This window comes from uncultured Aliiroseovarius sp. (genome assembly GCF_947492455.1).
GTDB lineage: Bacteria > Pseudomonadota > Alphaproteobacteria > Rhodobacterales > Rhodobacteraceae > Aliiroseovarius.
Genome location: NZ_CANLNB010000001.1, coordinates 449,270 through 564,612 on the forward strand (window position 1 = coordinate 449,270; position 115,343 = coordinate 564,612).

The 115,343-nt window shown below is 59.0% G+C and carries 90 protein-coding genes, 3 tRNA genes and 1 riboswitch (2 of these 94 running past the window's edge); of the genes, 40 read left to right on the top strand and 53 right to left on the bottom strand.

Features of this window, described 5'->3' with window-relative positions; translation table 11 throughout:
- The 3 genes from Q0677_RS02240 to Q0677_RS02250 form a co-directional block, all read left to right on the top strand.
- A protein-coding gene (locus tag Q0677_RS02240) for a heme biosynthesis HemY N-terminal domain-containing protein (RefSeq protein WP_298905502.1) crosses the window boundary here: on the top strand, window positions 1-866 show its 3' portion. It extends 610 nt beyond the left edge of the window; only the last 866 of its 1,476 coding nucleotides appear in the window; its start codon lies beyond the left edge, outside the window; it ends in the stop codon at window positions 864-866.
- Window positions 867-1,009: 143 nt separating this feature from the next.
- Window positions 1,010-1,085: transfer RNA gene (locus Q0677_RS02245), tRNA-Thr, on the top strand.
- A gap of 249 nt (window positions 1,086-1,334) precedes the next feature.
- On the top strand, window positions 1,335-1,811 hold the full coding sequence (locus Q0677_RS02250; RefSeq protein WP_298905503.1) for an invasion associated locus B family protein: 477 nt from the start codon (window positions 1,335-1,337) through the stop codon (window positions 1,809-1,811).
- A 36-nt stretch (window positions 1,812-1,847) separates the two neighbouring features.
- Here the strand turns inward: Q0677_RS02250 and Q0677_RS02255 are convergent, their stop codons facing one another.
- The 5 genes from Q0677_RS02255 to Q0677_RS02275 all read right to left on the bottom strand — a co-directional run bounded on the left by Q0677_RS02255 (window position 1,848) and on the right by Q0677_RS02275 (window position 17,240).
- The gene (locus Q0677_RS02255; RefSeq protein WP_298905504.1) at window positions 1,848-12,596 is read right to left on the bottom strand and encodes a hypothetical protein; all 10,749 of its coding nucleotides are present in this window, start codon (window positions 12,594-12,596) and stop codon (window positions 1,848-1,850) included.
- A gap of 335 nt (window positions 12,597-12,931) precedes the next feature.
- Window positions 12,932-14,272: an autotransporter domain-containing protein gene (locus Q0677_RS02260; RefSeq protein WP_298905505.1), complete on the bottom strand. Its 1,341-nt coding sequence runs from the start codon at window positions 14,270-14,272 to the stop codon at window positions 12,932-12,934.
- Window positions 14,273-14,696: 424 nt separating this feature from the next.
- Window positions 14,697-14,963: a hypothetical protein gene (locus Q0677_RS02265; RefSeq protein ID WP_298905506.1), complete on the bottom strand. Its 267-nt coding sequence runs from the start codon at window positions 14,961-14,963 to the stop codon at window positions 14,697-14,699.
- Window positions 14,964-15,222: 259 nt separating this feature from the next.
- Complete coding sequence (locus Q0677_RS02270; RefSeq protein ID WP_298905507.1) at window positions 15,223-16,536, bottom strand: HAMP domain-containing sensor histidine kinase; 1,314 nt, start codon at window positions 16,534-16,536, stop codon at window positions 15,223-15,225.
- A gap of 38 nt (window positions 16,537-16,574) precedes the next feature.
- Complete coding sequence (locus Q0677_RS02275) at window positions 16,575-17,240, bottom strand: response regulator transcription factor (RefSeq protein WP_298905508.1); 666 nt, start codon at window positions 17,238-17,240, stop codon at window positions 16,575-16,577.
- A 256-nt stretch (window positions 17,241-17,496) separates the two neighbouring features.
- Here Q0677_RS02275 and Q0677_RS02280 point away from each other — a divergent pair, with 256 nt between their 5' ends.
- A complete protein-coding gene (locus Q0677_RS02280) occupies window positions 17,497-17,661 on the top strand; it encodes a hypothetical protein (RefSeq protein ID WP_298905510.1) in 165 nt (54 codons plus the stop codon).
- Between the two features lie 94 nt (window positions 17,662-17,755).
- Here Q0677_RS02280 and Q0677_RS02285 read toward each other — a convergent pair whose 3' ends face one another.
- A complete protein-coding gene (locus Q0677_RS02285; protein WP_298905511.1) occupies window positions 17,756-18,997 on the bottom strand; it encodes a PqqD family protein in 1,242 nt (413 codons plus the stop codon).
- A 124-nt stretch (window positions 18,998-19,121) separates the two neighbouring features.
- The gene (locus Q0677_RS02290) at window positions 19,122-19,460 is read right to left on the bottom strand and encodes a hypothetical protein (protein ID WP_298905512.1); all 339 of its coding nucleotides are present in this window, start codon (window positions 19,458-19,460) and stop codon (window positions 19,122-19,124) included.
- A 235-nt stretch (window positions 19,461-19,695) separates the two neighbouring features.
- Between Q0677_RS02290 and Q0677_RS02295 the strand changes: the two genes are divergently transcribed.
- Entirely contained in the window at window positions 19,696-20,331 is a 636-nt protein-coding gene (locus Q0677_RS02295; RefSeq protein WP_298905513.1) for a trimeric intracellular cation channel family protein, read from the top strand.
- 28 nt (window positions 20,332-20,359) lie between these two features.
- Here the strand turns inward: Q0677_RS02295 and Q0677_RS02300 are convergent, their stop codons facing one another.
- Genes Q0677_RS02300 through Q0677_RS02315 form a run of 4 tightly spaced genes read right to left on the bottom strand, consistent with a single transcriptional unit; the run spans window position 20,360 to window position 24,207 of the window.
- Window positions 20,360-20,743, bottom strand: a complete 384-nt coding sequence (locus Q0677_RS02300; protein WP_298905514.1) for a carboxymuconolactone decarboxylase family protein — start codon at window positions 20,741-20,743, stop codon at window positions 20,360-20,362.
- Window positions 20,744-20,746: 3 nt separating this feature from the next.
- Window positions 20,747-22,192 (bottom strand): aldehyde dehydrogenase family protein, encoded by a 1,446-nt coding sequence (locus Q0677_RS02305; protein ID WP_298905515.1) that lies wholly within the window; start codon window positions 22,190-22,192, stop codon window positions 20,747-20,749.
- A gap of 36 nt (window positions 22,193-22,228) precedes the next feature.
- Window positions 22,229-23,323, bottom strand: coding sequence for an aromatic ring-hydroxylating dioxygenase subunit alpha (locus tag Q0677_RS02310; protein ID WP_298905516.1), 1,095 nt, complete (start codon window positions 23,321-23,323; stop codon window positions 22,229-22,231).
- On the bottom strand, window positions 23,320-24,207 hold the full coding sequence (locus Q0677_RS02315; protein WP_298905517.1) for a MurR/RpiR family transcriptional regulator: 888 nt from the start codon (window positions 24,205-24,207) through the stop codon (window positions 23,320-23,322). The genes Q0677_RS02310 and Q0677_RS02315 overlap by 4 nt, the downstream gene beginning before the upstream one ends.
- 67 nt (window positions 24,208-24,274) lie before the next feature.
- On the opposite strand from Q0677_RS02315, the gene Q0677_RS02320 reads away from it, so the two are divergent.
- Genes Q0677_RS02320 through Q0677_RS02330 form a run of 3 tightly spaced genes read left to right on the top strand, consistent with a single transcriptional unit; the run spans window position 24,275 to window position 29,091 of the window.
- Window positions 24,275-26,710 carry an FAD-dependent oxidoreductase gene (locus Q0677_RS02320; protein WP_298905518.1) on the top strand — a complete coding sequence of 812 codons (2,436 nt, stop codon included), beginning with the start codon at window positions 24,275-24,277 and terminating at the stop codon, window positions 26,708-26,710.
- Complete coding sequence (locus Q0677_RS02325) at window positions 26,707-27,810, top strand: enolase C-terminal domain-like protein (protein WP_298905519.1); 1,104 nt, start codon at window positions 26,707-26,709, stop codon at window positions 27,808-27,810. The genes Q0677_RS02320 and Q0677_RS02325 overlap by 4 nt, the downstream gene beginning before the upstream one ends.
- 3 nt (window positions 27,811-27,813) lie before the next feature.
- The gene (locus Q0677_RS02330; RefSeq protein WP_298905520.1) at window positions 27,814-29,091 is read left to right on the top strand and encodes an aminotransferase class III-fold pyridoxal phosphate-dependent enzyme; all 1,278 of its coding nucleotides are present in this window, start codon (window positions 27,814-27,816) and stop codon (window positions 29,089-29,091) included.
- 237 nt (window positions 29,092-29,328) lie between these two features.
- On the opposite strand, the gene Q0677_RS02335 is transcribed toward Q0677_RS02330, so the two are convergent.
- A tRNA-Lys gene (locus Q0677_RS02335) sits at window positions 29,329-29,404 on the bottom strand.
- A 110-nt stretch (window positions 29,405-29,514) separates the two neighbouring features.
- On the opposite strand from Q0677_RS02335, the gene dapF reads away from it, so the two are divergent.
- Window positions 29,515-30,351, top strand: a complete 837-nt coding sequence (gene dapF / locus Q0677_RS02340) for a diaminopimelate epimerase (RefSeq protein ID WP_298905521.1) — start codon at window positions 29,515-29,517, stop codon at window positions 30,349-30,351.
- Window position 30,352: 1 nt separating this feature from the next.
- On the top strand, window positions 30,353-31,615 hold the full coding sequence (gene mtaB / locus Q0677_RS02345; protein WP_298905522.1) for a tRNA (N(6)-L-threonylcarbamoyladenosine(37)-C(2))-methylthiotransferase MtaB: 1,263 nt from the start codon (window positions 30,353-30,355) through the stop codon (window positions 31,613-31,615).
- Window positions 31,616-31,651: 36 nt separating this feature from the next.
- Here the strand turns inward: mtaB and Q0677_RS02350 are convergent, their stop codons facing one another.
- Window positions 31,652-32,440, bottom strand: a complete 789-nt coding sequence (locus Q0677_RS02350; RefSeq protein ID WP_298905523.1) for an FkbM family methyltransferase — start codon at window positions 32,438-32,440, stop codon at window positions 31,652-31,654.
- A gap of 205 nt (window positions 32,441-32,645) precedes the next feature.
- On the opposite strand from Q0677_RS02350, the gene Q0677_RS02355 reads away from it, so the two are divergent.
- The 8 genes from Q0677_RS02355 to Q0677_RS02390 all read left to right on the top strand — a co-directional run bounded on the left by Q0677_RS02355 (window position 32,646) and on the right by Q0677_RS02390 (window position 39,646).
- On the top strand, window positions 32,646-33,254 hold the full coding sequence (locus Q0677_RS02355) for an FMN-binding negative transcriptional regulator (RefSeq protein WP_298905524.1): 609 nt from the start codon (window positions 32,646-32,648) through the stop codon (window positions 33,252-33,254).
- Between the two features lie 49 nt (window positions 33,255-33,303).
- Window positions 33,304-33,594 carry a hypothetical protein gene (locus Q0677_RS02360; protein ID WP_298905525.1) on the top strand — a complete coding sequence of 97 codons (291 nt, stop codon included), beginning with the start codon at window positions 33,304-33,306 and terminating at the stop codon, window positions 33,592-33,594.
- A 3-nt stretch (window positions 33,595-33,597) separates the two neighbouring features.
- Complete coding sequence (locus tag Q0677_RS02365; RefSeq protein ID WP_298905526.1) at window positions 33,598-34,200, top strand: glutathione S-transferase; 603 nt, start codon at window positions 33,598-33,600, stop codon at window positions 34,198-34,200.
- 452 nt (window positions 34,201-34,652) lie between these two features.
- Window positions 34,653-35,219 carry a ubiquinol-cytochrome c reductase iron-sulfur subunit gene (petA, locus tag Q0677_RS02370; protein WP_298905527.1) on the top strand — a complete coding sequence of 189 codons (567 nt, stop codon included), beginning with the start codon at window positions 34,653-34,655 and terminating at the stop codon, window positions 35,217-35,219.
- 11 nt (window positions 35,220-35,230) lie between these two features.
- Window positions 35,231-36,544, top strand: a complete 1,314-nt coding sequence (gene petB, locus Q0677_RS02375; RefSeq protein ID WP_298905528.1) for a cytochrome b — start codon at window positions 35,231-35,233, stop codon at window positions 36,542-36,544.
- A gap of 14 nt (window positions 36,545-36,558) precedes the next feature.
- A complete protein-coding gene (locus tag Q0677_RS02380; protein WP_298905529.1) occupies window positions 36,559-37,356 on the top strand; it encodes a cytochrome c1 in 798 nt (265 codons plus the stop codon).
- Window positions 37,357-37,627: 271 nt separating this feature from the next.
- The gene (locus Q0677_RS02385) at window positions 37,628-38,929 is read left to right on the top strand and encodes a hypothetical protein (RefSeq protein ID WP_298905530.1); all 1,302 of its coding nucleotides are present in this window, start codon (window positions 37,628-37,630) and stop codon (window positions 38,927-38,929) included.
- Between the two features lie 162 nt (window positions 38,930-39,091).
- On the top strand, window positions 39,092-39,646 hold the full coding sequence (locus Q0677_RS02390; protein ID WP_298905531.1) for a hypothetical protein: 555 nt from the start codon (window positions 39,092-39,094) through the stop codon (window positions 39,644-39,646).
- A gap of 180 nt (window positions 39,647-39,826) precedes the next feature.
- On the opposite strand, the gene Q0677_RS02395 is transcribed toward Q0677_RS02390, so the two are convergent.
- The gene (locus tag Q0677_RS02395) at window positions 39,827-40,114 is read right to left on the bottom strand and encodes an antibiotic biosynthesis monooxygenase (protein ID WP_298905532.1); all 288 of its coding nucleotides are present in this window, start codon (window positions 40,112-40,114) and stop codon (window positions 39,827-39,829) included.
- 488 nt (window positions 40,115-40,602) lie between these two features.
- On the opposite strand from Q0677_RS02395, the gene Q0677_RS02400 reads away from it, so the two are divergent.
- On the top strand, window positions 40,603-41,139 hold the full coding sequence (locus Q0677_RS02400) for a lysozyme inhibitor LprI family protein (RefSeq protein ID WP_298905533.1): 537 nt from the start codon (window positions 40,603-40,605) through the stop codon (window positions 41,137-41,139).
- A gap of 4 nt (window positions 41,140-41,143) precedes the next feature.
- On the opposite strand, the gene Q0677_RS02405 is transcribed toward Q0677_RS02400, so the two are convergent.
- Genes Q0677_RS02405 through Q0677_RS02415 form a run of 3 tightly spaced genes read right to left on the bottom strand, consistent with a single transcriptional unit; the run spans window position 41,144 to window position 44,347 of the window.
- Window positions 41,144-41,836, bottom strand: a complete 693-nt coding sequence (locus Q0677_RS02405) for an ATP-binding cassette domain-containing protein (RefSeq protein WP_298905534.1) — start codon at window positions 41,834-41,836, stop codon at window positions 41,144-41,146.
- Window positions 41,823-43,382: a thiamine/thiamine pyrophosphate ABC transporter permease ThiP gene (locus Q0677_RS02410; protein ID WP_298905535.1), complete on the bottom strand. Its 1,560-nt coding sequence runs from the start codon at window positions 43,380-43,382 to the stop codon at window positions 41,823-41,825. Before Q0677_RS02410 ends, Q0677_RS02405 begins: the two co-directional genes overlap by 14 nt.
- Window positions 43,358-44,347 carry a thiamine ABC transporter substrate binding subunit gene (locus Q0677_RS02415; RefSeq protein WP_298905536.1) on the bottom strand — a complete coding sequence of 330 codons (990 nt, stop codon included), beginning with the start codon at window positions 44,345-44,347 and terminating at the stop codon, window positions 43,358-43,360. Before Q0677_RS02415 ends, Q0677_RS02410 begins: the two co-directional genes overlap by 25 nt.
- A 39-nt stretch (window positions 44,348-44,386) precedes the next feature.
- Window positions 44,387-44,494: riboswitch (TPP riboswitch) on the bottom strand.
- Between the two features lie 240 nt (window positions 44,495-44,734).
- Between Q0677_RS02415 and Q0677_RS02420 the strand changes: the two genes are divergently transcribed.
- Together Q0677_RS02420 and aroC are read left to right on the top strand one after the other, a co-directional pair.
- A complete protein-coding gene (locus Q0677_RS02420; protein WP_298905537.1) occupies window positions 44,735-45,700 on the top strand; it encodes a DMT family transporter in 966 nt (321 codons plus the stop codon).
- Window positions 45,701-45,766: 66 nt separating this feature from the next.
- A complete protein-coding gene (gene aroC, locus Q0677_RS02425) occupies window positions 45,767-46,873 on the top strand; it encodes a chorismate synthase (protein ID WP_298905538.1) in 1,107 nt (368 codons plus the stop codon).
- 113 nt (window positions 46,874-46,986) lie between these two features.
- Here aroC and Q0677_RS02430 read toward each other — a convergent pair whose 3' ends face one another.
- The 6 genes from Q0677_RS02430 to ade all read right to left on the bottom strand — a co-directional run bounded on the left by Q0677_RS02430 (window position 46,987) and on the right by ade (window position 52,898).
- The gene (locus Q0677_RS02430) at window positions 46,987-47,397 is read right to left on the bottom strand and encodes a thioredoxin family protein (RefSeq protein WP_298905539.1); all 411 of its coding nucleotides are present in this window, start codon (window positions 47,395-47,397) and stop codon (window positions 46,987-46,989) included.
- A gap of 12 nt (window positions 47,398-47,409) precedes the next feature.
- Window positions 47,410-48,123 (bottom strand): cytochrome c biogenesis CcdA family protein, encoded by a 714-nt coding sequence (locus Q0677_RS02435; protein WP_298905540.1) that lies wholly within the window; start codon window positions 48,121-48,123, stop codon window positions 47,410-47,412.
- A gap of 57 nt (window positions 48,124-48,180) precedes the next feature.
- The gene (locus Q0677_RS02440; RefSeq protein WP_298905541.1) at window positions 48,181-49,056 is read right to left on the bottom strand and encodes a DMT family transporter; all 876 of its coding nucleotides are present in this window, start codon (window positions 49,054-49,056) and stop codon (window positions 48,181-48,183) included.
- An 81-nt stretch (window positions 49,057-49,137) separates the two neighbouring features.
- Window positions 49,138-49,425: an HU family DNA-binding protein gene (locus Q0677_RS02445; protein WP_108858109.1), complete on the bottom strand. Its 288-nt coding sequence runs from the start codon at window positions 49,423-49,425 to the stop codon at window positions 49,138-49,140.
- Between the two features lie 186 nt (window positions 49,426-49,611).
- Complete coding sequence (locus Q0677_RS02450) at window positions 49,612-51,096, bottom strand: AMP nucleosidase (protein WP_298905542.1); 1,485 nt, start codon at window positions 51,094-51,096, stop codon at window positions 49,612-49,614.
- Window positions 51,096-52,898, bottom strand: a complete 1,803-nt coding sequence (ade, locus tag Q0677_RS02455; RefSeq protein ID WP_298905543.1) for an adenine deaminase — start codon at window positions 52,896-52,898, stop codon at window positions 51,096-51,098. Before ade ends, Q0677_RS02450 begins: the two co-directional genes overlap by 1 nt.
- 97 nt (window positions 52,899-52,995) lie before the next feature.
- On the opposite strand from ade, the gene Q0677_RS02460 reads away from it, so the two are divergent.
- Both Q0677_RS02460 and Q0677_RS02465 read left to right on the top strand, forming a co-directional pair.
- The gene (locus Q0677_RS02460; protein WP_298905544.1) at window positions 52,996-53,832 is read left to right on the top strand and encodes an SDR family oxidoreductase; all 837 of its coding nucleotides are present in this window, start codon (window positions 52,996-52,998) and stop codon (window positions 53,830-53,832) included.
- Complete coding sequence (locus Q0677_RS02465; protein WP_298905545.1) at window positions 53,829-54,626, top strand: ion transporter; 798 nt, start codon at window positions 53,829-53,831, stop codon at window positions 54,624-54,626. Before Q0677_RS02460 ends, Q0677_RS02465 begins: the two co-directional genes overlap by 4 nt.
- A gap of 503 nt (window positions 54,627-55,129) precedes the next feature.
- On the opposite strand, the gene dxs is transcribed toward Q0677_RS02465, so the two are convergent.
- Genes dxs through Q0677_RS02485 form a run of 4 tightly spaced genes read right to left on the bottom strand, consistent with a single transcriptional unit; the run spans window position 55,130 to window position 59,103 of the window.
- A complete protein-coding gene (gene dxs / locus Q0677_RS02470; RefSeq protein WP_298905546.1) occupies window positions 55,130-57,058 on the bottom strand; it encodes a 1-deoxy-D-xylulose-5-phosphate synthase in 1,929 nt (642 codons plus the stop codon).
- A 15-nt stretch (window positions 57,059-57,073) separates the two neighbouring features.
- Entirely contained in the window at window positions 57,074-57,928 is an 855-nt protein-coding gene (locus tag Q0677_RS02475; RefSeq protein ID WP_298905547.1) for a polyprenyl synthetase family protein, read from the bottom strand.
- Window positions 57,929-58,171: an exodeoxyribonuclease VII small subunit gene (locus Q0677_RS02480; protein WP_282181931.1), complete on the bottom strand. Its 243-nt coding sequence runs from the start codon at window positions 58,169-58,171 to the stop codon at window positions 57,929-57,931.
- The gene (locus tag Q0677_RS02485; protein ID WP_298905548.1) at window positions 58,168-59,103 is read right to left on the bottom strand and encodes a histone deacetylase family protein; all 936 of its coding nucleotides are present in this window, start codon (window positions 59,101-59,103) and stop codon (window positions 58,168-58,170) included. Before Q0677_RS02485 ends, Q0677_RS02480 begins: the two co-directional genes overlap by 4 nt.
- A 46-nt stretch (window positions 59,104-59,149) precedes the next feature.
- Between Q0677_RS02485 and Q0677_RS02490 the strand changes: the two genes are divergently transcribed.
- On the top strand, window positions 59,150-59,689 hold the full coding sequence (locus Q0677_RS02490) for a hypothetical protein (protein WP_298905549.1): 540 nt from the start codon (window positions 59,150-59,152) through the stop codon (window positions 59,687-59,689).
- Window positions 59,690-59,790: 101 nt separating this feature from the next.
- On the opposite strand, the gene Q0677_RS02495 is transcribed toward Q0677_RS02490, so the two are convergent.
- Both Q0677_RS02495 and Q0677_RS02500 read right to left on the bottom strand, forming a co-directional pair.
- Window positions 59,791-60,492, bottom strand: coding sequence for a response regulator (locus Q0677_RS02495; protein ID WP_133485122.1), 702 nt, complete (start codon window positions 60,490-60,492; stop codon window positions 59,791-59,793).
- Window positions 60,485-60,991 (bottom strand): MarR family transcriptional regulator, encoded by a 507-nt coding sequence (locus Q0677_RS02500; RefSeq protein ID WP_298905550.1) that lies wholly within the window; start codon window positions 60,989-60,991, stop codon window positions 60,485-60,487. The genes Q0677_RS02495 and Q0677_RS02500 overlap by 8 nt, the downstream gene beginning before the upstream one ends.
- A gap of 186 nt (window positions 60,992-61,177) precedes the next feature.
- On the opposite strand from Q0677_RS02500, the gene Q0677_RS02505 reads away from it, so the two are divergent.
- The gene (locus tag Q0677_RS02505; protein ID WP_298905551.1) at window positions 61,178-62,044 is read left to right on the top strand and encodes a branched-chain amino acid aminotransferase; all 867 of its coding nucleotides are present in this window, start codon (window positions 61,178-61,180) and stop codon (window positions 62,042-62,044) included.
- Between the two features lie 39 nt (window positions 62,045-62,083).
- Complete coding sequence (locus Q0677_RS02510) at window positions 62,084-62,536, top strand: hypothetical protein (RefSeq protein ID WP_298905552.1); 453 nt, start codon at window positions 62,084-62,086, stop codon at window positions 62,534-62,536.
- On the opposite strand, the gene queG is transcribed toward Q0677_RS02510, so the two are convergent.
- The 6 genes from queG to Q0677_RS02540 all read right to left on the bottom strand — a co-directional run bounded on the left by queG (window position 62,533) and on the right by Q0677_RS02540 (window position 71,813).
- The gene (queG, locus tag Q0677_RS02515; RefSeq protein WP_298905798.1) at window positions 62,533-63,546 is read right to left on the bottom strand and encodes a tRNA epoxyqueuosine(34) reductase QueG; all 1,014 of its coding nucleotides are present in this window, start codon (window positions 63,544-63,546) and stop codon (window positions 62,533-62,535) included. The genes Q0677_RS02510 and queG overlap by 4 nt on opposite strands.
- 89 nt (window positions 63,547-63,635) lie before the next feature.
- Entirely contained in the window at window positions 63,636-64,301 is a 666-nt protein-coding gene (locus tag Q0677_RS02520) for a glutathione S-transferase family protein (RefSeq protein ID WP_133485118.1), read from the bottom strand.
- Window positions 64,302-64,355: 54 nt separating this feature from the next.
- Complete coding sequence (gene mtgA / locus Q0677_RS02525; RefSeq protein ID WP_298905553.1) at window positions 64,356-65,102, bottom strand: monofunctional biosynthetic peptidoglycan transglycosylase; 747 nt, start codon at window positions 65,100-65,102, stop codon at window positions 64,356-64,358.
- 61 nt (window positions 65,103-65,163) lie between these two features.
- Complete coding sequence (locus Q0677_RS02530) at window positions 65,164-65,634, bottom strand: DM13 domain-containing protein (protein ID WP_298905554.1); 471 nt, start codon at window positions 65,632-65,634, stop codon at window positions 65,164-65,166.
- Between the two features lie 137 nt (window positions 65,635-65,771).
- Complete coding sequence (gene gltB, locus Q0677_RS02535; RefSeq protein ID WP_298905555.1) at window positions 65,772-70,310, bottom strand: glutamate synthase large subunit; 4,539 nt, start codon at window positions 70,308-70,310, stop codon at window positions 65,772-65,774.
- 69 nt (window positions 70,311-70,379) lie between these two features.
- Window positions 70,380-71,813: an NAD(P)-dependent oxidoreductase gene (locus tag Q0677_RS02540; protein WP_298905556.1), complete on the bottom strand. Its 1,434-nt coding sequence runs from the start codon at window positions 71,811-71,813 to the stop codon at window positions 70,380-70,382.
- 243 nt (window positions 71,814-72,056) lie between these two features.
- Between Q0677_RS02540 and Q0677_RS02545 the strand changes: the two genes are divergently transcribed.
- The gene (locus Q0677_RS02545) at window positions 72,057-72,860 is read left to right on the top strand and encodes an undecaprenyl-diphosphate phosphatase (protein ID WP_298905557.1); all 804 of its coding nucleotides are present in this window, start codon (window positions 72,057-72,059) and stop codon (window positions 72,858-72,860) included.
- A 273-nt stretch (window positions 72,861-73,133) separates the two neighbouring features.
- Here Q0677_RS02545 and Q0677_RS02550 read toward each other — a convergent pair whose 3' ends face one another.
- The 8 genes from Q0677_RS02550 to Q0677_RS02585 form a co-directional block, all read right to left on the bottom strand.
- A complete protein-coding gene (locus Q0677_RS02550; protein WP_298905558.1) occupies window positions 73,134-74,291 on the bottom strand; it encodes an HNH endonuclease in 1,158 nt (385 codons plus the stop codon).
- Window positions 74,275-74,775 carry a hypothetical protein gene (locus tag Q0677_RS02555; RefSeq protein WP_298905559.1) on the bottom strand — a complete coding sequence of 167 codons (501 nt, stop codon included), beginning with the start codon at window positions 74,773-74,775 and terminating at the stop codon, window positions 74,275-74,277. The genes Q0677_RS02550 and Q0677_RS02555 overlap by 17 nt, the downstream gene beginning before the upstream one ends.
- Complete coding sequence (locus Q0677_RS02560) at window positions 74,772-76,013, bottom strand: nucleotidyltransferase (protein WP_298905560.1); 1,242 nt, start codon at window positions 76,011-76,013, stop codon at window positions 74,772-74,774. Before Q0677_RS02560 ends, Q0677_RS02555 begins: the two co-directional genes overlap by 4 nt.
- 679 nt (window positions 76,014-76,692) lie before the next feature.
- A complete protein-coding gene (locus Q0677_RS02565; RefSeq protein ID WP_298905561.1) occupies window positions 76,693-79,776 on the bottom strand; it encodes a type I restriction endonuclease subunit R in 3,084 nt (1,027 codons plus the stop codon).
- Window positions 79,777-79,834: 58 nt separating this feature from the next.
- On the bottom strand, window positions 79,835-81,103 hold the full coding sequence (locus Q0677_RS02570; protein WP_298905562.1) for a restriction endonuclease subunit S: 1,269 nt from the start codon (window positions 81,101-81,103) through the stop codon (window positions 79,835-79,837).
- On the bottom strand, window positions 81,100-82,620 hold the full coding sequence (locus Q0677_RS02575; protein WP_298905563.1) for a class I SAM-dependent DNA methyltransferase: 1,521 nt from the start codon (window positions 82,618-82,620) through the stop codon (window positions 81,100-81,102). The genes Q0677_RS02570 and Q0677_RS02575 overlap by 4 nt, the downstream gene beginning before the upstream one ends.
- A 139-nt stretch (window positions 82,621-82,759) precedes the next feature.
- Complete coding sequence (locus Q0677_RS02580) at window positions 82,760-84,607, bottom strand: hypothetical protein (RefSeq protein ID WP_298905564.1); 1,848 nt, start codon at window positions 84,605-84,607, stop codon at window positions 82,760-82,762.
- Between the two features lie 56 nt (window positions 84,608-84,663).
- On the bottom strand, window positions 84,664-85,650 hold the full coding sequence (locus tag Q0677_RS02585; protein ID WP_298905565.1) for a complex I NDUFA9 subunit family protein: 987 nt from the start codon (window positions 85,648-85,650) through the stop codon (window positions 84,664-84,666).
- Between the two features lie 140 nt (window positions 85,651-85,790).
- Between Q0677_RS02585 and Q0677_RS02590 the strand changes: the two genes are divergently transcribed.
- The 3 genes from Q0677_RS02590 (at window position 85,791) to Q0677_RS02600 (ending at window position 89,687) form a co-directional block, all read left to right on the top strand.
- A tRNA-Leu gene (locus Q0677_RS02590) sits at window positions 85,791-85,877 on the top strand.
- An 80-nt stretch (window positions 85,878-85,957) separates the two neighbouring features.
- Window positions 85,958-87,376, top strand: coding sequence for an integrase (locus tag Q0677_RS02595; protein WP_298905566.1), 1,419 nt, complete (start codon window positions 85,958-85,960; stop codon window positions 87,374-87,376).
- Window positions 87,377-87,716: 340 nt separating this feature from the next.
- Entirely contained in the window at window positions 87,717-89,687 is a 1,971-nt protein-coding gene (locus Q0677_RS02600) for an ATP-binding protein (RefSeq protein ID WP_298905567.1), read from the top strand.
- A 227-nt stretch (window positions 89,688-89,914) separates the two neighbouring features.
- Here the strand turns inward: Q0677_RS02600 and Q0677_RS02605 are convergent, their stop codons facing one another.
- The 4 genes from Q0677_RS02605 to Q0677_RS02620 form a co-directional block, all read right to left on the bottom strand.
- Window positions 89,915-90,439 (bottom strand): hypothetical protein, encoded by a 525-nt coding sequence (locus Q0677_RS02605; RefSeq protein ID WP_298905568.1) that lies wholly within the window; start codon window positions 90,437-90,439, stop codon window positions 89,915-89,917.
- A 426-nt stretch (window positions 90,440-90,865) separates the two neighbouring features.
- A complete protein-coding gene (locus Q0677_RS02610; RefSeq protein ID WP_298905569.1) occupies window positions 90,866-91,522 on the bottom strand; it encodes a recombinase family protein in 657 nt (218 codons plus the stop codon).
- 634 nt (window positions 91,523-92,156) lie between these two features.
- The gene (locus Q0677_RS02615; protein WP_298905570.1) at window positions 92,157-93,221 is read right to left on the bottom strand and encodes a hypothetical protein; all 1,065 of its coding nucleotides are present in this window, start codon (window positions 93,219-93,221) and stop codon (window positions 92,157-92,159) included.
- A complete protein-coding gene (locus Q0677_RS02620; RefSeq protein WP_298905571.1) occupies window positions 93,221-94,816 on the bottom strand; it encodes an AAA family ATPase in 1,596 nt (531 codons plus the stop codon). The genes Q0677_RS02615 and Q0677_RS02620 overlap by 1 nt, the downstream gene beginning before the upstream one ends.
- Before the next feature lie 525 nt (window positions 94,817-95,341).
- On the opposite strand from Q0677_RS02620, the gene Q0677_RS02625 reads away from it, so the two are divergent.
- Window positions 95,342-96,082, top strand: a complete 741-nt coding sequence (locus Q0677_RS02625; RefSeq protein WP_298905572.1) for a hypothetical protein — start codon at window positions 95,342-95,344, stop codon at window positions 96,080-96,082.
- Here Q0677_RS02625 and Q0677_RS02630 read toward each other — a convergent pair.
- On the bottom strand, window positions 96,071-97,378 hold the full coding sequence (locus Q0677_RS02630; RefSeq protein WP_298905573.1) for a glycosyltransferase family 61 protein: 1,308 nt from the start codon (window positions 97,376-97,378) through the stop codon (window positions 96,071-96,073). The genes Q0677_RS02625 and Q0677_RS02630 overlap by 12 nt on opposite strands.
- A 644-nt stretch (window positions 97,379-98,022) precedes the next feature.
- Here Q0677_RS02630 and Q0677_RS02635 point away from each other — a divergent pair.
- Together Q0677_RS02635 and Q0677_RS02640 are read left to right on the top strand one after the other, a co-directional pair.
- A complete protein-coding gene (locus tag Q0677_RS02635; protein WP_298905574.1) occupies window positions 98,023-98,691 on the top strand; it encodes a hypothetical protein in 669 nt (222 codons plus the stop codon).
- 139 nt (window positions 98,692-98,830) lie between these two features.
- Window positions 98,831-99,841, top strand: coding sequence for a glycosyltransferase family 2 protein (locus Q0677_RS02640; RefSeq protein WP_298905575.1), 1,011 nt, complete (start codon window positions 98,831-98,833; stop codon window positions 99,839-99,841).
- A gap of 19 nt (window positions 99,842-99,860) precedes the next feature.
- Here Q0677_RS02640 and Q0677_RS02645 read toward each other — a convergent pair whose 3' ends face one another.
- The 3 genes from Q0677_RS02645 to Q0677_RS02655 form a co-directional block, all read right to left on the bottom strand.
- On the bottom strand, window positions 99,861-100,607 hold the full coding sequence (locus Q0677_RS02645) for a sulfotransferase domain-containing protein (RefSeq protein WP_298905576.1): 747 nt from the start codon (window positions 100,605-100,607) through the stop codon (window positions 99,861-99,863).
- A 185-nt stretch (window positions 100,608-100,792) separates the two neighbouring features.
- Complete coding sequence (locus Q0677_RS02650) at window positions 100,793-101,746, bottom strand: glycosyltransferase family 2 protein (RefSeq protein WP_298905577.1); 954 nt, start codon at window positions 101,744-101,746, stop codon at window positions 100,793-100,795.
- Window positions 101,747-101,808: 62 nt separating this feature from the next.
- On the bottom strand, window positions 101,809-103,302 hold the full coding sequence (locus Q0677_RS02655) for a glycosyltransferase family 2 protein (RefSeq protein WP_298905578.1): 1,494 nt from the start codon (window positions 103,300-103,302) through the stop codon (window positions 101,809-101,811).
- 516 nt (window positions 103,303-103,818) lie between these two features.
- Here Q0677_RS02655 and Q0677_RS02660 point away from each other — a divergent pair.
- Together Q0677_RS02660 and Q0677_RS02665 are read left to right on the top strand one after the other, a co-directional pair.
- Entirely contained in the window at window positions 103,819-104,211 is a 393-nt protein-coding gene (locus Q0677_RS02660) for a TadE/TadG family type IV pilus assembly protein (RefSeq protein ID WP_298905579.1), read from the top strand.
- A gap of 10 nt (window positions 104,212-104,221) precedes the next feature.
- On the top strand, window positions 104,222-105,556 hold the full coding sequence (locus Q0677_RS02665) for a Tad domain-containing protein (RefSeq protein WP_298905580.1): 1,335 nt from the start codon (window positions 104,222-104,224) through the stop codon (window positions 105,554-105,556).
- 55 nt (window positions 105,557-105,611) lie between these two features.
- Here Q0677_RS02665 and Q0677_RS02670 read toward each other — a convergent pair whose 3' ends face one another.
- Both Q0677_RS02670 and Q0677_RS02675 read right to left on the bottom strand, forming a co-directional pair.
- Entirely contained in the window at window positions 105,612-107,246 is a 1,635-nt protein-coding gene (locus Q0677_RS02670) for a sulfatase-like hydrolase/transferase (RefSeq protein WP_298905581.1), read from the bottom strand.
- A 62-nt stretch (window positions 107,247-107,308) separates the two neighbouring features.
- Entirely contained in the window at window positions 107,309-108,571 is a 1,263-nt protein-coding gene (locus tag Q0677_RS02675) for an FAD-dependent monooxygenase (RefSeq protein WP_298905582.1), read from the bottom strand.
- Between the two features lie 50 nt (window positions 108,572-108,621).
- On the opposite strand from Q0677_RS02675, the gene Q0677_RS02680 reads away from it, so the two are divergent.
- The 5 genes from Q0677_RS02680 to Q0677_RS02700 form a co-directional block, all read left to right on the top strand.
- Window positions 108,622-109,950: an amidase gene (locus Q0677_RS02680; protein ID WP_298905583.1), complete on the top strand. Its 1,329-nt coding sequence runs from the start codon at window positions 108,622-108,624 to the stop codon at window positions 109,948-109,950.
- Window positions 109,951-110,080: 130 nt separating this feature from the next.
- The gene (locus Q0677_RS02685) at window positions 110,081-111,262 is read left to right on the top strand and encodes an aminotransferase class I/II-fold pyridoxal phosphate-dependent enzyme (protein WP_298905584.1); all 1,182 of its coding nucleotides are present in this window, start codon (window positions 110,081-110,083) and stop codon (window positions 111,260-111,262) included.
- A gap of 12 nt (window positions 111,263-111,274) precedes the next feature.
- Window positions 111,275-114,199, top strand: coding sequence for a DNA translocase FtsK (locus Q0677_RS02690; protein ID WP_298905585.1), 2,925 nt, complete (start codon window positions 111,275-111,277; stop codon window positions 114,197-114,199).
- Between the two features lie 94 nt (window positions 114,200-114,293).
- Window positions 114,294-114,641: a RidA family protein gene (locus Q0677_RS02695; protein ID WP_133485096.1), complete on the top strand. Its 348-nt coding sequence runs from the start codon at window positions 114,294-114,296 to the stop codon at window positions 114,639-114,641.
- Between the two features lie 104 nt (window positions 114,642-114,745).
- Window positions 114,746-115,343, top strand: partial view of an outer membrane lipoprotein carrier protein LolA gene (locus Q0677_RS02700; RefSeq protein ID WP_298905586.1) — the 5' portion only. 8 nt of this gene lie beyond the right edge of the window; 598 of the gene's 606 nt are visible here — the first part of the coding sequence; it begins with the start codon at window positions 114,746-114,748; the stop codon falls past the right edge of the window.

A 115,343-nucleotide genomic window follows, 5' to 3' on the forward strand; every position in this document is an offset into this window, starting at 1 on the left:
TGGGCCTTCAGGCGCAAAACAACGACTGGGCCGGTGCGCGCAAGACGCTGGGCGCCAAGCTGAAATACGGCGCCCTGCCGCGTGACGTGCACAAGCGCCGCGATGCGGTTCTGGCGCTGTCGGAAGCCAAGGGCGTGATGAAGGAAGGCAATCCGATCGAGGCGCGTGTCGCCGCGATCGAAGCCAACCGCCTGTCGCCCGATCTGGTGCCCGCTGCGGTGATGGCAGCGCGTGGCTATATCGCCGACGGCAAACCGAAATATGCCGCGCGCGTGCTGGTCAAGGCGTGGTCGGCGCAGCCCCACCCGGATCTGGCCGCGGCCTTTGCCGACATCGCGCCCGACGAAAGCCCCGCCGAGCGGATCAAGCGGTTCCGTGCCTTGACCAAGCATCAGGACGGCAACCCCGAAACCCGCATGCTGCTGGCCGAACTGAACATCGCAGCCGAGGATTATCCCGCTGCCCGCACCGCACTGGGTGATCTGCCCGATGCGATGCCGACCCAACGTGCGCTGACGCTTTTGGCGGCGATTGAACGGGGCGAGGGTGCCTCGGATCACGATGTGCGCGCCACACTCGCCCGCGCAGTAACCGCGCCGCGTGGGCCTCAGTGGGTCTGCGAAAGCTGCAACCATGTGCACGCTGCGTGGCTTCCGGTTTGTAACAACTGCGATGGCTTCGACACGCTGGCGTGGAAACAAGCGCCCGAGGCTGAGGGTGCGGTGCCATCGGGCGCCGAGATGCTGCCTTTGGTCGTCGGTGACGCCCCGGTGGATGCGGTTGAAGACGCAGAAGAGCTGCCCGATGAAACCGCCGTTCTGGACGGTGAAGTCGTGAAAGAGGCGGACGACAAGCCCGCCGCATAAAGATCAGATCAGGCGGTACCACTTGGTCGCCGCTTGATCCTGTTTTTACGGCCCATCCCGAACGCCATTTTTGCTTGCGCAAAGATCGTGTCGCGTCTAAAACCCCCAACGCTGCGAGGCGGAATTCGCCCGGCAGCCAGTGCGCCTCAATAGCTCAGCTGGTAGAGCAGGTCCTTCGTAAGGACAAGGTCGGGGGTTCGAGTCCCTCTTGAGGCACCACTTCTTCTATTTTTTGGGTTTCCTTGGAATTGGCGTGCGTGCCCAATTCCATGTCGAAGACTGATCCATGCAAGATTGCAGAGCTCTTTTCCTTGCGCATGCATATCGGACCCTTTTCACAACAAGTCCGGACAATTGCTGCGCCATCTCTGCCAGTGCTTGACACCTGCAACAGCTTTTCGCTTTCTGGTTCGGACTGCGCGCACAGCGCGATTAAGACCAGAAATTTAGTTTAGAAAAGAGGCCCCTATGATCCGATTTGCTGCAACCTGCCTGTTTGTGTCCACACTTCCAATGATCGCGCAGGCGCAAGAGGCGCGCAATTGGCAGCAACAGTGCGTCTCGACAGCGCGTGGGGCCACGTTGGTGTGTCGGGCGACGCAGACCGTGATTGACGCGCAAAGCGGCGCGCCGATCGTACGCAGCACGGTTGTGACCTCGGAAGAGTTGGACGTTCCGGAACATGCGCTGTTGTCGGTTGAGTTGCCCGTCGGCGTGCACATCCCGACTGGTGTCACCCTTGGCAACATCACCTTGGCGCTTGAAACCTGCGATACCGCGGCCTGCTATGCGCAAACGCCGTTCTCGGGCGAGATTTCAGAGATGTTTCTGGCCGGAGGCGAGCAGCCGCTGACCTTCCGGATGGCGCCTGATCAGGACGTTAGCTTTACCCTTCAGCTGGATGGGTTTGCGCAAAGCTTCGATGCAATCAAACTGGCCGAATAAGCCAGTCTAAAGCGCGCCACCACGACGCGGCGCGCTTTAAAATGCGTGTTCGAACCGGAAGCCAAAACTGTGTGAGGTCGAGTTGCCCAGCCAGCGCCGCTCGGCCACGATTTCAGCCGAGGTGAGCGGCGCGAATTCCAGCCCGACGGATGCTTCGACCGCCCAGCTATCTTCCAGCGCATCTGTCACAGTGAACGGATCAGAATCCGTGGGGCTGGCGACGAACCGACCGACCGAGCTGGCCGAACGGTTGCCCAGATACGTTTGACGCGACAGCTTCAGCCCGCCGGTGACTGTGGTGCATTGCGCGCGGCAGCCGTCCTGCATGGGGCCGTCAAAGCCCAGCTCGATGGACGGTGTAAAGACGACGAACCAGTCCGCGCTGTGTTCCAGCGCCAAGGCCAGATCTCCGCCTGTTTCGCTGGTTGCCTGCGCGGATGTTTTGCCAAGGCTCAGATGCGCGCCGGGGCGGACGAAGAGGCCTTGGGCCAGATCAAACTGTTTTCCGGCTCTCACGGACAGCGCAATGCTGGAGGTGTTGAGTACACCTTCCGTTTCGCCCCCGATGAATGGGAAGCGTGTGACGTCCGAGCTTGCCTGACCAGCGGCCAAACCGAAGCCCCAGTCGACCCCATACCGCGCCACATCATAGCTCAGCCCCAGCCTCAGGTGACGCCCAGTTGCACTGGCGCCGGTGTTCGTGTGCCCGGTCCCGTGTGCGCCGAAATCGAACCCAAAGCCAAGCCGGGCGCCGCTGTCCAGAATGCGCGCGGCGCTAAGCTGCCCAGACGCGCGCGCGGTGGTCTGATCCTGATATTCGACATCTCCGCTGCGGAAGCCCTTTTCGCTGCCGAAGCTGAAGGTCAGGCAGCTGGACATTTCATCCGACATCTCGCAGCGTCCAAACCGTTCTGCAAAGCCCAGTAGCCCGCGGTGGTCCGAGGCTTTGCGCGCGGCATAGACGTCGGCGTTCATCGTGTCATAGAGCGGGGGAAGAAGGCTTGCTTCCGGCACCCAGAACAGTGCCTGTGAAAGCCCTTGCAATCCGGTCGGCGCGCCATCCACAAAGGCCGCGTTCAGATGCTCGCCCAGCGAGGTTTCGTTGCGATTAAAGTTGGCGTCCTCTGGCGCGAAGTCCACCTCCCATTCCACCGCCAGCGCGTTCGCAGACAGGGCGGTGATCTGGTAATCGACGATTGCGCTGGGCGCGATATCAAGGGTCAAACCGCCCATATCCGCACCGCCCGACGCGCTCGAGAACGTGGCGCGCGAAATGCCCGACCGCAGATGCGTTGCGTTATAGGTCAGGACGGACAGCGTTCCGTCCCAATTGGCTGTCCCGGTGTTGATTAGGTGGTCCGCAGTCCGGGTGCCGAAATCAAGGTCGATGAAGGTGGTTCCGGTTGTGGTCTGCTGGAAGTCCCCTGTTAGGTACAGGTCGTCCAGAGTGGCCGGGCGCGCGACCGGGTCATAGGCTGCAATCAGTGCGGCGTAGTTCAGGTAACCAGTGTCGCCAAACGACAGCTCGCCCGCGTTTCGCAGCAGTCCCGAGGCGCCAGCGCTGCTGTCATGCAAATGCGATTGCGCGCCCAGCAGCATCAGACCGCCGTCTTGGTTGTCGAACAGGTTCTGGCCGGCGCCCAGATCGAACGTGCCGACGAAAATGCCTGCGTTGGTGATCACGTCATTGCCGCTTTGGGCCTCGATCACGGTGGCGTCCAATCCACCCGAGGACTGTAGCTGCCCTTCGTTGGTCAACGAATTGTCGGTGCCGCCGACCAAAGACACCGTGGCCGTGTCCGTGCCGCCGGTGACAGTCGAACCTTTACCGATGCCGATCTCGACGCGGTTTGCAGGGCCGCCGATGGCCGTGGTTTGGGCAAGGATCGCATGGGCGCCTTTGCCCAGAACGGTGATGTCCCCCGAATAGTTGACGGTCACGCTGCCCGAAGGCGCGCCGTTTCCGTCAAGCGCGGTGGCAAAGATGCCGTGGGCGCCATCGCCTGCGGTGATGATCGTGCCGGTGTGATCCACAAGCACGTTGCCCGCGGTCCCGACTGCACCTGTGCTGCCGACCAGCCCCCTGCCGTCACCGACCTGGCCCAACAGGCCGCCACCGCCGCCGACCGACTGTGCGAAAATTGCCGTCGCGCCGTCGCCCAGCGTTACAATGGCGCCGTTGCTGATCACGGTGACATCGCCACCATTGCCGCCTGCGCCACCCGAGGCGCCAAAAGCCAGGGCGTCTGTGTTTTCCTCGCCAGCTACGCCGCGGTCGACATTGCCAGCCATGCCGCCGCCGCCGCCCACAGATTGGGCGAAGATGCCATAGCCTGCGGTTCCAGCGGTCAAAATCAGGCCATCATTCGTGACAAGAACGTCTCCGCCATTGCCGCCAGCACCGCCCGAGCCACCCAGCCCGATGGTGCCCGTTTCGCCCACGGCGCCATAGCCGCCAAGGCCACCGCCACCGCCGACGGATTGTGCAAAGACCCCAATGGCCCCTTCGCCCAGTGCCATCACGTTGCCACGGTTGGCCACGGTCACCAGACCACCATCCCCGCTGGCGCCACCGCGACCACCGACGGCGATCTCGAACCGGCTGACGCCGTCTTCTTCGTCTTCCGCCTCTGGGGCTTCAGGTGCCTCGGGCGGTTCGGGGGCAGGGGGCAGGCCCGGGACGTCCGGCGCCTCGGGAAGATTTGCGACCGCAGGCAGGCCAGGCAAACCGGGCAGACCCGGAAGCCCGGGTACCGTGATGCCATTCAAGCCCGGCAGACCGCCCAGATCCTTCAGGCTGGGCAGGTCGGGCAAGTTGGTGAAATTGGGCATCGTGGGGAGGCCCGGAAGACCCGGTGCGCCGGGCAGGCCGGGTGTGGAGCCAACCGAGGGGAAGGCCGGAAGGGCAGGGATTGTCGGCAGATTTGCAACCAGATCGCCACCAATGGCGACCAGTTCGTCGATGGTGGGCTTGCCGTGCTCGCCATGGCCACCGACTCCACCGCCGCCGCCCACGGATTGCGCCATGATCCCGAACGCATTCGCGCCATAGGTCACGACCCAGCTGTCATTCTCGACATTTACGTCGCCGCCATTGCCAGCCGCGCCGCCGTCACCGCCCATCGTCAACACGCGCGAGCGGTTCTGCGGGCCGTCCGGCTGGTTGGTGTCTTCCTTTCCAGCAAAGATCGTGACGGCTTTCGAGTTGCCACCCGCGCCGCCGCCGCCGCCGATGGACTGCGCCATAACGCCGTGCGAACTCAGGCCGAATGTGTTCACAACTCCGTCGATGTCGACGTTTACCGCGCCGCCATGTGCGCCGGTCCCGCCTTGACCGCCGATCCCGACGGCCACCGCAAGATTGCGGGCGGGATCGCCGTTCTGACCGTTCGCGGGGGTTGTGGCGCGTGTCATGGCCAATGCCGACCCGCCTGCACCACCACCGCCGCCAATCGACTGCGCCAGTACACCTTCCGAGAACGCCCCCGTGGTCAGAAGATATCCCGCATGGGCCACATGGACCGCGCCGCCGATATTGCCTACACCACCTGCACCACCGATGGCGAAGGCGTATTGGTTCGTATCGCCTCCGCGTCCCATCGCTGCACTGCCGGAGAAGCCACCCGCGCCACCACCGCCGCCGATGGACTGGGCTTGGATGCCACGGCTGAAAATACCTTGAGTGTATAGTGCAGCGGTGTTGGTGACCGAGACCCGGTCTGCAAAGCCGCCATCGCCGCCGTCGCCGCCCAGCGACAGACCAAATGCAGTGCTATCCGCCCCCGAGAAGGCAAGCGACAGGGCTTGGTTGGCTGTACCGCCGCCACCGCCGATAGATTGGGCCAAGATTGCATGAGAGTTCGCCGCCAGCGTGGTAATACCCGCTTGGTTCTGCACTTCGACGGTGCCAGCGTGGTTGCCGTCGCCTCCGGACCCGCCAAGGCCCACGAAGAATTGCTTCGCGCCCGACCCAGCTTTCTTCGCAACGATGCTGCCCGCCACGGCCTGTCCGCCGTTGCCACCGCCGCCGCCGATGGATTGGGCTGTGATACCGTGACTACGTGTGCCACCGGTCGAGATCGACGCCGTGTTTGTGACGGAAACGCCCGAGGCATAGCCGCCCGTCACGCCTGATCCACCGCCTGCCAGAGCCAGTTGTGTTGCTTCATTATCCAAGGCGAAGTTGAACGCCATCGCGCCGCCGCCCGAACCGCCGCCGCCGCCCAGCGACAGCGCGCTGATGCCGATCGCATCTGCGCCACGCGTCAGGATCGCACCGTGAGAGGCCACGTCTACCGTGCCGCCAAAATGCCCGGTGCCACCATTGCCACCCAGCTGCAGGTTAAGCGTTTTGCCATCGTCGAACGATCCGGCAAAGGCGCCTGCAAAGCCGCCGGTGCCGCCCCCGCCGCCCACGGCGTGCGCCATGATGCCTCCGCTGCCATCCGCGGCTGTGTCGATCACGCTGTTCGACACCACCGAGACCGCGCCGGAATGTCCGCCGCTGCCGCCCGTGCCGCCAAGCGTCACCGCAACACCATTGGATTTCGAGGACAGTGCCAGCCCGATATTCACCCCGGCATTACCACCACCGCCGCCAATCGACCGCGCCACGATCCCGGCTGCGTTCACGCCTTGCGTGACGACATGTCCGTTCGACACGATCCGCACATTGCCCGCGCGCGATCCGGTGCCGCCATCGGCGCCCAGTTGCAGCGACAGAGCGTTCGATTTCGACAGCGCACCAGACAGGTGCAAGTTCGCCGAGCCGCCGCCACCGCCAATGCTTTCCGCCACGATGCCCGCGCTGCCTGCGCCGGCTGTGTAGATGTTGGCGTGCAGCTCTTCCAGCGTGACGGCGCCACCAGCGCCGCCCGATCCGCCGCGACCGCCCATGGTCAGGCTCAGCCCGGCACCGCTGGTGCCCTGCGCGGCCATTGTGAAGCTGCCATTGCCACCTCCGCCACCGATGGATTGCGCGCGGATCGCGGCCGCGTCATCGCCGCGTGTGTATATGCCGATCAACGCGCCCGCCGCGCCGACTTGCCCGGTGACCGTGCCAGCATTGCCGCCAGCCCCGCCGCTCGAACCCATGGACAGGCTGCCGCCAGCCCCTTTGTTGCCGCCGCCCGCGATGATGTAGGATCCGTTGCCGCCGCCGCCGCCAATCGATTGCAGTTGCACTGCGTCGGCGCCTTGGCCGTGTGTTTGCAAGAGCGTGCCACCGCCCACGGTTCCGGTTTGGATCAGCGCCACGTTGCTGCCTGCGCCGCCGATGCCGCCAGTGGCCCCGATGGTCAGGCTGGCCGCGGCCGATCCAGCAGCCCGCAGCGACAACGTGCCGCCTGCCATGCCGCCACCACCGCCGACGGATTGCGCCAAAAGCGCCTGCGCGCCTTCACCGGATGTCGAGATGCTGCCCGAATTGGTGACGTAGACTGCACCGCCATTGCCGCCATTTCCACCGCTGCCACCCAGTGCAAGGGTCAGCGCATTGCCCGAGGTCGCCGACAAGCTGCCCGCAGACCCCGCCGTGCCGCCGCCACCGCCGATGGACTGTGCGACCAGCCCGCCCGCGCGGTCACCCAGCGTGAACAGGTCCCCGGTGTTGTAAACCGTCACCAGCCCGCCCGCGCCGCCGCTGCCGGCGTTGCCACCAAGGCTAACGGTTGCCGCACGGCCTGAACTGGCCGTTCCGCCCAGCGTGAAGCCGCCATTGCCGCCCCCGCCACCGATGGATTGGACGCGCAGGGCCGCGCTGTCATTGCCATAGGTTCGGATTTGCGCGGTTTGCGTCACCGAGACGCTGCCGCCATAGGCGCCGCCCGATGCGCTGCCGCCCAAGCGCAGCGAGGCCGAGTTGCCGCCGCCTGCCAGACCTGCGGACATGCCGCCATTTCCGCCGCCGCCGCCGATGGACTGCGCTAGCAACCCGTCTGACTGCACGCCGCCCGTTGTGATGTCGCCAGTGTTCGTCACCTCGACCGAGCCGCCTTGCACCGCACCTGCGCCAGCACCTCCAATGGTCACGCCCATGCTGGCAGATCTGGCCAGCGTGCCGCCGATGGTGAAGCCTCCGTTTCCGCCGCCTCCTCCGATCGACTGCGCCGCAAGGCCCATTGCGAAATCACCCGCTGTGATGATGCTGGCTGCGTTGGTCACGCCGACAAAGCTACCCGCACCGCCTGCGCTGCCGCGCCCGCCGATGCCCACATTGGCAGAAGCGGTTCTGCTGAAGCTGCCAGTGATGGCGAAGCCACCGTTGCCGCCGCCTCCGCCAATGGATTGCGCCAGAATACCGGCCGAGTGATCGCCCAGCGTCAGCAGCTGGCCTTCGGCACTGACCTGCACCGATCCGGCCGATCCGCCAGAGGCACCTCGCCCGCCAAGGGCGAAGCCTCCGTTCGCGGTCGAGGACACACCCGCCTTGGCCGAGAAGCCGCCATTGCCGCCGCCACCGCCGATGGATTGCGCAAGGATCGCCCCCGAGAAGCTGCCTGCAGTGCTGATGTCTTTATAGCTTTCCAAGGTCACGCTGCTGCCCGCGCCACCTGCGCCGCCCGCACCACCCAGCGCCACGTTCAACGCTGCCGTGCCTGCGTTCAGGCCGCCCGAGACTGCAAAGCCGCCATTGCCGCCGCCGCCGCCGATGGACTGTACTGACAGACCCGTGGCGTGATCGCCCAGCGTGGTGACCGATGCGCGGCTGGTCAAAGACACGGTGCTGCCATTGGCGCCCGTGCCGCCGGATCCGCCCATCGCCATGCCCGCGGTAAACGCGCTGTTCGAGGCATCCGCCCCGATGGCAAAGCCGCCATTGCCGCCGCCTCCGCCGATGGATTGCGCAAGGACGCCGACCGAGCCGTCGCCTTCGGTGCGGATGGATGTGTCAAACGTCGTTGTGCCCAGCGAAACCGCGACCGCGCCACCGATCTGGCCATTGCCACCCGATCCGCCCATCGCCAGCGTCGCCCGGTTGCCGCCAAAGCCGCCGGACAGGGCGAAGCCGCCATTGCCGCCACCGCCACCCACGGATTGCGCCACAAGACCGTGGGACATGTCGCCTGTGGTAAGAATGCTTTCGGTTACGCTCGCGGTGACATATCCGCCGCGACCGCCGATGCTGGCAGAGCCGCCGAAGGCCATCGTCGCGCTGCCGGTGCCAGCATTCGCGCTGGAGGCCGAGAAGCCGCCATTGCCGCCACCGCCACCGATGGATTGGGCAAGAATGGCCGTCGAGTTGTCGCCATAGGTTTCGATGTTGCGATCCGGAATGGCCGAGTTCGCCACGATGACGTCAACCCGTCCGCCATGTCCGCCAATGCCTCCAGCCCCGCCGAAGCCCAGCCCGACCGAGCCCGTCGCTGCAAAGCTGCCCGAGCTGGACATGCCACCATTTCCGCCGCCGCCACCGATGGATTGTGCCACCAGCGCATTGGCGTTGTCACCAAAGGTCCATGCGCCGTTCGAAGCGCGCAGATCGACCCGTGCGCCGTTGCCTCCGACGCCGCCGGATCCCCCGATGCTGGCGGTTGCGCTGGCGGTGAAGCTGGCCGAGGCGCTGATCGCCATGCCGCCGTCTCCGCCGCCGCCGCCGATGGATTGGGCCAAAACGCCAGTCGCGCCGTCGCCTTGTGTCAGAACCAGCCCGGCTGCGTTGGTCCAAACGTCTGCGCCATGACCGCCGCCGCCGCCACGTCCACCAAGGGACAGGCTGCCTGATACGGTTCCAGATAGCGCGCCTGCGATAGCCATGCCGCCACGACCACCCCCGCCGCCAATGGATTGCGCCACAAGGCCCGAGGACATATCGCCCGCCGTGACAATGGCGCCATTCGCGGTCACCGACACGCGCTGGGATGTGCCGCCATCGCCGCCTGCTCCGCCAAGGGCGACCGACAGCGCCCCTTTGCCCGAGGCACCTGCCGCAAGGGCCATCCCGCCATTTCCGCCGCCGCCGCCAAGCGATTGGGCCAAGATCCCCGTGGCGTGGTCGCCTTGGGTGCCGATCCGGTCATATGTGGTGACGGTGACGGTCCGTCCGCCGCCACCAGCACCTGCGTTGCCGCCCACGGCCACCGACAGACTGCCCCCGCCACTGGCCGCACCTGTAACCGCGAAGCCGCCATTGCCGCCGCCGCCGCCGATGGACTGCGCCACGATCCCGTGGGCGCCGTCACCTGCGGTGTCGATTTGACCGCGCGACGTCACCGTGACGTGGCTGCCATAGGTGCCCAATGCGCCGCTGCCGCCCAAGGCCAGAGATCCAGCCCCAGCGCCGCCAAAGCTTTGCGCCATCGAGTGCCCGCCATTTCCGCCACCCCCACCGATGGACTGCGCTACGATGCCCGAGGACATCAGCCCGGCAGTAGCAATGTTTCCGTGGCTGTCGACGTTGACATTTGCGCCGTTTCCACCACGTCCGCCGCTGCCACCAAGCGCGAAGCTCAGGCTGCCGACGCCGCTCATGGCACCTGCGAATGCGAAGCCACCGTTCCCGCCTCCGCCGCCAATGGACTGCGCCAGAATGGCCGAGGAACGGTCCCCGTAGGTGAGAAGATTGTTATATGTCGTGACACTTACGTTTCGCGCTTGGCCGCCTGTCTCGCCCGATCCGCCCAGCGCGAAGCTGAGGGCGCCGGTTGTGGCCGCTGATCCCGAAATCGCATAGCCGCCGCTACCTCCGCCACCGCCCAGTGATTGCGCGCGGACGGCGCTGGACCAGTCGCCTTCGGTCCGGATGTTGCCGCGATAGGCAACGTTCACGCTGCCTGCGCCGCCTCCGACGCCGCCATTGGCGCCGATCGCAAACGCGACTGAAAAGCCTGCACCGAACGAACTGGACTTCGCCCCGCCGCCATTGCCGCCGCCGCCGCCGATGGACTGCGCCAGAATGCCGTCCGCGTAATCTCCGCGTGTGGTGATGTTGGCCAACCCGCTAAATCCGCCGGTGTTCGTGACCTGAACAGAGGACCCGTAGCCGCCAAATCCGCCGCTGCCACCCATTGCGAAGGACGCAAAGGCGCCGCTTGACGTGGCCGAGCCGCCGGTGCCTCCGCCCCCGCCAATGCTTTGTGCCGAGATCCCCGTGGCATAGCGCCCCCAAGTCGAGATCAGGCCGTCATTGTGGACGTTGGTGCGTTCGCCATTCCCACCAGCTCCGCCACGCCCACCGATGGCCGCCATGCCACTGGCATTGCCGCCGTGACCGCCCCCGCCGCCGATGGATTGGGCGAAGATGCCGATCGCGTCCTGCCCGGCCGTATAGATAGCGCCTGTGTTTACAACAGTAACGACACCCGACGACCCGGCCGAATTGCCGGCGCCCCCAAGCGCGCCCGCACCGTTGGCATTGCCGCCTACGCCGCCGCCACCGCCAATGGATTGCGCCAAAATGCCGTGGCTGCGTAGCCCCCAATGGGTGTTGATCGTGCCGCGGTTGGTTACTGAGACGCCCCAGCCATTGCCGCCCAATCCGCCGGTACCGCCAATGGCATAGGCCCCATCCGCCGCGCCGCCCGCACCGCCGCCACCGCCAATGGACTGTGCCAAGATCCCGACCGCATCATAGCCGCCCGAGGTGTTGATCGAGGCGTTGTTCGTGACGGTCACGCCGCGCCCGTCACCGCCTGACAGGCCATTGCCGCCTGCCGAGAACAGATAGCCGCCCGACCCGCCCGACCCTGCAAAGCCACCAATGGACTGCGCCAGAATGCCGTTGGCGCCCGCACCGCGTGTCACGATGCTGGCCCAGTTTTGGTTGGTTACCCGCACGAAGTTCCCACGCGAGGCGGAACCACCTGATCCACCAGAGCCGTACACCCAGCCACCGTTCCCGCCCAGACCGCCACCGCCACCCAGCGATTGTGCCACGATCCCTGAGGATCGGAACCCATAGGTGCTGATCGAGGCCATGTTGTTCAGAACAACGTATTCGCCGCGCCCACCGATGCCGCCACGCCCGCCGCCGCCGAAGAGCGTCCCGTTGTGCCCGTTGCCGCCATTGCCACCCTGACTGCGCATCAGGATCCCGGCTGCATCTTGGCCATGCGTGGTGATACGGCCCTGGATGATTGCACCAAGCGTACCGCCGCGCCCACCTGGCCCTCCGGACGTGCTGTCGCTTGATCCGCCGGATCCGTGTCCCCCCGCGCTTGCCATGACAACGCCGTGCCCGCGGTCCCCGGAGGTTACGATCTGGAACACGTTGCCAGCCGCCCAGTTTGCGTATTGGGCATTGGTACGGTCATGACCGAAGTCATGCACCGTGTCGTCGTAATAGATCGCCCCGTCGCCCGGACCACGTGTCGGGAAAGAGTTGTCGATCCGCAGGGACAAATCGCTTCCAGAGAAGCCGAAGCGCTCATCAAGGTAGGGGAAGTTCAGATCCCCTTGCATTAAAAACGCACCATACGAGCTGAGCTCAACCGCAGAGGCGCCGACACCGTTGGCGCCAATGTATCGACCAGCCCCATCCGGAAGAAGCCGTGCCTCGAAATCGTGGCCATAGTCTAGATATGGCTGCGCATAGGTGAGCAGGCGAACGGCCGAGATGTTGTTGGTTACAATCGGACGATCTAGATAGGCGATCTCGATTTCCGAGAATGTGTTCGGATTAAAAGGATTGACCAGGTGCAACCCGGCCAAGGGGACATAGGTGAATGTTGGAAAGTGAACGCCGTTTGATTGATTGCCTTCGCAGAAAACCTCGACAATCGCACCCGAGACAGGATTGCCGTCATCCTCGATACACGGATCATTGGCCCAAGCAGGGGCGCCAACCAATGCATGAAGCCCGGCCAGAAGGCCGAGTTTGGAAACATAACATGTTAATTTAATGCCAATACCCAAGCGAAGCCCGGACACGCGCAGAAAACGTGAAATCATCTATCTATTACGTAGAGCACCCACGGCAGTTAATCTGCACTTAAGGTCACCCTTCCCTCATAACGTGGTGCGAGGTTAGAGACGCAGTATTTCCCTGTCAACAAGCCTAAAAATAGACATAAAATTGACAGTTTTCCCGTCGGGTGAGAGGGGGTGAGGCGGGTGTCATCAGCCAATGAAAAAGGGCGGCTGGTTCGCACCGGCCGCCCTTGGTCTTTTCGGATCGCGTCAGATCAGAACGTATAGTCCAGACCGACGGTTACACCCAAAGCGTTCCAATCGGTGCCGCCGTCCATGAAGACTGCGCCGTTGATCAGCAGGTTGTTGTCGGTGGCATAGTCCAGACCGATTTCAATCCGGCCCGAGTGGCCTTCGGTCACCACCGCAGCGGCACCGCCATTGCTGACATCGAAGGTCCAGATCGACGAAGCGCTAAGGTTTGCCGTCAGAGTCGCGCCGTTGCCTGCATCGAAGCTGCGCGAAATCGTCGGGCCGATCTCGAACGATCCAAAGGATGTGCTCATCGGGGCAACAAGGATATTGTTGCTGTCCAGATACGCATCAGAGGTTTCCTCGAACCAGGACAGGCGTGCTTCGGGTTGGATGGTCAGATCGCCGACCTGAAAATCACCAATCAGGGCAGCGGTGGCCAGCCAGCGTTCCGCGCTCACCGTATCGGTGTAGGTCCCGAAGGGCGAAACGTCGTTGGTCGAGCGACCCCAAGCGACGCGGGCATCGAAATACAGGTTATCCTGAATGCGCTTGGTCACGTACGGGCCAACCATAAAGCCGTTGCCCGAGATCTCGGCGCCGCCACCGCTCAGGCGTGCGTTGTCGAGCTGCAGGCCCAGACCGATCAGAAGGTCAGGGTTCACCAGACGGTCAACACCCATGTGGATGATGTTGAAGTTACCATCCATGTTCCCAGCCGAGAACTTGGCATGCGCGGCTTCGATCCACAGATCATAAGGCGACGTCCGAGCAATGGTGTTGGAGGCCGCCAGGAAGGTGCCACCAGCAGCAGCTTCGCCTTCGGGTGCGGCGCTGTTGCGGCTGGCAACGTCACCTGCGGCACCAGTATTGCGGCTACGGCTGTTCAGACGGCCAACGCGGCGTTCAAGGTTCGGACCGTTTTGCAGGATCAGACGGCCACGTGCCTCGGACAGCGTCGCAACAAGTTCTTGCGCTTCGCCAGCGGGGTCGATGACGTTGATATTGATGAACCGCGATGTCGCACAGGACCCAACGTCACAATAGGTCGTGATAACAATTTGGTGCGCGCCGGGCGCCGTATTGGCGGGAATAACAACCGATGTGTTCACTGACCGTGTAACGGTGCCATTGACTGACGGCTCCGAGCCAGAGGCCAGCAAAGTTACGCCATCAAGATAGATTTCCCAAGGCGCGGGCGGCGCATGTCCTGCGTGCCAGATCTCGTAGTCAAACCCGATGTCAATCGTGTCACCAGCAATGCCCGTCGTGGTCGAGCTGGTGACGTTTTCCATCCCGTAAATACTGTGCGCATCCGCGTTGGTCGCGCCGAACAGGCCAACGGCCATCACTGCGGCAAGCATGCGCATCCCTTTGAACAAGCTGGACAAACCCTTCCATCCCAGCACGTTCATTCTTTGTTTTGTGGCCATCCCCTAGCTACTTGTGGCTCAAATGTGTGCCGTTCGGCGTAAAAAATCAGGCAGCCAATGTGACAGAAAATCCGAGGTGAGCGTTAGTTCTTGGTGCGCTTCTGAAGGCGCAGCTTGCTTTCTTGCCCGGAAAATGTTGTCAGATTTGACGTATTGCCCTAGGGTCAATCTTTAATAATTTTTTCTTAACAGTTGAGGAAAAGTGGATCGAGATTCCTAGCCGAAAGACTAAAAATCTCCGCATGGGTATTTATGATACAGTTATAGTTACCTATAGCAGAACTTGCAAAACGCAACGGAACTACCGGTAGAGCGCCAGTTCGGGATGAAACCCTTTTTGGCCGATCTGGGTGGTCTATTTGACGCGAGTCAGGTCCCAAAATGCACCTTCGCGAAACATCCGCAGCACAATCGGGGCCGATTTAGGGGCTGAAATCCCAACGGCGGCGAATTTGTTAGGAGGTGTGAACTGCAGGTCAAGGTCGGTCTGGGTGGTGCCATCCACCAGCAGCGCGTCGATGGTGATGTTCTGTGCGTCGCGCGGCTCCAGATTTAGATCATACAGATAGATCGCGATTTCGTCGTCTGACCGGACCAGCTCGATATGGTTGTGCTGGGTCACATGCACCACGCCACCATTCTTCCCGTTGTGATCGGGGCTTTATTGCGCGATGGCTGCACCAATCATGAACTGAGAGAATACGAGTGTTGCGAACAGTTTCGTGATCTTGGGCAGGAACATATCTGGTTGGTCTTTTCTGTTTAAGGAGATGGCACATCAGCTTTCGAACGGCCCGCGCGGGCATACATCAAACTCCACACAATCGCGGCGAATGTCGACAGAAAAGTCTGGGTCTGCGGATTTCGGTCCGTGTGTTGCGTCACAGAGCATCAGCCTGCGTGGCCTCGGGCGCTGCAAGACACACTTTCACGCCGCCCAATTCGGATTGATCCAGCGACAGGGTGCAGCCATGGGCCTGTGCCATGCGCTGTGCAATGCTCAGCCCCAAGCCCGTGCCCGGCTGTTCTGGGTCCAGTCGCGCCCCGCGTGCCAGCACCGCATCGCGGTCTTCCTCGGGGATGCCGGGGCCGTCATCTTCGATGCACAAGCGCACACCTGTGCCGTCCTGTTCGCCCCGCACGGCAATGCGGCTGTCCGACCACTTCACCGCATTGTCCAGCAGGTTGCCCAACAGTTCGGTCAGGTCGTACTCGTCAAAGGGCAGGTACAGGGGGCGGGGCAGGTCGATGTCCCACTGAATGTGCTCGGCACCGGGCTGGCGGCCAAGTGCCTTGTGCAGGCGGTCAATGATCGGACCCGCGTCGCAGTTCAACAGCGCCTGCTGGCTGTCGCGGGTCGAGGCCAGCTCCCGTTCGACAATGTGCTGAATGCTGGTGATTTCCGTCATCAGATCATCGGCAAGCTTGTCTTGGTCCGCGCGCCGCACCTTGCGCTCGATCCCGTGCATGATTGTCAGGGGGGTCTTCAGGCCGTGGGCCAGATCCCCCGCGCGTGAGCGCGCGCGCTCCAGCGCCTCGGCGTTGACGTTCAGAAGTTGGTTTACCTCTTCGACCAGCGGCAGAACTTCGGAGGGATAATCCGACGACAACCGCCCGTTTGGGGTGTGCGAGACGCGGGCGATCTCGGATCGGATCTTTTGCAGCGGGTTCAATCCAAGGCGCACTTGGAACCAACTGGCGATCATCAAAAATACGCCCAAGACCCCCAGCCAGAAGACCGAGTTCGTGGTGAAACGCGCGACCGACATATCCAGATCCGCGCGGTCGATGGCCACTGCCAGAAAGACCTCTTTCCGGGTCTCGCCTTCGCCCATCGTGATGATCCAGTTCGCGACTGCGACTGCGTCTCCGGTTCCGGTCACCACATCGATATACGAGATCACGCCAGCGGTTTGCGGGCGGGTCAGTTCCAACGGCGCGGCCCAGAAGGATGGCGACAATAGCGGTTCGGCGTCATCGATCTGCACCTGCCAGTAATATCCGGACAGCGCCTGATTAAAGCGCGGGTCTGGAATCGGAGTGACCTCGATCGCGCCCTCGGCCGTGGCCGAGACATTCCCGCTGAGTTGGATCAGATAGGTCTCAAGCTCGTCGCGCGCGCGGTCTTCGAAATAGAGGCGGAACAAGAAGTTGAAGACAATGGCCGTGGCCACCAAGGCAATTGCCGTTGTCATGGCGGCTGCCAACAACAAGCGAAGGCTGAGGGACAGCTTCATGCCTCGTCCCCGGCGATCATGTACCCAAACCCGCGACGTGTCTCGATCACACCGCCGCCAATCTTGCGGCGCAGGCGCCCGACCAGAACCTCGACCGCGTTGCTGTCAGGTTCCTGATCTCGGTAATAGATGTTCTCGACCAGCTCTTCCTGTGTCACCACCTCGCCGCGATGGTGCAAAAGATAGTTTAGCAGGCGATATTCCAAGGGCGTGACCTTCAACGGTCGCCCGTCGACTGAAACGCGCATCTGCCGCAGATCAACGCGTAGCGACCCGGCCTCAAGGATCGTAGCTTTCTGCCCGCTGGACCGGCGCAACAGGGCGCGCAGTCGTGCGACCAGTTCTTCCATCTGGAAGGGTTTGCCCAGATAGTCATCCGCCCCGGCGTCGATGCCTTCGACCCGCTCGTTCCAGTTGGCGCGCGCGGTCAGCAGGATGACGGGCAGGTCCAGCCCCTCGTCCCGCCAAGCGCGCAATACGGACAGGCCATCGCGCTTGGGCAGACCGATGTCGAGAATTGCGGCGGCGTAGCTTTCGGTACTTCCCAGAAACCAGCCCTCTTCGCCATCATGTGCGATTTCGGGGATCAGCCCCTCACCTTCCAGAACATCGGCGATCAGCTCGGCAATTTTCTGTTCGTCTTCCACGATGAGGATACGCATTCAGCACTTCCGTATGCTTGTGATCCGCCCAGAACCCGCATCGACCGAAACCGACACCACCGCGCCGGACTGGTCCACGATCAAGACCCTAAAGTTTGCACGCTGTCCTGTGTCAGAAAATCCGACCTGTAGCAACTTTCCGGGCTGCTTGGATTGTACATTCTTCAAGACCTCTTGTAGCGGTCGCGCCTCGCCACGCGCAATCGCGCGTTGGGCGCGTTGATAGTCTTTACGTGAAATCTGGGCGTCGCCCGGCATGGACGAGCTTCGGCAGGTGCCCGGACCGCTGGGGCCGCTTGGAAGGCTCGCACCCGGACCGCTGGGGGTGCTAGCTGCGGAAGGTGCAGATGCTGGGCTGGCTGGGGACGGAGACGAGGCTGGGCTGGGCGACGAGGAGGAGCTTGAAGACGCGTGCGCCTGACTCAGCCCGACCAAGCTGGGCGCCATATAGGCGCTGGCGGCCCCAAGCCCCAATCGGATCAGCGCAGCGCGGCGGGATATGCGCATGCTGCGGTTCATTGTGCGGCCACAGTGTGGGGAACGGGGGTGATCAGTCGCGCCTGTGTCAGACTGCGCATCAGGTTTTCGCTATCCGCGGCAATCTGGTCGACGGGCACGTTTGGGAACGCTTCGGACAGGATCTCGACGACTTCGCCCAGATCGGTCGGTTCTTCCAGCAGGTCCCAGATCGCGGCCGAGACCGGGTTCAGGCGGAAAATGCCGATGCCCGAGCCGTCGGCCAGAAACGCTTCGTCCCCCACCACGCTTTCGGTCACACCTTCGGCCTGTGCGTAACATAGCTCTTTCACGAAGGCGATTGCGGGATAGATCGGCTGGTCCAGCGGGGCCTGACGGTCATCGCGCGCAAGATCGGTCAGTTGGGCGGCGGGCAGGGTCGCCAAATCGGGATGCGCGGACAGATATGCGGCAGCCTCTTCAGCGCAATGGTAAGTCAGCCGATAGATCGGCAAGTGGCGCGTTAAAAGGTCGATCGAGTGCAGGATCGCCCCGGCATGACGCGTGCGTGCGAAATTCTGAGTGATCAGGCTGGCCAGCGCGTCCTCGCGCGCCATCGGGCTAAGCTGTGGCGGCTGCGGATCGTCGCTGCGCTCAAGCATCACCATAGCGCCCAAAGGCAGCGCCTCGCCCCACGGGGCAACGGGCGCGTTGGCAAGGTACTTGTACTGGCGGTTCGACAGGCCTTGATCTTGCGCGACATCGGCATGAAAGGCGTCACTGAAGCCATCAGGCAGAGGCAGACGTAAGCGTGGCTGAATGCCGTTCGCAATGCCCACACAGCTTTGGGTCGTCGCATCTACGCGGACGGGCAAAAAGTCGTCGGAATACAAGGGTTTCCCCAGACGCGCCAAAGCAATCGCAAGAGTGCTTTTTCCGGCGCGTCTGGCATTTGGCATCACCACAAGACGCCCATGAAACTCGATCGCTGCGGCATGCAGACACAGAAGATTCGGGTCGGAGCGAAGCCGCTCCCACGCCATTTCAGCGACGATATCGCAGACCGTGTTAACCCCGTCCCATATCTGCACCGTGTCAGGCTGATCCGCATGAATCACCTCCCAATGGTCTGGCCCGGCAGGGCGGATCGTTATGAATGGCGGCTCAGTTGGGGGCGTTGTCAGAATGTGGTGTGGCCAGGCTGTCAGGATTCTGGGCAGCATCACTGCGATTTCGTCCGCGTTTTCCAACGCGACCGGATGGGTCAATCCCTCGAACTGAATATATTGCGGTTCCACCACGTTCCGCTCCTACTTGTCACTTATAACAACAGCGTTTTTCCCCCGCGCGTCAACGCAATCTGACCTGCCCACAAGTAGCTTGCGGGCAGGTCGACGATCAGGTGGGGATGACCCGTATCGCGGATTAGCTTTGACAAACCTTAACACCGTCTTCGCGGGTTACGACGGTGCCCCCACCTGCTTCGCATTCCTCAGCCGTTACCACTTCGGGGCCGCTGGGCTCGGACGGAGCACTGGGTTCCGAGGGTACACTGGGTTCGGACGGTGCACTGGGATCAGACGGCGCGCTCGGATCGGAAGGTGCGCTGGCGGGCGACGGTGCGCTTGCCGGCGACGGAGCCGAAGATGCGTGGGCAGCCGACAGCGTGGTCAGTGCAGGTACGGAATAGGCGGCCAGTGCCAGCCCACCAATGCGGGTCAGCGCCTTGCGCCGCGATACTACCTTGTCGTCTTCTTTGGTCATGTGCTCTGTCCTTTTCTATTCATTCCGGCGCGATTGATTCGGGCGCCTCAACCCTTGATAGCGGTTTGGGTGCGTCAAATGCCTGAATAAGAGTGTCAGCGTTTTGTCAGGTTGCGGGCAAGGGCCAAGTAAGAGCCCACGTTTGGTCGGTGCCAAAAGCGGGGCCAGAATTGCGCATGAATTTTACGGGTAGAATGGATCGCCACTGCGGCCTGCGCCGGTTAAGCTGCCCGGAATGGAAACGCTTTCAATACTCTTCGTGCCGCTCTCGCTGATCGCAACTGCCGTGATGGCGGCGTCCGCGGCCATTCAGGCGCGCCGCTTTAACCTCGATTTGTTCGGCGCGACCGTTTTGGGGGTCGTCACCGCTGTTGGCGGCGGCACGCTGCGGGATCTGCTTTTGGGTCTGACCCCGGTGTTTTGGATTTCCGACCTACGGTTTCTACTGGTGGCGGTCCCGTCATCGCTGCTGAGTTTTGTCATCGCGGCCCGCATGCCAACGGGCAACGGGCGGCGGCTTGCCCTTCTGATGTATCTGGATGCGGTCGGGCTGGCGCTGTTCACCCTGACCGGCGTTCAGGTCGCGCTCGAGGCGGGGGTGGCGCCAGTTCTAACCATTGTTATCGGATGCGTAACCGGCACCGCAGGCGGCATGATCCGCGATCTATTGTGCAACATCACCCCAAGCGTTTTGCGCGAAGATCTCTACGCCACGATCTCGCTGGTCGGAGGCGCCGCCTATCTGGCGTTCTCGCAGTTTCTGGGGGAAACGATGGCGACACTTGTCACATTCGGCCTCATCCTCCTCGCGCGCCTTGTTGTGCTGTGGGTGAACCCTCCGAAGCCGGATGACGAAGCGTCCCGGAGCTAGTCCACGCTCCGTTCCCCAGGCCGGTGCGTTACGCGGTTTCTTCCAGCACTTTGCGCGCCGCGCGGAAGCATTCCAGCGCTTGTGGCACACCGCAATAGATCCCGATCACGTGGATAATCGCGCGGATTTCTTCCTTGGTGACGCCATTGTTGATCGCGCCGCGGCAGTGCAGCTCCCATTCGTGCATCTTGCCCAAAGCGCCGATCATCGACAGGTTCATCATCGAGCGGGTCTTGGCGTCGATCACGTCGTCGCCCCAGCCAAATCCCCAGCACCACGCGGTCATGGCTTCCTGAAACGGGCGAGTAAAATCGTCTGCAGCGGCGAGGTTCTTTTCCACATATTCGGCACCCAAGGTGCCTTTGCGCTGCTCTAGTCCCTTCAGGAACAGGTCTTCGTCAAACGTGCTCATCTCTTAGCCCTTCAATTTGATTGCGACATTTTTTGTCTGCACATAGTTCCACAGCGCCTCGCGCCCTTTTTCGCGACCATAGCCGGATTTGCCGTAGCCACCGAAGGGTGTTTCGACGCCGCCTGCGTACCATTCATTGACGAACACTTGCCCCGCACGCAACTGACGCGCGGCAGAAGTGGCACGGTCGAGATCGCTTGTGAAGACGCCGCCGACCAGACCATAGGGCGTGCCGTTGGCAATCTGGATTGCCTCGTCATCGTCGCGGAATTTCAGGACGGACAGGACCGGGCCAAAGACCTCGTCATTGGCGATGGTCATGTCGGGGGTGACACCCGTCAAGATGGTGGGTTCCAGAAACGCACCGGGAATGTTCATCTTGCGGCCCCCGGTTGCAACGGTGGCCCCGTCCGCTTTCGCGGCTTGGATCATGCCCGCCGCCCGATCCCGCTGTGCTTCGGACACCATCGCGCCCATCGTCGCCCCAAACTCTGGCTGGTCGATGCCGGGTTTGACGGTGAGCGACTGGGCAACACCGACCATACGCTCGACCAGCTCGTCGTGGATGCTATCATGCACGATCACGCGGCTCATGGCGGAACACACCTGACCGGCGTTGAAGTAGATGCCCCAGCGGACGTCATTTTCGAACGCGTCCAGATCGGCGTCATCATGCACAATCGCGGCGGATTTCCCGCCAAGTTCCAGCACGCAGGGGACGACATTCTTGGCCGCAGCCGAGGCAATGGCAATGCCCGTGGGTACCGAGCCGGTGAAGACGATCTGGTTCACCTCGGGGTGGGCCGACAGGGACGCGCCGGCTTCTTGACCCAACCCACAGAGGATGTTCACGGCGCCCTTTGGCAAGCCTACCGCCTCGGCAGCATCCGCGAACCATGCATTGCTCAGCGGCGTTAGCTCGGGCGTCTTGATCACGCAAGCGTTGCCGGTGGCCAAGGCTGCCGACAGCGACCGGGCGGTCATTTCCACGGGATAGTTCCACGGGATGATCTGCGCCGAGACACCGAAGGGTTCGTAGGTTGTGAAGTCGAAATATCCTTTCCCCAGCGGGATCGAGCGGCCTTCGACGGTTTCGGCCTGATTGCCGTAATACTCGAAATAGCGCGCCGCGCCCTCAACCTCGATCCGGGCTTCCCACAGCGGCTTGCCCTGTTCCAGCGTCAGAACCTCGGCGATCTCGTCGATGTGGGTCAGCAGATAGCGGCCCATCGCCTGCACCATCCGGCCACGCTCGACCGGGCGCAGATCGGACAGGGCGCCCGACAGATGCACACGGCGCGCAGCCATAACGGCGCGGTCCACGTCGCCCGCATCGGCCAGCGCCTGCTCGGCCAGCTTTTCGCCGGTGCCGGGATTGATCACGTCGATCCGCCCCGCGCCGCCGTCGACCCACGCGCCGTCAATGTAGTTTTGCCAATAGGTCTTCATTTTGGGTCTCGTCCTGTTTGGGCGCGTCGCGCGTTCCTATTCCGGGCCATCCACGGCCTCGCGCATCCACTGATGCAACGCGGCAATCGAGTGTTCCGAGCTGACCCCGCAGGCAGGATCCAGCACCAGAGGGCCGGGGCGATAGCCGCGCGACTTCAGCCCGCGCTGCACACTCTCCACCAGTCGGATGTCCTCTTCAACCGTGGTGTCTCGATCCTGCACGGCAAGCCCGCGGATCACGTCACTTTCGGCGCCGTCGGGCGTGTACCAACCGCGCCAGACGGTGCAGTTTTCGGGCCCATCCGCGCGCCAGTGATAGGTGTTCAGCACATTGCCCGGATAGCACTGGAACGAGAACATGGGCCACAGGAACCAGCTTTGATAATCCCCCGCGTGGGGCACCGAGAGGTCCACGGGATAGGTCATTTTGTCCATCGACTGGCATTCGGTCGTGTGGCGCAGGACATAGCCGCCGCCCGCATCCGGTTGGATGTCATAGGTTTCCGGCTTGATCACGCCCTCGGCGAAAGTCGCATGGTTCATCGGGCAGTGATAGCACTCGGAATAATTTTCGACCGAGACCTTCCAGTTGCAATTCTCGGGCACCTCGACCCATTCCAAGGGCGCCAGCGCGTCGACGTTTGGGACGAAGGCGGCGATTTCTTCCCGCACGCCGGGGAACCAGTCGTCCATCGGCGCGGCATCTTCGTCGAGATTGACGAAGAGAAAGCCGTGGAAATCCTCGGTCTGGACCTCGGTCAGGCAGATCTCGGACCGGTCAAATCCCGGAACGGATTTGATGTTCGGACCCGCCCGCAAATGACCGGTCAGCTCGTAGGTCCAGGCGTGATAGGGGCAGACCACCACGCGGGTGTTGCCGGTGCCCGTGACCATCTCGTGCGCGCGGTGTTGGCAGACGTTATAGAAGGTGCGGATCACCTCGTCCCGGCCACGGATCGAGAACAGGCTTTGGCCTGCGATCTCGAAGGTGAAATAGTCGCCGACATTGGGCAGCTGGCTGGCATGGCCCGCGAACTGCCACGTTCGTGCAAGCAGGCCGGACATCTCCTGCGCGTAAATATCCGGGTCGGTGTAATAGCGCGCGGCCAAAGACCTGATGGGTTCGGTCATGTCTTCTCCTCGTGATACAGTCCCAACTGGTGGCGACGGGTGTGGAATTTCTCGACCCGCTCGACGATCTCGTCGCTGGCGACGGCGATGACGAAGGACAGCAAGGTTTCAAGCAAAGCGATGATGCTGACCGAGGACGGGAAGAATTGCGGCGTGTCGACCGAGACCACGAAGCCATGATCTGCCAGTCGCAGGATCGGGCTGGCGGGGCTGTCTGACAAGGCGACGATGACCATGCCTTGTTCCCGCGCGATTTCGACGGCTTTGACCACTTCGGTTCGGTAGGGTTTGCAGGTGATCGCGATCAACACGTCGCTTTCATCCGCCCATGCCAGATCATCCACAGGGGTCGAGCCGGGGCGCGGGATGGCGTGAAACTCTTTCATGCCGGTCGAGGCCAGATAGGTAAAATTGCGCGCGATCGAGTTATTGACGCCCACGCCAAGGGTGAACACGTTGCGCGAGGCCCAGATCGCCTCGGCGGCTGCTTTCAAGTCATCGGTCGAGATGCCTGCGAAGGTCTCTTCCACATTGCGCAGCACGTCCTGCACCATGTCGGCATACAGTCCGCCCAGATCGTCAGATTTGCGAATGTCCTGAAGCCAGCGCGCGCGATCAGGGAAGTCCGCCGCGCCGCGTCGGATTGCATCGCGGAAGGGCGCGCGGAAATCTTCGTAGCCCTCAAAGCCCACCTGCCGCGCCATGCGCACCACGGTGTTGGGTTTCACATTCGCGGCTTCGGCGATTTCGCGCACGGTGGACACCCCCACATCGCGGGGGTTTTCCAAGACGTAAGTGGCCGCCTTGCGTGCTTCGGGCGTCAGCTCGGACAGCTCATCGGCCAGACGCTCGAGAATCGTGTTTGATACATTTGTCCCATTCATGATTGACGATGGTATTTTTGTTTGCTTAGCCTGTCGAGAGGAAAAACGACTCGAAAAGGATGTTGTCGTGGCTGCAGAGTTTCCATCCCACGCACGCGTGGTCATCGTCGGCGGAGGCGTCATGGGCGTCGGGCTGGCCTATCATCTTGGGCATGAGGGCTGGGGTGAAGATACGGTGCTGCTTGAAAAGGCCGAGCTGACCTCGGGCAGCACGTGGCACGCCGCTGGGCAGATCACGCATTCGACCTCGTCCTTCGGGCTTGGGAAGTGCGTGGACTACAACATTGGTCTCTATTCCGGCGGGTTGGAGGCCGAAACAGGCCAGCCTGTGACATGGCACGGCTGCGGGTCGTTCCGTCTGGCCTATACGGAAGACGAAATGGACTGGCTTCGGCATACGCTGTCGGTGGGCCGCTCGCTGGGCTTCAACATTGAACTGGTCGGGCCCGAGAAAGTGGCCGAGCTGCATCCGTTCTATAACCTCGACGGTGTTCTGGGCGCGCTGCACACGCCTGATGATGGGCACGTCGATCCGACCAACGTCACAATGGCGATGGCGGCGGGCGCGCGTCAAAAGGGCGTGCGGATCATCCGTCAGTGTCGCGCCACCAACATCACGCAGGCCGACAGCGGCGAATGGGTGGTCGAGACCGAGAAAGGCACGATCACCTGCGAGCATGTCGTCAATGCGGGCGGCACCTATGCGCGGCAGATGGGCGAATGGTCGGGGCTGCAATTGCCCATGACCTCGATGACGCACCACTATTTCGTCACGGACGAGGTGCCGGAGTTCCAAGACCTCGACACCGAACTGCCGGTCATTCGCGACGACAAAAAGGTCTCGGGCTATATTCGGATGGAGCAGAAGAAAGGCCTGATCGGGATTTACGAGAAAGAGAACCCGAACTCGGTCTGGCATGACGAATGCCCGTGGGAATACGAGAACTGGCTGTTCGACGCGGATTATGACCGCGTCATGCCGTATCTGGAAGAAAGCCTGAACCGGATGCCGATCTTTGCCAAGCTGGGCATTCAGCGTGATGTGCACGGCGCGATCAGCCACCCGCCAGATGGTAACCCGCTGATCGGTCCTGCGCCGGGGGTGCGCAATTATTGGTGCTGTTGCGGAACGCAGATCGGTATCGGCTGGGGCCCCGGCCTGACGCGCGAGTTGGCGCGGTGGATGGTGCATGGGGCGGCGGATATTTCGATGCGCGAGTTTGATCCGCGTCGCTTCGGCAGCTACGCCACGAAGGACTGGCAGGTGGTGAAAGCCGAGGAGGATTACTGCCTGCGCCACGAAATCCCCTTCCCGCATTTCAACCGTCTGGCCGGACGTCCGATCAAGCCGTCCCCCCTGCATGACCTTCTGAAATCCAAAGGTGCCGTGCATGAAGAGGTCTATGGCTTCGAGCGCCCGCGTTTCTTCGCGAAAGGGATCGAGCAGCGCGACCATTATTCCTTCAACCGCTCCCCCGTCGACGACATGGTCGCGGCCGAGGTGAAAGCGGTGCGCGACGACGTCGGCATCATGGATGTGACCGCCTTTACCAAGGTGCTGGTCGAAGGGCCGGATGCTTATGCGTTGCTGGACCGCCTGACCGCGAACCGGATGCCGCAGAAGGTCGGCTCGATCACGCTCACCCACATGCTAAACCGCGCCGGGCGGATCGAGTTGGAAACGACGATCGTGCGGATGGCTGAGGATCGCTTCTATCTGGTTTGCGCCGCCTTCTTTGAACAGCGTCTGCTGGACCACCTGAACCATCAGCGCACGGATGAAGACGTAGCGATCACCGCCCTGTCGTCCGATTGGAGCGCCCTGTCGCTGAACGGGCCAAAGTCGCGGGACGTGTTGGCAGCCTGCACCGATGCGGACCTGTCGAACGGGGGCTTCCGCTGGCTATCCGCACAGGAAATCACTGTCGCGGGCCACAGGATCTGGGCCTTCCGCATGTCCTACGCGGGCGAGCTTGGCTGGGAATTCCACATGCCACACGCCGCTTGTCTGGATGTCTACACCGCGCTTTGGGCTGCGGGCGAAGCACATGGCATTGCCGATTACGGCAGCTTTGCCATGAACGCGATGCGGATGGAGAAGGGCTTTAAGGGCGCGGGCGAGTTGACCAACGAAGTCACGCTGGCCGAGGCCGACGTGCTGCGCTTTGCCCGGACGGACAAGGACTATTTGGGTCGGGACAAGACCCTGAACACCGACCTACCGTGGGTCTGCGCCTATCTAGAAATCGAGCCTGACGGCGTAGCTGACGGTCACGGCGGCGAGGCGGTGATGCTGGACGGGCAGGTGGTTGGCTCCACCGCGTCCGTGGCCTTTGGGCCGACGGTCGGGAAAATCCTGGCCTTTGCCTATATCAAGCCCGACGCCGCCACCCCCGGCTCGGCGCTTGAGGTCGTGATCCACGGCACCCCCCGCGCGGCGCGCGTGTTGGGCGAACCCGCCTATGATCCCGAAAGCCTGAAGCCAAGGATGGACGCGTCATGAAGATCTCTCGTATCACGCTGTGGTCGGTCGATCTGACCAGCCATGAAACCTACTACATGGCCGAGGGCAAAACCTGCGATACGGTCAAAAGCCATGTGCTGTGTCTGGAAACGGACACCGGCCTGCGCGGCTGGGGCGAGGTCTGCCCGATCCCGCATTACCTACCGGCCTTCGCGGATGGCGTCCCCAGCGCGGTTCAGGAAATGGCGCCGGAAGTCCTTGGCATTGAACCCTTTGGTGTCGACGCGCCCATGCGCAAGCTGGATGCGTTCCTGCAAGGGCATTTCCATGCGAAATCCATTGTCGACATGGCACTGTGGGATCTGTTCGGGAAGGCGACCGGGCAGCCGCTTTATGCGCTGCTTGGCGGGCGGACCCAAGCGGATATGCCGCTCTATCATTCGATCACCTGCATCGCGCCCGATGACATGGCGCGGATTGCGCGCGAGGCCTATGCCACGGGCATCCGCCAGTTTCAGGTCAAGCTGGGCGCCGACGGCGATTGGCAGGCCGATGCTGAGCGGTTGACCAAAGTGCGCGAGGCGGTGGGGGACGGTCCCTTGGTCTATGGCGACTGGAACTGCGGGGCGACCAAGTTGCAGGCCACGCGGACCGGGCGTGCGGTGGCCCATCTGGACGTGATGCTAGAGCAGCCCTGCAAAACGCTGGAGGATTGCGCGGCTGTCCGACAGGCAACTGGCCTGCCAATGAAAATCGACGAGGGCGCCTTCGATCTCGCGTCGCTCATCCGCGCGCACGAACTTGGTGTGCTCGATGCGGTGGCGCTGAAACTGTCGAAGTTCGGCGGGCTGTCCGCCATGCGCCGCGCCCGCGATCTGACCGTGCATCTGGGGGCGGAAATCTGCGCCGAATGCACCTGGGGATCGGACATCGTGACGGCGGCGTCGCTGCATTTCGCCGCCTCGACCCCGCAGGGCGCGCTGCTGAATACCTGCGATTTGTCGTCCTATGTCGGCCCGCGCATTGCGCCTGATTGCACGACCCGCAAGGATGGGCGCATCGCCCCGCCAGAAGGCCCAGGGCTTGGGGTGACGCCCGACCCGGACATCCTTGGAACCCCCATTCTTGAGCTGGAGTGACCCATGCAGAAACTGACCTCTCAAGCTGATTGGATCGCCCGCGCCCGCGCCGTGTTGCCCGCTGGCGGCTTTGGAAACTTCGACCCCGGCATTGTCATCGCGCGCGGGGAAGGAAGCCATGTCTGGGACGAGGATGGGAACGAATATATCGACTATCTGATTGGCTCTGGCCCGATGCTTTTGGGGCACGGCCACCCCGAGGTGATCGAGGCCGTGCTTCAACAGCTTCCCCTTGGCATGACCTTCTTTGCGAACAATGCAAAAGGTATCGAACTGGCCGAGGCGATCGTCGACGCGGTGCCCTGCTGTGAACAGGTGCGGTTCGTCGCGTCGGGTGGCGAGGCCGACATGTACGCCATCCGCCTTGCCCGCGCCTATACCGGGCGCGACAAGATCCTGAAGTTCGAGGGCGGCTATCACGGGATGAGCGCCGAGGCACAGATGAGCCTTGCCCCCGAAGCCCGCGTGAATTTCCCCCAAGCCGTGCCCGACAGCGCAGGCATCCCGCAAGGGGTCGCCGACCAGATGTTGATCGCGCCCTTCAACGATCTGGCCGCAGTCGAAGCGCTGCTGACCGAACACAACGACGTCGCTGCGATCATCGTCGAGCCTCTGCAACGGATCATTCCCGCCGACCCGGGCTATCTGCAAGGGCTGCGCGATCTGTGTGACAAGCACAGCGTTCTGCTGATTTTCGACGAGATCGTTACCGGCTTCCGGCTGGCCTATGGCGGCGCGCAGGAACGCTATGGCGTGACGCCTGATATCTGCACCTTGGGCAAGATCATCGGCGGGGGCTTCCCCCTGGCCGCGCTTGGCGCCAGCGCCGAGATCATGCAGCATTTCGACAAGTCTATCGTCGGCGCGGAGAAGTGGCTGATGCAACTGGGCACGTTGTCGGGGAACCCCATCGCCTCGGTCGCGGGGCTGAAAACGATGGAGATCCTGCGGCGCGAGGGCAGTTATGATCGCCTGCGCTCCATCGGGAAACAGCTGCAAGACATGCAAACTGAGGCGTTGAGCGCGGCGGATATTCCGCACCAGATATGTGGGGACGAGACCCTGTTCGACATCTTCTTCACAAGCGGCACCTGCCGGGACTACCGGACCGCCAAACACGATGATCCGCAGCGCAACGCGACTTACAACGCGACGCTGCGACGTCATGGCATCTTCAAGTCTCCGGGCAAGCTGTACCCGTCGCTGGCGATCACCGAGGCAGATCTGGAGCAGACCCGCATTGCCGTTCAGGCAGCGGTACAGGCGATCTGCTCTGAGTAAGACCGCCGCCGGCACTCAAAGACCTGCGCTGCTTCGTTTCCCATTAGGAGGCAAGCAGAGCAGGTCGAAAAATCACGCTTAGAAGTGATCGCCCGTGCCGACCCGAACGATTCTGTTCGCTTGCTTTTGAGTGGTGGAAACGGCGGGTAAATTGCCCAAGAATGCCCTTAAGGATTAGCAACGGTACGCAAATCAGACCGCAAGCTCGGGTAAGAATCTAATCTTAAGGAGGTTCAGTGGTGAGCCGTGAAGGATTCGAACCTTCGACCCACTGATTAAAAGTCAGTTGCTCTACCAACTGAGCTAACGGCCCACTCTGTGAGCGCGGTGACTAAAGGGAGTGGCGGGTGGGGTCAACCCCAATTTCGAATGAATCTGCACGATCTCTGGCAAAAGTTTTGCCAAGGGCTTATATCGCGGCTCATGGCGGATGCGCAGACTCATATGAATGGCCTTGAGTTCATGAAATGGCATGGGGCGGGCAATGACTTCGTGATGATTGATTCACGGGGGCGCGATGCTGTGGTGACTCGCGAATTGGCGGCTGGGTTGGGCGATCGCAATCGCGGCGTTGGCTTTGATCAGCTGGCTGAGATTCGCAGCTCGGACGTGGCGGATATTGATCTGGATTTCTGGAATTCGGATGGCAGCCGGGCCGGGGCCTGTGGAAACGCGACCCGCTGCGTGGCGCGCTATATGATGGACCAGACCGGCAAGGATGCTTTGACCATTCGCACCTCGCGCGGTGTACTGGAAGCACGCGCTGACGGAGATCTGGTGGCTGTGAATATGGGACAGCCTCAGCTGACATGGGAAGAGGTGCCTCTTTCGCAGGATGTGGACCTGCAGCACCTGCCGCTGGACGGCGATCCCGTCGCCGTTGGCATGGGCAATCCGCATTGCGTGTTCTTTGTGGACGATGCCGAGGCGGTCGATGTCGCCGGGATCGGACCGGGCTTTGAAACTGACCCGCTGTTTCCCGAAGCCACCAATGTTGAATTCGCCGAAATCCGGTCGCGGAACGAGATTCGCATGCGCGTCTGGGAGCGTGGCACGGGGATCACTCTGGCCTGCGGCTCGGGCGCTTGCGCGACCGCCGTTGCCGCCCATCAGCGCGGTCTGACCGGCAAGCGCGTGCGGATGGAGCTGGATGGCGGCTGGCTGACGCTGGATTGGCGCGACGATGGCGTTTGGATGACTGGCCCCACCGCTTTTGTTTATAGCGGCCAGCTGACGCAAGCCTTCCTGAAGGGTCTGTAAAATGGGCGCGAAACCCCCAATTTTCGCGACGCTTGGCTGTCGCTTGAATGCCTATGAGACCGAGGCGATGAAACGTCTGGCCGATGAGGCAGGCGTTGAAGGCGCCGTGGTGGTGAACACCTGCGCCGTGACGGCTGAGGCCGTGCGCAAGGCCCGTCAGGAAATCCGCAAGCTGCGGCGCGAAAACCCGGACGCCAAGGTGATCGTCACCGGCTGCGCGGCGCAAACAGAACCCGAGACCTTCGCCAACATGGACGAGGTCGACGCAGTTATCGGCAATCACGAAAAGATGTCACCCGAGACCTGGGCGGGCCTTGCCCCCGACCTGATTGGCAAAACCGAGCGCGTGCAGGTCAACGACATCATGTCCGTGACCGAAACCGCCAGCCACTTGATTGATGGGTTCGGCACGCGATCCCGCGCCTATGTGCAGGTTCAGAACGGCTGCGATCACCGCTGCACGTTCTGCATTATTCCTTATGGCCGCGGAAATTCCCGGTCGGTGCCTGCGGGCGTCGTGGTCGATCAGATCAAGCGCCTTGTGGATCGTGGCTTTAACGAGGTCGTCTTGACCGGCGTGGACCTGACCAGCTGGGGTGCCGACCTGCCCGGAGAGCCACGCTTGGGCGATCTGGTCATGCGCATCCTGCGACTGGTGCCGGACCTGCCGCGCCTGCGCATCAGCTCTATCGATTCGATTGAGGCGGATGAGAACCTGATGCTGGCGATTGCGTCCGAGCCGCGCCTGATGCCGCATCTGCACCTCAGCCTTCAGCATGGGGACGACCTGATTCTGAAGCGGATGAAGCGTCGGCATCTGCGCGACGATGCGATTGCCTTCTGTGAAGAGGCGCGCAAGCTGCGCCCCGGCATCACATTTGGCGCCGACATCATCGCGGGCTTCCCGACCGAAACTGACGCGCATTTTGAAAACAGCGTGAAGTTGGTCGAGGACTGCGATCTGACATGGCTGCACGTCTTCCCGTACTCGAAACGCGAAGGCACGCCTGCCGCGAAAATCCCCAATACCGTGGATGGGAACGTGATCAAGGCGCGTGCGGCGCGTCTGCGGGCGGCGGGGGATGCTCAGGTTCAGCGGCATTTGCAGGCGCAAGTCGGGCAGGAACATCAGATCCTGATGGAGAACCCCACGATGGGCCGCACCGCCCATTTTGCCGAGGTGATCTTCACCACGCCAAAGGAAGAGGGCGCGCTGATCACCGCCACGCCCACGCGGATTGTAGACAAACAGCTGGTTGTCTGACGGTCCGCCAAATTGGACTACGTGCCTTTGCTCAGATCATTCAGGATCAAACACGTAGTCGTGTGCCCCGAGTTTCATTGACTGCTTGTAGCCATATTTTGCAAGGAATTTTGAGCCAGATTCGTATTCACCCTTGTGCGCGCGCAGTTCGATCCAGATTTTGGGCCGCGCTTCCTCAAGAGTTTTCACTGCGCCAGAGAGAACTTGGACATGCATGCCTTCAACATCCATTTTCAGGAAGTCCACTTTGCCGTCTGATTGCTCTTTGATCACGGAATCCAGTTTGCGCATGGGAACTTCACCACGCGGATCCTCGCGGAATGTCGTGCCCCCGGTGTTGTTCTGGCCGAAATGTGAGATCGACCCGGTGCCTTCCATGCTGCCCAAAAGGCAGTTCACAATTCTTGCGTTGTTCAGCTTATTGAATTCTAGATTGGTGCGCAGGGTTTGCGATGCAGTTTGCTGAGGCTCGATCGAAACTAAAAGGGAAGGCCCAAAAAATAGACCAAAATAAACGCTGTGATTTCCTATGTTTGCGCCGACATCATAGATAATACTGCCCTTTTTTATGTCCGTGGAATCGCGCAAATGGTCAAGCAGGCGACTTTCATAGAACTTTCCCTTTCGGATAATTTCTTTTTGAATGTAATCCCGTTGGGCCAAAGGAAGGCTCATCCGAACGTGGCGATCCATGTGCAGAAACTCGTAAATGTGACCGTCCTCAAGTTGTGCGATCCGCTGCAAATGTAGCATCGCCTCGAGAATCTGGGACATACGATTGGTGTTTTCCATGATTACACCAAGTTTTTCATCTAGTTCGTTCATTATTCACCTAAGCTGTTTGCTTTACGCCCCGAACAACAAGGAGTGGGCGGTTAGATGAGCTATAGCCTGTGTGACTGACAATGAGAACAACCATAGACGACAGTGAGCATCGCAAGGCACTCACCACAACACAGATACCACGCGGATTGTAGACAAACAGCTAGTTGTCTGATCACCTGTCCTCAGCACCGCCAGAGGACCCGCCATGCACCCGAACCCTGTTTTTCGTCGCAGTCAGCGCGAGCAGAACATCGCTTTCGCCCAGACCCGCGCCTTTGGCACGCTCTGCGTGGCGAGCGCCGCGCCGCTTCTGTCCCATATCCCGTTTCTGTTGTCCGATGACGGCACACTGGCCGAGTTCCATCTGGTCCGCTCGAACCCTATCGCGCGGGTGGGCGAGATGAAGGCCGTGATCGCGGTGACCGGGCCCGACGGCTATGTCTCGCCCGATTGGTACGGGGCTGACCAGCAAGTGCCCACATGGAACTATGTCGCCGTGCATCTACGCGGGCGCTTGGTGCCGCTGGAACACGACGCTCTGCATGACATTCTGGTCCGCCAATCCGCCGAGTATGAAGCGCGGATCGACGGCAAAGCCCCGTGGACCTTCGACAAGATGACGCCTGAGGTGGTGACCAAGATGGAACGGATGATCGTCCCCATGCGGCTTGAGGTCGAGACCATCGACGGCACGTGGAAACTGGGCCAGAACAAGGACGATCCAGTGCGCGAAGCGGCGGCCGCGCAGATGCATACGGGCTTTGGGCAAGAGCTTGCCGAAATCGCCAAGCTGATGGGTGATCCCCCCGCGTAAGTGGACATAAGCCCCCAGCCCACCTACATTTCTATATAAGGAGGATCCTATGGCCTTACCGCTTGCCCCAATTGCCGCCGTCGCGCTGCGCTATGGCGCTGTCGCCCTGACCACCTATGCCATCGCCCGTTCGGTCGAACGTGGGCGGCGGGATCAGCGTCATGAAGATGCCTTGGACGAGATGCCCGAGGGGCTGACTGCGCGGCGCGAGAAAACGGAAGACAGCGAGCAAGTGAACGCCACCGCGCGGATGCGCCGGGTGATCCGTCTGGGGGAAAACGGACCGGGGGTCGAGATTGACGCCGTCGGCCTGACCCGCATTCGCTTTCGAAAGGTATAGGCTATGCAACTGATCTCGTCCGTGACGTCCCCGTTTGCGCGCAAGGTTCGTGTGCTGTTGCAAGAAACCGGTCAGGCGGATGACGTGGAAGAGATCATGGCCGCCACCCTACCCACCGCCCCCGACCCCACGGTGACGGCGGCGAATCCGCTGTCGAAAATCCCGGCTTTGATCCGGCCCGACACCCCGACGCTCTATGACAGCCGGGTGATCACCCGCTTTCTGGATGCCCGCAGCGGCGGGAAACTCTATCCCGAGCACCAAATCTGGGACGTCCTGACGCTCGAGGCGACGGCGGACGCGATGATGGATGCCGCCGTTCTGATGACCTACGAGTTGCGCCTGCGCCCCGAACCGATGCGGTTCGAGGACTGGATCGAAGGCCAGTGGGGCAAGATCGAAGGTGCGCTGGATGCGCTGAACACCCGCTGGATGAGCCACCTGTCCGGCCCGCTGGACATGGGCCAAATCGCGGTCGGCTGCGCGCTGGGCTATCTGGACTTCCGCCACGACGCCCGCGGCTGGCGTAAGGGCCGAGATGCGCTGGACGACTGGTTCGCCGTGTTCTGTGAGCGCGACAGCATGAAGGCGACGAAGCCGGTGTAACGGGTGGTGCAGAGGGTCACGCCTGACCCTGCGTGGGCGTTTCGCTGCGGCGTAGCTATATGCGGCGTCGCGTTTCTTGAAATTTTGCATCTGTGCGTGGCCTCGCAATACGCCCTCCCGGGGGGAGGGTCGGGCGTGGCCCGTGCGGTGCACGTGCCGGATTTATCCCCAAACGACTCACGCGCCAAATCGTCGCGTGCGGTTTGACTTAAGTCATGGGCGTGGGACTAGGTTTGGGTAAAATTATCCCTGACATTCTAGATGTTCGCGCCAACAGTGCAGTTGCAGCATGTTTTCAGGGTACCATATCCTTGAAAACCGACACCTGCGCCCTAATGACTTCTGGACTGAGCGCGTTTCCTTAGCTAAACAGCCGCGAAACGGACCGCTTGCAAAGGCGGTCTTCAGTCGTGTCGGTTGCCATAATGCAACCTAGCTAGGGAGATGCGCTCGTGTCACACGCCGACGACCACGAAGGAACCCGCCGGGATTTCCTTTACTATGCGACCGGTGGCGCCGCAGCCGTAACGGCTGGTGCTGCTGTTTGGCCGCTCGTCAATCAAATGAACCCCTCTGCCGATGTTCGGGCGCTCAGCTCGATCCGCGTGGATGTTGCTGACGTTGCCGTCGGCAGCCAGATCACCGTGAAATGGCTGGGCAAGCCGGTGTTCATTCGCCGCCGTACTGCAGAAGAAATCGAACAGGCCCGCGCGGACAACACCGCAAACGACCTGATCGACGCGTTTGCGCGTAACGACAACCGCGATGCGGCCCTGTCGGCAGACGACCAAAACCGTGCGATGGACGAAGCTGGCGAATGGCTGGTGATGATGGGTGTGTGTACCCACCTTGGCTGTGTGCCTCTGGGCGACGGCGCTGGCGAGTACAATGGCTGGTACTGCCCGTGCCACGGGTCGCACTACGACACCTCGGGCCGTATCCGCAAAGGTCCGGCACCTGAGAATCTGCCGGTTCCGCCTGCAGAATTCGTCGACGAAACGACGATCAAGCTGGGCTAAGGGAGGCTTACATGTCTGGAATTCCTCACGATCACTACGAGCCCAAGTCGGGCTTTGAAAAGTGGCTGCACGAACGTCTGCCCGTTGTAGGTCTGGCCTATGACACGCTGATGATCCCCACCCCGAAAAACCTGAACTGGTGGTGGATCTGGGGCATCGTTCTGGCGTTCTGCCTGGTGCTGCAAATCGTTACCGGCATCATCCTGGTGATGCACTACACCCCGCATGTTGATCTGGCCTTTGCGTCGGTTGAACACATCATGCGCAACGTGAACGGCGGTCACATGATCCGCTATATCCACATGAACGGCGCGTCGCTGTTCTTCGTGGCTGTTTACATCCACATCTTCCGCGGCCTGTTCTACGGTTCGTACAAGGCGCCCCGCGAAATCACATGGATTGTAGGTATGCTCATCTACCTGATGATGATGGGCACCGCGTTCATGGGTTACGTTCTGCCTTGGGGTCAGATGTCCTTCTGGGGTGCGACGGTTATCACCGGCCTGTTTGGCGCCATCCCCTTCATCGGCGAGCCGATCCAGACCCTGCTTCTGGGTGGTCCTGCCGTGGACAACGCCACGCTGAACCGCTTCTTCTCGCTGCACTACCTGCTGCCCTTCGTGATCGCCGCGCTTGTCGCCGTTCACATCTGGGCCTTCCACACCACGGGCAACAACAACCCGACCGGTGTTGAGGTTCGCCGCGGTTCGAAAGAAGAAGCCAAGAAAGACACCCTGCCGTTCTGGCCCTACTTCGTGATCAAAGATCTGGTCGGCCTGGGCATGGTTCTGATCATCTTCTTTGCCGTTGTTGGCTTCATGCCCAACTATCTGGGTCACCCCGACAACTACATCGAGGCAAACGCTCTGGCGACGCCGGCACACATCGTTCCCGAATGGTACTTCCTGCCGTTCTACGCGATCCTGCGTGCCTTCACCGCTGATGTTTGGGCTGTACAGTTCGTCAGCTTCATCACCGGTGGCATCGTTGACGCGAAGTTCTTCGGCGTGCTGGCCATGTTCGGCGCCATCATCGTGATGGCTCTGGCACCGTGGCTGGACACCTCGTCGGTACGTTCGGGTCAGTATCGCCCGGCCTTCAAATGGTGGTACCGCCTGCTGCTGATCGACTTCGTCGTTCTGATGTGGGTTGGCGCTCGTGACACGAACTTCCCGCATGACTGGATTTCGCTGATCGGGTCGACCTACTGGTTCGCCTACTTCCTGGTAATCCTGCCGCTGCTGGGTCTGTTTGAAAAACCGACCACGCCTCCGGCAACGATCGAGGAAGACTTCAACGCCCACTATCCCGGCGCAGCCGAGTGAGAGGATTGAGAACAATGATCAAACAACTCACAGCATCCGCTATCGTCGCTTTGGGTCTCGCCACTGGCGCGGCTCAGGCCGCTGGCGCAGGCGGCGAAGTCCATGACACGGCCTTCTCGTTCGAGGGTCCGTTCGGCAAGTACGACAAAGAACAGCTGCGTCGCGGCCTGAAAGTGTACACCGAGGTCTGTGCGGCCTGTCACGGTCTGCGCTATGTCCCGCTGCGTACCCTGTCGGACAAAGGTGGCCCCGAGTACACCGAGGACGAAGTACGCGCCTACGCCGCTGAAAACTTCACCATCTACGATCCGGAACTGGATGACGACCGCGCCCGCGTGCCGGCTGACTTCTTCCCGACCGTTGAAGGCGAAGGCATGGGTCCCGACCTGTCGCTGATGGCCAAAGCCCGCGCTGGCTTCCACGGCCCGGCCGGCACCGGCATCAACCAGCTGGTCAAAGGCATGGGTGGCGCTGAATACATCGCCTCGTTCCTGACGGCCTTCAACGGTAAAGAGCAGGAAGTCGCTGGTCAGTACCTGAACGGCAACGACGTGTTCCCGGGTGGCTGGACCTCGATGCCTCCGCAGCTGGAAGATGGCACCGTCGAATTCGACGATGGCCACAACAACTCGGCCCATCACCTGGCCGAAGACGTTGCAGCCTTCCTGATGTGGACCGCCGAGCCCAAGATGATGGCCCGTAAACAGACCGGCTTTGTTGCTGTTCTGATGCTGGTCCTGCTGACCTCGCTTCTGTACCTGACCAACAAGAAGCTTTGGGCTCCGCACAAGGGCAAAAAATTCGACGCATAAGCGTTAGATTTGATGGAATAGAGAAGGGCGCCTTGGGGCGCCCTTTTTGCTTTTGATGGCTCACTTCGTGAGCCTGAGGGGCGCTGCCCCTATGACCCAAGCCTGCGGCTTGGTTCCCCCCCGAGGTATTTACGGCAAGAGGAAGAGCTGTTCGTTTGTGCGACGTGCCGTCCATCGCAATCCACAAACAGAAGGTCGTTTCTTCCCAAGCCCTTGGGTGCGTGGTTGGGCAATCTGCCTGTAGGCAATTGGACCATGACAGGGGCACGATATGGCAGACGCAAAACCGATCATCGGATTTCTTAATCCGCAGCCTTATATGCAGGATGCGATTACAGATATGCGCAGCCGGTTGGACGTGCGCATTCTGTCGCCGGAAACGTGGGACGAGGGTGAGATCAAGTCGCTAGCTGACCAATGTACCAGCGAGGGCGTTCAGGCCGTTGCCGGATTTGCGCAGAAAGACGCGTTCCACCATATCCTGATCAACGAGCGTCTGGGCAATCCGACGATCTCGCGCCGGGCGTTTTTGTACTGCATGAACAAATACCTGATGCGCACGCTGGAAACCGATCCGTTCTGGTTTGCGCCGATTGATCCGCTGGCGGAGAGCGATGACGAGATCATCGCCAAGATCGCGGAATGGCCGTTCATGTTGAAAAACACCTCGTTGTCGCTGGGGCGCGGGATTTTCAAGATCAAGACGCCGGACGATCTGCGCGCCGTTCTGGCGGATTATCGCGCGGACACCGACCTGCAGGATTTGATTTCCTTTCAGAACGAGCATTTCTCGGAAGGCATCCCTGTGAATCAGATGCCTGAAGTTGTGCCGCCCTTCCTGGCCGAACATCTGGTCGATATGAATACGGCCATCGAGTATTGTTACGAGGGCTATATCACCGCCGAAGGTGAGGTGGTGCATTATGCCCTGACCGAAGAGGTCTATTTCGCCAACCATCAGGCGCTGGGATACCTGACCCCGCCGCTGTCTTTGTCATCTGAGCAGACTGCCGAAATCGAGGCCTGGGTGAATGACTACATGGGCAAGATGTCGGATTTGGGCTATCGCAACCAGTTCTTCAATCTGGAATTCTGGATCATGCCCGACGGCACCATTGCCCTGACTGAAATTAACCCGCGCGCGGCCCATAGCTATCATTATAACTATCTGTATTCGTTCGGGTCGTCGCTGTTCGAAGATAACCTGACGCTGGTGGCAGATGGGGGCAAGCTGCCCGATACGCCGTGGCGCAAGTGGCGCGATGGAGAGGATTTCAAATACACCCTGATCGTGCTGATCACCGCAACCCAGACCGGCCCGGTCGAGGATATTCTGGACTATGACTATGTGGCGCATCTGGAGCAGAACGAGGGCATCCTGATCCGTCATACTCGCCAGCGTGACGACATCTTGACCGAGGGCGATATGACCGCGGCAGGCGTGATGTTGCAGCAGCTCTGGGTCTCGGGCGACACGGCGCAGGAACTGATCGCGAAAGAACGCGAGATCCGAGCCAAGATCTATCGCCAGCCGCAAGACGGGTGTGAGTATCCTGATTACTGGACCGAGTAATCCCGGCGTAGGGATTAGGGGTTTGACGGGAGAAAGAAGGGCGCGGCAGAGCGCCCTTTTTTGTGGTCGGTTTAAGACCGGGAAGTATCCTCGCTGCGGGACGATCCGGCGATTATTTACCTGAATTTGCGCCGATCCAGCATCTGGGCGTAGAGTAAGGGCATGACACCTCAAGCAAATACATCCTGTATGAACAGCCTGGTATCTTCGGAAAAGCTTTACCTCATCAAAGGTCTACTCGCTTTTCTGGTAGCATTTGCAGCAGCCCCCGCCACTGCAGCCGATGCTATGAAAACATTCAAAAAGTGGTCGGTTTTCGTTGAGGTCACACCCAAACCAAAGACTTGCTGGGCTGCGACAAGGATATTGCGTGATCCGGAGACCGGTCAAAACTACTTCTTAGCAGTGACGAGGTTTCGGGGGATAAGGGACCCTCAAGTGTCGATCTATTCGGACAAGAGAATGCGGAAGTCTTCTGCGATTTACTTAGAAATTGCTGGCCGAAATTATCGTATGCGCTCTGACGGGATGAGCGCTTGGCCAACACAAAATGCTGATAAGAGGATAATCTCGGAACTACTGAAGGTTTCGCAAGCAAAGCAACCGAGTGAACGAATTGTTTTTGTAGGTCAGAAAGGCGTTATCCGTGTTCAGGTTAGAATCGATGGATTTGCTCAAGCAATGAGCATCGTAACGAATAAATGTGCCCGCCCATAGGCTCGGCAGGCGTCACCGAAATCTAGCAGCGCTGAACGCCGGACAAGGCTCATAGTGACCCTTCCTGCAGCCCCCCGCCCCTGTCTTGGCAATGGGCCTGATGACAAAGAAGGGCACCCGAGGGTGCCCTTCTTGTGCCGCGGCAAGGAGAGAAATTTTCCCTGCCTTGAAGTACTTAAATCAATTCGTCCAGTTGGCGATCACGTCATATCCGTTGGGCGATGGGGTCGCCTCAAGCAGATCCGAAAACTGCGCCCATGCGGCGGCGACGGCCTCGGCATTGGCGTTGGATATCTCTTCGCTTTCGACAAGCGCGACGACATAGCCTGTTCCGTCCTCGTTCATCACAGCGACGAATTGCAGCATGCCGGGCATCGCCATGATCTGAGACTTCATCGCGTTCAGCTTCTCGGTTGCGGCATCTCGGGAACCAGATTTCATTTTGTATTCAGTAACACGTGCAAACATAACTCCCTCCTAAAATAGATTACGGCCCGAAGGCCCTGAAGGGGCAGAGGATACCACAAACGGGGGATTCTCTCAAAAATGGGCGGGTTTCAGTGTCCCACGTAGTCCCGCGTTACCTCTAGAGTGTTGGTGAAAATCTGGACCGTTGCGACGGGCGTAAGTGCCTGCTGACCGCGCTTCTGCTCCTGACGAACAAGAAGCTCTGGGCACCGCACAAGGGCAAGAAATTCGACGCATAGGCGTTGGGTTTGAGGAAATAGAGAAGGGCGCCGCAAGGCGCCCTTTTTTGTTGTCGGGTGTAGGTCAAGCAATGCCAGCTTAGCGAGCATTGCCGCCATTGTCCGCAGCAGGCAAACGCGTGACTAGAAATACATATAGTTGCTATTGACCGCAGATTTTCGACCGGTAATTGTACCACCAAAACAAAAGACTGCTTAGAGAATGTGTGGTCAAATTTACATTAGGCGATTGATAGTTAGGAAATACTTATGATGAAGTGGATCTTGGTTTTTGGTTTTGCGATTTTTGGAACCTCTGTCCAAGCAAATGATTGGGAAGCAGCTGAAGCTGAATACAATAGATCCTATCTTAAGGTTGAAGGGTGCTTTGCAAACAATCGCACTCAAAGGGAAGTTTGCGTGATAGCGGGCATTCAAGAGTGTGTGAATGACTTGGAAGCCGTCCTGGAAAGCAAAGGAATCCTCATACCTGGAGGAGCCGAATTGTCTCCCCACGAGTACTGCAATTACATCGGCCTCGAACGCGCGGATGAACATCTGAACAGTGTTTATCAGCGCATACTGACGCAAGGACCAGTGCACCCTCGCAAAGAGGAAGGGATCGCTAGTTTGCGCTCTGCTCAGCGGCTCTGGATTAAATTCGCTAATGAAATGTGTTCCGAAGAGAACATTGTCGGTTGGCACGCCGGTGGCTCGGGATGGGGTGCAATAACAGCTGAATGCACGACGCGCCTTTCAATCCAGCAAGCTGATCACTTGGAGCGCTACTTCTCCATCAGTAACTGAGGCGTCACCTACCCAAATACTCCCGCATCACCTCGGGCGGGCTGGCAAACATCTCATCCGTCGCGACGGGGGTATGGGCCTGCCCATCCGCCACCAGCACCACCTGATCGCAGAGCACGCGGGCGTCTTCGGGGTCGTGACTGACCATCAGAAGGGTGGCGCCGGTCTCGTCCAGTAGCGTGCGGACCAGTTCCAGCATTTCCGCTTTCAGCGCGGGTCCGAGCGCGCCGAAGGGTTCGTCCAGCAGAAGCACCGGGCGGTCGCGCAGAAGCACACGGGCCAGCGCCACGCGGGCGATCTGACCGCCGGAAAGCTGCGCGGGTTTGCGCTCGCCCATGCCCTCCAGCCCCACGCGGGTCAGGGCGCTTTCGACACGGGCGTGGTCGTCGGACGACAGCCGCAGGTTTGGGCGCAGACCGAGGCCGACGTTTTGTGCAACGGTGAGGTGGGGGAACAGGTTGTTGTCCTGAAACACCATGCTGATCGGCCGCGCAGCGGGGTCTTTGGGCATCGCTGTGTCGTTCCAGCGGATCGAGCCGCTATCCATTGGCTGGAACCCCGCGATGGCGGCCAGTAGCGTGGATTTCCCCGCACCCGAGGGACCAAGCACGGCAACGCGTGCGCCGGACGCGATCTTGAAGTCTCCAGCAAGACTGAAATCGCCCATCTTGATGCGCATGTTGTCAACGGTCAGCATTTACGCGACCTCCTTTATCAAACAGCCAGAACAGGCCCAGCGAGAGGGTCAGCAGCAGAAGGGCGGCGGCGGCGGCGTCCTCCATCCGGTATGCGGCCATCAGGCGGAAGAGCTGCAATGGCAGGGTGGCGTTATCGCCGTCGGCAAACAGCGCGATGACGCCAAGGTCGCCCATCGACAGGGCCGCGGCCAGTCCCAGTGCAAACCCCATCGGGCGGCGCAGGCGGGGCAGCCACAGGTGACGCAGGCGGGTCCAGCCGGTCATGCCAAGACCATCGGCCAGTGGGCCGAAGTCGCGTTCCACGGCGGCCAAGGCCGGCACCAGCGCGCGCAGGGTGAAGGGCAGACTGAGGGCGGCGTTCACCACGGCGGTGATGGGCAGGGCGAGGTCCGAGGGTTTCACAAAGGGGAAGGTGATGATGAACAGCCCCGTGCCGATCACCAGCGGCGAGGCGGCAATGGTCAGATAGCCCAACGCCTCGACCACGCGCGAGTTGTGGCGGACGGCGAGGGCAGCGATGGGCAGGGATAGGGCAAGGGTTAGCGCGGCTGATACGAGTGCGACGATGACAGATCGTAGGGCCGCGCCAAAGACGACGTCGGGCAGGTGCAAAAGGCGTGGGAGGCCATCGAGAACGACCATGCCCAGCGGCAGAAGTAAGAAGAGTGTAGCAAGCGTGATTGCGGCGATGTCCTGCACCAGCAATGCGGGCCGGTCGTCCCAGCGGGTGACGGCGCGGTCCAGCCCTGCGCCCATGTCGGACGGCATGGCCACACGTAGGGCGATCAGGGCCAGCGCTGCACCCAGCCCGAACTGTACCAAAGCCAGCAGCGACGCGCGGGCAAGGTCGAAGTCGAAACGGAAGGCCTCGTAGATTGCAAGCTCCACGGTGGTTGCCTTCGGCCCGCCACCAAGGGCCAGCGCCACAGCGAAGGACGTCAGGCAGATCAGGAAAATGACAAGGAACGCGCCCGGTACGACCTCGCGCAGCATGGGGCGTTCTAGCGTGCGGGCGATGTCGGAGGGGCCCATGCCGAGCGAGGCTGCGAGGCGGAAGCGCTCGGACGGGATGGCGAGCCAGCCCTGAAGGATCAGGCGGGTAGCCAGCGGCAGGTTGAAGAACACGTGGGCGAGGATGACGCCGTGATAGCCATAGACGGATATCGGTTCGATCCCGAACAGGCCTAAGATTTGGCTGATCAGACCCGTGCGGCCAAAGACAGCGATCAGGCCCAGAATAGCAACGATCACGGGCAGAATGAAAGGCGCCCCCAGAAGGGTGATCAGCACAGAGCGACCGGGGAAGCTGCGCCGCGCCAGTGCGCGGGCGACGGGGATCGCCAGAAGGATGCTGAGCGTGGCGGATGCAGCGGCCTGCCAAAGCGTGAAGCGAATGGCAGCCCAATCGGCTGGGCCAAGCCTGCCCGCACCCTCGGCCCGCATCGCAACCGCGACCAGCGTGCCAAGGGTCAGGCAGACCACCACCCCAAGCGCCAAGACGCCTAGGATGGTGGTGGAACTTATTTGGACGCTGCGGCGAGCCATTCGTCCAGAGCCGGCTTGCGGATTGCCTCGGCTTCTTCTTCGCTGAACACCAGCGCCTTGGCCGGCACGGGTAGACTGGCGAAGCCTTCGGGCAGCTTGTCAGTTGCCAGTTTCGACGGGAACGACCAGTTGGTGGTCGCGATGCCGGACTGGAATTCTTCGCTTAGCACATAGGCCATGAAGGCGTCGGCCAGTTCAGGCTGATCGGTGTTCGCGATTTTGCCCACAAGGTCGACGAACAGATAGTGGCCTTCGTCAAAGATCGCGGCGGACTTGGTCAGGTCCTCTTCCGCGATGATGTGGTAGGCGGGCGAGGTGACGTAGGACAGCACCATATCGGCTTCGCCGTCGGTGAACATGCCGTAGGCCTCGGACCAGCCTTTGGTGACGGTCAGGATCTTCGGGTTCAGCTTGGCCCAGGCCTCGGAGGCCTTGTCGCCATAGACCGATTTCACCCACAGAAGCAGCGCCAGACCCGAGATCGAGCTGCGCGGGTCCTGAATGACGATCTTGGTGTCGTCTGGCATCGCCAAGAGCGCGTCAAAGCTGGTCGGCGCGTCGGTGATCTTGGTGTTGTCATAGATGAAGGCGGTGTAGCTGTAGTCGAACGGCACGAACACGTCGTCGGTCCAGTCGACCGGCAGGGTCAGGCCGCTGACGTCCAGACCGTGCGGGGCAAACAGGCCCGAGGCACGGGCGCGTGCAGTCACGTCGGTGTTCAGGCCGATCACAACGTCAGCTTCGGTGCGCTCGCCCTCCAGCATCAGGCGGGGCATCACGTCGCCGGTGACGAATTCCAGATCGCAACCGCACTGGGCTTCAAAGCCCGCCTCGATCGAGGGGCCGGGCCCCCACTCGGATGCGAAATAGTCAGGAGCATAAACTTGCAGCACGGGTTTATCCGCAGCCATGGCAGCGGTCGTGGTCAGTGCAAGTCCTGCGACAAATGAAAGGGCTGTCTTCATTGGGTCCTCCATATGCGCCGAACGGATGGGGGCATTTGGGGATGTCCAAATCACCTTCCCTCCGCCGGTGTTAGCCGGTTCAGGTTCTACGGGTCCGCGCCGATTGCGCATCTCAGCTGTGGGATCACAGCACCCCGAGGTGCCTCGTACGTGCACAATGCGCAGAAGAATGGCAAGCAGATTTGGCGGGCGCATTTGCGCAAGCCCGACCATTCCAGCGCAACCCCATGAAAAGAAACCTCATTTGCCCTAAGGCCTGTTTTGCGAATTCGTAGGGCCAGCCGAGCCGCATCTGTAAACGCGCGAAAATGCATAGCGGCATTGCCCTTGACCCACAGGACACAATCAGCAATGTGATCGCTAACACCTTCAGCATCGGAGCGGTCCATGCCGGACACATCTCAATCCCCCCTGCGCGGGCTTGGTTTCGCCTTTGCAGCCTTTGGGCTGTTTGCCACTCATGACGCGGTGATCAAGCTGCTGGGCATGCAATTTGCCGTATTCCAGATCATCTTTTTCGCGATGCTGTTTGCCTTTGTTCCCATGTCGATCATGATGCTGGCGGACCGTCAGGTGGACAATTTCCGCCCGCATCACCCGTGGCTGATCCTGATCCGCTCGGCGACGACGGTGATTGCCATGTCAGCGGCGTTCTATGCCTTCACCGTGCTGCCGCTGGCCGAGGTCTATGCCCTGCTTTTCGCCACGCCCCTTCTGATTACCGCCATGTCGGCATGGCTGCTGGGCGAGCCCGTGCGCGGTCAGCGTTGGGCGGCGGTGATCGTCGGCCTGATTGGCGTGCTGATCGTGTTGCGCCCCGGCGTGACCGTGATCTCGTTCGGACATATCTGCGCGCTGATCGCGGCCTTCTGCTCGGCGTCGGGATCCATCATCATGCGCAAGATCGGAGGAGAGGAGCGGACCGCCGTGATGATCCTCTACCCGATGCTGTCGTCCATTCTGGCGATGGGGCTGATCCTGCCCTTCGTCTATGTGCCAATGCAGATCGTGGATCTGGGCCTTGCAGCCAGTGTCGGGGTCATGTCGGTCTTCGCGCAGATGATGATCATCGTCGCCTACCGTTCGGCCCCCGCCGCGGTGGTGGCCCCCACGCAATACAGCCAGATCCTGTGGGCGACCGCCTTCGGCGCGCTGTTCTTTGATGAACTGCCGGACATGTGGGTGGGCGTCGGTGCCGCGGTGATCATCGCATCGGGCGTGTTCATCGTGTGGCGCGAAAGTCGCCCGTCCGTCTCGGTCCGCAACCCGATCCTGCGCGATCCGAACCCGCGCTATGACGCTGGCCCCACGCCGAAGCCAAAACACCGCAGGCCGCAACAAAGCGAAAGCTAACGCCTTGGGGCGCTTCCCTTTCGTTTCCCCCTTCGCTATCACGCTTGGGAATGAAGGAGCGCGCCCATGTCGATGAACAGCTTTGGTCATATTTTCCGTGTCACCACTTGGGGTGAAAGCCACGGACCCGCCTTGGGCGCGACCGTCGACGGGTGCCCCCCCGGTGTGCCGCTTGAGGCCGAGATGTTGCAGGTCTGGCTGGACAAGCGCCGCCCCGGTCAGAACAAGAACACCACGGCCCGGAACGAGCCTGATCAGGTGCGCATCCTGTCAGGTGTGTACGAGGGGCAGACCACCGGCACACCGATCCAGCTGATGATCGAGAATACCGACCAGCGGTCGAAGGATTATGGCGAGATCGAAAAGACCTTCCGTCCGGGTCACGCTGACATCACCTATTGGCAGAAGTACGGGATCCGCGATCCGCGTGGTGGCGGTCGCTCTTCGGCCCGTGAAACAGCCGCGCGCGTGGCCGCAGGTGGCGTTGCCCGCGAGGCGCTGAAAGCGCTGGTGCCGGGGTTGGAGATCAAGGGCTATATGACCCAGATGGGCGAAAAGCATCTGGACCGGTCGAAGTTCGATTGGGACGCCATCGACAACAACCCGTTCTGGCTGCCCGATGCCACTGCCGTGCAGGAATGGGAAGACTATCTGCAATTCCTGCGCGTGAAGGAAAACGACTCGGTCGGTGCCGCGGTCGAGGTCGTGGTGCGTGGTGCGCCTGCCGGGCTGGGAGCACCCGTTTATGCCAAGTTAGACACTGATTTGGCCGCCGCGATGATGTCGATCAACGCCGTGAAAGGCGTCGAGATTGGCGAAGGTATGGCCGCTGCTGGTCTGCGCGGGACGGCGAATGCGGACGAGATTTCGATGGGGCCTGACGGGCCGGTTTATGCCTCGAACCACGCGGGTGGTATTCTTGGCGGCATCTCGACCGGGCAGGATATTGTGGTGCGCTTTGCAGTGAAGCCAACCAGCTCGATCCTGACGCCGCGCAAGTCGATCACCAAATCGGGCGAACCGATTGAAGTGATCACCAAAGGCCGTCACGACCCCTGCGTCGGCATCCGCGCTGTTCCGGTGGGCGAGGCGATGGCCGCCTGTGTGATCCTTGATCACCTGATGCTGCACCGCGCGCAGATCGGTGAAGGTCCGCGCGGCCAGATTGGTTAAGGCTCCCGCCCCATCAGGCTCATCTTCGATGATCCCTCTGGGTTGGGGGGGCCGCGCTGATGCGCGGCAGATTCAATGCCTTCGGCGAGGATATTTGAGACAAGAAAAAGTCGTTAGGCCGTCGCGGCAGCCAGCGCTGTGTCCATTAGCGCTTTGATGTCGGCTTTCGATGTGCCTGCTACGATGCGGCCCAGTTCGTCCTCGCCTTTTAGGACAACCAAGGTTGACCGGCGCGGGATGCGCAGGGAACGGGACAGTTTCGACTTCCCATACTTGTCCCAGTCGACATTGATGAAGGTGATGTTTTCCTCATAGGCGGGGTTCTCGGCCTTCAGGGCCTTGATCACGCGTTCTTGCGCCGCGCAGGTCGTGCACCAGCTTGCTTTGAAGTCCAGAAACACGGTTTCCCCGTTTGCCAAAGCCTGTTCGACAAGGCCACGGGAATAGTCCATCGCACCTGCGCGCGCTAAGGCGGGGGCAAGCGATACGGCGGCGGTGAGGGACAGGAAATCTCGTCGGTTCATGGTGGTCTCCTTTCAGAGGGATACAGAGAGGTCATTCAGCCAGGCGGGCAGGTTTTGCACGGCCCAGGCTTCGAGTGTGTGGTGAAAGCGGAACAGGATGGCGGTGCCGACGGCGACAAAGATCACGCCCATGATCGGGCGGGATTTCTGCGCAATCCGCCGCATTAGAGCCTGTCTGCGCATAATCGCAGCCCGCGCGCCATAGCCCAATGCGATGATGATCGTGGATACGCCTAGGGCAAACATCAGCATGATCGCAGCGGCCCACGGGATCGACTTGCCTTGCGACGCCAAAGAGATTGCGCCGCCTAAAGTGGGGCCGATGCAGGGGCTCCAGACCGCGCCAAGCAACATGCCGCCGAGGAACTGGCCGGACAGGCCGGTGCGGTTCACATCATCCAGCGAGCTGTCTGCTTGGGACGAGAAACCGGCGGTGGCTGTCGCAAACCGTTCGGACAGGACCGGGGTCATCAGAATCAGGCCAAAGCCGACCATCAGGATGGCACCCGCTTGCGCGACCATGTCCTCGGTCAGGCCGATCGTATAGCCCAGCACGGTGACCAGCAGACCAAGAGTGACGAAGGATACGCTCATCCCGGCGGCGACGGCCAAGGGGCCAAAGCGGCTGGCTTGCAATGCGGTGGCCAGCACGATTGGCAGCACCGGCAAGACGCAGGGATTGATCAGGGTCAGAAGCCCGGCCAGATATCCAAAGACAAGTTCCATGCTTGGAATGTGTTGGAAATCGCCGCGAAAGTCATCTCACGAAGCGGGCAAGGGGCTTCACGTTGCTGTGGGGTTTTGTTTCGAAAGCTGCACCGCAAGGATGCCGACCGTGATGATCGCCACGCCGATGAAATCCACCATGCTCAGCGCCTCGCCCAGCAAAAGCCACGCGATGGCAACGCCAAAAAACGGGTTCAGGAAGTGGAACGTGGCGGCTTTGACCGCGCCAATGCGTCCGACAAGGGCGAACCAGATCCACGTGGCCAGCAGTCCGGGCACCAGAACGGTATAGGTAAAGGCCATGCCAAGGCGCATGCTGGGCGTGAAGGCCGGGCTTTCCAGAAACAGCGCCGCGACGAACAGCGCGCCGGAGCCCACGAACATTTGCAGCCCGACGATCATCATCAGATTGCCGCCCGAGGATGCCGTGCGGACCGACAAGGTGGCAGCGGTCAGCGCGGCGGCGGCCACGAAGCACAGGATGACGCCGGTGATGTCCACGCCACCCGACAGGCGCGAGCCCATGATCAGCGTCACGCCGACGACGCCCGCAAACAATCCCGCGACGGCCATCGGGCGCAAACGGTCGCCCAGAAGGATCCACCCGGCGAAGGCCACCATCAGTGGCATGGTCGATGCGATGATCGAGGCAAGCCCCGCCTCGACCCACTGCATGGCGACGAAATTTAGACCCAAATACAGGGCATTTTGGCAAAATCCGAAGATAATGACGGCCTGCCACTGGTTCCGGGTCAGACGCCAGCTTTGCCCCAAGGCACGCGCGATGATGACGCCCAGCAGACCCGAGATCAGGAACCGAAGCGACAAGGAATAGAGCGGCGGCGCTTCGGACACGATAATCCGGGCCGAAGTGAAGGCCGAGCTCCACATCAGGGCGAAGGCCAGCCCCATGAAGATTGCGCGCAGGTCCATGTCACCTCCAAATGAAAAGGGCCGCCAATCTGGCGACCCTTTCCGAATTCTGGCAGCGGGGCAAGGCCCCTTGTGACCAGATCAGCCGTTTACGCTGTCTTTCAGCGCTTTGGCGATGGTCATCTTGACGACCTTGTCGGCTTCTTTCTGGATCTGCTCGCCGGTGGCGGGGTTGCGCACCATGCGTGCCGGACGCTCGCGGCAATAGATTTTGCCAACGCCGGGCAGGGTCACAGCGCCACCGCCCGACACTTCGCGGGTGATGATGTTGATGATACCTTCCAGGGCACCAGCTGCGGACTTCTTGTCCGAACCCATTTCTTCAGCCAGAGCGGCCACCAGCTGGGTCTTGGTCATCGGTTTCGACATGTATAACACTCCTCACAATTGCCCATTTCTTGGGCTTCATTGCGGGCATTTAACTGTATGTAGCAGGGCGACACAATCGTTAGTTGGCCCTATTTTCCTAGGAAATAGCGCTTTTTCGCCAAAAAATAGCGTGGCTTCCCCGGGGTCAGGTTTGAATTCGCCATCATCGGGCTGATTGTCCCTGATTTACAGGAATGCCGTTTCTTCGAAGCTACGCAGTTTCCGGCTGTGGATACGTTCGATTGGCATGTCGCGCAGGGTCTCCATCGCGTGGATGCCGATCTGCAAATGACGCGCCACCTGGGTCTTATAGAAATCGGACGCCATACCCGGGAGTTTCAGCTCTCCGTGCAGGGGTTTGTCGGATACACAAAGAAGCGTGCCATAGGGCACCCGGAAGCGAAAACCGTTCGCGGCGATGGTGGCACTTTCCATATCCAACGCAATGGCGCGGGATTGGGACAGGCGCTGAACGGGGCCGCGTTGGTCGCGCAATTCCCAGTTGCGGTTATCCAGCGTCGCGACGGTGCCCGTCCGCATGATGCGCTTCAGGTCATAGCCTTCATATTCAGTGATCTTCGCCACGGCCTTTTCCAGTGCGATCTGGATTTCTGCCAGTGGCGGGATCGGAACCCAGATCGGCAGGTCGTCGTCCAGCACCTTGTCTTCGCGCAGATAGGCATGGGCCAAAACGAAATCGCCAAGCCGTTGGCTGTTACGAAGGCCCGCGCAGTGGCCAACCATCAGCCACGCATGCGGGCGCAGCACTGCGATATGATCGGTTGCTGTTTTGGCGTTTGAAGGACCGACACCGATGTTGACCAGCGTAATCCCAGACCCATCGGGGCGCGTCAGGTGATAGCTGGGCATTTGCGGCAGTTTTTCCGGGGTCGGCAGATCCTGATCAGCCTCGGTGATCCGATGATAGCCCGGACCCACAAAGGCCTCGTACCCGCTGTCAGGATCGGCGAGCATCTGGCGCGCATACGCCTCGAATTCCTCGACATAGAACTGGTAGTTGGTGAACAGCACGTGGTTCTGGAAATCCTCGGGCATGGTCGCGGTGTAATGCGACAGGCGGGCCAAGGAATAGTCCACGCGTTGCGCGGTGAACGGGGCAAGAGGCGCTGCACCACTATCGTCCAGCTCAGCCACGCCATTTACAATGTCATCATTCGTGGTCGACAGGTCCGGCACGTCAAAGACATCGCGCAGCGGATAGGTCATGGCCCCTTCCTGCGGCACGGTGATGTCCGGGTTGCGCGACACGGCGAAATGCACCGGGATTGGCGTGGTCGAGTACCCAATCTGCACCGGAACACCGTGGTTTTGCATCAGAAGTGCGATTTGCTGTTCCAGATAATTCGCAAACAGGTCCGGGCGGGTGATGGTGCTGGCATAGGTGCCGGGGGCGGACACGTGACCGAAGCTTAGACGGCTGTCCTTCTGCGCGTGGCTGGTCGTGGTCAGGCGAATCTCGGGGTAGAAGGCGCGAAAGCGGCTGGGGGGTTGTTCGCCGCTGGCGTTCTGCTCGAAGGTTTCACACAGAAAGGCGCAGGCCTTTTCATAAAGCGATTTCAGCTCGTCCACCGCCGCCTTGGGGTCGGTAAACACCTGATAGGCGCCGCCACCGGGGCTGACCACGGGGATAGAGGGTGCGCTGGGGGTCATTAATTTTCCTTCAACAAATCGGTCAGTTCGAATTTGGTCACATCCACCAATCCCAGATCAGAGATCCGTAACTCGGGGATGACAACCAAGGCCAAGAAGCTGTGTTGGATCGAGGCATTATTCAAGGTGCAGCCGCAGACTTCCATCGCGTCGATGATGCTCTTGGCCTTTTCAGCGACCTCGGTCGCGGGGGCGTCGGACATCAGGCCTGCGACGGGCAATTCGACCAAGGCCAGCTCTTTTCCGCCTTGATAGACACACATACCGCCGCCGACCTCGGCTAGACGATTGGCGGCAAGCGCCATGTCCTCGTGAGACGTTCCGACCACGATCATGTGATGGCTGTCATGCGCTACGGTCGATGCCATGGCCATCTGGCCCGTGTACCCGAACCCGTTCACGAACCCATTTACCACGCCGCCGGTGCCCTTGTGGCGCTCGACCAGCGCGACCTGCGCCACGTCCTGCGCTTCGTCCGTCTGAACGATGCCGTCAGACACCGAAAGGTCACGGGTTAGAGCCTTCGTGGGCGCTTGGTTCTCGACAATGCCAATGACCTTCGCGGTAACCGAGTTCGCCCCTTCGGGCGCTTTCACGATGAAATCTTCCGGCACGATGGTCTTGCCCATGTGCATGGTGGCCTTCGCGTGGGCGGGCCAGTCCAGATGCGGGCAGTCGACGGTGATCTTGCCGCCCTCGGCCACGCTGACACCACGGGCGAAAACGCGGTTGATCGGCAGGGTGGTTAGATCGTCGGTCAGGATCACATCAGCGCGTCTTCCCGGTGTAATAGAGCCTAATTCACGCTCTAACCCGAAATGCGTCGCGGTGTTGATCGTTGCCATTTGCAGCGCCACCAAGGGATCGCAGCCATAGCTGATCGCATAGCGCAGGGCGCGGTTTATGTGGCCTTCTTCGACCAATGTTCCGGAATGGCAATCATCGGTGCAGATGATGAAATTGCGCGGGTCCAGACCCTTTTCGGTTACGGCGGTGATCTGCTTTTCAACGTCAAACCAGGCCGAGCCCAGCCGCATCATCGACCGTATCCCCTGACGGACACGGGCAATCGCGTCAGCCTCGCAGGTGCCTTCATGGTCATCCGCTGGCCCGCCCGCCGCATAGGCGTGGAAATTCGGGCCCAGATCGGGGCTGGCATAGTGCCCGCCAATGGTCTTCCCGGCGTTCTGTGTCGCGGCCATTTCCGCCAGCATCTTGGGGTCCGAGTTGATCACACCGGGGAAGTTCATCATCTCGCCCAGCCCGATGATGCCGGGCCATGTCATCGCCTCGGCCACGTCCTCGGGCGTGATTTCGAAGCCTGTCGTTTCCAGCCCCGGCGCAGACGGAGCACAGGACGGCATCTGCGTATAGATGTTCACAGGCTGGATCAGAGCCTCATCATGCATCAACCGCACGCCTTCCAGCCCTAGCACGTTCGCGATCTCGTGCGGATCTACGAACATGGTGGTGGTGCCATGCGGAATGACAGCGCGGGCGAATTCGGCAGGCGTCAGCATCCCGCTTTCGATATGCATATGCCCATCGCATAGGCCGGGGATCAGATATTGCCCGCCCGCGTCGATGATGTCGGTGTCCGGCCCAATACAATGGCTGGCGTCTGGCCCAACATAGGCAAATCGCCCATCGGCCATGGCGACCTGCCAATCGAGAACTTCGCGCGTGTGTACATTCACCACGCGCCCGCCTTTGATAACTGTGTCTGCTGCGTCGCGCCCTGCTGCGACGGCAATCAATCGCGTCGCACTTTCGGGCCAAGATTTACGAATTGGTCTTTCCATGGATCAATTGTTCCGAAATCTTCTGTTAGCGCAACCCCCTATCCGGGCCCGGCGATTTTGCGCTTTTAAATCGCGCGCGGGCGGCGATACTGCGCGCATGAAAAAGACACTCTTTGTATTCGGATATGGCTATTCCGCGCGCGCACTGGCCGCTGAGTTGCCCGGCGATTTCACTGTAATCGGTACCTCGCGCGAGGCGGGGCCGGAAGTGATCCAATGGCCGGGCGCGGATATTTCGCAAGCGCTGTCGCAAGCGACGCATTTGCTGATTTCGGCAGGCCCCGATGGGGACGGAGATCCCGTTTTGCGCCGGGTTAGAGACGAAATTGCCGCCCTCGCCCCGCAGTTGGAGTGGGTCGGCTACCTGTCAACGACCGGTGTTTACGGCGACCATCAGGGCGGCTGGGTCGACGAAGACACGCCGCTTGCGCCGTCCACGCGGCGCGGCAAACTGCGCGTTCAGGCCGAAGCCGACTGGCAGGCGCTGGCCGCTGAGGCCGGATTGCCCCTGCACATCTTCCGCTTGGCCGGTATCTATGGCCCCGGGCGCGGCCCGTTTTCCAAGGTGCGCAAGGGGACCGCGCGGCGGATCATCAAGAAAGATCAGGTGTTTTCGCGCATTCATGTCGCGGATATCGCGCAAGTGCTGGCTGCGTCCATCGCGCAGCCCAATCCAGGGCGGATCTATAACCTTTGCGATGATAACGCCGCCCCGCCCGAGGATGTTCTGTCCTATGCGGCCGAGCTTCTGGGTCTGCCCATTCCCCCCGCTGAGGACTTCGAGACCGCCGAAATGACCCCGATGGCGCGCAGTTTCTACGCGGAAAGCAAACGGGTGCGGAATGATCGAATTAAAGACGAACTGGGGGTGAAATTGCGCTTCCCCGACTATAAGTCCGGTCTAGCCGCCCTCATGACGCAGGAGACCCCATGACCGCCACCTCTGATCTGCCCAATACCTTGCGAACACGCGTTCAAGAGGTGGTCGAGCGACCCATTGCGCAGAACCTGATCATCGGCGTCATCTTGGTGAACGCGGTCACGCTGGGGCTGGAAACCTCGCAAACTGCGATGGAGGCGGCCGGTGGCCTGATCACGCTGCTGGACCACATCTGTCTGACCATCTTTGTGCTGGAGCTTCTGGCCAAGATCTTTGCCTATCGCCTGCGGTTCTTCACAAGCGGCTGGAACCTGTTTGATTTCGCTATCGTCGGGATCGCGCTGGTGCCGGGGGCGGGAAGCTTCTCGGTCCTGCGGGCGCTCAGGATCCTGCGGGTGCTGCGCGTCGTCTCGGTTGCGCCACGCCTGCGCCGCGTCGTCGAAGGGTTCGTGACCGCGCTGCCCGGTATGGGAAGCGTATTCCTGCTGATGGCGATGATTTTCTACATCGGTGCGGTGATGTCGACGAAACTGTTCGGCGCAACCTTCCCGGACTGGTTCGGATCGCTGGGGCAATCGGCCTATACGCTATTTCAGATCATGACGCTCGAAAGCTGGTCCATGGGCATCGTGCGCCCAGTGATGGAGGTGCACCCCTATGCGTGGCTGTTCTTCGTACCCTTCATCCTGCTGACCACCTTTGCGGTTGTAAACCTGCTGGTGGGTCTGATCGTGAACTCGATGCAGGACGCGCATCATGAAGAGGACGTCGCCAAAACTGACAGCTACCGGGATGACGTTCTAACCCGCTTAGACGAGATCGAGCGTCTGATCCGAGAGAAGCAATAAGGGGCTCTGCCGCTCGCGGGTTCCCCGCTCACCCCGAGGTATTTTGAACAAGAAAATAGAGGCCCAAGCTCTGCTCATTTTCTTGTCATAAGTATCTCGGGGGTTTGGGGGCAGCGCCCCCACAGGCTCACATCGTGAGCCACCCCCAAGCCTGACGACCGAAGGGAGGCAAGGCGCGGGAGCACCATTGCTGCGGTTACCTTGCTTTCTCGAAAACGAAAATATATCCGGTCGAGATGGTCCACAAACCTAGTGTAAGCATTAGAAGCATCAGGCGAAGAACATAGATGATCAGGTTGGGCTGATCGGGGATATACTCCACAAAATTCCAGCCATCTGCATTCTCATCCATAATTGCCTTTTGGATCTTCCCCTTCGAGCTTCCAGCGATTAGCCCGATCAATCCTCCGGCGAAATTGACTCGTGTAACTTTATTTATGCGATTCATAAGAGCTTCTCTCAATTAATAGTGGAAGCTATGCCTAGTCACCCTTCAAAGGGTGTCAAGCCCGCTTTTCGCCGATTTGCGCAACGCCCAGAACGTCCAGCACCTTGGCTTCGATATCCTTGGCCGACAGCTTGGCGTCTTCGTACATCCGCGCAGGCGATGCGTGGTCGATGAACGTGTCGGGCAGGACCATCGAGCGGAATTTGAGGCCTGTGTCGAACACACCTTCCTCTGCCAACAGCTGCGCCACGTGGCTTCCGAACCCGCCGACGGCTCCTTCTTCGATGGTGATCAGGGCTTCGTGGTTTTCGGCCAGCGACAGGATCAAATCGCGATCCAGAGGCTTGGCGAATCGAGCGTCGGCGACGGAGGGTGTGATGCCGCGGGCAGACAGCGCCTCGGCGGCGGCCTCGGCCTCGGCCAAACGCGTGCCGAAGGACAGGATTGCCACGCGCGCGCCTTCGCGGATCATGCGGCCCTTGCCGATTTCCAGCACCTCACCCTTCTCGGGCAGTTCAACGCCCACGCCTTCGCCACGCGGATAGCGGAAGGCCGAGGGGCGGTCGTTAATCGAATGCGCGGTTGCGATCATGTGCATCAGCTCGGCCTCGTCCGCCGCAGCCATCAGCACCATGTCGGGCAGGTTGGCCAGGAACGCGATGTCGAAGGATCCGGCATGGGTCGCCCCATCGGCGCCGACCAGACCTGCGCGGTCGATGGCAAAGCGGACGGGCAGGCGTTGGACGGCCACGTCATGCACAACTTGGTCGTAGCCACGTTGCAGGAAGGTCGAATACATCGCGCAGAAGGGCTTCATGCCTCCAGCGGCAAGCGCGGCGGCGAAGGTCACGCCGTGTTGCTCGGCAATGCCCACGTCAAAACAGCGCGAGGGATAGCGTTCCGCCATCAGGTTCAGCCCTGTCCCGTCCGGCATTGCGGCGGTGACGGCGCAAACTTTGCCGTCCTCGGTAGCGAGCCGTACCAGCTCTTTCCCGAAGACCGAGGTATAACTGGGCGCGTTCGACGGCGCCTTGTGCTGCTTGCCGCTGGCCACGTCGAACTTCGCGGTGGCGTGGCCACGGTCGCGGGCGGCCTCGGCGGGGGCATAGCCCTTGCCCTTTTTGGTGATCACGTGGATCAGCATCGGGCCGGTGGCGCGGTCGTGGACGGTGCGCAGAACTGACAGAAGGCTGTCCATGTCATGCCCGTCGATGGGGCCAACGTAAGAAAAGCCCAGTTCCTCGAACAGGGTGCCGCCGACGGTCATCGACTTAACCATTTCCTTGGCCCGGCGTGCGCCTTCCTGGAAGGGTTCGGGCAGCAGGCTGACCGCGCCCTTGGCGGCGGCTTTCAGCTCTTGAAACGGTTCTTCGGCGTAAAGGCGGCTGAGATAACTGGATAGTGCGCCCACGGGCGGGGCGATCGACATGTCATTGTCGTTCAGGATCACGAACAGGCGGCGGTTCAGGTGGCCTGCGTTGTTCATGGCTTCGAACGCCATGCCCGCCGACATCGAGCCATCGCCGATCACGGCCACAGCGTCGCCAATCCCATGTTCCGGCGCGCCGCCAAGATCGCGGGCGACCGAGAAACCTAAAGCGGCTGAGATCGAGGTCGAGCTATGCCCCGCACCAAACGGGTCAAACGGGCTTTCCGAGCGTTTGGTGAAGCCAGACAAGCCACCTTCGCACCGCAGGGTGCGGATGCGGTCGCGACGTCCGGTCAGAATTTTGTGCGGATAGCATTGGTGGCCCACGTCCCAGACGATCCGGTCTTTCGGCGCGTCAAAGACCGCGTGCAGCGCTACGGTCAGCTCAACCACACCCAAACCCGCGCCCAAATGCCCGCCGGTTTCTGAGACGGCCGAGATCGTCTCGGCCCGGACGTCATGCGCCAGCTGTTCAAGCTCGCGGTCCGACAGGGTTTTCATGTCGGCGGGGACTGCTACGCGGTCCAGAATCGGTGTTTCGGGTCGGTCAGACATAATTGCCCCGTTTGCCTATCTATCGCGCTGGATAACGAAGCGGGCGGCCTCTCGCAAGGTATCGGCATCCTCACCATAGGGGGAAAGTGCGTCACAGGCTTGATCTACAAGCTCTTTTGCGCGGGTCTTTGCCGCTTCTAGCCCCAAAAGCGAGACGAAGGTGGCTTTGCCTGCATCGGCATCTTTGCCAACGGCCTTTCCGACGGCGGCGGCGTCGCCTTCGACGTCCAGAATGTCATCAGCGATTTGGAAGGCCAGACCCAGCGCTTTGGAATAGTCCCGCATCGGCGCGATATCCGCCCCCGCTAGAACCGCGCCTGCTTCACCAGACCAACGGATCAGTGCGCCGGTTTTTCCTGCCTGAAGCTCGGTGATTTGGTCCAAAGTCAGCGGGACCTCGGCAGTTTCGGCGGCGATATCCAGCGCTTGACCATGCACCATGCCCACTTGACCGGCCGCAATCGCCATAGACTGAACCAGTGGCACACGCGCGTCGCCCACATCGTCATGGGTTAGCAGCTCGAATGCCAGTGTTTGCAGGGCGTCGCCCACTAGAACGGCGGTCGCGTCGTCCCATTTCTTGTGCACGGTCGGCAGACCGCGCCGCAGATCGTCGTCATCCATGCAGGGCATGTCATCATGGACCAGCGAATAGGCGTGGATCGCCTCGATCGCGGCAGCAGGCCACAGGGCGCGGGCCTCGGCCACGCCGTGAATCCGTGCGCCTTCCATCACCAGAAAGGCGCGCAGCCCCTTACCGCCCGCGGTGGCATAGCGCATCGGTTCCGCCAGTGCGCCTTTGTCAGAGATCGCAGCGTGCAGATGCGCCCGCGCAGCCCGCGCGGTGTCGTCCAGCCGTGATTTGAACATTTACAGACCTTCGACGGGGGCTGTCCCCGTGGGGGTGCCGTTCTGGTCCAGCGTGATGGCGGCGACCTTTTCTTCGGCCTCTTTCAGCTTGGTTTCGCAGCGCGCCTTCAGTTCGGCCCCGCGTTCATACAGCTTGATCGAATCTTCAAGCGCCACGTCACCGCGTTCCAGCTGGCCCACGACGGTTTCAAGTTCCCGCATGGCCTCTTCAAAGGACATTTCGCTTACTGGTGTGTCGCTCATGCGCCGCGCTCCATCATCACGTTGATATAGGCCCCGACGCTGTCGCCGAGGGCTTCCAGATCATAGCCGCCCTCAAGCGACGATACCACCCGCCCATCGCAGCATTTATCCGCCAGATCGCAGATGCGATGCGCCAGCCATGCGAAATCGTTGGTCTCCCAGTGCAGATTGGCCAGCGGGTCGCGGGTGTGGGCGTCAAACCCGGCGGAGACCAGCACAAGCTGGGGGTTATAGGGCTCGATCTCGTCTGTTAGCACGCGGTCCCACGCGTCTCGCATTTCCGCGCCACCGGTGCCGCTTTTCAGGGGAAGGTTCAGCACCTGCCCAAACGCGCCTTTTTGGTGGATGCCACCTGACCCCGGATAGAGCGGCATCTGGTGCGACGACACAAACCGCACCCGGCTTTCATGCCACAGCACATCCTGCGTGCCATTGCCGTGGTGGACGTCGAAATCCAGCACCGCCACACGGTCCAGCCCGTGGGTATTGGCTGCATGGATGGCCGCAATGGCGACGGTGGAAAACAGGCAGAAGCCCATCGGTGTCGCTTTCTCGGCGTGGTGACCCGGGGGGCGGCAGGCGATGAAGGCGTTTTGCGCCTCGCCCGCCATCACGCGGTTCACGGCGTCGATATTACCACCGATGGCCCGCAGGGCGGCTTCGAACGATCCGGGGGCCATGAACGTGTCGCCATCCAGCTGCGCCCAGCCCTCGACCGGCTGCGCATTCTCGATCCGCTCGAAATAGGCGCGGGAATGGCCAAGGCGCACGTGGTCCAGCGACGCAACAGGCGGTTTAGGCCGGATTAGAGACTGAAACTGGGGGGCGGACAGGGCGGTTTCGATTGCTTCCAGACGCGCGACCTGCTCGGGATGGCCGGGCGGGGTGATGTGGTCGAAGCAAACCGGATGGGTGTAAAGCAGCGTTGTCATGGCGCGACGCTAGGGCAATAGTGACGCAACAACAAGAGAGGTTCCGATGCGCTGGATCATCCCGTTTCTATTGGCCGCATCCCCGGCATGGGCCGAGGGGTTTTCGATGCAGATCAGCGGTGATTTCACCGGGGATGGGGTCGAGGATCACGCCGCGCTGATGGACTTCGGACGCACCGGCGATGCCGACCTGCTGCTCAAGCTTGGCGGAGGTGAGACCTTGTGGGTGCAGGACGTGGTCTGGGTTGGAGGGATCGGACAGCAGCCTTCGCTGACCGTCACGCCGAATGGCTCGCTTCAGGTGATGTCCCACAACAGCGCCATTGGCCGGAACAGGTGGGAGCAGATTCATACGCTCGCATGGCGCGACGGGGCGATGCGGATCGCGGGCTATACCTATCGTTGGTATGACACGCTGAACCTTGATGATATCGGCAGTTGCGACCTGAACCTGCTGTCCGGAAAGGGCGAGGTGTCGACAGGGCAAGACAGCGCAACGCGCGTGATCTCGGTCATGACGCCGGCCTATCCGATCCAACACTGGATCTACGATATGCCGCCAGAATGTGCCGCTCTGCTGGAATAGACTCCCGTTTTGCATTTCCTTGCCAGAAATATCCTGGGGTGAATGCGCGCCAGCGCAGAGGGGCAAAGCCCCTACAGGCTCACGAAGTGAGCCACCGATGCTTAATCCGGCGCCAGCATATACCCCGCCCCGCGGACCGTTTGCAGGTAACGCGGTTGTTTCGGATCTGCTTCCAGCTTGCGGCGCAGGCGGGTGATCTGCACATCCACCGCGCGTTCCTGCGCTTGCCCCTGATCGCGGCCCAATTGTTCCACCAAGGACGCGCGACTAACCGGTTCTGACGGCGTGGCCGAAAAGATCTTCATCAGCTGGTTTTCCGTGGCCGTCAGGCGCACCAGCTCTTCGCCGCACCACAGTTCGCCGCGTTCGATGTCATAGGTTTTGTCGCCCAGGGTCAGGGATTTCGGGCTGGCCTCTTCCGAGGCAGCGGGCATGCGCCGCAGGATTGCGTTGATCCGCAGCAGCAGTTCTTTCGGCTCAAACGGTTTCGCCAGATAGTCATCAGCGCCGGCTTCAAGGCCTTTGATGCGATCCTCAGTCTCGCCTTTGGCGGTCAGCAGCAGGATCGGCGTTGTCAGCGTCTCGCGCAGGGATCGGGTCAGGCTGATCCCATCCTCGCCCGGCATCATGACGTCAGTGACGATCAGGTCGAAATCCAGCCCGGCCAGCAGGCGGCGGGCATGGGCGGCATCCCGGGCCGCGCTGACCCAGAAGCCATTGCGCACCAAAAACTTCTGAAGAAGCCCGCGAATGCGTTCGTCGTCGTCGATGATCAGCAGATGTGCTTCGGGCGCGTCAGTCATGTCTGCTTTCCTTCATCCGGGTGAAATGGCGCTGCATGTCGGTGTCCATCATGGCCTCAAGCACGGTGCGGAAACCCTGTACGGCCTCGGGACCGGCCTCGCGATAGGCTTGGCGCATCCGTTCGCGCTGGGCGTCAGAGAGTTCTTGCTCCAGCGCGGTGCCGTTCTCGGTCAAAAACAGGTTCCGTTCACGCTTGTCGCGGGTGCCCACGCGGCTTTCGACCAGCTCGTCTTCGATCAGCGTCCGCAGCACGCGGTTCAGCGACTGCTTGGTCACACCCAGAATGGACAGCAGATTGTTCACCGTCGTGCCCGGCGCGCGGCTGATAAAGTGCAATGCGCGGTGATGGGCGCGGCCATATCCGTATTTGTTCAGAATGCGATCAGGATCCGCCGTAAAGCCGCGATAGGCAAAGAACATCGCCTCGATGCCCTTGCGCAATTGCTCGTCCGTTAGGAACAGAAGGCTTTGTCCACCGGGGGACTGGCGTTCACTCATGACGACCTCATCACAAATCATGTTACAGTTTCCAGTTTTATGTCAGTGTTGTTGACTTTCCAAGAATCAATTGTTAGCGATTTGCGGATTTCGCGAAATATTATGTCCGATGCGGACCGAATTCGCGCAACAAATGGAAAAATGCTGCGGAAGTGACTGCGGCTCAGAACTGGAAAGGACGGAAACATGAGCGGATATGATGATCGCGACGGCAAGATCTGGATGGACGGCCAATTGGTCGAATGGCGCGATGCGAACGTCCACATTCTGACCCACGCGCTGCACTATGCCTCGTCGGTGTTCGAGGGCGAGCGCCTGTATGACGGCAAGATCTTCCTCAGCCGTAAGCACTCAGAGCGCCTGCTGAAATCGGGCGAGATGATGGATATGCCGATCCCCTATTCGGTGGATGAAATTGAAGCCGCCAAGCAAGCGGTTGTCGAGGCAAACGGCCTGACCAATGCCTATGTGCGCGTTGTTGCGTGGCGCGGGGCCGGTGAAGACATGGGTGTCAGTTCTGCCAAGAACCCGGTTCGTATGGCGGTGGCTGCGTGGGCTTGGGGCGATTACTACGGCGACGCCAAGATGAAAGGCGCCAAGCTGGACATCGCCAAGTGGAAGCGTCCGTCGCCCGAAACCATCCCGACCGCCGCCAAGGCCGCTGGTCTGTACATGATCTGCACCATGTCCAAGCACGCGGCCGAGGCCAAAGGCTGCTCGGATGCGCTGTTCATGGATTACCGTGGCTACGTGGCCGAGGCGACCGGGGCCAACGTCTTCTTCGTGAAGGACGGCGAGGTGCACACCCCGATCCCCGACGCGATCCTGAACGGCCTGACCCGTCAGACGGTCATCGGCATGTTGAAAGAAAAAGGCATCACCGTGCACGAGCGTCACATCATGCCCGAGGAACTGGCCGATTTCGAACAGTGCTGGCTGACTGGTTCGGCCGCCGAGGTGACCCCGGTTGGCCAGATCGGCGACTACACGTTTGAAGTGGGCGCGCTGACCCGCGACATCGCGGAAAGCTATGAAAAGCTGGTCCGCAGCTAACGCCGTTTAATGCTTTTTGAACGCCCGTCTCCTAGGCTGATGCCAGTCAAAGGGGGCGGGCGTTTGCTGTCCAGAAATCTCAAAATCCTGATCGCGATCATTGTCGTCGTGGTGCTACCCACTGCGGCGGCGCTCACGTGGTATTGGGTGACCAAAGATCCAACGATTCGCCCCTTGGGCATCACCAAGCGGGCGCTGGTCGAACGCACCGCCCAGGACGGGGCGCTGTTGACCATCGTGATCCGCTTCGATCCTGACCAAGACGGCAAAGCCAGCGACGCATTGGGCGCGAATATCGTGCGCGCTCTGGAAGCGAAGGGCGTGATTGGCAGCGTGAAACGCTTGCCCATGCAGGGACAAGAGATGACGGTGACCTATTTGGTCGGCGCTTCGACTCTTGGACCGTATTCAGCGTCGCACGCCTCGTCCGGGATCAACGCGGCGGTGGGGGCCTATCGCATGGTCGTGCCGCCTGAAACGCCCGGCAACTAAACCCCTCGCAGTCGCGCCTTGGCCCAGCGTGCCGCATCAGCCACTACAGGGTCCGGATCGCCCAAATGTGGCTCTAACGCAGGCAAAAACGCGGGATCGTTCGAGTTTCCGACGGCATAGAGCACATTGCGCAGGAAGCGGTCCCGCCCAATCCGCTTGATTGGACTACCCGAGAATTTCGCGCGGAACGCGGCATCATCCAGACCCATCAAGTCGGCCAGTCTCGGGGCCAACAGATCCTCGCGCGCGGCATAGCGGATTTCCTGTGCCTGAGTGGCGAACTTGTTCCACGGACAGGCGGCAAGGCAGTCGTCGCAACCATAAATCCGGTTGCCCAGCTTCGCGCGCAGTTCCTCGTCCACCGGGCCTTTGTGCTCGATCGTCAGATAGGAAATGCAGCGCCGCGCATCCAACTGAAACGGGGCAGGGAAGGCATCTGTCGGGCAGGCGTCCAGACAGGCGGTGCAAGACCCGCAATTCTCGCGTCCCGGCGCGTCCGCAGGCAGCTCCAGCGTGGTAAAGATCGCGCCCAGAAAGAACCAATTCCCCAGCTCGCGTGACAGAAGGTTGGTATGCTTGCCCTGCCAGCCAAGACCAGCCGCCGCGCCCAAGGGCTTCTCCATCACCGGGGCGGTATCAACGAAGACTTTAATCTCGCCCCCGAAGCGCTCGATCATCCAGCGCCCCACGCGCTTCAACCGCTTCTTAACGATGTCATGATAGTCCTTGTTCTGCGCATAGACGCTGATCGCCGCGCGATCTGGCTGGCCGATCACCTCCATCGGATCATGATCCGGCGTATAGGGTTCTGCCAGCATGATCACCGACCGCGCCTCCGGCCACAACGCCGCCGGGTTGCCGCGCCAATGCATCCGCTCGCCCATCCACGCCATATCGCCATGCCGCCCCTCGGCCACGAACTGCTCCAACCGTGCGGCAATCTCGGGCACCGTGTCGGGCCGACATACGCGCGCTAATGCAAAGCCCTCGGCCTGCGCCTGCGCGATCATTTCGTTTTTCTTGTCAGAAATATCCTCGGGGGGAGAGCCGGGTTTACCCGGATCGGGGGGCAGACGGCCCCCCTGCGGCGGCTTGCGCTTCAAAAGTCCAGATCCGCGTAATGCGCGGGCTGGGGGAAGCCGGGGATCTGGTCGGCCAGGATCGAGCGGAACGCCGGGCGGGATTTGATCTTGGCGTACCAGTCGCGCACATTCGCATTTCGGTTCCAGTCCACGTCGCTGATATAATCCAGCGCCGACAGATGCGCAGCGGCGGCAAAATCGGCCAGCGACATCTCGTTCCCTGCCAGCCAACGGCGCTGATCCAACAGCCACCCCATGTAATCCAAGTGATACTTGATCGCCTTGGCGCCCGCTTTCACGTTCTTGCTTTCGGGATATCCGGTGCCCATGACCTTTTTATTCACCCGCTCATACAGCAGGTTCGAGGTCACCTCGTTATGGAACTTGTCGTCAAACCAGCTGACCAGCCGACGGACCTCATAGCGCCCCTCGGGGTCGCGGGGCAGAAGCGCGGGGTCGGGGAACTTTTCTTCCAGATATTCGCAGATCGCCGCGCTTTCGGTCAGTAGCCGCCCGTCGATTTTCAGGATCGGCACCTTGCCCGCCGGGTTGCGGCGCAGAAACTCGGGGTTCCGTTCCCAATAACGCTCTTCGACAAGCTCGACCTCGACCTTCTTTTCGGCAAGGGACAGCCGCACCTTGCGGCAGAACGGGGACAGGGGAACGTGAAAAAGGCGGTTCATGTGCAACTTCTGGTCTTGGAGTATGCCCCGTATTGCCCCGAACGCGCCACGGGATCAATCCTCGAAGCAGCTTGAGCGCCCATCCGCACGGATCGTGGCCGCTCCGTCCATGATGGACTGGGCGCGCTTGCGCACGAATGGGGACGGACGCGAGGCCGAACGTTCCTTGGGATTGGGAAGAAGGGCGGCCAGTCGGGCGGCCTGTGTGGCGGTCAATTCTTCGGGGCCGACACCGAAATAGTGGCGCGCGGCGGCTTCGACACCGAAAACGCCTTCGTCGAATTCGGCGATGTTCAAATAGACCTCGACGATCCGGCGCTTGGTCCAGACCAGCTCGACTGCGGGGGTCAGCCCGGCTTCCAGCGCTTTGCGCAGCCACGACCGCCCATGCCACAGGAAGGTGTTTTTCACGACCTGTTGCGTCAGAGTGGATGCTCCGCGATTGCCGCCATCCTCGATCGCGGCGCGGATCGCGCCCATGTCAAATCCCCAATGCTGGCAGAAATTCGCGTCTTCGGCGGCCACGACGGACCGCGCCATGACCGGGGCAATTTCATCCAGATTAACCCATTGCCGATCCACGTCCCCAAGCCGCATCTTTTCGGTGACGATATAGGGCGTCGTCAGCGGGTTGATTACAGTGCACGAGGTGATGGTCAGGCCAACAAGAATCACCACAGCCAAGACCCCACGACGCAGCCAGCGCAGCGGTTTGGACCACTTGCGGGGTTTGGACGTGCCTGTCTTCGCCTTAGGCGCCTTTTTGGCGCTGGTTTTCTTTGTTGTCTTGCTCTTAGCCACGCCGGATGTTCCCACAAGGGGGGTGAGGGGTCAATGATTTGGCAGCTTTGTGTGCGGGGGATTACCGATAGGTTGCGGCGGTGATGAACTCGGAAAATGCCTCGCACCAGATCAGCACCGTCGTGTAGTCCTCAAGCACCACACCATCGGGGATATCCAGAATGAACCCTTCGAAGGTTTTGACGGATCCGATGACTTGTGACTGCGCCTTCAGCGGCAGGAATTCTGCCTCATCACTGACGAATTGCGGCACCAGATAGGCCATGTAATCCGGCCCAGGGGCCAAGGCGCCTTCGTGGACCATCTGCGTGGTGGTCAGGCTGATCGTGCCTTCGCCCCAGTGGAGCAGATCGCTGCCTGGAAGATCGCGCGTGAAGGTGCCCTGATAGACCGCATCCTGCGCCATTTCCTCTAACACCGACGCGTCAGGCGAGGGCGGGGCCGTCAGGATCGGCAGCAGGTAGATGCCAAGCGCAAAGCCGATGGCCAGCGCGGCGCCATGTGTCACGGTTGCAAATATGAGGCGACGCATAGGGGTCCCTTCTGAAATCAACTTGAAAACAGGCTAGTGCGCAACGGGTGCCAGGTCCACCGCGCTGTTGCCACCTAGGCCCCAACAAAAAACGCCCGCGAAAGTCGCGGGCGTTCTGTGTCTTGTTCGGGCCGAGGTTACTCGGCCGGGATGGCGTCGGCTTCCAGCGACAGGGGCGCCGGCAGCTTGTCCAGCATCTCTTTCGGGCAGATCTGCAGAAAGTTGCCTTTCTCGCTGTCCCAGTGGCGCAGGATCTCGGTCGCCTTCTGGCTGCGGGTTTCCTCAGCGTGGCGTTCGATCAGGCCTTTCAGCTCGGCTTCCCAGTGATCGACGGTGACCGGGCAGGTCACAAGGCTTTCCATGTTCATATGGTCCTGAGCCTCGCCATCCGGGTCGTACAGGTACGCCATACCGCCCGTCATGCCCGCGCCGAAGTTCGAACCGATCGAGCCAAGGATGACGGCGATACCGCCAGTCATGTACTCACAGCCGTTCGAGCCACAGCCCTCGATCACCACTTTCGCGCCCGAGTTCCGCACCGCGAAACGCTCGCCCGCGCGGCCTGCGGCGAACAGATAGCCGTCGGTCGCACCGTATAGAACCGTGTTGCCGATGATCGTGTTGTCCGAGGCAACCAGCGGGCTGACCAGCGGCGGACGCACAACCACGGTGCCGCCGGAAATCCCCTTGGCCACATAGTCGTTCGCGTCACCCGACACTTCGATCTTCAGTCCCGGGGCCGCGAAGGCACCCAGCGACTGACCGGCCGAGCCTTGCAGCTTCACCGTCAGGTGATCGGGCTGCAACGAGTTGCGCATACCGAAGCGCTTGACGATGTGCGACGAAATCCGCGTGCCGACCGTCCGGTGCGTGTTCTGCACCGTGTAAGACAGCTGCATCTTCTCGCCATCTTCCAAGAAGCGCTGCGCGTCGCGCACGATCTCGGCGTCCAGCGTGTCCGGCACGGCGTTGCGTGCGCGGTCGCGGTTGTACTCGATCTTGTCCGCGCCATCGACCACCAGCAGAAGCGGGTTCAGGTCGAGGTCGTCCAAGTGAGCCGACCCACGCGAGACCTGCGACAGAAGATCCGCACGGCCAATCACTTCGTCCAGCGAACGTGCGCCCAGCTCGGCCAGGATTTCACGGACTTCCTGCGCGTAGAAGGTGATCAGGTTCACAACCTTGTCGGCATTGCCGGTGAACTTGCCGCGCAGCTCTTCGTCTTGGGTACAGACGCCAACGGGGCAGGTGTTCGACTGACACTGACGCACCATGATACAGCCCATCGCAATCAGGGCGGCGGTGCCGATGCCGTATTCCTCGGCACCCATCATCGCGGCCATCACGATGTCACGACCGGTGCGCAGACCACCGTCGGTCCGCAGCGTGACGCGAGACCGCAGGTTGTTCATGGCCAGCACTTGGTGTGCCTCGGTCAGACCCATTTCCCACGGCAGACCCGCGAACTTGATCGACGTTGCGGGCGATGCGCCCGTGCCGCCATTGTGGCCCGAGATCAGGATCACGTCGGCCTTCGCCTTCGCAACACCAGCCGCAATCGTACCAACACCAGACGATGCAACCAGTTTCACCGTCACCTTACAGCGCGGGTTGATCTGCTTCAGGTCATAGATCAGCTGCGCCAGATCCTCGATCGAATAGATGTCGTGGTGCGGCGGCGGCGAGATCAGCGTCACACCCTTGGTCGAGTGGCGCAGACGGGCGATCAGGTCGGTGACCTTCATGCCGGGCAGCTGGCCACCCTCACCGGGTTTCGCACCCTGAGCAACCTTGATCTCAAGCTCTTCACACTGGTTCAGGTATTCGGCGGTCACACCGAAACGGCCCGACGCCACCTGTTTGATCTTGGCCGACGGGTTGTCACCGTTGGGTTCCGGGTGGAAGTGTGCGGGATCTTCCCCGCCTTCACCCGAGTCCGACTTGGCGCCGATGCGGTTCATTGCAACGTTCAGGGTCTTGTGTGCCTCGGGCGACAGCGCCCCCAGCGACATGCCCGGCGTCACGAAACGCTTACGGATCGCGTTGATGCTTTCCACTTCCTCGATCGGAACGGCTTTGCCCATCGGTTTGATGTCCAGCAGGTCACGCAGATGGATCGGCGGGTTCGCCTGCATGCGGGCCGAATACTGCTTCCACATCTCAAACGAGGCGCGGTCACAGGCCGACTGCATCAAGTGCATGGTCTGGGCTTCCCAAGCGTGCGTCTCGCCCGAGCGGCGCGCCTTGTAGAAACCACCCACCGGCAGCACCTTGTCGCCACCGCCGAAACCAGCGGCGTGGATGTCTTCCAGTTTCTTCTGGATACCGCTGACACCGATGCCCGAAATGCGCGAGGTCATGCCGGGGAAGTATTCCGCAACCATGGCACGCGACAGGCCGACGGCCTCGAAGTTCAGGCCACCGCGATAGGACGAGATGACCGAGATGCCCATCTTCGCCATGATCTTCAGCAGACCTTGGTCGATGGCTTCACGATAGCGGCTGACAGCTTCGGTCAGCGAGCAATCCAGAAGGCCACGCTCGATACGATCGGCCAGCGAATCCTCGGCCAGATAGGCGTTCACCGTGGTTGCACCACAGCCCACCAGCACCGCGAAGTAATGCGGGTCGATACATTCGGCCGAACGCACGTTCAGCGAGGTAAAGGTCCGCAGACCTTTCTTCACCAGCCAGCTGTGAATGGCCGAGGTCGCAAGGATCATCGGCATCGCCACGCGGTCTTCGCCCTGTGCCTGATCGGTCAAAACAAGGTGACCAGCGCCCGAGCGCACGGCCTCTTCCGCTTGCGCGCGGATGTCTTCCAGCGCAAGGCGTAGCGCGGCCTCATCGCCACCTGCCGGGAAAGTACAGTCGATCTCGGTCACCGAGGACTCGAAGGATTCGATCAGCTTCACGAACTGTTCGTTGCCCACAAAGGGGCTTTCCAGCACGACGATCTCGGTCTGCGCACCGCTTTCATCCAGCACGTTCTTCAGATTGCCGAAACGCGTCTTCAGCGACATCACGCGGTATTCGCGCAGGCTGTCGATGGGCGGGTTCGTAACCTGCGAGAAGTTCTGACGGAAGAAGTGGCTGAGCGGGCGGTACTTGTTCGACAGAACAGCCGACGGGGTGTCATCACCCATCGACGCCAGCGTTTCCTTGCCGTCTTCTGCCATCGGGGCCAGAATTTGCTCCAGCTCTTCCAGCGTGTAACCGGCAGCCACCTGACGGCGGCGCAGTTCGTCACCCGTGAACAGCGGCTTTTCTTCGATCTGCGACAGGCTTTCTTCCATGTCGTTGATCTTTCCAACCCACTCGCCGAACGGCTGTGCCGCGGCCAGTTTGTCTTTGATTTCAACGTCGTGGTACAGCTTGCCTTCTTTGGTATCCACAGCCAGCAACTGACCCGGGCCAAGTGCGCCTTTCTCGACGACCGAGGCTTCGTCGGTGGGCACCATGCCCGCTTCCGAACCCGCGATCACCAGACCGTCACCGGTGACGACATAGCGCATCGGCCGCAGACCGTTGCGGTCCAGACCGGCGCAGACCCAGCGACCATCGGTCATCGCCAAAGCGGCGGGGCCGTCCCACGGTTCCATCACCGAGTTGCAGTAGGAATACATGTCTTTCCACGCCTGCGGCAGGTCGATGGCCTGCTTGGACCAGCTTTCGGGCACCAGCATGGTTTTCGCCATCGGAGCCGAGCGGCCGGCGCGCACCATCACCTCGAACACGGCGTCCAGAGCAGCCGAGTCCGACGAGCCTCCCGGAACGATCGGCTTGATGTCTTCAGCAAGGTCACCAAAGAACGCCGAGGCCATGCGGATCTCGTGCGATTTCATCCAGTTCAGGTTGCCTTTCAGCGTGTTGATCTCGCCGTTATGGGCCAGCATGCGGAAGGGCTGGGCCAGCCACCACTGCGGGAAGGTGTTGGTCGAGTAACGCTGGTGGTAGATCGCGAAGGTCGACTTAAAGCGTTCGTCCATCAGGTCGGGATAGAACACCGCAACCTGCTCGGCCAGCATCATGCCTTTATAGATGATCGAGCGGCAGGACAGCGACGCGATATACAGGCCGCTGATCTGGGCCGCGTTGGCGGCTTTCTCGATCCGGCGACGGATCACGTACAACTCGCGCTCGAACGTCTCTTCATCGACGCCCTTCGAGTTCGAAATCAGGATCTGCTCGATCTCAGGGCGCGTGGCGTTGGCCTTGTCACCCAGACAGTCGATGTCCACAGGGACGTGGCGCCAGCCGTAGATATAGTAGCCCATTTTCAGGACTTCGGTTTCCACGATCGTCCGGCAGGTTTCTTGCGCGCCGAAATCGGTGCGGGGCAGGAAGACCTGACCTACTGCGATCAGTTGATCTTCGCGCGGTTCGTGGCCCGTGCGACGGATCTGGTCATAGAAGAACGGAACCGGGATCTGCACGTGGATACCCGCGCCGTCACCGGTCTTGCCGTCAGCGTCCACAGCACCGCGGTGCCAAATGGCCTTCAGCGCGTCGATACCGGCTTCGACCACCTTGCGCGACGGTTTGCCGTCGACAGCAACCACAAGACCCACACCGCACGAGCTATGCTCTTCTTCTTCGCGATAGAGGCTGTGTTCGTTCATAAAGGCGCGCTTGGCTTCCTCGCGGCGGACCCAGTTTTCATCATATTTCGTCATTTCGGTTCTCCTTGCGGATGGGCGCGGGCGGCCCGAATTTGGGGTGGCCCGGCTGGCCCTTGAATGTGATTACTCGGCAGCGACTGCGGCGGTTGCGTTCAGGCTGTCCAGAATGTTGGCGCCTGCTTCGCGGCCGTCACGGATGGCCCAGACGACCAGCGATGCACCGCGCACGATGTCGCCCACGGCCCAAACACCGTCCAGGTCGGTCTTGTGGGTGCCAAAGGCTGCTTTCACGGTGCCCCAGCGGGTCACGGGCAGGTCCTGTTCGCCCCAGAGGGTCGGCAGGTCTTCGGGCTCAAACCCAAGCGCCTTGATGACTAGATCGGCGTCTTCGGTGTAATCCGAGCCTTCGATCACTTCCGGGCTGCGACGGCCCGAGGCATCCGGTGCGCCAAGGCGCATCTTCTGCACGATCACGCCGTTCACAGGATCGCCCGTGAAGCCTTTCGGAGCCGACAGCCAGACGAATTCCACGCCTTCTTCCTCGGCGTTTTGTGTTTCACGCTGCGAGCCGGGCATGTTGGCGCGGTCGCGGCGGTACAGACATTTCACCGACTTGGCGCCCTGACGGATCGCGGTACGGACACAGTCCATCGCGGTGTCACCGCCACCGATAACCACGACGTTTTTGCCTTCAGCGTTCAGCTCGCCGCTTTCAAACTCGGGCACTGTGTCGCCAAAGCTCAGCTTGTTCGAGCAGGTCAGATAGTCCAACGCCGGAACGATGCCGTCAGCGCCAGCACCCGGCCCCGACAGGTCACGGCCTTTATAGACGCCGGTGGCCAGCAGAACGGCGTCGTTCTGGGCGCGGATGTCTTGGAAGGTGATGTCTTCGCCGACATTGCAGTTCAGAACGAAGGTAACGCCTGCGTCTTCCAGCAGTTTCACACGGCGCATAACAACGTCTTTTTCCAGCTTGAAGCCGGGGATGCCGTAGGTCAGCAGACCACCTGCGCGGTCATGGCGGTCATAGATGGTGACTTTGACGCCCGCGCGTACCAGTACGTCAGCCGCAGCCAGACCACCGGGGCCTGCGCCGATGATGGCGACTTTTTCCGAGCGATCCGCAACAGGGGTGATGTCTTCGACCCAGCCGTTTTCCCAGGCGGTGTCGGTGATGTATTTCTCGACCGCGCCGATGGTGACGGTGCCGTGGCCCGACTGTTCGATCACGCAGTTGCCTTCGCACAGACGGTCCTGCGGGCAGATGCGACCGCAGATTTCGGGGAAGGTGTTGGTGGCCTGGCTGATGGCATAGGCTTCCTTCAGGCGGCCGGTGGCGGTCATGCGCAGCCAATCGGGGATGTTGTTGTGCAGCGGGCAGTGCGACTGACAATAAGGTACGCCGCACTGGCTGCAACGGCTGGCCTGCTCTTCGGCTTTCTGCGCTGCGAATTCGGCGTAGATCTCGTTGAAGTCTTCTTTACGGGTTTCGGCGGTGCGTTTTTCGGGCATGTCCCGATCGACCGACACGAATTTCAACATAGGCTGCTTTGCCATCCTGGCTCTCCCTCGGCTGGCCCGTTTTCGGGCAGACTCTTGGCTTGGAGTTTGGCTTGTAAGGGGACTCGTCAGAAATGAAAAGTCAATAATGCTTACCTAAATGCGAAAATATGGAGCGAATTGCAAGAAATCTTCGCCACATCGTCAAGAATTAGGTCAGTAAAGCATACCTATAAAGCCTCTTCCCTTTCCGGACCGCTGCTTTAGCTTGCCGATGAGCTTATTTCCAAGGAACCGCGCATGTCGCTTGCCCACATTCTTCTGGTCGCCATCATACAGGGAATCACCGAGTTTTTGCCGGTTTCTTCTTCTGGTCACCTCGTTCTGGTGCCCCATCTGACCGGGCTGCCGGATCAGGGTCTGGCGATTGATGTGGCGGTGCATGTGGGCACGTTGGGTGCGGTGATGCTGTATTTCTGGCGCGATGTGCGGATCGGTTTGGCCGGCATCCCGCGGATGCTGACGGGGCGGATCGACACGCCGGGCGCGAAGCTGGCGTTCCTGTTGCTGATTGCGACGATTCCCGCCGTGATCCTTGGGCTTGTCTTTAAAGTGACTGGACTGAGCGACCAGATGCGCTCGATCAAGGTTATCGCTTGGACGATGATCCTGTTTGGTCTGGTGCTGTACTGGGTTGATCAGAAGGGCAGCGTTCAGAAACGCGCCGACGATTGGAGCTTACGGGATGCGGTGATCATGGGCCTATGGCAAGCGTTGGCGCTGATCCCCGGCACGTCGCGGTCGGGGGCCACGATCTCGGGCGCCCGGGCGTTGGGGTACGAGCGGTCGGACGGGGCGAAGCTGGCGATGCTGATGTCGATCCCGACCATCATCGCATCGGGCGTGTTGCTGGGGGCCGAGGTCGCGGCCACCGCAGATGCGCAAGTGGCTCGCGACGGCGCCATCGCTGCGGTGTTTTCTTTCGTCGCGGCGCTTCTGGCGCTCAGCTTGATGATGCGTCTGCTACGATCGGTCAGCTTCACACCTTATGTCATCTACCGCCTCGCCCTAGGCGTCGTGCTGCTGGGCATTGCATACCTGTAAACGAAAAAAGGCGCGGAAACCCCCAGCCCATGCGATAAATGTTGAAACTGCGCCGTTAGGAAAAAAACGGAGCAAAACCACAGCCGTTTACTAAATCGGTGCCAGCCAAGAAAAGTGGGCGGCCCGATATTCCCCACACAATACTTCGGGCCGCAAAATCTTGCGGCCCGATCAAACAATGTCTCAGGAAATAGACACATTTCTACCTTGGTCGAGTATGATATTCTTTAATCGACCCGGCGAATGCGCCCTCTATGGCACCGATTTTAGCTTCTAATCATCTGTTTGCGTCGAAGTTCGGATCTCGTGTCGTACCACGAACCCTTGGTCCGGAACCTGGTCGTAGATCAAGAAGGGCGGATGAACTTTGTGTTGCCATGCCCGGCCGAATTCGACAGCACACGCAGCTGGCGCTGCCGGAAACACTGACAGTTCTACGCCCATCCCGTGTTGATCTTTGATGGCGTCGAATGTCTTACCGACGAGTTCCCGAAAGCGAGAGAGATCATCCTTGTTGCGAAGCTCAGAAGCACCCAGCCTGCTGCTCCGGATCTCCCAGATTGAAACCCGATCATCAGGCAGCGCCTGGGTGACACGGTCGTCTGTGATGTCCGCGGTTACAGAAATTTTCAGCGCTACTTTCTTGGTGTCAGTTGTCCCAGGGATACAGGTGAATTCGAGAGGGTCACGATCGTTCGGCCAGACCCAGCCCGGCGTCGGTTCCCGGTGTCGCCCGTAGACCGATACGGCTGACAGGTCCGAAAGCAGTCGGCCGAGTTCTATGAGGACGGGCATTGGTGCGAAACCGAAGACCGCGAGATGTTCCAGATCATCGTCTGCGAAACGCCCGTCGATCTCCCGCTGGATCTTTTTGCGAAGTGCATTGATGACGACGGGGTAATAGTCTGGATCACTGTCCTTCTGCGCAATGTCCCGGATTTTGATGTCGATGGGACGCCGATCTGCTGGGGTAAACTCTGGTCTCAGGGCCTCGATGCAGTCGCGGAGCGGAACGGCTGTCTCGTTGTCGCCGATCGCAGCAGCAATCCGAAGGATATGGGCGGGCGTTGCATTCGGGTTTTCGAGTAGACGCTCGGTCCGTTCCTCGTTGGCACGCTTCATCTCGCGCAAGACCTCTACGGTGTAGCGGTCGATCTTGGCGCGATCGTCGATCTCGCGGTGATGCGGATCGCACATCAACATCAGGTTCTCGGGATCGTCCGCGAGCTGGTGCGAACGGACCGGATGGCCACGTTCGCCGCCCGGGTCAGAGGCTATGATATGAGCCAGGTAGGCATGGTTCTTCGCCAGGTCACCCGTCACAAGGTCGCCGTCGAGGCGCTTACCACAGCCGTGATACTGGCATCGCCCGGCAGCACGGCCCCAGACGAGAATTCTTGTCTTTTGCGATGGACTACGCCCTCGTGCCATCCGGAGCCTCCTGTTTCTGCCTGAGGATCTCGCCCACGGAGATCGGACCCGGCGCGTTCGAGCCGCGCCAGACGCCGTCGAGATGCCAAATTTCATAGAAATGAAGCCACTCGGACGCCCATGGGACAATCCGGTCGGCTATGAGCATGGTGCTGTCCCATTCTCCAGCATCAGGGTCAAACAGGCAGAGCGCCGAGTCTGCGGGGGTTTGATGATCATAGTTCAGGTGCGGAAGATCGATGAAATCGGTCCCCAGTCGAGGCGCTATTGGCGGATCCAGGACATGGACCAAGGGTACGGCTTTCGGGCTCTGCCATTCCCAGAGTACGGCGACCTTGTATTTCATCTGGAAACCCCTGAGAGGCCCGACCCACGCTATGAAACGACCTTCGCTCACCATGCGCGGTTTGAGGTCCGGCCAACGGTGCTCCATACGGTTGATCTGCACCTGAGCGGAGCGCGGCTTCCTGGGCTTGGTCTTCATTTGCCGCGGTGGCCGGGATGGAAGTGGTGGGCAGGGGCCTTCGATACTTGGGTTGCCTTTTTCGGGGTAGCCGCGATAAGGGCGGGATTAGCCACAAACCCCTTGTTGTGCTCGTAATGAGCAACGCCGGCGGTCGAGGAAAGACCATCGATATAGGCCCGAACTGCCTTCTCGCCCACCCGTTCGCCAAACAGGTCGTCGAAGATCTTGCGCGTATCCGACAGACTGGAAGACCGTGCACGAGCCAGTTCTGCTACCAGATGGCTCAGATCCATCCGGAAGAGTTTCATTTCACGGGTATGTTTCGGCCACCGGTCGTTGAAATTCTCCTCCCAGAGCGCGGGATTGCGTTCTTCCGGACGACGACCGCTTTCCAGCGCGACTGCCATGCGCCTGTCGAGTTCTGCGGCGTAGCTTTCAAGTTGCGCGCAAATCCCGAAGGGGGACAGGGGAACCTCGGCGGCGATCTTGGACAGATAGACTGACACCGGACGCTTCTCGTCCCGGTTGGCGTAGCGCAGGTTGAGGTATCGCTTCATGAGCTTGAGGGCGATGACCTGCGGTGCATCCCGAACCGGATCAATGGGCTCGGGGAGTGCGTCTATGTCTGCATCGGCCATGATTGTGCCGGGCACCAGGCGATCCTTCATCTGCAGTTTCGATCGCACATCGCGCACATGATCCTGGAAGCTCTGGCTCGGCATCGTGATGCGTGCCCTGAAGTCTTCCGCAAAGCCGTAGGGATTCACGCGGAACCGTTCATCACGTCCTTCGTCGGGGCTGTGATAGATCTCACCGACACGTTCGCGCCGAGGAACTCGGTCCGGATCCATCGGGGTGACGTCCAAGTGCATGAAGGCGAACTGTAGCTGGATGCAGCGTGTGCAGCGTTCAATTTTCTTCACGTCGGGAAAGCCCTCGAAGGCGGCGTGAAGCTCGTTGAGCACTTGTCTCGGCGTCCATCCGACCGGGGTGCGGAATTCGAGGATGGCGTCCAGATCGAATCTGTCGTCGTCTGCGCCATGAACGATGGTGGCACCGATGGAGCGGGAGCCTTGAGGATAGACGAGCGCAGACTCCATATATCGGCGGATTGGACTGTTCGGCCGTTGGAGATGCTCTGGGATAAGGTTATAGCGCCTCGAGGCGACCCGGTTGTCTCGGTCGCTCAGTTCCATTTCGAGAACTGTCCCCAGCAGTAGGGCATCGAGTTGTGGTGCGGTATCGTCAAGCGGCATCGGCAAGGCCTCCTTCAAAGTGGTGCCCGTTCGATTGCCTCCCTTCAACCATACGCGCTAACAACCACAATATATGGCCGCCCCCGGATTGTTTCAACACTACAAGATGTTTTTTGTTCCCGGTATGTCCCAGCATTGCCGAACGTAGCACAAAAATAATTTGAAACCTGTTAGCGCCACCTTTTCGGCCGCCAATTCAGGATCTCCTCGACCTTGACCGGACCCTTGGCGAGCTTGAAACGTTTGGCTGGGGTTTCGCCCTTGCCGTCAGCCTTGATGTGGTTGGTGTAGGCTCTGAGGATCGTCAGCAGCTGATGGACTTGAGTTGCCCCTCAGACTCTCGTTCGCAGAGGAAGCCTTGGTATTGGCGATACAGGAAATCGATTTTTTCGTAATTGCCTTCGGACACAGGTTTGTGACTTCTGCAACGCCCCTGATGGGCTTTTTCGTCACCAACTCCATGAAAACGGTCCTGACCTTTTTTCGGCTTGCGCTGCCTCTTGAAGGACGAGGTAGCGACGTAGATTAACTTTCCCAACTACTGCATTTCCGACTAATGTTGCTGCGGGAAGTTCGGAAAAGATCATTTCGATCAAGATTTTGCCCCGGGCACAGATCCTCAACGATCTCTTCCATTTTGAATTTGGCTAAACTTTTCTCGGTGCTGATCAGTTGCAATTTAGTAAGAGATTTCAGTTGCAATCGCCTCCGCTTGCTTCAGCACGATTTTCACTGCATCAGTCGTCAGATCAGGCGGATAGCCATGGCGTTGCAGGATTTTCTTTACGGCGATTCTCATCTTGGCCCGCACATTTTCGCGTCGCCACCAATCTGCGCCCGCGTTGCTGCGGACGGTTTTCACAAGCTCTGTGGCAATAACCTGAAGCTCGCTATTCGACATGATCTCTACTGCGCTGTCGTTCTGTGCAAGGGCATCATAGAACGCTCGTTCGTCTGCGGTCAGGCCATCCTCGGGTTCGGCGCGCAGGTCCTTGGCAATTTCGATGAGCTCCTGGATGATCTGAAGAGCGTCGACACTGCGATTGTGGTATCGCGCAATGGCTTGCTCCAGGCGGGTCGAAAACTCTTCTTTCTTGACCACATTGCTGCGCGTTCTGGTGCCGATCTCTCCATTCAGAAGTTTTTTCAGGGCTTCGACCGCGAGGTTCTTGTGCTTCATGTTTTGAAGCTCGATCATGAACTCTTCCGAGAGAACGCTGATGTCCGGTCTGTCGAATCCGCAAGCTTCCAGAATGTCGACAACCTCAGTTGAGGCCACCGCGTTGTTGACGAGTTGCTGGATGGCGAAATCGGATCGCCCGCTCTTCTTCCCTTTGCGGTCTGCATCCAGCTTCTCGATGCCGGTTCTGACAGCGGTGAAGAAGGCGACCTCGACTGCATGATCCGTGGCTTGAGGGCTGCCTGATGCCAGCTTGAAGGCTTTCACCAGTGCAGCAACCGTATCCTGGAACCTCTTTACCGAGGCACCTTCGTCCTCGACGCCCTTGTTCAGGATGTGCTCAATTGCCGGTGGCAGGATCCTCAGGCGATCTTTCGGTGAGCCATCAAGTGCAAGGGCATAGTCGAACCCAAACAGCTGCTGGCGGGAAACATCGAGGGCATCCAGGAACGCGGAAACGGCTTCGGCCTCGCTGACACCTGTCTGCGCCTGATCAGATTGAGAGTAGTGCGCGAGCGCATTCTTAAGGTCTGAGGCAATTCCGATGTAATCGACAACCAAACCCGCTGGCTTGCCTTTGAATACGCGGTTCACACGGGCGATGGCCTGCATCAGCCCATGGCCCTTCATCGGCTTGTCGACATACAGCGTATGCATGCAAGGCGCGTCAAAACCAGTCAGCCACATGTCCCTGACAATCACAAGCTTGAGCGGATCAGCCGGATCCTTGTATCGGTTCCGGATGGCTTCCTGCTTCGTCTTCGAACGGATGTGCGGCTGCATCTCGAATGGATCTGATGCGCTACCGGTCATGACAACCTTCACCTCACCAGTGTCATCGGTATCTCCGTGCCAGTCCGGGCGGGCGGCCACGATGCGATTGTAAACCTCAACGCAAATTCTCCTGCTCATGCAGACGATCATGGCCTTGCCGTCAATCGCCTCAATACGGGCATCGAAGTGCTGCAGGATGTCGGAAACGACAGCGTCGAGCCTGTTGTCAGCCCCGACAAGGGCTTCCACCTGCGACCACTTCTTGGCCACGGCATCTGCTTCGTCTTCCTCGAGCTCTTCGGTCGCCTCGTCAAACTCCTCGTCGAGTTCGTCGGCGATGTCTTCGTTAAGCTCGATCTTCGCAACACGCGCCTCATAGTAGATCGGCACCGTGGCTCCATCTTCGACCGCTTGGGCAATGTCGTAGATGTCGATGTAATCGCCGAAGACACCACGCGTATTCGCGCCAACCAATTCGACCGGTGTGCCTGTGAAGGCCACATAGACGGCATTCGGCAGGGCCTGGCGCAGCTGATAGGCGAGGCCGTATTTCACATCGCCTTCCTTGGTCATCTTCGCGTCAAACCCGTATTGGGTGCGGTGCGCTTCATCGACCATGACGATGACATTCGAGCGATCCGTGATTTCGGGGAACACACCGCCCGCATCCGGCCGGAACTTCTGAATGGTCGAGAAGACAACCCCGCCGACATCGCGGTCAAGCAGCGACTTCACATCGCTGATGCTGTCGGCCTGCACTGGTTCCTCGCCCAGAATGTCCTTGCAGCGTGCGAAGGTGGCGAACAGCTGATTGTCCAGATCGTTGCGATCCGTCAGCACCAAAAGGGTCGGGTTCTCAAGCTGCGGATCATGCATGACCCGACCGGCAAGGAAGGTCATCAACAGCGACTTGCCCGAGCCCTGCGTGTGCCAGATCACGCCCGCCTTGCCATCCTGCCCACGGGCGCCGGCGATGGCATCCATGGCTTTACGCACGGCAAAGAACTGGTGATAGCCGGCGACCTTCTTGATCGGGCCTTTACCCTCATCCTCGAACACCACGCACCAGCGCAGCAGGTCAAGCAGGGTCTGGCGGTTCAGGAGGCCGCGCGCCAGCGTTTCGAGCGCAAGATCGGTGCCCGCAGGCACCAGCGTTTCGCCGTCCAGCGTGCGCCAGGTCATGAACCGGTCCAGATTGGCCGAGAGCGAGCCATAGCGCGCGGTGAACCCGTCGCTGATGACATTGAGCAGTGTCGTGCGGAACAGGTCGGGGATGTCGGCCTTGTAGGTTTCGATCTGGTTGAAGGCTGCCTCGATGTCCTTGCCTTCGGTGCCTTTCAGCTCGATCACCACAAGCGGCATACCGTTGAGGAAGAGAACCACATCGGGAATGCGCGGCGCCTTGCCGACCACATCCACCTGATTGACCGCGCGCCAGTCGTTGTTCTGATCGTTCCAATCGACCAGATGCACAACCGCGCCGCGCTCTTCGCCGTCCTGCACATAGGTGGCTTTGACGCCTTCGACCATCAGCCGGTGAAGGCGGCGGTTTTCCTGCACCACATCGGTGGTGAACACCACATCGAGCACCTTCTTTGAGGCATCGACCAGGGCGCGTTCCGGTAGATCGGGGTTGATGGCCCGCAGGGCGTCCATAAACACCGGCTCAAGGATGGTATCGCGGTAGCTGGCGCGGAGGGCAGGCGCGGTGTCGGGCGCAAGTTGCGCCCCATGCATCAGCTGGCAACCCAGATCGCCCATTTCTTCCATCAGGAAGTCTTCCAGATCCGCCTCATTCAAAAACGCCATCACATCACCTGCAAATTCTCTTTTGGGCACAGAGCCCGAATACGGAGGGGCAGCCGCATTACGCGACCGCCTCAACCTGCTCTCTGGCTTCGCCCACGCGCAACTCACCAGACATCAGGCGCGGCAGGAGCGTGTCGCGCAGGGCGGCAAGGGTTTTGTTTTCCTCCGACAACTGACGGACTTTTTCAAACCAAGGAGAGATCAGCTCATCAAATCTGGAATGAACCGCTTCGCCAGCGAAAACATACGGAATCTTTTTCATATTCCCCTGATTCAACTTCAGCTGAACAGCGCCTGTAATAAACGCTGAGATTTCAGTTGCATCAAATAGACACTTCAATTGCTCTACGGAGAACCTCTTCCCCTTCAGAACATGTGCATGGTTGTTCACCCAGCTTTTCCCCCAGATATACTGGGTAAACGGCTTGCCTTCCCCGTCTGCAACAGATCCATCCTCACCAACCAGCAGCAGGACTTCGTCAAACAGGTGGTCGTCGACATGATCCATTACGGATGTCGCACCGTAGTATGGAATATCACCTTGTCTCTCAAGCCTTTGAGCTTTCGACAAAGGGATGCGCTTAGAATCCAAAATCAGGAGCTCTCGTCCGATCGTGCTATCCTCCCACCCCGTCGGCAGGCCCTCTGCGTCGAAGCTGTCGGGGAAGAGGGCAGCGGTGGCAGCGTCCATGTGGGCGGGGGCGCGGCCCGACGCCTTGGCGTGGACGGGGTCGAAATCGACGAACCAAGACCGATACAACGCCCGCGCCATCTCTTCCAAAGTCGCCGCCGTCTTGCGGTTCACCTCGATCTTGTCATCCAGCACCCCGAGGGTAGCGGCGATCTCGCGTTGAGTTTCGATCGACGGAAGCTCGAACTCAAATTCAAGTATGTTTCCACCGCTAATATGCGGAACCACGCTACCGGTAGAAATGTTGTGAACATGTTCGGTAAAGCCTTGAGAACCAATAAGGTAGCGTAGGTAGCCTGCGCTCAACTTCTCCGTTTCACGAAAACGCGCCACCCGCTGCACAAGAAGAGACGGTAAATCATCTTTGGAAACTGCCGAGTATTTTAGGCCCGCTTCGATCCATGGACGATCCATAGCGAGAACCACATCACCTTCTTTCAGATGATACTGGGACAGCTCATTGGCCAACGGTTCAGGCCAGTATTTCGCAGTTTCCCAGCGCAAGAAGCCCTGACCAATATTATCACCACGCAGAAGTTTTAGACCCTGCCCATCTTTGGAGTAATCTTTACTCTTAAAAGGAAAACCAGTTTGGAAATCTACAACATCACCCAATTTGACGGAAACGGCACTCATACCAACGCCCCCAACCGATCCTCGATCTCCTTCTCCAGCCGTTGCCCTTCGGCAAACTGCTGGCGTAGGGCACCCATTAACCGGGTGAATTTTTCTTCGAAAGGCTCGCCGTCGTCCTCGACCTCTCCGGCACCGACATATCGGCCTGGGGTGAGGACGAAGTTGTGCTTGGCGATTTCCTCGGTGGTGGCTGATTTGCAGAAGCCTGCCACATCTTCGAATGCGCCTGCGTCCGGCTCACCACGCCATGCATGGTAAGTGCTGGCGATTTGTTCGATCTCCGCGCGCGACAGCTCTTTCTGCTTACGCGATCCGGGCACCAGCGCGCCCATTTTGCGGGCGTCGATGAACAGCACCTCGCCCCGCCGGTCGCGCAGCTTGGCGTCTTTGGCCACGCCATTGGATTTGTCTTTGGCGAGGATCCACAGGCAGGCCGGAATTTGCGTGCCATAAAACAGCTGCCCCGGCAGGGCGACCATGGCATCGACCGCGTCGCCTTCGACCATAGCGCGCCGGATCTCGCCCTCGCCCCCCGACATGGACGACATCGACCCGTTGGCCAGCACTACACCGCCAATGCCAGACGAGGACAGGTGCGCATGGATATGCTGAAGCCAGGCAAAGTTGGCATTGCCCACCGGCGGTGCGCCAAAGGCCCACCGCGCATCCTCGCGCAAGAGATCGCCAGACCAGTCCGAGATGTTGAACGGCGGATTGGCGAGGATGTGGTCGAATCGTTCATCCGGGAAGGCGTCCTTCAGAAGAGTGCCCTCCGAGTTCCAGCGGATTTCAGCAAAGATGCCGCGGATGGCAAGATTCATGCGCGCCAGACCATAGGTGGTGTGATTGCGTTCCTGACCGTAGATGGCAATGTCGTTCTTCTGGCCCTTGTGGGCGTCGATGAATTTTTCCGACTGCACAAAGAAACCACCTGTGCCGCAGCAGGGATCATAGACTCGGCCTTTGGTCGGTTCGATCATCTCAATCAGTGTATCGACGACGGGTTTCGGGGTGTAGAACTCGCCCCCGCGCTTGCCTTCGGCGGAGGCGAATTCACCGATGAAGTATTCGTAGACCCGACCAATCAGATCGAAGTCTTCTTCACTGCCGGACAGTTTGAAGTTGGTGAAGAGGTCCATCAGGCCCGACAGCATGCCACGGTCCATGCTTTCCTTGCCGTAGACCTTGGGGAGCGCGCCTTTCAGGCTTTCGTTGTCGGCCTCGATCGCGCGCATGGCATCGTCGAGCATCACGCCAATCTCGGGGCTCTTGGAGTTCTTGGCCAGATAAGACCAGCGCGCCTTTTCCGGCACCCAGAAGATGTTTTCGGCCAGGTATTCGTCGCGGTCCTCGGGGTCGGAGTATTCATCGGCAGCGAGCTTGTCATGAAGTCGCTGAAACGACTCGGAGACATAGCGCAGGAAGATCATCCCAAGCGCCACATGCTTGTATTCGCCGGGGTCCATGTTGCCCCACATCTTGTCCGCTGCGGCGAACAGGGTTGTTTCAATGCTCATTTTGCGTCCTCAAAAAGTGCCGTTTCTTGCAGGGTATATGGGGGCAGAACCCATTTTCCAGAAACCGATTTTCCCAAATAATCAACGCAACCATAGCGTGATGATGGGATGATGCAAACCATTGCATTTCGGGCGAAAATCATGAGTAGGACAGAAGATCGCGGGCATAGATCTTCCCCTTTGCCAAACCCAGTCGCATTGCGGGCGTTTGGCCGTCGCCGTCTCGCGGAACCAACATGTAGTTGTAGTAAAACCGAAGGATGGCGGCCATCTTGGGAACCATCTCGGGGTTGTAGAACGAGTAGGCATGCCAGATGCGTTGATCGTTGGATGCCGTGGGAACCCCGCGCTCAAAAGCCGGGACACGCCTCCTGGCCAAATTGAAGTATGAATCCACTGGGTGAATGGTGGCGCTTGAAAAGAACTTCGCCAATCCGTCCCAGCCCATGTCATCCAAATCAGTCTTGAGACGGATGGTCTTGAAGGGCTCCGATTTCGTGTGGAAGGGCCACGGCACTCCTGACTTGGCAAGCTTTGCGGCTCTTTCGGCTGGAGAGAGCGTTCGATAGTTTTTCCACAACAGGATGAGGGTGATTGCCTGGAAGTCGCTCAAATGCGGGAAATCAGCTTTTACCAAGGCCATGTTTTGGGTTTCGGCAGCAATGGCGTTGGTCAGCATGGCTCTGCCCCGCGACGCCAAGGCTTGGCGATCATCGTTGATCATCCCCTTTTTGAAGCTGACCTCCGCGACATTCACGCGACCGGCTTTGATGGCCTCAACATTCAGAGCGCAAACGGCCGCGGCAAGCCCAGCCTCGTCATCAAGGCAATAATTTGCGGTTTTGAACCGGTCTCCGATCAGTTTCTTCACCAGCATCATGTGTGCAAACTTGAATGCATCGCCGCGGACCCTGCTTCCATGCCCCGGAAGCCGCAACTTGCCGGCAGTGGCGATGTCATCCTTGGAAAATCGTGCGCCCTGTGAGCGCATTAGGGAATCCTGATACTCCGACGCCGCCCAAAGCCTTGCGTGTCTGCGCATGCTACGCGGCAAGCCGAAATCCCCGCAGTTTGCCATCGCGCTCTCAAGGTCTTCAGGGGAGATCGCTGCGTCGTAGTCAACGGTGGAGGCCACCACGAACTGAGAGAATTTATGGACGGTTGCCATATGCAACAGCGGAATTGTCCCACGCCGCTGCTTGACAGGCCAGTTGACCAATATTGTCTGGATGTCGGTCGAGAAAAATGGCTTCCGATCTTCAAAGCACGCATCAAGGCGCTTCTCTCGCTCCTGAGCAAAGGCGACCGCCTGCCGGTAGAGGAAATCCATCTTGCTGTGGATCTGCTTCAAGCTGACATCATGGATTTCACAGATCCGGCTCAAGGGCACCTTGTTCACCAAACACTTCATGATCGCACCAGTGTCATCCGTCGACTTGTGCCGCCTTGTGGGTTTGCCGACCGAAAAGGTCTTTTTGCAGGCTTTGCATTGATACCGGGGATCACCCTTCGCCGTTTTTCCGAAGGACGAGTAAGAACTCGGGCTAAGGGAAATTTCCACACCATGGTTCTCACAGGCCAGATTTTGGCAGTGTTTTCCGTTTGTTCTCCTATTCAGGCGGCGCAGTCTCCAATACTCTTCAGCCAAGGCACGGTTGGATTTCACGATGTTGGATCCGCCACATGAAGGGCAGAAGTAGGTTCGTTCCTCGCCCGCGCCGCTGATCTTCCCTCGGTCACCCGATGGATTGGGTTTTCCCCTTCCATCAAGAGGATCAGGTAAGCGACCGAAGGCTTCGCAGAGCGGGTTTCTGCAGAAGTTGACCGAGAATCCACCGGGGGTTGTCGGAAGTCTTCTTTTTGCAACTCTCGAAGATTTCTTCGAGGCCTTTCCGGCAGATTTCTTCACACTCTTCTTAGCCACGGCCCTGCCCACAAAAGGTAAACACCCCGCCAGATTACTGACGGGGCGCAGAACTTTCAACATTTACCGCATGGGCTGGGCGGAAACCCGCGCCTTTTTCTAACTGATGAGCCGTCGGCTTAGCCGTCGGTGCGCAGGTTCTTGGCTGAGTTCTGGATCGCAGCGTACTGACCGCCAGCGCGGAAGCGCCACAGATAGTCCGGCAGGATCGCGGCCATTGCACGCGGGGTGATGCCCAGATCAGCAAAGCCCTTGGCGTCTTCGGCAACCACGTTGTCGTAGCCAAGGTTGGTGACCTGATCGCGCGTGAGCGGCGATGCAATCAGTCCGCCCGAGATCCACTGGATCATGTCAAAGATGCCAGCCTGAATGCGGGCGATGCCAAAGGGCAGGTTCAGAACCAGACGGCGGCGCTGTGTCACGTTCAGCATCCGGTCAATCGACTCGCGCAGGGTTTCCACGTCGGGGCCACCCAGTTCATAGATGCCGGCCTCGACCTGACCCAGAACGGCCATCTCGGCGGCCTTGGCCACGTCATCCACGTGCACCGGCTGGAACTTGGTGTTGCCGCCGGTGATCGGCAGGATCGGCCCAAAACGGGTCATGTTGGCGAAACGGTTGAAGAACTGGTCGTCGGTTCCGAAAATGACCGAGGGGCGCAGGATCACGGCGCCGGTGAAGGCGGCCTGAACGTCTGCTTCGCCTTGCGCCTTGGTGCGGGCGTATTCGCTGTCGCTGTCTGCATTCGCGCCGATGGCCGACAGCTGAACCAACTGGCCCACGCCTTCTTCGGCTGCGATGCGGGCCACCCGGCCTGCGCCGTCATGATGCACCGCGTCGAAGCTGTTCTTCCCGATCGAGTTCAGAACCCCCACGCAGTTCACAACCGCATCGGCTCCTTGCAGTGCCGCACGGACCGAGTTGTCATCACGGATGTTGCACAGGATCGGCTCGACCTGACCGACGGCACCATAGGGTTTTACGAACAGCGCTTCGTTCGGACGGCGCACGGCAACGCGGACGCGCCACCCCTGCTTGGCCATGCGGCGGGCGATATAGCGCCCGACAAAACCCGAACCGCCATAAATCGTAACCAGCTTGGACATGGAAGCTCTCCTTGAATTCCTTGGCTTTTGCATAGCTTTCAAAGCGCGTTTCGGCAAGGCGCAAACGGAATCGCAGAAAAGCGAAGAAATGCTGTTGACACTCCCAGCCGGTCACACTAAATCCCCCCTCACCAACCCGTGCCCAGATGGCGGAATTGGTAGACGCGCTAGCTTCAGGTGCTAGTGTCCGTATGGACGTGGAGGTTCGAGTCCTCTTCTGGGCACCATTAAATCCCCTATAAATCATTGATAAATAAGGGATTAGCGCCCGTTCCAGGTTGTTTTGCATACACGTTTGCCTACACAAATGGGTGAAACGATGCGGAACGTGACTGTGAAATACATCAAGCAAGATCAACGAACCGGAAGCTACGTTTACCGGCGGCGAGTTCCTAAGATACTCGAAGGGATGGTTCGGAAGCGTGAGTTTATTACCGTTATCGGGAAATCTCTGGACGAAGCGATGGTACGATACGGTCAGGTTCACCAACGTATCGAGCACATGATCAACCTTGCAAAGAATGGCGTAACGGGTCTTTCCCCGTCAGAACAAGCAAAGCAACTCGCTTCGCTGCTGGAAACCTGGGGAGCTGACCCCCGCGGACCTGGCCTCAGTCCCAACGAGCGCACTTGGCGGGAAGAAGAGGCGGGCAAGCTGGTGGACAAATATCAAGACCCCGAAACTGGCAAGTATGTCGGAGTGCCAGAGTACGAGGGAGCCCTGGCATCGGCCCTTTTGTCCGGGGTTGAACAGGAAACCCACGAGGTTACCGTAACGGATGCTTTCAAGTTTTACCTGCAAGAGAAAGAGCACAAAATCCCCGAACAGCGAAAGAAGCAAAGGCAGCGCTTCGAGCGGTCGGAGAAGAACCTCACGGCTGTCCTCAAAGGCGACCGAAATCTAACTGATGTTAGCCGTGCGGATGCTAGAGCTTGGCGTGACCAGAGAGTAAAGCAGGGTGTTGCTCCGGGAACTATTCGGCGTGAGCTCAACGATATTCGCGCGGTCTTCAACTTGGCAAACAGCGAGCTAGGGACGGGCAATAGCAACCCTTTCAGTGGTCTCAAGCTGAAGTCCTCGCAGGTTTCCCGCCAAGACCAGCGGCTTCCATTACCACCGGAAGTGCTGAGTGGGGTCTACGCTGATCTTTCTGTTTCAAGGTCTAAAGACGCCAAAGCTTTGTCGAGGATTTGGTGCTTGTTGGATTTTACAGGAGCAAGACCGTCCGAAGTGAGGCTTCTGACTTTCGAGGAGTTCGTGCTGGACGCCGCGGTGCCCTACATCCTGATCCAGGTACGAGAAGACAGGACCCTGAAAACAGGCTGGTCCTCACGCAAAATACCTCTTGTTGGTGACGCCTTGGAAATCGCCAAGGGCATTGCCTCGGAAGGGGTAGGTAAGGACTACGTGTTCCCACGGTTTGCAAGCGCGGGTGGCATGGATCGCTTGTCTACGGCTCTGACAAAGCTAGTTCGCAAACACAGCGAGGACCCGAGGCATGTCCCCTACAGTCTCCGGCACAACATGAAGGACCGTATGCGGCTGGCAGAGGTCTTTCCTGAAACTGCAAGAGCGATAGAAGGACACGCGATTAGCGCTGGGCAGGACGGGTCCTACGGTGGTGAATTTCCGCTAGAGAAGAAGCGTGACGCACTGTTGGCAGCACTGTATGGGTATAGCCCTAGAAGAGGCGTTTTAAGTCAGGATTACTATTATTTACAATAACTTATAAGCATGTCAATTCGGGCTTGTGAGGCGATTTCCAAGCGACTTGTGCGATGTTGGTCAAGCTTAGTGAAACTCGGGTATCACAGATTGGAAGGTTTGCTGAAGGTATTGTGCGCTGCGTGAGCAGAGCAACGCTGCAGAGTGACTTTGGGTGTGCACTTGAACTGTTTTTAAAGCGCGGTCTTGTTTGCAATCTATTCGGAAGGCGAAACTTAATCTTCTTCAGATTGTCCAAGTGAGTGATACTTCTAACTCGTGGTCAAAAGCGGGAAATTTAGGTGGTGGCATAAATGGGGATACTGTACCTTTGGGCCACTTGAATTGAGAGGCTTTTCGAATGTTTGCAAACTTTGATCCCCTAAATGTCACGGACACCGCGCTGCCAGACGAAAGCGTCGTTCTCAAACGTACAAAACGCAGCATCCATTCGATTCTCCATTCTTATGTCGGGTGGTATGACCCATTCGCTGAGCTCATACAAAACGCACTAGATGCGGTTGATAAACGGGCTCAAAAGGAGGAGTTCTCCAAAAAAATCAATATCATAATTAATGAGAAAGAGAACCAAATCACGGTTTCCGACAATGGTGTGGGTTTGGATGAGAGCGCATTCTACAAGTTCCTTGCCCCACATGAATCGTTCAAGGAAAAAGGTGAACGGGGTAGTAAAGGAGTTGGCGCAACCTTTCTTGCGTATGGTTTTAACTATATTCGGATAGATACCAAAACGAAGCACTTTAGCGCCCACGGAGAGATGGAAGATGGGCGAAACTGGCTGCACAATGACAATGCCAGTTCAAACCCAGAGGTATTTCCCACAACTGAGCCACTTATTGACGCTGAGTTCGATGGGTTTTCGTCAGGGGTTTCTATTACTATAAGATTTGACGAAACTACAAAGCCATCAAAGCTGTCGTGGCCTGGGCTAAAGTCAGCTGAGATTTGGTATATGGCCTTGTCAGTTAAGACTGCGCTTGGTGCTGTCGCACAACAATCCAAAGTAAATATTTCGATTAGGCACATAAGCAAATCGGGCGACGAAACGGTGATTGCGAAAGAAAAGACGGGTTACCTTCCGCCTCACACCCATGTCAAGAAAGTGGTGGATTTCGATACTGCTATCAAACTGATTGACGAAAATGTGAAGAGGAAGGGCGCAGCGGCCAAACTGCCTGCAAAAGTTAGAAATCTGGACGCTGTTTCGATTTGTTGGAGTAGTAAGGAGATTCTGGAAAAGATCGACGGCCTAGATGATGAGGACAAAGCTTTCTGTATTAAGCATGATGTCAATATCATCGCATCGTTTATGTCAGGTGCCAAAATATGGCGGCGGTTCGCAGAAAAGCAGTTTGGTTATCGATCTACAGCGAAGATTTATGAGCCTGGGCTTCAGCTAGCAGCAGATAATATGCCACAAGGAGATATGCTACAAATTCCTTTGGTACGTTATACTGGTAGGCAAAACCAAGTACACATTGCTATGCACTTCAAGGACTGTGTTGTAGATCTTGGGCGAAAAGGTTTTGACAAGTCGTTCGTTGATTTTGCGAAAAAATTGTCCCGATTACTTCTCGAAAAAAACTTTACTAGAATACGTGATTGTCTTCGAAATGAAGATAACAAAAGTAAGAATCTGATCAAAAGTGATAAAGTAGATGGCTGGAAGAAGCAGCTTGAACAGCACGAGACTAACGCCCCTTTGCTTCTCAGAAATGAAAATTTTTTCGTGCCAGTAAACGAAATTTCAATTTCTGCTGAGCCATCCAGGGAACAAGATGTCATTGCGCTTTTCAATCAGTTGATTGCGGGTGGAGTAGTGCGCGGGATCAAGGTGGTTGGGACCAATGAGATGAGTACCTATGATGGCGCATATCGGGTAAAGGTCGGTCCAGATTTCGAAAATCACGTCTACGATGAGAAAGCCAATCCTCTAGGCGTAACAGATGATATATCTGCAGACTTTGAAGAGGATCATCCTGACGGATTTCTTTCTAATAAGCTTAAGGTCCTGGAATACAAATATTCATTGGATGGGTTGGTTTCCGACCTCACCACTGGCGACAAGCAAGCTGCAGATATCGATCTAGTGATCGCATGGGAGGCGGGGGAAGACTATATACAACTATTTGGCCTTACCAGTCTTCTTATTGATGAAGGAAGTTCAGACCGTGAGTACCACGGCATAACCCATACGCTTTCAGACGAACACGGCAATCACGTTATGGATGTAATCTTACTACGAGATCTAATCGCATTTTTGAACGATCCGGAAACCGAAGCTGTACGCCAGGCAGAGTATGAGAGTTAGTGGCTGCAAGAGCCATGAATGGTTGGTTTAATGAGCTGCATTGCAAAGTCTCCTGCGATCGAATGACATAAAAAATCCGCTTCCTACTCCCTACACGCCGTCAGAGTAAGCCGCTGAGATGGCCTGGATCGCCCGATTTGCCTCCCAATTTTGGTGCCCTAAGAATTAGGGTATCCACTGAGTTCTCAGAAAGTCTATATCTTAAGTTACGAAAGGAATTGTTCTCACTAGAAATCACCCCCAATGGGGTTATTTTCCTCAAGGTCAAATTCTTCCAAGAGGCTTCGCCCAGCACCATTCAAAGCGTCCCAAAAGGCATCACTTTCAATCATCCTTGAAGGCAGTGCAGGAGAGATGATTTCCAGCGCTCTCGCCACAACGCTTGGGTTATCCACGGCTTTCCCTCCGAGGGCTTTTCCGATCCGTTCAGCCCAATCCTGTGCCATCGCTTCGGCAGCGCTTTCGGAAAATTCCGAAAAGGTCTTGCGCTTGTCTGTATTGCGTGACCAATCCCAACCTTGATCAATCATTTGACTGGTTGATATCCCTCGCTCCCTGAGACGTTTTAGCACCCCTCGCATGATTGAGATTTGCTGCTTCGAAACCCCGGACCACTTTACCAACTCAGCAATAGATCCAGAACCTTCGCATACCATTTTCCAAGCAGCGTTACCTTTCTCCGCCCTGGTGATTGTGATCTTCTCGCGCCCATTCAGCTTAGAAGCTGCCCCTATTGCTTCATTGAGGGGCATACTCGGGTGTGCCTCCACGGGAACTTTTATGGTTGTCTCTCCACGGGCCTCTCGAAGGCGATAGGCAGCGGCTCTGTGGTGACCGTCAATAACGATCCATCGTGTGCCACTCCACCAAACATGCACCCGTTCCCCAAGCGCTGTATTGTCCAAATCGTGACTAATCTCTTCCGCCCTGTCTGCGTCAAGGCCATCTAATCGAACTTGGAAAACCTCAGGTTCCGTTTGAATGTCCTCCAGGGGAAGGGATCGGGGAATTTTGGGGGGTGGATGGGGGTTGTCTGTCTTCTCTTGGCTTAGCCGTTTCAGTGCAACGCTGGGCGTCTCGGACATGTACAGTGTTCTCGCGGTCTCAGAATGGTGTTTGGGATCGTGTAAGGTGTTTTGAGGTCGATGGCACTGATTAAATACAGATAAGACAAATGCTTACATCGTCAATCCCCACTTGTTCAGGATTGCTTCTGCCTTTAAGGGATCCTCTTTGATGCGAAGTATGGTTTGACGGGACAATGGCTTGGAGCCATCAGCGGCGGTCGCCCTTGCAATGGCTGTCGGCCCCTTGTCTTGGTTCAGCATTGTTGTCACAATCTCAAACTGCTTGCGGGTGAAGCTGGGCTTGCGCCCAAGGTATCGCTCTTCCTTCTTTGCTTTCTCAATTCCGACCTTCTGGGCCTCCTTAGTGGCCTCGGCTTGGGCCTGAGCGGTAGCAGCCATGAAGGCGATTAGAGCGTCCCTCACGGCTTCCTGCATGGGGTCCTTGGTGGCTCCGTCGAAGGTTAGCCCATTGATCACCGTCTTGATGACTACCCCTTTCCGCATGAAGTGGCGGATCGTGTCGGTTACATCCTGGTAGTTCCGCCCCAAGCGGTCCACCCAGCGGACCAGCAAGGTGTCACCTTCTCGGAGGATGTCGAACAATCTCCTCCCTTCTGCTCTCTCGCTAAGGATAGTCGTAAGGCCCGAGGTTTCTTCATCCATCACAACGTCATCAATGTGAAACCCAGCGGCTTCTGCTTGGGCTCGTTGGATGTCGGCATCTTGGTCCGAGGTGGAAACTCGTGCGTAGAGAATGGTCTTTGTCATATCGTCTCCAAGGGTGTCCGTATGGAATATGTCCGGAAGAAATGTTGTCCGTAGATGAATGTCAACCCATACGGACACAAAGCAGCACCCAGCTAATGTGATCATAGAGGTATACCCTAGCGGACAAAGGGAAAGGCCGGGCGGGAACCGTGCCTGGGTCGTATTCCTCCTATGGGGCAACCTAATTAGTAAATGCATTTTGCACCCGCCAGACCCCAGGGTCCCAGCAAGAGACCAGGGAGGTCTCTCACACAGAGTAAAAGACCCCGGAGGGTGGGGCAGATGCAGAGAGGGGATGCGCTAGGTGGCCGGTAGGGAGGGGGTGCGGGGGGAAATTCACCGCGCTCGATACCGTAGAAGGGGTCTCAGAATTTTGACCCCAAAAGTTGCCTAAAAGTACTCTGATCGCGGCTGCTTGTTTCGCTCCAATGCAACTGAGATTTGGCAGTTTCGGCTGGATACTGCTTTTCCGCAACGTAGTGGACCCGCTTCCCTAGAGGGCTGTGAAGTGCAGCCATTCCGTATCTTTCGGGATACTTGCAAGGGCCGAAGAACAATAGAAAATGTCTGTATGCCTGAAATGAGGTGTAGATCTTGTCATTGTCGAGCTGTTATTTCTGATCGACGATAAAATCTAACTAGTGGCCCTATTCTTCTCCGCCACAAAGTACTCATAGGTTTCCTTTGCAAAGCTCTCAAAGTGGTCCTTCCAGCAATCCCTACCTATGAAGTCTCTGAAATCTTTGATGGCTTCGTTGCAGTCAAGAAACGAGCGCAATATTCCATTCCCGAATCCTTTTACTTGAGGAATTTCTTCTCCCACTGTACCTAGTTTTTCCCGAATCCAGGTTTGGTCTTCGATAGATGCAATAGCTCCCAATGTATCCGTGTCTATGCCTTTCTTCACATCAAAGAACTTCCAGAAGCAATCTGCAGCCGTGTACTCTCCATCGGGTTCGAGGCAATCGAAAAGGGTATTGAATGCTCCCTCTCCGTAACACGCGCAAACCCGGCGCTGGTGTTTCTTTAGGATGCTAGGCGGGATCAGATTCTCCGTGGCCCTTGCAGGTAGTTCGAAGACCCCCCCGACAAATGTCTGCCTTTCAGCAGCTCTCTCTAGCTTCCGTGCGGTTTCGGAAGGGGGCGAAGTTGGAGCCTTCTTATCGCTATCGTGTATAGTTACGATCACCTGCCTCATGTCGAGATAGGTATTAAGTCCGTCAACTATATCCCCTCCTCCGCCATGCTCGGGGCGGAAGTGAAAACCGTTCAGTCCATTTGGCCAGATAGAAGCGCTGAACAGTGTTCTAAAGAAATCGCCGTCATTTTTTTGATTCTCAACCAAAAGCAGTGCTTCGTCAAAAATCCTACTTCGGAGAAACGCCTTGTGACCGATTGAATATTTTCTCTCCGGAGTTTCCGTAAGCTGATCGTCTCCCAGACAGACAGTAAGTGAGCAATCTACCAAACTCCGTAGTTGTTTCTTCCGCGTGTACTGATGCTTCAGGTGTTTTAGGTGTGCCTCTTCTCTGGAACTCAGTTGCAGGTTGTCCAAACCCCACTGGCAGGTGTGTCTTCCAAGTACTACTAAATGATGTCCACGATAGCTCGCACGGAGGAGTTCGGAGTATAGATCGCCAAGCTCTGAAGTGGGTTGCTCATTAAGTTCGTGAGTAGACGCATCAAATATAATCAGCATTAGCCATCGTACTCGAAAAAACCATAAGGCCAGTTAACTAGTGCGCCTTCTTCATCAAATTCAGCAACCTCAAGTTGACCACCTTGAGATGTCTGGGGATCGTCAGAGAACACCACTACTTGTACGTCATGGCGGCTAATCGCTCCTTCCCCGATCAATTCTCCCAGTCTATTAATTAGAGCTTCGCTGTGTGTCTCTACCAGAAGGACAAGTTGCTCCTCACCCCGTTCAAATTCAACTAGAGCTTCGACAAATACATCAGCAAGCAGAGCTTGGTGCGCGGGATGAAGGTGCAATTCTGGCTGTTCAATTGCGAGGGCCTTATAGCTTAGCTGGCTGTCGTTTCGGCTCGAGAACCTCGACCGCCGATTGTATTGCATCCACCAGATTTGCGCCAGAACTGGGAGCACTTGAGAAACCCCATACCCTGTATCGACGATGTTAATTTTTTGGTTGGCCTTGATAAGCTGAATGCTGACTTGACCTTCAATCGGGCGGACTGTGACGCCGTACCCGAATGCTTTTTCAACCCAACTAGAGAAATCAGCCAGTTGGTGTTCTGGCAAAGAAGCTAAGAACATTGGCAAGTTATTACCGTCTGAGGATATCTCAGATATTTCGAGCTCTTGCTGGCGATAGTAGCGTTCACTTCGAGCTCGCGCCGGTCCAATGTACCTGACCTCTGAAAAGAAATCGCTTAAGTCTTCACCGATGGTATTGAGGAAGCGAAAGAGGTGATTTGCTTCACACAGAGCTGAGATAAATCGTCTGGTGTCCTCCCTTTTTCCTTGAGCCATCTCATCGTAAAAGTTCCGAAGTCCTTGTGTGTGATTGAACCGTATATGCTCTTCGCACACGGCTTGAGATAGCTTCGGATATCTTAGAATCCTATTTGCCTCTCGTGTTATCGTGTTGGTTGAGAAGCGAGCATTCAAGTTGCTTTTAAGAATGTCTCGGACCAATCGCGAGAACTCGTTGGATCGGGTTGAAAACTGGTACTCTCCAGATTTACTTGCACGGAAGAATACCGGGCACTCAAAAAGGCTTCCCGAGGGGACCAGGATCGATGTGTCTTGGCAAAGCCCCTCAATGGGCAAGCCATTCGCGACAACTTTAGAAACGACATGATTGATAGGGTCTATTTCCAGCTTCAGAGTTGAATCCTGTGACGGCAGTGAGATTGTTATGCTGTTGAGTACGGTGCTCTCACTGTTTGACGAAACTTCGTACTCAATCCAGATTTTATCCGCTGAAAACGAAGGACCAAGGGAAGTTCTAGAGCTGTATAGTCTTGGTGTAGGCTCGGGGCGGAAACTTCCAGCGTATTCCTCTACGAGAAACGAGAACCGAATGTCTTCACGGGTGTCCCCATCCGTTACAGCACTTCGGAAATCCCCGAAATCCACATGATCACCGTACCACAACACAGGAGCGCTGGACCGGGTTTCAAGGGTCTGTCGGAATAAGGGAAATGTTCGGAGAAATGTGCTTTTCCCCACGCTGTTCTTTCCAACTAGCAGCGTGATTGGACGAATTTCAATAAGCTTTGTTTGCTTTAAGCTTCTAAGATTTTCAATTGCATACGAAAATTTCATACTGCCAACCTCGGCTATCTCTTGCATTGGACCAATAGCCAAACAGAGGCCGCTTAACAAGCTATGACAGAACGCGCTAGGGAAATGTTCTCTTAGGTAGATTGAATAGCGCCGGTAGATCCCGAGCTGTTTCAGCTAGCACTACACAATTCACTACACAAAGCGAAATCACACCAGTATTATCTCTTTGAAAGCAAATACTAAGCGTGTTGCGGATAACCTCTTCTGGGCACCATATCTTTCCCATAAGATACTGTAGTTAAACGAAAAGCTGCTCTGCGGGCGCCGATCCGTAGAACAAATCGTTGAACAATTCCTGCGAGAATGGATTTTTCGCTGGGTTTGAATCATTGAATGATTGGTTGTTCGAATACGTTCAGTGTTCGATCAAGCCAGTATTCAAGAACACTCTCTTATCAATTGCGGCTATTTGGTCCGATAGGCGCTGACGTCTAAAAGTCGGCGCCAGAATTGATCATATAATAGTTGTTGTGTGCGAGTTGAATTCTCCCGTATCTAGATCACATGACAAGCGCCTTATTCTATAAGTTCAAACGCGTGACAGATGTTCCGCTCCAACACTTTCAAGTGTTCGGAGAACGTCGGACGGGTACAAATTACCTTGATCGGCTCATCAAGGATAATCTGAGCATTGAACCCACAAATAGGTATGGATGGAAACACGGTACGATTTCTATGCCTTGTATTGCGGCGCATGGACTGATCGTTGTGGTTGTTCGAGATCCCCTTACATGGCTCTCCAGCCTCCACAACCGCCCTTTCACAAAGGCAAATTCAGGGCTTCCGTTTTCAGAATTTCTGCGTACCGAATGGTATGATGAATTCATTCCCAAGGACTTCGGCCATGCGCGTTGGGGCTATTCTGGAATGGTCCGCGCCTCGCATGTCCCAAATCAGGTCGATCGCCACCCGATTACCGGTAAACGCTTCAAGAACCCTTTGGAATTGCGTGTTGTCAAAACGGCTGGGTTTCTGGGCTTCCTTGAACGGGAATGTAACGTCGCCGTCGTTGATTACCGGTATATCAACACGGACCCGGCTGGCTTCATCTCTCGTCTTTCGGATGACTTCAGCATTGCAAAGACGACAGATTTTGAGAGGCCAGACCGCGTAGGTGCCTTAGGTACAAACCAACCAAGAAAGGCGCCCACAGACATCTCTGCCGAGGACATGGACTTCATCCGTACCGCGCTGGACCAAGTGCAGGAAACCTTTCTTGGATATGCCGATGACCTATACAGGTAACTCGAGTGAGGAATTGAGAAATTTTTCAAGCCGCCCAATGGCGCTGTTGGAAACTCTTACTGGATAGATGCCTCTTCCGCGATTTGGCGGGATTTGTTCCGGCCCTTCATACTCGTAGTCCGTCAGGATTTGCTGGTACTGCGTGCTGGACGTATTCGCGAGCCCCATAAAATCCGCCCAACGAATGGTTGCTGTTTGCAGTGTGCCGAGCTCGAAACACTGGGTCGTCTGGGCGGCAAACATCATATTTGTAAAACCTGCACCATGAGCGCCAATTACAGCTTCGGCACTGTTCATGGCAGCAGCTTGCTCTCTGAATGACAGGTCCTCAAAAGCCAGCGGTTCGAAATTGAGATCCCTCAACATTCTCAGCAGGGCCGCTTCATTTATGATAGATCGGTCATTGCTTGCATCCCCTTTGCGTCCAATCCAGATGCGTTTCGGGAACGACCTGTCACTTGCAGGCTGATCAAGAACATGACGCCGAAGCGCTCGAAAGCTCGATAGAATGGTATGCGCACCAATGGTAGGTAGCCCTGATTTACTGAGCAAGTTGGAATAAACTGGCGCATCGGTAGAGCCAGCCAACTGTGCTGGATTAAATGCAAACAAAGCGTTGAACATTATAACTGCACGATCTAGCTCCAATGGTCCCCTACGGAACCGACACCTTCCCAACAACTTGGGGAAGAGCTCGGCAATGAACCTCTCTGCAAACGCGGCCCTTCGCCTTGGCTTGCAGAGTATGATAATCGGGCCTTGAAGTTCAGAATGCCGGTCTAGAATGGATAGCGGGGCGAGAACTTCCCTGGTGAAGTGGAAAAAGTTTTGAATATTCGTGATATCTAAGACGATCGGCACGTCATGTGGTAACGTGTTTATTTGCGGAATATCAAAGACCTCTTCGCCACAAAGAAACTCTTCATATCGCCGTGCCCACTCGTCAGCATCACCACCGTTGTGTTTCCAGCCTTTAAAGCTTTCTGACAAGGCGCGACTACCTGACCCCTGAACCATTATTGCACGTTCTCTAACCAGAAACTTTCCATCCCTGGCAGAGAGATTTTCTACCAGAACTGGTGTTTCCGGGACCTCGAACGTGTTTGAAATCCGTGCGTACGCACCCCGCTGCGCCAAGGCCCGCCGCCACTTGCGAGTAATAATTCTTTCATCAGCGATCACATGCGATCCTGTTACCGCAGGCTGAATAGCCCGCCAACGTAGGTCGTCGTCAAAAATGCGCCAGATCCCTTGATCACGACCTGGTCGAAAAAAACAAGTAAGTGGGTCGAACATTGTGGTCAGTTCCTACTGTATCGAGGAAAAGTTGTACTAGAACCTTTTACCGGCAAATCGGTTGTTTCTCATTAATAGGCGATACATCGAATTCAACACCATGTCTCGACATAACGCGAAACTTAGGCCAAAAGGGCTTCCCGCCTAATCCTTCGCTCCAATACATTCCCATACCTCGCCCTTCTGGCGTTCTGAAAGCGAGATTGACGACAGTTTATTCCTAAGTGTTCGTTTTCGCGAAACAGGGTGGTACCGGGCCACCATCTTACACCGCAATGAAAACCCGCGTTTGGTGGGCACCAGTTTCTGGGAAAAGATTGAGTGCTGAGTATTCCAATTGGGTGCAGTCAACCTTATGGCATCGACGGGTACCAGTTTTTGTTCACCCAAATCCGACATGGCAGCAGAGGCCGTGGGTGATTAAACACTTGTTTAATTCAGCCTAGATGCATGATAACGAGAGCCATCGAGCATTGTGAATTATTCGGGCAGATTGGATGACTTTACCAGCGATCGCCACGATGTGGACCGGACGGCCGCTTTCGTGGATAGAGCAACTAAGCCTTTGTTCGTTCTTGGCGGTTGGGCATCGTGTAACACTGTATACCTATGGCAAGGTCGAAGGCGTCCCGAAGGGCGTGACTGTGGCTGACGCATCCGAGATCTACACGCCGCCCGAGGAGATCCTCAAGAACACTGGCCCATCCATGGTCGCAGATCTTTTTCGCCTGTATCTCATGCAAAAGACCGATGAAATCTGGGTCGATACCGACATGGTCGCGATCAAGCCGATGACGCTTACGGGCAACGGTTTCGCTGTTGGGTATGAAGCGCCGAACAAATCCATCTGCAATGCGGTTTTGCGTACCCCCAGAGACAGCGCATCTATTCAACAGCTAATCCACTATGTCGAAAATCCGCATAACGACCCTCAGTGGCTGCGCCCGGTTTTGCGTGCGCGATTGGCGGATGCCCCGAAACGAAAGCTTTTGACCAGATTGTATAAGATAAAGCGATCTTCAATGGGGCCATTGGCGGTTGGTCATGCGCTGAGGGACACGGGTGAAGTATCTGAAGTGCGCGCGCGTGAAGCCTACTATTCGGTGCCGTGGCAGTTCTGTGATGTGCTTTTCAATCCCTATGGTGGGACCGAGGGATGGATGTCAGAGGAAACCGAAGCGGTTCACCTCTGGGCGCATGCTTTGTCCAACTATCACAAAGTGCACAGGCCTCATCCAGAGAGCTTTGTTGGCAAAGCCCAACAGGAACTAAAAATTGACGTTTCACATTTGAAACGGCAGCAATTGATCTAAGATCGACCTCTGATGATCGTTTGTCATAGCCATAGGATCAATTCACTCGGTGCAAAGAAGACAGCATGCTGAAATATCCTAATAAGATACCGAACCGGCATGGAAAGGCTGACTGATGCGAATAACCTCCGTCACGTGTATGCGAAATGAAGCGCAGTTCATTCTTGAGTGGGTCGCCTACCACCGGATGATTGGAATCAATGATCCCATCGTGTTCTCGAATGCCTGCACTGACGGAACCGACCTGATGCTTGAACGCCTCGACGAGATGGGGTTGATCCGGCATTTGCCCAATCCCACCATGATGACGGGTGGCAGAATGCATATCATCGCCGCGCTGCGTTACCTGAACACAGGAAACCGGCTTGCGCGGTCGGATTGGGTTGTCTCGATGGATGTTGACGAGTTCATTAACATTAAAGTGGGTAACGGGCATCTGGAAGATCTTTTCGATGCAGTGCCCGACGCAAATCTGATCTCGTTGTCACAGCAGAATTTTGGCCATGGCGGCAAATTTGACTATGTTGACGATCTGCAAATCTCGCAGTTCGAATATGGTTGGGACTTGGAAAGAAGCTATACGCGCAACCTGAATCGCCGCGGAACAAAAACTCTGACCCATCAATCGTCTCGCCCGACATCATGGGGAAATCACTCGCCTGTTTTTGCTGCCGATCAGTTAGAGTACCTACGCCCTGTGAATGGGTCCGGAGAAGACATTTCGCATGTCAACATGACGAATACAGTAAAAGCACTGATCACCCCGAATTACGGTTTTGGTCTGGTTCAGCTCAATCACTATGCTGTGCGTTCGATTGATAGCTATCTTCTGAAAGTGGCTCGCGGCTCTTCTGCGCATCCCGACCGGCCGTATGAAATGACGTATTGGCGCAAGTACGATCACAACGATCATCATGATCAGTCTATCATGCGGCACGCAGATGATCTGGAAACCGCCAAGAAAGACTTGCTTCGCGATCCAGAACTGAAACAACTGCACATGGCGGCGGTTGAGAACGCGCATGGGCTGATCGCTGAGCTGAAGGAAAGCGAGCAGGTTCGGTCATTGCTGAACCGTATCCGGCGCTATACTCGGCGAAATCCTGGCCTTCTTGCAGCGCCGAAAGAGGCGACACCCGCCGCCGAGTAATCCGCGTTGGGCCACTGCCCTATAGCGAAATCTCGGCATCGGGCAAACAGTCGTCTACCCACTTGTTGTCCGTTGCGTAGCCAAGCTTGATCAGTGCATCGCCATATTTCTGCGCATAGATCTCGGCGACTTCGCGGGGCAGCTTGCTGCGCCATTGCTCGCGTGCGCCGCTGGCGACGTGTGTTTTAACTTTGCGCGTCCGGTTCGCGCGGTCTGAGATCCCGCCGAACAGGCTGTTGTTCCAATAGGATTGAACCAAGGCATCCGTATCGAACCCATCAACATTCATCATCTCGACGGCGGCACGGAAACGCGCGCAGTCATGATCTTCGATCAATTGCTCATAGCGAAGATCCACCACGTTTTGGTGCCCGTATGGCCACGCCATCATGTCATTTAAAGTGCCCGCGTGCTTCCCATCCATCTCGAACAGCATTTGAGAGATACGGTCGGGCTCTGCAGCGATCTTCTGATGGTAGGACGCACCGCCGAATTTCGGTCGCGCACGGTAGAGCCACGCCTCGTGAGAATGATTGGGCTTCAGGTGGTATCGGTAGCCCGAGATCAAGACATCGCGCGGATCGCGGATCACATGGAAGAAGCGCGCCCGCGGATCGTCGTAGAACTGCGTTGGGAAACGCGAATCCCAACTGACGCAAAGCGCCGGGCCAGTCTCTGGAAGGGCTTCCGCAAGATCGGTTTTCGGCGACATTCGTACAGTGGTGATGTCGTTGGGATCAGTGTACTTCCTGAAGGTCCGGCGCATCCAAATGGTGCCCGTTTTGTGATGCGTCCCAACACAGAGAAAACGCGGCCTTCCGGCGCCTTGGTCATTCGTAGAGGTCACAGTTAAATCCTCAAATTCTGGCAGCAGTAATCAAGACGCTGGTTTCCGCGTTCCGTGCTGAGATAAATTGGCGTGGTATGCAAAGGCACGACCTTGCACCCCCCTCATGCATTGTCTGGGAGCACCCCAGTGTCCACGAACTCCTGATATTCCGGCATGTCCAGCTGATAGTCCAAGGCCCGGCGTGCACAGTAATGGCTTGCGCGTACCAACGCTGCCAGATCGGCATCTTCCAGCCAGCTGTTCATCAGAGGTCGAATGCCATCGGTTCGGATCGAGCTGTCGGGGTTCGTGTTGATATCGTACCTCCCGAAATACTCCATATCGATCCGATCTTTGTTTTTTGAGTTGGCAGTGCCGCGCAGCCGCTTAAGCAGAAATTCTTCCCGGCTTTTAATCGCATAGTGGTTCACCTGCGCGCCTTTTCCGGTCACGTTATCTTTGCTTCCGCGCCAGCCCTTTTCCAGAATGCGCCCGCCCATCGGGCGCCCGTCGGCATTGGTCCAGCGCGCCATGTCGGAGGTAATCTCGCGGTGCTTAAGGAACTTCGGGCGGTGTACGCCGAAGAAGTCAAAGACCTCGGGGCGAAACAGGGTCTTGAAGCCCCAAACCAACCCGTTCTCTGGTCTTTCGAAGGTCGATCCGTGCGTGAAGCGCTCGGTGACAAGCGTGCTTTCGTCCCAGTGTGCATGTCCGGACGAGCCCATCAGTCGCCAGTTGATCGAAATGGCATCCGGGGCACCGCAGTTTTCGATCAACGCATCAACACTACCGTCGCCAACATGAACATTCAGGAATTCGTCGGCATCGACAATCAGGACCCAGTCTGCGCTGCGGACCCAAGGCATCTTATTTGCTCTTGAATAAGCAGACCGCTGTGGGTCCATCCGCGGACCTTGCGGGTTGTCGAAGTGTCGGATCACGCCCATCTGGTCCAATCGGTTCAGGATCAGATTGGTGCCATCGGTGCAGTCGTTGGAGAAGATGCAGAAATCATCGATGCCGATCGAACGATGATAAGCGAGCCATTCCAGAATATAGGGGGCCTCGTTTTTCATCGTGGATACAAGGACTTTGCGTCCTGCGTTAGGAAGGGGGGCTGTGCCTGTCATCTCTGTCCTCATCCATTCGAGGTTTCGGGCGTGTCATCAGGCTTTTTCGGTGCCTGTGAATCACCTTTTTCCTGCCCCGTCTTTTTAATGATCTTGTTGAAGGTCTCTACCTTTCGCACCAGCCGCGCCACCTTCGGATCATCTTTGTCCGCAGCCTGTGCCGCTAAGAGCATCTTTTGCGTTCGCTCTTTGGCGAGGGGCACGCCCAGACCGGCAGCGGCCTCGTTTAAGCCGGCGTCGGGCTGAAGGAAGGGATTTTGGGCCAGATTTTCGCTCTCGTCGTTGCCACGACCGGTCAGCTGATTGGGGTCGAGGGTTTTGTCCGGGTCCTGCCCGGCAAGCTTCAGAAGCTCGCGCCGTGTCTCGCCCTTCTTTGCGGTCTGGGTTTGCGAAATCATCTTGGCGATCTCGGCGTCCGGCACGCCCTGCTTTTGCAGCTCTACTACCTTCGCCTGCCATTCTTTCGGCAGGTGCTGGACAAAGAGAACCTCGTCCAGCCGGTCGATTGGAACCTCAGAGGCCTGCTTCAGTTCGGTTAGCCAAGGGTCGTATTCGCCGCTTTCACGCAGCATGCGCACACGGCCTTCGTGATATTCCAAAGCTTTGTCCTGCAACTCGCGCATGACCGGGTCAGAAAGGATTTCTTGCATCTTGCGCTTGGTGCCGCGCAGATGACGAAGCGCATTGGTTGCTTCTTTTTCGTTCCGGTCAAACAGCGCGAAATAGGCGGCGTTATACTTGTCGGGCTTGTTGTTCACGTTGCCCCGAACGCGCCGCAGCAGGTAGGCTTCGTAGGATTTGACCGCATAGTGGTTCAGTTCCACCCAGTCATAGCCAAGGGTCGGTTTCGTCGAGCGCCACCCCGAGAGCGAGAACTCATCCGGCATCGGTTTGCCTGATCCGTTCAGCCACAACTGGTCCAGCATCAGCTTTGCATTGGCGGGCTCTTTCCGGGCCTTCTTAATGTGCGGCCGATGGATGCCCAGCTTCATATCGCGATAGGGGCGAAACATGGTTTTGACCCCCCATCCCTTGCGGAACTTGTCAGGCGCGCCATGCGTGTAGGTTTCCGTCACCAGCCCCGGGTTCCAATCTGTGACGCCGTTCGAGCCGAAGAACCGCCATGTGATGGCAATGGCGCTGACGTCATCACCGATGCGATCTGCTAGGTCTGACACCCGACCACGCCCGACCTTGATGGATACGAACTCGTCCGCGTCCATCGTCAGGATCCATTCGCTGTCAAGAACCTCAGGGTTCTTTGTTCCCAGCATCAGGGCGTGCGGTTGCGGCTTGCTGCCTTCAGGCACATCGTTTCGGAAATGCTGAACCCATCCCAGCTCTTCCAGACGGATCAGCATGTCATCCGTGCCGTCGCTGCAATTGTTGGTGTAGACGACAATGTTATCGAAGCCGATATGCTTGTGATACGCGACCCATTCCACAAGCGAATGGCCCTCGTCCTTCATCATGGACATAATCGTAAATCGGTGCTTGGGCATGCGCCCTCCATCTTTATACACCCGAGCAAACCAGTTCGATTGCGCAAGTCAGTTTGTGTAAGTGTATGTGGTCGCCTGTAAATCTTTTGGAGCAGCTTAGCCCTCTAGCCAGCCAATAGACTACCAGACTCAGTTTAGATGTCCACAGATGCAGCTGCCCCAGCGATGAAAGACAGAGTTTTGCAGGTCGACATCTGGAGTTGACCGCCTGGTTGCGCTCGGATCGCTGAAGGACAGGGAAATATCCCCCGAGATCAAGGCATTGGAGCGATTCGCATTGGTTCATTTGATGGGCGTAAATGTGGCGCCGGTGGACCAGTGATTCTGCTTTTTAGGGCAAGCGCGATGTAATTACCTGTCCAAAAGTATAGGTGGTCAGTGGAAATGCCACAATTTGCGCACAATCCCGGCACTTTTTTCCTTCTTACCGGCAAAGTTGCCCGTTAAGGTTTAAAGCGTATCGAGTTTTCTTAATCTTGAGCAGGTATAATGAATATTCGGACCAAAAACAAAATTATGAATGAAGATGGATCTGCAACCGTCGAGACGGTTTTGTGGTTGCCCGTGCTGTTCATGATTTTCGTTCTGATCGTCAACGCGTCCTTCGTGTTCTACAAGCAATCGATCGCGATGCGCGTTGTGCAGGATGCCAACCGCGCGTTGTCGGTGGGGCGTATCGGAGGCGGGCTTGATAAGGCCGCGGCCGAGGCTGCCACGCAGACCTATATCAAAAACCGGATCTCGGGCTTTGCCAGCAACGGGACAGTCAAGACCACCATCGATTCGTCGACCGGGGTGATCACCACGACGGCGACAATTCCAGTGTCAGATCTGGTCTTTAATGGAAGAATCAACCTGCTTGAGGGCTTCTCAATTTCTGCTTCATCGCAGCATTTCGTAGAGTATTGATGTGACCGCCATGACCCATACCACTTTTGCACTGAACCGCATTCGCCACTTTAGAAAAAACGAAAACGGAGCCATCACGATTTTCGGATTGTTCCTTTTTGCCGCGATCGTTCTGGTCGGGGGGCTGGCGATCGACATGCACAACCTGATGACCGCGCGCACGCAGTTGCAAATCTCGGCCGACCTGACAGCGCATGCCGCGCTGTATCGCCGTGATTTTGAAACTGATCCTGCAAAGGCGAAGATTCAGGCGCTGGCGTTGGCCGAGGCAAGCATGCCGAAGTCGGCCTATGGCACTGTCATCGAAGCAAAAGACATCACCTTCGGCAAATGGGACCCAACAACCGAGACATTTACCGCTAGCCCGAACTCGCGGTCGGCGGTGCATGTCTATTCGACGCGCCTGAATTCGAAGTCGAACCCGGTGTCGACCTTCGTCCTGCGTGTTTTGGGCTTTATTAACTACGACATGTCGGTTCAGTCGGTGTTCGTCACCTTCCGCCCGACCTGTTTCCGAGAAGGATTCGTCGCAGAGGATCGCATCGATGTGCAGTCGAACAACGCCTATAAGAACGGGTTCTGTATCCATTCGAACGACCACGTGTCCTTGAACAACAACAACTCGTTTGAAACGGGCACCATCGTTTCGATGCCTGACATCGGGGATGTTGATTTGCCGTCTTCCGGCTGGGAAAAGAACGTGGGTCTGCAACAAGCACTGCGCGAAGGCTATTACCGGATGCGCCTTATCAACAAACTGCACATTGCCATTCAGGGTTTGAGAGACCGCGATCCCGACTACCTGCCGGACTTCATTGATCCGTTGGACTCGGTTAAGTACCTAACTCTTAAGAACAACGACAAACTTATGATGTCGGATCTGACCAAGGATCGGGTTCACGTTATCGGTTGCGGTAAGAACGGTGTGCTGACGATCGACGAGCCGGTGGCCATCGACAGTGTGGTGATCGTGACTGATTGTGTAATTAAATTCGGTCAGGCGCTGAAGATCACCAACTCGGTGATCGCAACGACCAACACGGATCCCAAATCCATCAATTCGAGCTCTAGCTTCACATTGGGCAAGAATGATGGTTGCGCAGATGGTGGTGGTAGCGTGTTGATGACCATGGGAAGTGTGTCGGTTGCCTCGAAAATCCATGTGTATGGTAGCCAGATTATCGCCAAAGACGATATCACGTTCACCGCGAACGCGAATGGGATCGAGGGCGCGTCCTTCATCGCAGGTGGCGAAATTGACGGGACCGCGAATGGTGATATGGGCTTCTGCGGCACCGGGATGACCAACATCTTCGAAGCCGAATACTTCCGTCTGGCTTATTAAGATCATGCTTTGAAGAACCGGTCGGATGCGTTGCATCTGGCCGGTTTTTTCGTGCCTAGTCGCGACCCTTCGGCGCTGGGCCACGATAGGCGGCGGTCAGTTCGTCCGGCACTTCCGATCCATCTTTCAGGAAGGGTAGGATGCCGCGGCGCATCGACCGCCCGCGTCCCGCTTCGATCTGGGCGTCAGACTTGGTGACGCGCTGGCTCATCCGGCGGCCCCATTGGCCGAGCATGTCGTACAGGCGGGCGATCTGGTCCTGGTGCGCGTTCCCACGCGCCAGATCGTTCAGCTCGTCCGGGTCGGTCTCCAGATCAAACAGCATCGGGCGCAAGCCGCCTTCGGCATGCATCAGTTTGTAGCGCCCGTCAAAGACCATAAACAGCCGCGCGTCGCGGGGGCTGACGCCCAGCTTTTCGCAGACGGGCGTGGACGAATAGTCGTACTCGCTGATCGCGAAGTTGCGCCAGTTTGGCGTTTCACCGCGCAGCCACGGCATCAGGCTGCGGCCTTCAAGGATGTGATCGGCCACGTCCCCGCCAGCCACCTCGACAAAGGTGGGGGCAAGGTCGATTGCCTCGACCAGCGCGTCGCAGGTTGTGCCGCGCGTCCTGTCCGCCGACGGGCGCGGGTCCGCGATGATCAGCGGCACTTTCACGGACGGCTCGTGGAACAGATCCTTCTCGCCCAGCCAGTGGTCGCCCAGATAATCCCCGTGGTCCGAGGTCAGGACGATCATCGTGTCATCCGCCTGTCCGGTGGCGTCCAAGTGATCCAAGATGCGGCCCAGATGATCGTCGCATTGCTTGATCAGACCCATATAGGCGGGGATCACCTTGCGGCGGACCTCGTCCTGTTGGAAGGCGGCGGCGATCTTGTTGTGCATGAAGGCGTCAAAGACGGGCTGCGCATCTTGTCGTTCGCCGTCCGAGCGTACCGCCGGGGGCACATCGTCCGGCCCGAACATGTCGTGATAGGGCGCGGGCACGATGTACGGCCAGTGCGGCTTGATATAGCTGACATGCGCACACCACGGCCCCTTGGCCTGATCCATGAAGCGCAGGGTTTCAGATGTCAGCCACGCGGTTTCGCTGTCTTCTTCGCGGATATTGGCGGGTTTGTCGGCATTGTCGAACATCCAGCCGCTGGCAATCTCGCCATCCTCAACACCCGCATTGGCGTTCACTGACCACGGATTTTCGGCCTCGTAGCCCTTTGATTTCAAATAAGCATTATAGGGCGAGTGCTTTTCGTCATAGAACCCGTCTGGCCCCTCGGCCCACAGCCCATCATCACGCACCCAAACGTCAAAGCCACACTCGGCCTGACGCGCGCCGATCACGCTGTCAGGCGCGATGCCAAGGCGTTTCATGCCCTCGGCATCGACCTTCATATGGGTCTTGCCCAGCAGCCAGCAATCCATCCCGGCCTCGCGCAGGTGGTCGCCCATCGTGTGTTCACCGACGCGCAGCGGGAAGCCGTTCCACTGCGCCCCGTGGGACGAGGCATAGCGCCCGGTATAGGTGCTCATCCGGCTGGCGCCACAGATCGGCGACTGCACATAGCAGTTGGTAAACCGCACCCCGCGCGCCGCCACGCGGTCGAAATTGGGGGTCTTCAGCGTCGGGTGACCGGCACAGCTGAGGTAATCAAACCGCAGCTGATCATACATGATGAAAAGAATGTTCATGCCTGTCCTCCCGTGACGTTTACGGCACGGTAGGGCAGGGGAGGCCGATCAGCAATGGGCGATCAGATTTGGCGGCCTTGAAGCAGCCGCGGCAGGTCGCCGGTCAGGCCAGCGGCCTCGCGGATGAAGTTGCGGCGCAGGCCGGGCATGGCGTTCACCGCGCCCAGCCCGATGTCGCGGGCCACGCGCAGGATCGGATTGTCGTTCGAGAACAAGCGGTTGGTTGCCTCGGTCATCATCACCATCTGGGACACGTCCCAGCGACGCCATTGCTGATAGCGCTCCAGTACATCCAGACGGCCAATGTCTTCACCACGTCGACGGGCCAGGGTCAGAACCTCGGCCAGCGCGGCCACATCCTTGAGGCCCGCGTTCAACCCTTGCCCCGCAATCGGGTGCATCCCGTGGGCCGCGTCGCCAACCAAGGCCAGACGATCCGCGATAAAGCTGTTCGCCACTGTCAGGTTCAGCGGATAGGTGAACCGCTTTCCGGCCAGGCTGATCTCGCCCAGGAAGGACCCGAACCGAGGGCGCAGCTCTTCCAAATACCCTTCGTCGTCCAGCGCATGAATCCGCGCGGCTTCGTCATGTGTTTCGGTCCACACAATCGAGCATTGATTGCCCGGTAACGGCAGGATCGCCAAGGGGCCGGCGGGCATGAAGAACTGATGAGCCACGCCGTTATGCGGCAGCTCGTGATCAATGGCGCAAACCAAGGATGTCTGTCCGTAATCATGCCCGTGCCGCTTGATGCCCGCGCGTTCACCCGTTCCAGTCCTACGCCCGTCACAGCCGACAACCATCTTCCCGGTCAGGCGCTTGCCGGATGCCAGCTCCAACGTGACCGAGGCAGGGTCGATCACCTGATCCACCACCGTATCCTGATCAATCAGCGTGACATTCGGATGCGCCTCGACCGCGTCCAAGAAGGCGCGGGATAGGAAGCGGTCCTCGACCATGTATCCCATCGGGCCTTCGTCGATCTCGGCGTGGTCGAACTCCAGCACAAACGGGCCGGGGCCTTCACCGGGGCGACCGTCGGAAATGCGGATGTCCAGAAGCGGTTGGGCGTGTTCCGAAACCTGCGGCCAAACGCCAAGCGCCACCAGCAGTCGTTGCGATGCCAAAGCCAGCGCATAGCCGCGCCCGTCAAAGTCATCACCCCCGCGTGCACCCTTCGGCAACGCATCAATCATGGTCACCTTAAATCCGGTGTCCCCAAGGGCCAGCGCAAGGGCCGGGCCGTTCAGGCCCCCACCCACGATCAGGATATCGGCATCATGTGTCATACCCTCTTTCTGCCCCCGCTGTTTGGGATTGTCCATGCGTCGTCCTGTCGTTACCGTCCATCGGACAGGGAAAAACGGAGGCTGGGATGAGCAACGCGTGGCTGACCATGAGCATGGGTGATCTGGGCCGGGGGATTGCGGCGGGGCAGATTGACCCGGTGGATCTTACGCGCACCTATCTGGACGCGATCAAAGCCCATCCATTTGGAGACCGCATCTATGCCCGGCTGACAGAAGAACGCGCCATGTCCGAGGCGCGCGCCGCATCAGTACGCGCGCGTGTTGGGCAACGTTTGGGTCTTTTGGACGGTGTGCCAATCAGCTGGAAAGACCTGTTTGATACGGCGGGTACAGCGACCGAATCCGGCTCTGCTCTATTGAAAGACCGCGTGCCGTCAGCGGATGCCGAGGTTTTGCGCAACGCGACCGCCGTCGGGATGATCTGCCTTGGCAAAACGCATATGAGCGAGCTGGCTTTTTCCGGCCTTGGCTTGAACCCCATCACCGCGACCAGCCCCTGTGTGAACGATCATGACGCCGTGTCGGGCGGTAGTTCGTCTGGCGCGGCGACCTCGGTCGCGTTTGGCCTTGCCCCGTGTGGGATCGGGTCGGACACCGGGGGATCGGTGAGGATCCCCTCGGCGTGGAACGATCTGGTTGGGTTGAAGACGACCTCGGGCCGGGTATCGCTGAAGGGCGTGGTGCCCTTGGTGGCCAGCTTTGACACGGTTGGCCCCTTGTGCCGCACGGTCGAAGATGCCGCCCTGATGCTGGCCGCGCTGGAAGGCAGGGCGCCCGCCGATCTGCGCGGGGCATCCTTGAAAAACACGCGCCTTCTGGTGCTGGAAAACGGGTTCGAGGGCTGCCGGGACGAACCGCTGGCCGGGTTCGACAGTGCGCTGGGCCGCATCATGGACGGCGGCGCGACGGTCAAACGTCTGCACCTGCCCATCGTGGACGAGGCGCTGGCCATGTCCGGCGTATTGTTCACCACCGAGGCATACGCTACGTGGCGCGAGGAAATCGAAGCCCAGCCCGATCTGATGTTCGGCGAAATCCGTGAACGGTTCATGGCGGGCGCGTCCTTCTCGGGTGCGGATTTTGTGGCGGCGTGGCAGCGGCTTGACGAGATACGCGCCGAATTCCTCTCCGAAATCGCCGGGTATGACGCGGTAGTCCTTCCGACCTCGGCCATCATGCCGCCCAATGTGGATCGCCTGATGTCGGACCATGACTACTACGTCGAAGAAAACCTCTGGGCGCTGCGCAATACGCGGATCGGGAACTTGCTGGGCCTCTGCGGGCTAAGCCTGCCGACCGGGCTGCCCTCGACCGGGATCATGCTTCTGGGCGCGCCGATGGGCGAAGAACGCCTGCTGCGCCTTGGTGCTGCCTGCGAGGCCGTGTTGTCCTAAAAGCCACAACCAGCCCGCCCAAGCGTCGATTTTTACGGCGAAATTCTGGACCAGCCGGGATTTGCAGGCTATCGTCATCGGTAACGGGGCGACATGATCCCGAAAACTGAGGCAGTATAAAGACGTTCCAATGACGTTTCCCGAGCGGTATTCCGGCTTGCCCGAGTATGCATTCCCGCGTTTGCGGACCCTTCTCGACGCTCATGCGCCGGGGGGCGAGGTCATGCATATGACCATTGGCGAGCCCAAGCATCCTTTCCCCAGCTGGGTTCCTGAAATACTGGCCCAAGCCATTGATGGATTTGGGAAATATCCGCCGAATGACGGTGCGCCCGAACTGCTGAATGCGATCTCTGGCTGGCTGGATCGCCGCTATGGCGTGGATGTTCCTTCCGATCAGATCATGGCGCTGAACGGCACGCGCGAAGGTCTGTTCAACGCGTTGATCGCGCTGTGCCCCGAACAGACGGCGCGTGGCGAAAAGCCCGTCGTTCTGATCCCGAACCCGTTTTATCAGGTCTATGCGGTGGCCGCTGTGACGGTTGGCGCGGAACCCGTGTTCCTGCCCGCGACCCCCGACAACAACTTCCTGCCGGACTATTCGAGGCTGCCGCCTGAGATCCTGAACCGGACCGAGGTCGCCTTCATCTGTTCGCCCACCAACCCGCAAGGGGCCGTGGCGGATCGTGACTACTGGGCCAACCTAATCGCGCTGGCCGAGAAGTATGATTTCAAGATCTTCGCCGACGAATGCTATTCCGAGATCTATCGCGATACCCCGCCCCCCGGCGCGCTTGAGGTTGCCCGCGAAGGCGGTGCGGATCCGGAACGCGTGACGATTTTCCATTCGCTGTCGAAACGCTCGAACCTTCCGGGTTTGCGCTCGGGCTTTGTGGCTGGCGGCCCGGAAAGCATCAAGCGGGTGCGCCAATTGCGCGCCTATGCGGGTGCGCCGCTGCCCCTGCCGCTTCAGCGCGTGGCCGAACGGGCGTGGACCGACGAAGACCATGTGATCGAAAACCGCCGGCTGTACCAAGAAAAGTACGCCATCGCGGACGAGATTTTTGCGGGCGTTCCGGGCTACAGGCCCCCGGAAGCCGGTTTTTTCCTGTGGCTGCCCGTCAATGACGGCGAAGAGGCCGCGATGAAAATGTGGACCGAGACCGGCGTGCGGGTTCTGCCCGGCGCGTATCTGTCGCGGGATGTGAATGAAGAAAACCCTGGCAAGGGGTTCATCCGGGTCGCCATGGTGGCCCCAAAAGAAGACATGACGCGTGGTCTGAACCAGATCCGCGACGGTCTGTATAAGTAAGGACGAGGTGGTATGGCGTATCAGGCGAAACAACGAGATCCGATCTTTGACAGCACCACGCAGGCGGTGTTGGAACGACGCGGGAAAGAGCTTTTGGGCATCGGACTGATTGCCCTGGGCATCGTGATTGCGCTGATCCTTGGAAGCTACTCGCCCGAAGATCCGGGCTGGATGTCGGCCACCGATACGCCTGCGCAGAACGCGCTTGGCCGGATTGGTGCCTTTATCGCCTCGCCTCTGTCTGTCATTTCGGGCCTTGGGTCTTGGGCCTTGCCGCTGATCCTTGTGGTTTGGGGCCTGCGCATGACCTTCCATTTCGGGGAAGAGCGCGCCATGGGCCGTCTGATCTTCGCCCCGATCGCCGTGGCGCTGTGCTCGGTCTATGCATCGACTTTGGTGCCGGGCGCGGGCTGGACCCATTCCTTTGGTCTGGGCGGTCTGTTCGGTGACACCGTACTGGGCGCGATGCTGTCGGCCCTGCCGGTCAGCGCGGGCACTGGGCTGAAAGCCATGTCGGTCATCGCCGCAATCGCTGCCATCGCCATGACCATGTTTGTCCTCGGTCTGGACCGGGCTGAATTGAAACGCATCGGCCATTTCCTGGTGGTTGGCGTCATCATGACCTATGCTGGGCTTGCGTCCCTGTTGGGTAAGGGTGCGAAAGGTGCCGCCAGCGGAGCTGCCGCCACCGCCCGCCACATGCAGGATCGCTACGCCGCCCGCAAAGAACAACAGCAGCTGCAGGACGAGTATCAAGAGCTGTACGAGGAAGAGTTCCCCTCCCCGCCGCCCCTGCGCACCGCACGCGTTATGCGCCCGGAGCCGCCGATGCATGCGGCCCCTGAAGTCGTGATGCACGAAGAACCCGCCCCGGCCCCGCAGAAACAAGGCCTGCTGGCATCCCTGATGCGCCGCAACGTGGAGCCCGAGCCCGAATTGGTCGAACCCGCTGTTTTCGAAGGGGAAATCCCGGAAGAGCTGGGCGGCGAAGATCGCATTCGTGCCAAGATCGCCTCGGCGCTGAAGAACCGTTCGCGCCAGATGCCGATTGCCAATCCGATGCGCGCCGAGCCTCCGCTGGAGCGCGCCGTGTCGCGTCACCGCCGCAGCCCGGATCCGATGATCTTGGACACCTCGATGCCGGCCGAGCCCGACATGGCGGTGCCGATGGAAGACCCCTATGCCGCGCCGATTGTCGAAGCGCCGATGGCTGATTTGGCCGAAGACGACGACATGATCGTCGAAGATCTGATGGCTCCGTCCGCAGAGCCCGAGGCACGTGTCTACACGCCTCAGCATTCGGGCTTCACCCAGCCTGCCAAGAAGGTTGTGCAGCACCCGCCGAAGAAACCGACCCAGCCGTCGACCCGTGCAAAGGCAGAAGCCCAGCCTGCGCTGAAGTTCGATGATGCCCACCCCGGCTACGAGCTTCCGCCGCTGAACCTGCTGGCGAACCCCGCCTCGATCGAGCGTCATGTTCTGTCGGACGAAGCGCTGGAAGAAAACGCGCGGATGCTGGAAACCGTGCTGGATGACTATGGCGTGAAGGGCGAGATCGTCTCGGTTCGCCCCGGCCCCGTCGTTACCATGTACGAATTGGAACCTGCGCCCGGCCTGAAAGCCAGCCGCGTGATCGGTCTGGCCGACGATATCGCGCGTTCGATGTCGGCCTTGTCGGCGCGTGTGTCGACCGTTCCCGGCCGCTCGGTCATCGGGATCGAACTGCCCAATGAGCGCCGCGAGATGGTGTCCTTCCGCGAGATCCTCTCGACCCGCGATTTTGGCGATGGCAACCACCGTCTGCCGCTGGCGCTGGGCAAGGATATCGGCGGTGAGCCCGTCGTGGCGAACCTTGCCAAGATGCCTCACCTGCTGATCGCAGGGACCACCGGATCGGGTAAATCCGTGGCGATCAACACGATGATCATGTCGCTGCTTTACAAGCTGACGCCGGAAGAATGCCGGATGATCATGATCGACCCGAAGATGCTGGAACTGTCTGTCTATGACGGCATCCCGCACCTGTTGTCGCCCGTTGTGACCGACCCGAAGAAGGCGGTCGTCGCCCTGAAATGGGTCGTGGGCGAGATGGAAGAGCGCTATCGCAAGATGTCCAAAATGGGCGTGCGCAACATCGAGGGCTATAACTCGCGCGTCGCCGACACGTTGGCCAAAGGCGAGATGTTCGAACGTACCGTTCAGACGGGCTTTGACGATGATACCGGCGAACCGATTTTCGAGACCGAGGAATTCGCCCCCGAAAAACTGCCCTTCATCGTCGTTGTGGTCGATGAAATGGCCGACCTAATGATGGTCGCGGGCAAGGAAATCGAGGCCTGCATCCAGCGTCTGGCCCAGATGGCGCGTGCATCCGGCATTCACATCATCATGGCCACGCAGCGCCCGTCGGTTGACGTGATCACCGGCACGATCAAGGCCAACTTCCCCACCCGGATTTCGTTCCAGGTGACCTCGAAAGTCGACAGCCGCACCATTCTGGGTGAACAGGGGGCCGAGCAGCTTCTGGGCATGGGTGACATGCTGTACATGGCTGGCGGTTCCAAGATCACCCGCGTGCACGGCCCGTTCGTGTCGGACGAAGAAGTTGAAGAGATCGTTAGCTATCTGAAAAGCTTCGGCCCGCCCGAATATGTGGGCGGCGTGTCGGATGGCCCGTCGGAAGACAAGGCCGACAATATCGACGCGGTTCTGGGGCTGTCGACCGGTGGCAACACCAACGGCGAAGACGCGCTGTATGATCAGGCCGTGGCGATTGTGATCAAGGATCGCAAATGCTCGACATCCTACATCCAGCGCAAACTTGGCATCGGCTATAACAAGGCCGCGCGTCTGGTCGAGCAGATGGAAGACGAAGGCCTTGTGTCCGCGTCCAACCATGTCGGCAAACGCGAAATCCTTATTCCAGAACAGCAGTAACGCCCCGCCCGGACAACGATCCGGACAGCGCCGTCCCTTCGGGGGCGGCGCGACTTTCAACGACAACAAACGACAACACAACTGAGGCAAACCCATGATTCAACGTCGTCACACTACCGACCGTATGAGCCAAAGCGTCACCCATAAGGGCGTCGTCTATCTGGCCGGTCAGGTCGGCACCCCCGGCAACAGCGTCGCCGAGCAGACCCGCGAATGTCTGGAACAGGTCGAGAAGCTGCTCGAAGAGGCAGGTTCCTCGACCAAGCACATGCTGCAGGCGATCATCTGGATGGCCGACATGAAAGACTTTGCCGAGATGAATAAAGTCTGGGATGCATGGGTGCCGAAGGGCCATGCGCCTGCACGGGCCACCGGCTCGGCCGATCTGGCCACGCCGGATCACAAGGTCGAAGTGATCGTGACCGCCGCGGTTATCGAGTAACCGCCCACCTTGAAAGGCGCGTTATCGCCTATCATCTACTGTTCGGGCTTAATTTCCCCGTATCAAACGGGATAAGGTAAGCCCGAGCAGTAAAGGTAGTATGAATGACCCCCTTGCGTATGACTTTCGCCGCACTGGCCCTGATGGCCACGGCGCTTCCGGCTCAGGCCGATAAGATCAGCCTGAACGCTATTTCCAGCTATTTGAACGGTCTGAGCACCGCCAGATCGCAGTTCACCCAGATCAATGATGACGGCACGATCTCGACCGGGACGATCTATCTGAAACGTCCGGGGCGCGCGCGGTTTGAATACAACCCGCCGATGGATGCGCTGGTCGTGGCGGGCGGGTCTCAGGTTGCGATCTTTGACGGAAAATCCAACGCAGGGCCACAGCAATACCCGCTGAAACGCACGCCGCTGAACTTGATTCTGGCGCGCAATGTGAATTTGGGTCAGGCCAATATGGTGGTGGGTCACAGCTATGATGGGACGGCCACAACGGTTGTCGCACAGGACCCCGAGAACCCTGATGTTGGGACGATCGAGCTGAAGTTCACGGCGAACCCGACCGAGCTGCGCCAATGGATCATCACCGACAACGCGGGATCGCAGACAACCGTTCTGTTGGGTGAGCTTGAGAAGGGTATGGACCTCCGTGCGTCGCTATTTTCGATTACCGCCGAGGTCAACAAACGGTCAC

Bases quoted from the DNA above. Each gene is read 5' to 3' on its own strand.
- Q0677_RS02250 (WP_298905503.1), top strand. From the start codon at position 1,335: ATGATCCGATTTGCTGCAACCTGCCTGTTTGTGTCCACACTTCCAATG.
- Q0677_RS02260 (WP_298905505.1), bottom strand. From the start codon at position 14,272: ATGCTTGCCGCAGTGATGGCCGTTGGCCTGTTCGGCGCGACCAACGCG.
- Q0677_RS02270 (WP_298905507.1), bottom strand. From the start codon at position 16,536: ATGACAACGGCAATTGCCTTGGTGGCCACGGCCATTGTCTTCAACTTC.
- Q0677_RS02275 (WP_298905508.1), bottom strand. From the start codon at position 17,240: ATGCGTATCCTCATCGTGGAAGACGAACAGAAAATTGCCGAGCTGATC.
- Q0677_RS02280 (WP_298905510.1), top strand. From the start codon at position 17,497: ATGGACGAGCTTCGGCAGGTGCCCGGACCGCTGGGGCCGCTTGGAAGG.
- Q0677_RS02290 (WP_298905512.1), bottom strand. From the start codon at position 19,460: ATGACCAAAGAAGACGACAAGGTAGTATCGCGGCGCAAGGCGCTGACC.
- Q0677_RS02295 (WP_298905513.1), top strand. From the start codon at position 19,696: ATGGAAACGCTTTCAATACTCTTCGTGCCGCTCTCGCTGATCGCAACT.
- Q0677_RS02300 (WP_298905514.1), bottom strand. From the start codon at position 20,743: ATGAGCACGTTTGACGAAGACCTGTTCCTGAAGGGACTAGAGCAGCGC.
- Q0677_RS02305 (WP_298905515.1), bottom strand. From the start codon at position 22,192: ATGAAGACCTATTGGCAAAACTACATTGACGGCGCGTGGGTCGACGGC.
- Q0677_RS02310 (WP_298905516.1), bottom strand. From the start codon at position 23,323: ATGACCGAACCCATCAGGTCTTTGGCCGCGCGCTATTACACCGACCCG.
- Q0677_RS02315 (WP_298905517.1), bottom strand. From the start codon at position 24,207: ATGAATGGGACAAATGTATCAAACACGATTCTCGAGCGTCTGGCCGAT.
- Q0677_RS02325 (WP_298905519.1), top strand. From the start codon at position 26,707: ATGAAGATCTCTCGTATCACGCTGTGGTCGGTCGATCTGACCAGCCAT.
- Q0677_RS02330 (WP_298905520.1), top strand. From the start codon at position 27,814: ATGCAGAAACTGACCTCTCAAGCTGATTGGATCGCCCGCGCCCGCGCC.
- dapF (WP_298905521.1), top strand. From the start codon at position 29,515: ATGGCGGATGCGCAGACTCATATGAATGGCCTTGAGTTCATGAAATGG.
- mtaB (WP_298905522.1), top strand. From the start codon at position 30,353: ATGGGCGCGAAACCCCCAATTTTCGCGACGCTTGGCTGTCGCTTGAAT.
- Q0677_RS02350 (WP_298905523.1), bottom strand. From the start codon at position 32,440: ATGAACGAACTAGATGAAAAACTTGGTGTAATCATGGAAAACACCAAT.
- Q0677_RS02355 (WP_298905524.1), top strand. From the start codon at position 32,646: ATGCACCCGAACCCTGTTTTTCGTCGCAGTCAGCGCGAGCAGAACATC.
- Q0677_RS02360 (WP_298905525.1), top strand. From the start codon at position 33,304: ATGGCCTTACCGCTTGCCCCAATTGCCGCCGTCGCGCTGCGCTATGGC.
- Q0677_RS02365 (WP_298905526.1), top strand. From the start codon at position 33,598: ATGCAACTGATCTCGTCCGTGACGTCCCCGTTTGCGCGCAAGGTTCGT.
- petB (WP_298905528.1), top strand. From the start codon at position 35,231: ATGTCTGGAATTCCTCACGATCACTACGAGCCCAAGTCGGGCTTTGAA.
- Q0677_RS02380 (WP_298905529.1), top strand. From the start codon at position 36,559: ATGATCAAACAACTCACAGCATCCGCTATCGTCGCTTTGGGTCTCGCC.
- Q0677_RS02385 (WP_298905530.1), top strand. From the start codon at position 37,628: ATGGCAGACGCAAAACCGATCATCGGATTTCTTAATCCGCAGCCTTAT.
- Q0677_RS02390 (WP_298905531.1), top strand. From the start codon at position 39,092: ATGACACCTCAAGCAAATACATCCTGTATGAACAGCCTGGTATCTTCG.
- Q0677_RS02395 (WP_298905532.1), bottom strand. From the start codon at position 40,114: ATGTTTGCACGTGTTACTGAATACAAAATGAAATCTGGTTCCCGAGAT.
- Q0677_RS02400 (WP_298905533.1), top strand. From the start codon at position 40,603: ATGATGAAGTGGATCTTGGTTTTTGGTTTTGCGATTTTTGGAACCTCT.
- Q0677_RS02405 (WP_298905534.1), bottom strand. From the start codon at position 41,836: ATGCTGACCGTTGACAACATGCGCATCAAGATGGGCGATTTCAGTCTT.
- Q0677_RS02410 (WP_298905535.1), bottom strand. From the start codon at position 43,382: ATGGCTCGCCGCAGCGTCCAAATAAGTTCCACCACCATCCTAGGCGTC.
- Q0677_RS02415 (WP_298905536.1), bottom strand. From the start codon at position 44,347: ATGAAGACAGCCCTTTCATTTGTCGCAGGACTTGCACTGACCACGACC.
- Q0677_RS02420 (WP_298905537.1), top strand. From the start codon at position 44,735: ATGCCGGACACATCTCAATCCCCCCTGCGCGGGCTTGGTTTCGCCTTT.
- aroC (WP_298905538.1), top strand. From the start codon at position 45,767: ATGTCGATGAACAGCTTTGGTCATATTTTCCGTGTCACCACTTGGGGT.
- Q0677_RS02430 (WP_298905539.1), bottom strand. From the start codon at position 47,397: ATGAACCGACGAGATTTCCTGTCCCTCACCGCCGCCGTATCGCTTGCC.
- Q0677_RS02435 (WP_298905540.1), bottom strand. From the start codon at position 48,123: ATGGAACTTGTCTTTGGATATCTGGCCGGGCTTCTGACCCTGATCAAT.
- Q0677_RS02440 (WP_298905541.1), bottom strand. From the start codon at position 49,056: ATGGACCTGCGCGCAATCTTCATGGGGCTGGCCTTCGCCCTGATGTGG.
- Q0677_RS02445 (WP_108858109.1), bottom strand. From the start codon at position 49,425: ATGTCGAAACCGATGACCAAGACCCAGCTGGTGGCCGCTCTGGCTGAA.
- Q0677_RS02450 (WP_298905542.1), bottom strand. From the start codon at position 51,096: ATGACCCCCAGCGCACCCTCTATCCCCGTGGTCAGCCCCGGTGGCGGC.
- ade (WP_298905543.1), bottom strand. From the start codon at position 52,898: ATGGAAAGACCAATTCGTAAATCTTGGCCCGAAAGTGCGACGCGATTG.
- Q0677_RS02460 (WP_298905544.1), top strand. From the start codon at position 52,996: ATGAAAAAGACACTCTTTGTATTCGGATATGGCTATTCCGCGCGCGCA.
- Q0677_RS02465 (WP_298905545.1), top strand. From the start codon at position 53,829: ATGACCGCCACCTCTGATCTGCCCAATACCTTGCGAACACGCGTTCAA.
- dxs (WP_298905546.1), bottom strand. From the start codon at position 57,058: ATGTCTGACCGACCCGAAACACCGATTCTGGACCGCGTAGCAGTCCCC.
- Q0677_RS02475 (WP_298905547.1), bottom strand. From the start codon at position 57,928: ATGTTCAAATCACGGCTGGACGACACCGCGCGGGCTGCGCGGGCGCAT.
- Q0677_RS02480 (WP_282181931.1), bottom strand. From the start codon at position 58,171: ATGAGCGACACACCAGTAAGCGAAATGTCCTTTGAAGAGGCCATGCGG.
- Q0677_RS02485 (WP_298905548.1), bottom strand. From the start codon at position 59,103: ATGACAACGCTGCTTTACACCCATCCGGTTTGCTTCGACCACATCACC.
- Q0677_RS02490 (WP_298905549.1), top strand. From the start codon at position 59,150: ATGCGCTGGATCATCCCGTTTCTATTGGCCGCATCCCCGGCATGGGCC.
- Q0677_RS02495 (WP_133485122.1), bottom strand. From the start codon at position 60,492: ATGACTGACGCGCCCGAAGCACATCTGCTGATCATCGACGACGACGAA.
- Q0677_RS02500 (WP_298905550.1), bottom strand. From the start codon at position 60,991: ATGAGTGAACGCCAGTCCCCCGGTGGACAAAGCCTTCTGTTCCTAACG.
- Q0677_RS02505 (WP_298905551.1), top strand. From the start codon at position 61,178: ATGAGCGGATATGATGATCGCGACGGCAAGATCTGGATGGACGGCCAA.
- Q0677_RS02510 (WP_298905552.1), top strand. From the start codon at position 62,084: ATGCCAGTCAAAGGGGGCGGGCGTTTGCTGTCCAGAAATCTCAAAATC.
- queG (WP_298905798.1), bottom strand. From the start codon at position 63,546: ATGATCGCGCAGGCGCAGGCCGAGGGCTTTGCATTAGCGCGCGTATGT.
- Q0677_RS02520 (WP_133485118.1), bottom strand. From the start codon at position 64,301: ATGAACCGCCTTTTTCACGTTCCCCTGTCCCCGTTCTGCCGCAAGGTG.
- Q0677_RS02530 (WP_298905554.1), bottom strand. From the start codon at position 65,634: ATGCGTCGCCTCATATTTGCAACCGTGACACATGGCGCCGCGCTGGCC.
- gltB (WP_298905555.1), bottom strand. From the start codon at position 70,310: ATGACGAAATATGATGAAAACTGGGTCCGCCGCGAGGAAGCCAAGCGC.
- Q0677_RS02540 (WP_298905556.1), bottom strand. From the start codon at position 71,813: ATGGCAAAGCAGCCTATGTTGAAATTCGTGTCGGTCGATCGGGACATG.
- Q0677_RS02545 (WP_298905557.1), top strand. From the start codon at position 72,057: ATGTCGCTTGCCCACATTCTTCTGGTCGCCATCATACAGGGAATCACC.
- Q0677_RS02550 (WP_298905558.1), bottom strand. From the start codon at position 74,291: ATGGCACGAGGGCGTAGTCCATCGCAAAAGACAAGAATTCTCGTCTGG.
- Q0677_RS02555 (WP_298905559.1), bottom strand. From the start codon at position 74,775: ATGAAGACCAAGCCCAGGAAGCCGCGCTCCGCTCAGGTGCAGATCAAC.
- Q0677_RS02560 (WP_298905560.1), bottom strand. From the start codon at position 76,013: ATGCCGCTTGACGATACCGCACCACAACTCGATGCCCTACTGCTGGGG.
- Q0677_RS02565 (WP_298905561.1), bottom strand. From the start codon at position 79,776: ATGGCGTTTTTGAATGAGGCGGATCTGGAAGACTTCCTGATGGAAGAA.
- Q0677_RS02570 (WP_298905562.1), bottom strand. From the start codon at position 81,103: ATGAGTGCCGTTTCCGTCAAATTGGGTGATGTTGTAGATTTCCAAACT.
- Q0677_RS02575 (WP_298905563.1), bottom strand. From the start codon at position 82,620: ATGAGCATTGAAACAACCCTGTTCGCCGCAGCGGACAAGATGTGGGGC.
- Q0677_RS02580 (WP_298905564.1), bottom strand. From the start codon at position 84,607: ATGTTGAAAGTTCTGCGCCCCGTCAGTAATCTGGCGGGGTGTTTACCT.
- Q0677_RS02585 (WP_298905565.1), bottom strand. From the start codon at position 85,650: ATGTCCAAGCTGGTTACGATTTATGGCGGTTCGGGTTTTGTCGGGCGC.
- Q0677_RS02595 (WP_298905566.1), top strand. From the start codon at position 85,958: ATGGGTGAAACGATGCGGAACGTGACTGTGAAATACATCAAGCAAGAT.
- Q0677_RS02600 (WP_298905567.1), top strand. From the start codon at position 87,717: ATGTTTGCAAACTTTGATCCCCTAAATGTCACGGACACCGCGCTGCCA.
- Q0677_RS02605 (WP_298905568.1), bottom strand. From the start codon at position 90,439: ATGCCCCTCAATGAAGCAATAGGGGCAGCTTCTAAGCTGAATGGGCGC.
- Q0677_RS02610 (WP_298905569.1), bottom strand. From the start codon at position 91,522: ATGACAAAGACCATTCTCTACGCACGAGTTTCCACCTCGGACCAAGAT.
- Q0677_RS02615 (WP_298905570.1), bottom strand. From the start codon at position 93,221: ATGCTGATTATATTTGATGCGTCTACTCACGAACTTAATGAGCAACCC.
- Q0677_RS02620 (WP_298905571.1), bottom strand. From the start codon at position 94,816: ATGAAATTTTCGTATGCAATTGAAAATCTTAGAAGCTTAAAGCAAACA.
- Q0677_RS02625 (WP_298905572.1), top strand. From the start codon at position 95,342: ATGACAAGCGCCTTATTCTATAAGTTCAAACGCGTGACAGATGTTCCG.
- Q0677_RS02630 (WP_298905573.1), bottom strand. From the start codon at position 97,378: ATGTTCGACCCACTTACTTGTTTTTTTCGACCAGGTCGTGATCAAGGG.
- Q0677_RS02640 (WP_298905575.1), top strand. From the start codon at position 98,831: ATGCGAAATGAAGCGCAGTTCATTCTTGAGTGGGTCGCCTACCACCGG.
- Q0677_RS02645 (WP_298905576.1), bottom strand. From the start codon at position 100,607: ATGCGCCGGACCTTCAGGAAGTACACTGATCCCAACGACATCACCACT.
- Q0677_RS02650 (WP_298905577.1), bottom strand. From the start codon at position 101,746: ATGAAAAACGAGGCCCCCTATATTCTGGAATGGCTCGCTTATCATCGT.
- Q0677_RS02655 (WP_298905578.1), bottom strand. From the start codon at position 103,302: ATGCCCAAGCACCGATTTACGATTATGTCCATGATGAAGGACGAGGGC.
- Q0677_RS02660 (WP_298905579.1), top strand. From the start codon at position 103,819: ATGAATGAAGATGGATCTGCAACCGTCGAGACGGTTTTGTGGTTGCCC.
- Q0677_RS02665 (WP_298905580.1), top strand. From the start codon at position 104,222: ATGACCCATACCACTTTTGCACTGAACCGCATTCGCCACTTTAGAAAA.
- Q0677_RS02670 (WP_298905581.1), bottom strand. From the start codon at position 107,246: ATGAACATTCTTTTCATCATGTATGATCAGCTGCGGTTTGATTACCTC.
- Q0677_RS02675 (WP_298905582.1), bottom strand. From the start codon at position 108,571: ATGGACAATCCCAAACAGCGGGGGCAGAAAGAGGGTATGACACATGAT.
- Q0677_RS02680 (WP_298905583.1), top strand. From the start codon at position 108,622: ATGAGCAACGCGTGGCTGACCATGAGCATGGGTGATCTGGGCCGGGGG.
- Q0677_RS02685 (WP_298905584.1), top strand. From the start codon at position 110,081: ATGACGTTTCCCGAGCGGTATTCCGGCTTGCCCGAGTATGCATTCCCG.
- Q0677_RS02690 (WP_298905585.1), top strand. From the start codon at position 111,275: ATGGCGTATCAGGCGAAACAACGAGATCCGATCTTTGACAGCACCACG.
- Q0677_RS02695 (WP_133485096.1), top strand. From the start codon at position 114,294: ATGATTCAACGTCGTCACACTACCGACCGTATGAGCCAAAGCGTCACC.